This is a genomic window from Streptomyces sp. NPDC047081 (assembly GCF_040643775.1).
Taxonomy (GTDB): Bacteria; Actinomycetota; Actinomycetes; order Streptomycetales; family Streptomycetaceae; genus Streptomyces.
Map to the genome: position 1 here is coordinate 167,514 of NZ_JBEYUY010000011.1, position 111,906 is coordinate 279,419.

The window sequence follows — 111,906 nt, forward strand, 5'->3', positions numbered from 1 at the left end:
GCGGGTGCTCGTGCGCACGCAGTCCGCGGCCGTACGGGGGCCGGACGGCAAGCCCGCCGGCCTGTACTGCGCCTTCAGCGAGGTGCACGCGCAGATCGACCTGGAGCGGTCGATCGCGCTGAGCGAGGCGCTGTTCGAGGACGCCAGCTGGGGGGTCGTGCTCGTCGATGCCGATCTTCGGCCCGCGGTGGTGAATGCGCATGCGGCTCGGTCGCTGGGCATCGGGCGTACGTCGGCGCTCGGGCGGCCGCTCGGGGAACTGCTCTCCCAGGGCGTGGAGGAACTCGAGAGCGCGCTCACCCATGTGCTCGCCGAGGGTGCGCCGCCGGCTCCCGCGGAGATCTGGGTGAGCGTGCGGACGCCGGACGGCGAGCAGCGGCGGTGCTGGCGGTGCGGGTTCGTACGGCTGGCTTCACCGCTCGCGGAGGAACCGGTTCCGCTTGGTGTCGGGTGGCTGTTCCAGGACGTCACCGAGGCCAAGCAGGGGGAGCAGGAGGCGTCGCTGCTGCGGTTCCGGACGAACCAGCTGCACCGGGCCGCGCGGGCGGCGGGGGAGTGTGAGGATCCGCGGGAGGCGGCGACGGTTCATCTGGACTTCGCGCTGGCCGGGTTCGCCGATCACGCGTTGATCGACCGGGTGGTGGGGGGCTCGGTGGGCGCGGACGGGGAGAGCGAGGGCGAGGCGCCGGTGCGGCTGGTGCGGGTTGCGGCTACGCCTTCCGGGGCGCCGGGGCCGAGTCTGCTGGCCGGGGCGGCGGGGTTGCCCGTGCGGTACGGGCAGGGACATCCGGCTCTGCAGTGCGTGGAGCGGGCCGGGTCCGTGCGGGCGAGCGTCGGGGCGGTGGCCGCCGAGCAGGCCCGGGAGTGGGCGCTGGCCCGGCGGTGGCCGGGGGACTCTGTGCATGCGTTGTGTGCGGTGCTGCGGAGTCGGGGGCGGACGCTTGGGGTCGTGACGTTTCTGCGTGGCGGCGGGCGCAGTCAGTTCGAGCGGGCCGACGCGGTTTATGCGGAGGACGTGGCTGTGCGGATTGCCGCGGCGTTGGACTTGGCCGGGGTTGTGGGGCGGGAGTAGGGAGCCCGCGGGCTGCGGTGCGCGGCCGGCTTCAGCGCTGGTAGAAGATCCGGTCGCCGTACTCCTTGAACACCCGGCCGTTCCACTCGTGGCCGCCGTCCACGTTCCCGGAGCGGAGGAGTGGGGGCTCGATGCCGCGGTCCGACAGGACTCCCGCCGCCGTCGCCATGACCGACTGGAGGATCGCGCTCGTCACCACCGTCGAGGCCGGGGCGAAGGGGGCCGGGATGGGGGGCAGGGTCAGGGTTGCGTCGCCGATGGGGATCTTGGAGTCCAGGACGATGTCGCAGTGGTCGCGGAGGTAGGTGCCCGAGGAGTGTCGGGAGCTGGTTTCCGTCGCGTACGCGACCGATGTGACGCCGATGACCTTCACGCCGAGGGTGCGGGCGTGCATCGCCATCTCGACCGGGAGGGCGTTGCGGCCCGAGAGGGAGATGATGATCAGGGCGTCGCCCGCGCGCAGCGGTGACGTGTCCAGAACCGCGCTCGCGAGGCCGTCGACGCGCTCCAGGGCGGAGCCCAGCGTGGCCGGCATCACATCGACGCCCACGGCCCCCGGCACCGCCAGCAGGTTCATCAGGGCGAGCCCCCCGGCCCGGTAGACCACGTCCTGCGCGGCGAGCGAGGAGTGCCCGGCGCCGAAGGCGAAGAGCCGGCCCCCGTCGGCGACCGTGTCGGCCAGCAGCGTGCCCGCCGCGGCGATGGCCGCGCCCTCCTCGTCGCGCACCCGTTCCAGGAGATCGATCGCGGCGTCGAAGAACTGGTCGGCCAGTTTGCCGTCGCTCATGCGGGTCCTTCCGGGTGGGATCACGGGTCACGGGTCACGGGAGCCATGAGGTTGTCATCGGCTGTGTCGCGGATCACCGTGCGGTCTGGACCAGTGCGGTGTCAATACGGCCGCCAGACGAGGGGGCCGCAACTGCCCGAATACGGGCGGCTACTCCCGAGTACTCGCCCGTAACCCCGTGGTTTCAACGGCGCGGCACGGTTGTCAGTGGTATGCGTCAGAATTGAATCCAGGGCCAGCGCACGCGCCGGGAAGCTCTTCGCGCTTCCGGCAGATCTCATCGAGGGGCACGTATGTCCGGACTGATCGACACCACGGAGATGTATCTCCGCACCATCCTCGAGCTTGAGGAGGAAGGTGTGGTCCCCATGCGCGCCCGGATCGCCGAGCGGCTCGACCAGAGCGGGCCGACCGTGAGCCAGACGGTGGCGCGGATGGAGCGGGACGGTCTGGTCTCCGTGGCGACCGACCGGCACCTGGAGCTGACGGACGAGGGCCGCCGCCTCGCCACGCGCGTGATGCGCAAGCACCGCCTCGCCGAGTGTCTGCTCGTCGACGTGATCGGCCTGGAGTGGGAGCAGGTGCACGCCGAGGCCTGTCGCTGGGAGCACGTGATGAGCGAGGCCGTGGAGCGGCGGGTGCTGGAGCTGCTGCGGCACCCGACCGAGTCGCCGTACGGCAACCCGATCCCGGGCCTGGAGGAGCTGGGCGAGAAGGACGGCGCCGACCCGTTCCTGGACGAGGGCATGGTGTCGCTCGCGGACCTCGACCCGGGCGCCGACGGCAAGACGGTCGTGGTGCGCCGTATCGGCGAGCCGATCCAGACGGACGCGCAGCTGATGTACACCCTGCGCCGCGCGGGCGTGCAGCCCGGCTCGGTGGTGAGCGTGACGGAGTCGGCGGGCGGCGTGCTGGTCGGCAGCGGCGGCGAGGCGGCCGAGCTGGAGGCGGACGTCGCCTCCCATGTGTTCGTCGCCAAGCGCTGAGCACCCGGCGCCCGATCGCCCTCCGACCTGGTACGAGTGTCGACCACCGGGATTCGGGAGGCGGTTGAGGCGCCTCGGCGGTCCCTTGACGTCGAGATTTTATGTGCCGAATTCGGAGCGCTCGGACGTTTCGCGTGCGAGGCTGGCGCGTGAGGCATATGACCTGAGGGGGCGGGAGGATGTGCCGCAGACGTGTGGATGGCCCCGGCGCCGAGTGGCGCCGGGGCCGGTCCTCCCCTGTGCTGACCCGGAGCCCCGAGCTCCCAGGGTCATCCCCCTCGGACCGTTTTCCCCGAGCGGTCCGCCTCCCGCTGAAGATCTCCCCTCGGCAGCGACGATCATTCCTTGAGTACGGTCACTCGAACGAGGGGTGTTGCTCACGGAAACGGCATTTTCGAATACCCATTCGATAGTCTGCCGGGTGACGGGAAACGCGGAACGTGCGCTTCAGGAGTGAAGACGTGAAGCGTGAGGGCGTGAAGGCGCGGCACGTGGAACCCGCAGGACGGAAGGCAGCTGCACGGCACGGCAGGACACGGTTCACAGGACCGGCCGGCTCGAAGCGGGAGTGAGCCGGTCCGAGCGGAGCTAGGGGGTGCCAGGACCATGGCGCGACGCATCGACGTGACCGGGGCGGGCGGGGTACGCCTCGCGGCCTGGGAGTTCGGCGACCCTCCCAAGACCGACCCGGCGGGCCTCGTACCGGAGCAGGCCGGTGCGCCGGATCGGCCCGAAGCGCCGGAGCGGTCGGGGACGCGCGACCAGGCCGCGCCGCCCGGTGGGCACGAGTGCGGGCCCGGCGTGCTCTTACTGCACGGCCTGATGGGCCGCGCCTCGCACTGGGCGTCCACCGCCCGCTGGCTGTCCGAACGGCATCGCGCGGTCGCACTCGACCAACGCGGGCACGGGCAGAGCGAGAAGCCCCCTCAGGCCGCGTTCACCCGGGAGGCCTACGTCGAGGACGCGGAGGCCGCGCTGGAACAGCTGGGGCTCTCCCCGGCCGTCCTCATCGGACACGCGATGGGCGCGCTGACCGCGTGGCAGCTCGCCGCGAAACGGCCCGACCTGGTGCGGGGCGTGATCATCTGCGACATGCGGGCGTCGGCGCTGGGCGCGGCCTCGCAGCGGGAGTGGCAGGACTGGTTCAAGGCCTGGCCCGTTCCCTTCGCCACGCTCGCGGACGTACGGAAGTGGTTCGGCGAGGACGATCCGTGGGTGGAGCGGCCGAATCCGGCGCGGGGGGAGTTCTACGCCGAGGTGATGCACGAGTCTGCCGACGGGTGGCGGCCGGTGTTCGATCCGGCGCAGATGCTTCAGACGCGGGAGACGTGGGTGTACGACGCGCACTGGGAGGAGTTGGCCCAGGTGCAGTGTCCGGCGCTGGTGGTGCGGGGGCTGGACGGGGAGTTGGGGCGGGCGGAGGCGCAGGAGATGGTGCGGGTCCTTCCCAGGGGGGAGTACGCGGAAGTGGCTGATGCGGGGCATCTTGTGCACTATGACCAGCCGGGGGCCTGGCGGGAGGCTGTCGAGCCGTTTCTGGATTCTGTGCTGGCGGTTTGAGGGGCCTAGTGGGGGTGGGGTTGCGGTCTTGTGGCGGCTGCGGGTTCGTTGTGGCTTGTCGCGCAGTTCCCCGCGCCCCTTCAGGGGCGCTTCAATCGAGGCCGCTATGGAACGTCCCTCAGCCCTTGCTCACCGCCGTCAGGATTTCTGGGAGGCGGGCTGCTGTCCTCGGGGCGGCCAGGTGTAGGCCCGCCAGGGTGATGCCGGCGCCGTAGGCCGTGCCCAGTGGCAGGAGCAGCCAGCCCCAGTCGTCGCCGTTCTTCGCCACGTTCACCCAGATCGTCGCCACGATCACCGGGGCCGTGAGCAGAGCGGCCGAGACCATGCCGCCGAAGATGGAGATCCAGGCGAGGCCGGTCTGGCCGGGGGCGACGTTCTTGTAGCCCTCCTGGGGGATGGAGTACGGGAAGCGGGCCGAGGTCCACGCGCCCGTCGCCAGCATCGCGCCGAGGAGGGCGAAGGAGAGGCCGAGGACCTCGGGGAGGCGGGGCCAGTCGCCGAGCATCGCCGTGGTCACGACCGTGACGAGAGTGGCGTACGGGAGGGTGATCACCAGCAATGCCAGTGCCCGGCCGCGCAGTTCGACGTACGCGTCCTGCGCCGAGGAGATCGTCGTCGCGACCATCCAGAACGCGGAGGTGTCCTGCCCGAACTGGTTGTACATCTGGATGCCGAGCATCCCGGCGGCGAAGCACGCGAAGTAGATCGAGCCGGTGCCCTGCAGCGCGTTGAAGACCGGCACGATCAGGCCGATCGCGAGCGAAGTGACCCAGGCCGCCTTGGTCTTGGGGTCGCGCCAGACGTAACGCAGGCTGCGCTCCATGACCGTGCCCGTGCGGCCGGCGGGCAGCAGGCGGGCGAGGCCGCCGGAGGTGCCGGGGTCGCGGGCGGGCTGGTCGGTGGCCGCCTGGAGGGTCGAGCCGTCCGGTGACGTCATCAACTTCGTGAGATGCCGGGACCATACGGCGATCAGCGCCACCAACGCGCCCGCGCTGAGCGCCAGTTGGAGGACCGCGACGCCGTACGAGCCCTCACTCGCCGAGTCCACCGCGCCGATCGCCGACGCCGGCGGCACCCATCGCAGCACGTCCCCGGCCGGTTCGAGCTGCGACAGCCCGCTCGAACCGAGCCGCTGCGCACCGAAGTTGACCAGCTGCGCCCCGATCGCGATCACCAGCCCGCTCAGCACCGCGAGATCGCGGCCCTTGCGGCTGGTCAGCAGCCGGATGTTGGCGGCGGCGACGGCCCGCGCGAGGGCCACGCACACCAGCAGCGCGAGCACGACGGAGACGACGGAGAGGGCGTACGCGGCAGCCCCGTGCGCCACCGTGATCACCGCGCCGGTCAGCAGGAGCAGCGTGAACAGCGGGCCGATGCCGACCAGCGAGGCCGCCAGCAGGGCCCGTACCAGCGGCCGGGGCCGCAGCGGGAGCATCACCAGGCGGGTCGGGTCGAGGGTCTCGTCGCCGCCGGGGAAGAACAGCGGCATCACCGCCCAGCCGAGCCCCAGCACGGCGACCAGCAGCACGACGACGGCCTCGGCGTGCGCGTGGCCGCGCAGCGCGATCAGGCCGAGCAGTTGCAGCGCGCCGAAGAGCAGCACGACGACGGCCGAGACGACGTATGCGGCCCGCCGCCCGCCGGACTGCCGCAGCCCGTTCTTCAGGAGCGACAGCTTCAGTCGTACGACGACGGGGGTGATGCCGGTGACCGGGGTGCCGTCGGTGGTCATCGCGTCCCGCCGCCCAGCCAGTCGAGATCCGAACCGGCGTCGCGCCCGCCCGCGCCGACGAGTTCGAGGAAGGCCCGTTGCAGGGTGGGCGCCTGGCCGCGGACCTCGGCGAGCGTGCCCTGGGCGCGGATGCGGCCGGCGGCCATCACGGCGACCCAGTCGCACAGGGACTCGACGAGTTCCATGACGTGGGAGGAGAAGACGACGGTGGCGCCGGAGGCCGTGTACCGCTCAAGCACGCCCCGGATGGTCTGCGCGGAGACGGGGTCGACGCCCTCGAACGGCTCGTCCAGGAACAGCACTTCGGGGTTGTGCAGAAGTGCCGCCGCGAGCCCGATCTTCTTCCGCATGCCGGTCGAGTAGTCGACGACGAGCTTGTGCTGGGCGCCGGCCAGGTCGAGCACGTCGAGCAGCTGCGTGGCCCGCTTGTCGACCTCGCCGCCGGGCAGCCCGCGCAACCGCCCGCTGTAGCCGAGCAGTTCACGCCCGGACAGCCGCTCGAACAGCCGCAGCCCCTCAGGCAACACCCCGATCCGGGCCTTCACGGCCACCGGATCCCGCCACACGTCATGCCCGACGACCTCGACAGTGCCATGGTCCGGCCGCAGCAACCCGGTGACCATGGAGAGGGTGGTGGTCTTCCCGGCCCCATTGGGTCCGACGAGCCCGATGAACTTCCCGGCGGGCAATTCGAGATCGATCCCGGCAACGGCGACTTGCTGCCCAAACCGCTTCCAGAGCCCACGCACACTCACAGCCGACGTCATGGAAGCCAACCTAAGAGGGGCGCGGGGAACTGCGCGACAAGCCACGACGAACCCGCACCCGCCAACGGCGAACGCGAGGCACCCCGACAGGCGCTACCGATCCCGCCCACACGCATAGGCAAGCGGCGAGATGAGCTCTTCGGAATCCGGCAGCCACCGATTCGCCGGCGTAGGCCGACGCGCCCACTGCACAGCCCCCCGCGACCCGAACCGCGTAGGCGGCGCAGCCACGTAGCTGCCCTCACCCAGCGCGGCGAGGTCGAGCGACGACGGTGTCCATCCGAGTTTCCTGACGAGTTCGGGAAGCTTCGCGGCGGCGCCGGGGAGTACGAAGAACCGCATGCGCCGATCCGGGGACAGCGTCACGGGCCCGAGCGTCAGCTCCATCCGCTCCATACGGGCAAGCGCCAGGAACCCCGCGGTCTCAGGGACGTCGATCGCGTCGAACGTACGCCCCGTCGGCAGCAGAATCGAAGCCGCCGGCTGCTTCTGCCACATCCGGCGGGCGACGGTCGCCGAGCCCGTGGCCTGCGTCGCCCAGTCCTCCCGCGCCGGATGCGCCCCCGGCGCGCCGCACCCCGCGTCGCCGCAGGAGCAGCGCTGCACCCCGTCGACGGCTTCCAGCCAGGTCCCCGGGAACACGTCCCAGTGACGCTCCTCGGCGTAGCGCACGGCGGTCTCCAGCAGCGATTCCCCGCGCTGCTTCGGAATCTGAGCGGCTTCGGTACCCGCGATCGTCTCTTCCACGCTCAACACAACTCCCGCATCCACCTCGGGTTACGGGGGTAACGCGCGCGGGGGAGGGGCATCGATTCCTCGGTTGGGGCGCATGGATGCACGTGTGGGGGCGCAGAGGAGGAACGTCGGCTTGATCTGGGTAGCCACGAGTGGGGTCGGCTTCGGTCTTTACCCCGGCAATCCTCGCATGCCTCGCATTTTCGGTATGTCCGCGGGGCATTGATCTTCAAGGCCGGATCTTTTCGCTCGGGGAGCAGAGGGATCCGGTCATGGAAGACACGCCAACTCGGTGCGTGGGCAGGCACCGCAGCCACAGGGGGTAGTGCCAATGGCCGCAAGGCCTCTCGTCGCGCGGCAGCCGAACGAACGGTTGCAGGCGCTCATCCAGGAGGCGGGGTGCTCGAACGCCGGGCTCGCCCGCCGGGTCAACATGTGCGGTGCCGAGCACGGCCTCGACCTCCGCTACGACAAGACGTCCGTGGCCCGCTGGCTGCGCGGACAGCAGCCGCGGGGCCGGGCGCCCGCCATCATCGCCGAGGCACTGGGCCGCAAGCTCGGCCGTACGGTCACGATCGACGAGATCGGCATGGCCAACGGCAAGAACCTCGCGTCCGGCGTCGGTCTCCAGTTCTCGCCGACCGTACTGGGGGCCATCGAGCAGGTCTGCGAGCTGTGGCGCAGTGACGTGGGCCGCCGGGACTTCCTGTCCGGCTCCTCCGTCGCCGCGTCCGCCCTCGTCGAACCGAGCCGCGACTGGCTGATCTCCTCGCCGGACTCGCAGGTGGCGCGCTCGGCGGGCCCGCGCGTCGGGCAGTCCGACGTGGCGGCCGTGAAGGCGATGACCCAGGCGCTCGTGGACCTCGACCACCAGTACGGCAGCGGGCATGTCCGCCCGGTTGTCGTGCACTACTTGAACAGCGTCGTCTCGGGGCTGCTGGCGGGGTCGTACCGGGAGGCCGTCGGCCGGGATCTCTTCGCGGCCGTCGCCCGACTCACCGAACTCGCCGGGTACATGGCCGTCGACACCGGCCAACCGGGCCTGGCCCAGCGCTACTACATCCAGGCGCTGCGGCTCGCACAGGCCGCGGGCGACCGGGGTTACGGCGGTTACGTACTGGCCGCGTCCATGAGTCATCTCGCCGCGCAACTCGGGAACCCGCGGGAGATCGCCCAGTTGGCGCGCGCGGCGCAGGAAGGGGCGCGGGGGCGCGTGACACCGCGCGCGGAGGCGATGTTCTACGCCGCCGAGGCGCGCGGGCACGCACTGATGGGCGACGCGCGGGCCGCGCAGGTGGCGTCCGGGCGGGCGGTCACGGCGCTGGAGGGCGCCGACGCGGCCTCCGGGGACGACCCGGCGTGGATCTCGCACTTCGACGAGGCCTATCTGGCCGACGAGTTGGCGCACTGCCACCGGGACCTCGGGCAGGCCGAGGCGGGCGCGCGGCGCGCGGAGGAGGCGCTGGCGAAGCTGCCGGAGTCCAAGGCCCGTCGCCGGGCGATCGGTTACGTGCTCCTCGCCACCGCGCAGGTGCAGCAGCGCGAGATCGAACAGGCCTGCAACACCGGACTGAAGGCCGTGGAACTCCTGGAGTCCCTCCGCTCCAACCGGGGCGCCGACTACCTGGAGGACTTCCAGCAGCGGCTGGAGCCGTACCGGGAAGAGCCGGTGGTACGGGAGTTCGGGGCGCGGTTGGAGTTGCAGGCGGCGGCGTGAGGGCGGGCGACCGGCCGGACCGTGGACGCGTGAATCCGTAAGAGTTTGCGTGAATCTGCGGGAAACGGCCGGTTGCCGTGCGGAATCGTGCACTGGGTGCCCGGTGGGCCGACAGGAGGTGGACATATACAGCGCGTTGTAGAGCGCGGCTGTTACTGCTGTCACAGGGAGGGAGGTTGCGGCCTGAGCTGCGTGGCACCCGGCTCGGGGGACCCGGTAGCGTGAGCCGACGATTCACAAGGTCCCCCATTAGTAGGAGTCCCGGTGACGCAGAGTGGACAGAGCGAGGAGCCCTCGCAGCGCCAGGCGCGCGAAGGCATCGTGCTGCCCTCCGACGGCGGCGAACCTTTGCTGCCGGGCATGCTGGGCGCCCAGCCCATCACCCCGACCCACCAGGGGCCACCACAGAACGGTTACGGCTACCAGGGCGGCCCCCAAGCGGGCCCGTACGGCGGCGGCTCGTACCCCGCCCCCCAGCCCGGCCCGCAGGCCCCGGCCTCGGCCCCGCCCGGCGCCCAGTCCTGGGGCACCCCCTGGGGCCCGGACCAGCAGCAGACCCCGCCCCAGCAGCAGGACCAGACCTGGCCGACGGCTCCGGCCCAGCAGTGGGGCACGGACGCGACGCAGAACCAGCAGAACCAGATCCAGCAGAACCAGATCCAGCAGAACCAGAACCAGTGGGGCGCCCCGGTACCGGACGCGATCCCGTCCCAGCCGCTGCCCCAGGAGACCTCGCAGACGCCGTACGGCCACCAGGCACCCGCCACCGACGCCTACGGCACCCCGGGCGCTTCCCTGCCTCCCGGCCCGACCGGCCCGACCACGTACGGCGCGCCCCTTCCGCCCGCCCAGCACGCGGCCCCCGGCGCCGCGCCCCTGCCGCCCGCCGACGAAGGTGCCACGCAGTACATCCCGCCCGTACCCGCCGCTCCCGCCAGTGAAGGGGCCACGCAGTTTCTGCCGCCCGTCGCTCCTGCCGTGGACGAGGGGGCGACCCAGTTCATTCCGCCGGTCGGGCCCGGGGCCCTGCCGCCGGAGGTCGGCGTACAGCCCCCGTCCGACGCCACGCAGTTCCTCGGGCACACGCCCCACGGCGGGCCCCAGGCCGGGCCCGGGCCGCTGCCTCCCGTCGCCGATCCGGACTCGCAGGCCACGCAGTACATCGCGCCGGTGACCGACGGGACGCGGCAGACGCCCGCCGAGTTCGACAACCTGTTCCGCAGCGGGCCCGGCGCCGGCAGTCCCGCCGGGGCCACTCAGCACCTCCCGCGCTTCGAACAGCACCAGCCGCAGCACCAGTCGGCGTACGGGCAGCCCCAGCCCGCCTACTTCCCGCCCGGCGGGCACGGTGGCCATGACGACGACGGGCGGGGCGGGCGCGGTGGCCGCGGCCGTTCGAAGGTGCCGCTCATCGCCGCCGTCGGCATCGGCATCGTTGTCCTCGGCGTCGGCGCCGGCGCGCTGCTCAGCGGCGGGGGCGGTGGCGACGGGCAGGACAAGAACCAGACCGTGTCCGCCACGGCACCGGCCGGCGACGGTTCCGCCTCGCCGTCCGCCGACGCGGCCAAGCAGCAGGCCGTCGCCCTGGACAAGCTGCTCGCCCAGAGCGGCGACAGCCGCGCCTCGGTGATCGCCGCGGTCGCGAACGTCAAGGCGTGCAGGAACCTGGACACGGCCGCCTCCGACCTGCGCGCCGCGGCCAAGCAGCGCACCCAGCTGGTCACCAGCCTGGCCGGCCTCTCCGTGGACGAGCTCCCGGACCACGCCGCCCTGACCACCGCCCTCACCCAGGCCTGGCAGGCCTCCGCGTCGGCCGACAACCACTACGCGGCCTGGGCCGACCAGGTGGGCGGCAACAAGAAGGGCTGCAAGAAGGGCCAGGCCCGCTCCACCGGCCAGACCCAGGCCGGCAACCGAGCGAGCGGCACGGCGAGCCAGCAGAAGGCCAAGGCCTCCCAGCTGTGGAACACGATCGCGAAGACGTACGGCCTGACCCAGCGCCAGCCGACCCAGCTGTGACCCGGGCGGTGCGGGCGCGGCCGTAACCGCGCCCGCCCGCTGCTCAGTCGACCTCGGCGCCCTGAAGGGTCTTCGTCACGTTCACGAAGCCCTTGTCGACCGCCACCAACTGCCCCTGCCGTACGGCCTGGAGGGTCACGTCGGCGTTGACCACGCGGGACAGGCCGATGCTGGCGAGCGGGCCCTGGCCGCCCCACTGCAGGGTCGGGGTGAGCCCGCCGGTGGTGATCTTCAGGCCGTCGTCGAGCTTGCGCCGTATCGCGTCGGAGGTGACGTCCTCGCCGCCCAGCGACTCGACGACCTTCTTGAACACGGTGTAGGCGATCCACGTCGTCTGCACGCCGGCGTCCGCGGGGTCGATGCGGTTGTCGCCGAAGGCCTGCTCGCTGATCACCTTCTTCATCGGGTCCCAGCGCGCGTCGGTCGACGCCGGGTACCAGCCGGTGATGTACGAGCCCTCGTACGGCCCCCTCGCGCCGCCGGCCTCGTTGATCGCCGTCTGGTCGACGCTGTCGAGCGTGGCCGCGGTCTTCACCGCGGGATAGTCGTCGCGCTCGCGCTGGAAGGAGTCCATGAAGGTGCTGGTGCGGTCCCCGAGCGCGGGGATGACGCACCCCTTCTTCGCCTGGTCGGTCGTGGCGGCGGTGAGCGCCTTCTGCGAGGGCCCCTCGTACTCGGTGGTGTCGTCCGCCGCGCGCTGGTCGACCGAGTCGGCGTGCCCGCCCGCCTTCAGGCCGGAGTCGAGCATGGGCGGCAGCTCGTCGCCCGCGATGGTGTCGGGCCGTATCAGCGTCACCGGGCCGCAGGCCGCGGCGAGTTCCTTGCCGAGGCCGGCCAGCAGCGTGGGCTGGCCGCCGTTGACGGGGTAGGACAGCGGGCTGGTGAACTCGGCGGTGGTGACGCCGTAGCCGCCTATGTAGGGGATGCCGGCGCCCTCCAGGTCGGGGAGGTAGGAGTCGCCGTACTGGCTGTAGGAGCCGACGACGGCGACGACGCCCCGCTTGACGGCGATCCGGGCGCACTTCGCGGCGGTCACGCTGTCGTTGTGGTCGTTGCAGGTCAGGACCTTGAGCTTGCGGCCGTTGATGCCGCCGTGGGCGTTGACCCAGCGGGCGTACGCCTGTGCGAAGGCGGGCATGCCGGGCTTGTTGGTGGCGCCGGTGTTCTGCGGGGCCCAGGTCATGACCGTGATCGAGTCGTCCCCGGAACCCCCCGTGGTACCGGGGACGACCCCGCAGCCGGCGGCGAACGACGCACACGCGGCCAGCGCCACCGCCGCGCGGACGGTGGATCTGACGGGCCGGATGTGCGTGGGGAGGAAGGTGCTGCGGTCGAGTCGCCTGCCGGTCATGGGTCCACACGCTTCCGCCACATCCGGAACCCGGGGATGACCCATGGTTATTGATCGGTGACGCGCAGGTGAATTACAGGGGTCGGTGAGGCGCCGGAAAGGAAGAACGTACGATCTATGACCGTGCAAGGCTCGGAGAACTCTTCCCGTCGTGGCCGTCGCTCCTCCACCATGGGCGACATGCCACTGAACGACATGCCGTGGTGGCGCTGGCGCAGCAATGTGCGCTCCGCGCTGCACATGCTCTCCGACCCGGGGTTCCAGAGAGAGGTCTGGCTCGCCGGCGTCGACGGGTACGGGGACGTCACCGACGCCGTGTACCGACTGGTCGAGGACACCTGGCTGGACAACTGGTCCGCCGAGAAGTACGTCGGCACGATCTTCCGCGACTCCCAGGAGGCGGCGCTCGTCGACACCGCGGTGCTGCGGGTGCTGCGGATCATGCACCAGGTCGGGCCGGACGCGCCCGTCTCCGCGTACCTGGAGCACCAGGCGTGGCCGGAGGCGGTGCGGGCGGCGCGGGACGCGCATGTGCGGCTGGCGATGGCCGACGGGGACGACCCGGACGCGCCGCCGCGCTCGCTGGAGATCCTGCGGATCATGACGCGGTCCGCGTAAGTCCGCGTGGCGGACGGCTGCCCTTCGGTTCTGGCCGGTATGGGACCCTGTCCTGCATGAACGAGCAGTCCGCCCAGTCCGCGCAGTACGTCCTCACACTCTCCTGCCCCGACAAGCAGGGCATCGTGCACGCCGTGTCGAGCTACCTCTTCATGACCGGCTGCAACATCGAGGACAGCCAGCAGTTCGGCGACCACGACACGGGTCTGTTCTTCATGCGGGTCCACTTCTCGGCGGAGTCTCCGGTGACGGTGGACAAGCTGCGGGCCAGCTTCACGGCGATCGGTGACGCCTTCCACATGGACTGGCAGATCAACCGGGCCGAGGACAAGATGCGGATCGTCCTCATGGTCAGCAAGTTCGGGCACTGCCTGAACGACCTCCTCTTCCGGGCGCGTATCGGCGCACTCCCGGTGGAGATCGCGGCGGTGGTGTCCAACCACACCGACTTCGCCGAGCTGGTGGGGTCGTACGACATTCCCTTCCACCACATTCCGGTGACGAAGGACACGAAGGCCGACGCGGAGGCGCGGCTGCTGGAGCTGGTCCGCGAGAACGACGTGGAGCTGGTGGTGCTGGCCCGCTACATGCAGGTCCTCTCCGACGACCTGTGCAAGCAGCTGAGCGGCCGGATCATCAACATCCACCACTCCTTCCTGCCGAGCTTCAAGGGTGCGAAGCCGTATCACCAGGCGCATACCCGGGGTGTGAAGCTGATCGGGGCGACGGCGCACTATGTCACCGCGGACCTCGACGAGGGGCCGATCATCGAGCAGGAGGTCGAGCGGGTGGGCCACGACGTGACGCCGGACCAGCTGGTGGCGATCGGGCGGGACGTGGAGTGCCAGGCGCTGGCGCGGGCGGTGAAGTGGCATGCCGAGCGGAGGATTCTGCTCAATGGGCGACGGACGGTTGTGTTCGCCTAACAGCTCGGGTTCATAGGTTCTCGGGCGGCTGCGGGTGGTTCGTGGTTGCTCGCGCAGTTCCCCGCGCCCCTGAAGCAGCCCGTCTTTTCAGGGGCGCGGGGAACTGCGCGACCAGCCCCCACGCACCCGCAGCCGCCCACGAAACCGAACCCGCCCCCACATTGGGCCATGTCACATCCTGCTCAACGACGCCGCCGCGAACAGCACATCCCTGATCGCGCCCCGGTCGCCCACCTGCCCCGCCGCAGCCTCCTCCGGCGGCACATGGCCTGCGGCCAGCCTGCAGAACTCCACGCCGTCCAGCGCCACGTGCGCCACCTCGAACTCCGGCGAGCCCACCGCCGCCGGTGAGTCCAGCGGGATCAGCCACTCGCCGCCGCCGGACCCCTCGATCTCCAGCCGCAGGCTCCGCCCCGGCCCGCCGGCCACGGCAAGGTGCCTCTCCCGGCCCGGCGCGGCCAACCCGCTCTGCCGGCGCTGGGCCAGCGCGGCGGGCAGCATGCGGGCCGCCAGGTCGATCATGCGGTGCAGGTGGCGCGGGGAGGGCGGCTCGTACGGGTAGTCCACCGCCTCGGCGATGTCCTCCGCGTGCACCCAGCACTCGAAGGCCCGGTCCAGCATCGCGTCGTGCAGCGGCAGTTCGAAGTCGCCGTACGGGACGGCCAGGCGCGCGGAGCCGGAGCCGCTGGTGAAGGACACCGTGCGGACCAGGTCGTGGGTCTGCTCGCGCCACGGCGCCCGGACCGAGCGGGTCGGCGGGAAGTACGACGTACGCCAGTACGCCTCCGTGCGGGCCGTCGGCGTCGGGCGCTCGGCGGTCACGTCGCCCAGCGGGTCGTCGAGGCCGAGGGCGAGAGCGACCAGGCCGTCGACGGTGAGGAGGTGGGCGATGACGCCGGCGACGGTCGTACGACGGCTGGTGGGGCCGTCGCCCTCGAACCAGCGCAGGCGTACGGGGGCGTGCCACTCGGCGTCGCCTATGTCCTGCAGCAGGGCGTCCAGGCGGGCGGTCTCGGCGTCGTACGGCGTGGCCCACTCCGGCACGGGGATGCGCGGCGGGCGCCGGTCGAGGCAGCCCTTCAGCACGTGGGTCCGCAGGGCGGGGTCCAGATCGAGGCTCTCCGGCGGATGCAACAGCCCGACGGCCCCCCGCAACCGCAGCGCCTCGTCGGCACAGGCCCCGCACTCCCCGAGGTGCTCCTCGACGGCGAGGCTCTCCTCGGCGGAACACGCGGCCAGGGCCCAGGCCCCGAGCAAGGCCTTCAGAACCCGATGCTCCAGAACCAGCGGCCCGGACGCGGACGCTTCGGGAGCCTCCGACCGGGCGGGAGTCGATTTGCCCGATTCCGTCAGTTTCTCCGGGTTCTCCGGCTCGTCCGGCTTCTCCGGCTGGGCGGCCCCCGGCACTGGACCCTCGCCGTCCTCCACCGACGCCCGCGGCATCGGTATGCGCGGCGGCTGGTCGGGGTCCCGGCCGGAGCCGCCCTCCGGCCCACCCGCACCGGCACCCTGTCCACCGGCCATGCCCGGAACGCCGTACCCCTCCTCGTCGTGCGCCCCGAAGCCCGTCACACCGCACCGCCGTACCCGGGCGGGGCCCCGGCGTCGTGGGCCGTGGAGAGGAGCTGGAGGCCCAGGCGCAGGCGGCGGCGGGCCTCGTCCTCGGTGACGCCCAGGTCGGCCGCGGTCTGGCGGTAGTCGCGGCGCTGGAAGTACGCCAGTTCCAGGGCGGAGCGGAGGGGGGACGGCATGGACGTGACGATGTAGTCCGCGCGGGCGGCCACCGAGGCGCGGCGGACCTTCTGCTCCAGTTCCTCCGTGGAGGCGCCCGCCGCCAGCGCCGCCGTCTCGGTGGCGCGCAGGCGCTGGACCGCGAGGCGGTGGGTCAGCGTGGCCACCCAGGAGCGCAGGGGGCCCTGCTTGGGGTCGTAGGTCTCGGGGTGCTCCCAGACGTGCGCGAAGACCTCGCGCGTGATGCCGTCGGCCGCGCGCTCGTCGCCCAGGACCCGGTGGGCCAGGCCGTGGACCAGTGAGGCGAAGCGGTCGTAGAGCTCGCCGAGGGCGGCCGCCTCACCGCGTGCCAGCCGCTGCTGCATCCTGCGGTCCCAGCGAGGCGGTGCGTCCTTCTTCGCCATACGACCCCCTCACCCGTGCCTGCGCTCGTGCCTCTGCCAAGCCTGCGTCCAACCGTCTCCTCGAATGTAGTCGGCACGTCCGACAACGCACGCCCCTTTGTCGCAACGCGCGCCCCCGGCAGAGCCGCAGGTGATAGTGGACTTTCGCCTACCCCGGTTCAGATCTGATCGAACAGGATCGAAGTCGACTAAAACAAGCCTCTTTCGATCGGTTTCCGTTTCTCGCCCGGTGTTTCAGGGAACGGCCGCTGGGCAGCCGCGCTGCAAGGAAGCGTAGGGACGACTTCCGTTTGCGGGGGTTCCGGCGAGCGAAGGGCATGGTGGTGGCGTTCTATGTGACCGGCGGCGAGCAGGGTGACTGGACCGTGCTCCAAGTGTCGGGCGAGCTGGATCTGGTGACCTCTCCGGTGCTGCGTCAGCGGGTGCACGACGTGGTGGCCGACGGCCGTCACAGCCTCGTCCTCGACCTCTCCGAGGTCTTCTTCTGCGACTCCAGCGGTGTCGGCGTCCTCATCGCCTCCCGCCGGCTGATCCGCTCCTGCCAGGGCAGCCTGCGCCTGATACTCCCCGCGCAGGGCGCGGTCGACGGCTCGCACGTCAACCGGGTCCTCGGCGCCCTCGGCGTCCGCCGCCTCTTCGACGTGTACGGCGACGTGGCGGAAGCCGTCACCGAGGACGCCGGGCCGCTCTCCGCGTGAGGCGGCCGTAACGCCCACCGGGGCTTCTGCATCACCGTTGTCCCAAAATTCCCCCGGTCTTGGCACAAGGGCCGCTTTACCGCGCCCGCGGGGGCCGGCGCGTCGTACGCTCCGTCGGGATACACCGATCCACCTCCGACGTGACGTAAGGCGGCCCGAAAGACATGGTCAGCAGCGAGTACGAGCGCAGGATCGCCGCCCGGTTCGCCACCTTCGACCAGGACGGCAACGGCTACATCGACCGCGAGGACTTCAGCGGGGCGGCCAAGGCGCTGCTCGCGGAGTTCGCCGTCGCGGCGCGCTCCGACAAGGGGCAGGCGCTGTACGCCGGCGCCGAGGCGTTCTGGCAGGGCATGGCCGGGATAGCGGACCGTGACGGCGACCAGCGGATCACCCGCGAGGAGTTCGTCACCGGCGCGGTCAAGCGGCTGCGCGACAACCCCGACCGGTTCGCCGAGATCGCCCGCCCCTTCCTGCACGCGGCCCTCGACCTCACCGACACCGACGGAGCGGCCACCGTCGCCGACACCGCGCGCGTGCTGCGCATCCTGGGCGTGACCCAGGAGGTCGCCGACTTCGCCGCCGCGGCACTGGACGCCGACGGCGACGGCAGGGTCCAGGAGGCGGAGATCGTGCCCGCGTTCGCCCGCTACTTCACGGTCCCTGAGTAGAGCCCTGCGAGTAGCGCTCGCGCAGCTTGTACTTGAGCACCTTCCGGAGCGTGTCGTTGCGCGGAAGGGCGTCCACCACCTCCAACTGCTCCGGCAGCTTGTGCACCGACAGCCCTTCCGCGCGCAGATACGCCGTTACGGCGTCCAGGGTCAGCTTCCCGGCCCCCGGCGGCTGTTCCACCACCGCGCACACCCGCTCCCCGCGCTCCGCGTCCGGCAGCCCGATCACGGCGACGTCCCCGACCGCGGGGTGCGCGGCCAGCAGGTCCTCGATCTCCTTCGCCGAGATGTTCTCGCCCTTGCGGATGATCACGTCCTTGAGCCGCCCGGTGAGCACGAGATGCCCGGACGCGGTGAGGTGCCCCAGGTCGCCGGTGCGCAGGAAGCCCTCCTCGTCGAAGGCCTCCGCCGTCTGCGCCGGGTCCAGATAGCCCTGGCACACCGCCTCGCCGCGCAGCCGCACCTCTCCGTCCGCCGCGATCCGTATGTCCATCCCCTCCGGCGGCCGGCCCTCGGTCGTCGCGAGGTTCTCCACGGTGTCGTCAGGCGCCCCCATGGTGATCATCGGCACCTCGGTCATCCCGTACCCGTGCGTGAGCTGCACGCCCATCTCGCGCACCACGGCGTGGTAGACCTCCGGCGGCTTCGGCGCGCCGCCGCCCGCGAGCAGTCGTAGCGAGGGAATGACCTTCGTCCCCGGCTGCTTGCGCTGCTCGGCCAGGAACATCGAGTAGAACGCCGTCGACCCGCCCGCCACCGTCACCCCGTGCCTGCGGTACTCCGCCAGCGCGTCCGGCAGCGCGAACTGCTCGAACATCACCGCCGGGAAGCCGTACAGGAGCAGCATCACGGTGTAGTCGGGGCCGGCTATGTGGGCGTACGGGAAGGCCATCGAGCCCACGTCGTCCGCCGACAGGTGCAGCGCGTGCGCGAGGCACGAGCCGCCCGCGATCAGTGAACGGTCCGTGTGCAGAACGCCCTTGGGGTCGGAGGTCGTGCCCGAGGTCCAGTAGATCCAGCGCACCGAGGTGCCCTCGGCGGGTGGCGGGGGCAGTACCGCCGGGTCTCCGTCGGGAAGGCCGTCGTACGCCTCGAAGATCCCCTTGGCGCCGAGCCGGCGCGCCATCTCGGTGTGGTCGAAGCCGCGCCAGGTCCCCGGTACCGCGAAGTACTCCGCCTTCGACTCCCGTAGCGCGAAGCCGACTTCGCGGTCCCGGTAGAAGGGGATGACCGGGGTCTGTACGGCGCCCAGGCGGGCCAGTGCGAAGGAGAGCAGGGCCGTCTCGATGCGGGTGGGCAGCTGCCAGGCGACCACCGTGCCGGGGCGTACGCCCATGTCGTACAGGCCGGCCGCGACCCGCTCGGCACGCGTGCGCAGGGCGCCGAAGGTGAGGGTGCGGTCGTCCTGGAGCAGGACCGGCCGGTCGGGGGTGAGGTCGGCGCGGCGGGCGACCAGTTCCCAGAGGGTGCGGGCGGAACTCAGGGAGTGCGGGGTCTCGTTCACGTATGCCCCCTGCTTGGCTGACGACTCGTCAGGTGACATGCTATCTGACACACCATCAGATACGTACTGTTCGGCGGAGGGGACCATGACGAGCGAACTGCCCCGCATCATCAGCGTCGACGACCACGTGATCGAGCCCGCGCACCTCTTCGACACCTGGCTGCCGGAGAAGTACCGCGACCGGGGCCCGCAGCCGTTGACCGCCGGGATCGGTGAACTCGCCTACGTCGCGGGCAAGTACCAGATCACGATGGATCCGGACGGGCCGCCGACGGACTGGTGGATCTACGAGGACCTGAAGTTCCCGTACAAGCGCAACATCGCCGCCGTCGGCTTCGACCGGGACGAGATGACCCTGGAGGGGATCACCCGGGAGCAGATGCGGCGCGGGTGCTGGGATCCGAAGGCGCGCCTGGAGGACATGGACCTCAACCACGTCGAGGCGTCCCTCTGCTTCCCCTCCTTCCCGCGCTTCTGCGGGCAGACCTTCGCCGAGGCGCACGACAAGGAGGTCGCGCTCGCCTGTGTGCGCGCCTACAACGACTGGATGGTCGAGGAGTGGTGCGGCGACAGCGGCGGCCGGCTGATCCCGCTGTGCCTGATCCCCTTGTGGGACGTGGAGTTGGCGGTCGCGGAGATCCGGAGGAACGCGGCGCGCGGGGTGCGCGCGGTGACGTTCTCCGAGATCCCCACCTATCTCGGGCTGCCGTCCATCCACTCCGGCTACTGGGATCCGTTCTTCGCGGTCTGCCAGGAGACCGGCACGGTGATCAACATGCACATCGGCTCGTCCTCGCAGATGCCGGCCGCGTCGCCTGACGCGCCGCCCGCCGTACAGGCCTCGCTGAGCTTCAACAACGCCATGGCCTCGATGATGGACTTCCTCTTCAGCGGAGTCCTGGTGAAGTTCCCGACGCTCAAACTCGCCTACTCCGAGGGGCAGATGGGCTGGGTCCCGTACGCCCTGGAGCGCGCCGACGACGTCTGGGAGGAGCACCGTGCGTGGGGCGGCGTACGGGATCTGATCCCGGAGCCGCCGTCGACGTACTACTACCGGCAGATGTTCTGCTGCTTCTTCCGCGACAAGCACGGGGTCGCTTCGCTGGATGTGGTGGGGCGGGACAACGCGACCTTCGAGACGGACTATCCGCACGTCGACTCGACCTTCCCGCACACCAAGGAGGTCGCCCTCGACCATGTGAAGGGCCTCGACGACGAGACGGTCTACAAGCTGATGCGGGGCAACGCGATCCGCATGCTGGGTCTGGACCTCGACCGCTAATGGACCTGTCGTACACGCCCGAAGAGGAGGAATTCCGGGCGCGGTTGAGGGAGTGGCTCGGCAAGGCGCTGCCGTCGTTGCCGGAGAAGCCGTCGCCGGACGACTGGCCCGCGCGTCGGGCGTACGACATGGGCTGGCAGCGGATGCTGTACGACGCCGGGTACGCCGACGTCCACTGGGACGCGTCGCCGACGGTTCGGCTGATCTTCCTGGAGGAGACCGAGAAGGCGGGCGCGCCTTATGTGGGTGCCGGTTTCGTCGGGCTGCTGCATGCCGGGCCGACGATCGCGGCGGAAGGGACGGCGGAGCAGCGGGCGCGGTGGCTGCCACCGATCCTGCGCGGGGAGGAGGTCTGGTGCCAGGGGTTCAGCGAACCGGACGCCGGGTCGGACCTCGCGTCACTGCGCACGCGCGCGTGGCGGGACGGGGACGAGTATGTGGTGCGGGGGTCGAAGATCTGGACCTCGCATGCGGAAGTCGCCGACTGGTGTGAGCTGTTGGTGCGGACGGACGCGGATGCGCCTAAGCATCGGGGGATCAGCTGGCTCGCGATGCCCATGTCCGCGGCGGGGGTCACCGTGCGGCCGCTGCGGACTCTGGCCGGGTCCGCGGAGTTCGCCGAGGTGTTCCTGGACGACGTGCGGGTGCCGGTCGGGAATCGGGTGGGGGACGAGAACGACGGGTGGCGCGTGACGATGGTGACGCTGTCCTTCGAGCGCGGTACGGCGTTCGTGGGGGAGGTCGTCGCCTGCCGGCGGGTGTTGGGGGAGCTTGCGGCGGAGGCTCGGCGGAACGGGCGGTGGGACGACGCGGTTTTGCGGCGCAGGCTGGGCCGACTCAACGCGGAGTTCCGTGCGTTGTGGCGGTTGACGCAGTGGAATGTCAGCGAGGGGGAGGTGTCTGGCGGGGTGCCGGGGGTGGGGGGTTCGGTTTTCAAGTTGCGGTACTCGCATGCTCGGCAGGAGCTGTATGACGCTGCGGCCGATGTGCTGGGGGTGGATGCGCTTGACCTCGACCGGGCGTGGGTGCTCGATCGGCTGTCGTCGCTGTCGTACACCATCGCCGCTGGGACCTCGCAGATTCAGCAGAACATCGTGGCTGAGCGGATTCTTGGGTTGCCGAAGGGGAGGGGGTGAGTTGTGCGGTTTCAACTGACCGAGGAGCAGGGGGAGTTGCGCGATGCGGTGCGGGCCGCGATAGGTCGTCGGGCGGCTGGCGGTTCGTCGTGGCTTGTCGCGCCCCGCGGCGGAGCCGCAAATGGATACAGCCCCGCGCCCCTGAGGGGCGCTGGCCCTGAGCCTCGTTTGGATCGGACGTTGTGGCGGGCTCTCGGGGACCTGGGTTTCTTCTCCATGCGGTTGTCCGAAGCCGAAGGCGGGGTCGGACTCGGGTTGCCCGAAGCCGTGTTGGCGTTTGAGGAGGCTGGGCGGGCTCTTGTGCCTGGGCCGCTTGTTGCCACGCACCTTGCTGCTGGGGTTGTGCCTGGGGCCGCCGAAGGGGACGTTGTCGTCGCCGCTGCCGATGGGCGGATCGTGGAGTGGATGGACGAGGCTGATGTTGTGCGGCGGGGGGCCGAGGGGGCCGTAGCTCTGAAGTCAGTGGATCCGTTGACGCCTCTGCATCGGGTGCCGGCTCCTGCTGCGGTCGATCCCGTTGCCGTGTTGCTCACCGCTGCCGAGCAGCTTGGTACTGCCTCGCGGGCCTGTGAGATCGCCGTGCAACATGCGCGGACTCGGGAGCAGTTCGGGCAGCCGATCGGGGGGTTTCAGGCCGTCAAGCATCTGTGTGCGCAGATTCTGGTGCGGGTGGAGGTGGCTCGGGCCGCCGTGTATGCCGCTGCCGTGACCGGGGAGCGGGGTGACATCGCCGCTGCCCGGTTGCTTGCCGATGACGCTGCAGTGCGGGGGGCCCGGGACTGTCTTCAGGTGCATGGCGGGATGGGGTTCACCTGGGAGAGCGAGGTGCATCTGCTGCTGAAGCGGGCCTGGGTGCGGGCTCAGCGCGGTGGTGGGGGCACCGAGAGTGAGGAGCTGCTCGCCGCCGAGCTGGTCGGCTGAGGGGATGTCGCGGATTGTGGCATACCGGAATTACGGAGCGTTGATATCGGGTTGTGTCCTACGTGTGACCCGTCACGTCCTGGAGTCGGCTGCCCGCTCCGGTACCTTCTGTTGGATGCGAGTGGAACTGGCCTGTTCGACTCCCCGCGTAGAGCGTCGCACAGTATGCCGCACGGGTACTCCTTCGCGCTGGAATATGCCCGAAGCGCTTGTTGGGGTGACTGTACGTCAACCATGCTGTCTCGTAAGGGATTCACGTTCCGTGACCCTTGCTCTGGCCGTTGTTCTGGCCATGCAGAAAATGGCTACGATCGTGGCCCTCGCTGCGGTGTGTGCGTGGCGCGAGGTCATGTGTCCGCCGGTTCGGATGGTGTGAGCGGTGCAGGTGCTTCAGGTGCAGCTGGAAGTCCGGCCCGACCCCGCTGAGGTGGGGCGAGCCCGGAGGTGGGCCCGTTCGCGCCTGGCCGGGTCCGGCATAGAGGTCGACGAGCCGCTTGCCGAGACGCTGATCCTGCTCGTCTCCGAACTGGTCACCAACGCCGTGGTGCACACGGGCTGTCCGGCCGTGCTGCGGCTGTCCCTGCCCGGCGTCGCGGCCGAGACGGCCACCGTGCGCCTGGAGGTGGCCGACGCCAGCTCCCGGGCGCCCGTGCCGCGCTGTGTGGACGGAGAGGCGACCGGCGGGCGCGGACTCGCCCTCGTGGACGGGCTCGCCGACCGCTGGGGCTGGAGCCCCGAGGGCGCGGGCAAGCGCATCTGGTGCGAACTGGACCGCTGTGACCGGCCCGCGGAGGGCGCGGCCGCCTACACCGGTGGCGTTACGGCGTACGAGGGGCTGGCCTTCGAGGCTGTGTGACCGTCACGTCCGGGGCACGGTTGCAGAAACCGCTGCCATGCCGCGTTCGGTGAGAGGCGATGCGCCGGGGGTGTGCTTCCGTGCGCGCCTGCGGCAAATAGGGCGTAAGTAATAAATCCTCGTACGGGTGTTGACGCATCGTGTCCGTTTGATCACGCTTGTGGTCAGCGATTCGCCGTGAGGGGACGACGAGGGTTTCGGTGACGGAAGCCCTCGGCGAGTGTGGGTCGTGATTCGGCGTCGGCTTCTTTCAGGGCGGAGCCGGGGCGGGTGCGCCGAGGTCGGTCGGCGGCGCGTGGTGCCGTGTTCGGGGCGGGCGCCGCGCCGCCGGTCGACGAGTCGGGGGGGCGGGTGCAGAGAACAGCAGATCCTCGCCGCGCTGAAGTCGATCCGTGCCGCCCTGCTCGACGGTGCACCGATCCACGTCATCCTGGACAATCGACACCCCAGCGCACGCCATGCTGGACGAGGAACTCCAGGAAGTCGGCGGGTGGGTAGGCCTGGGCCGGGGCGAGGACACCGGGCTTGGCGCCGTCGGCAACGAGTCGGCGCGCGCTTTCGACCGCGATGACCGCTGTGGTCCCCTGCATGTCGATGCCCTGGGCGATGCCGCGAGCGTGCCGCCCGTCCTCGCTGGTCGCCTCGACGACGATGATCCAGCGCGCGGTGCGGCGGCTGTCCGCGGGCGGTCCTTCGGGAACGCTGTCGATGAGCGCGGGGGTGATGTCGGCGAATGCGGCCGCCAGTTCCGCACGGACCACCCCCTCGACCCGGCGTGCCGCGACGTGGCGGGGAACCGTGACCACCGCCGGAAGAGGGAACTTCACCACCGGCACCGGGTCGGAGCGGTCCGGAAAGGTGAGTGCTGTACGCCGTGCGGCGATATCGGGATGCCAGCGGCCGGCTGCGTAACCGAGGCCGCCGCCGGTGAACGTGTCGATGTTCTCCAGTGCCGACCGGAGAGTTCCGCGGGACGGCATGGCGCCTGTGCGGACCAGTTCCAGGCCGATGACGAGTTCCCGTACCGGACGGACGCGTGCGGCGACGAGGTGAGCGAGCAAGTCGCTGGGCAGGCCGTCGTCGTTGGCACCCGGGACCACCGTCACCCCGGCTGCCTCGGCCGGCCCGGCGAAGGCGCTGAAGACGCGATCGAGGTGGCGCTGTTCACCGGCGATGTCGACGTAATGGCATCCGGCGGCGATGGCGGCCCGCACGACCGCCTCGCCGGACAGAACGAATGGCCCCGCGCAGTTGATGACCGCGGAGCAGTCCCGGAAGGCATGGACGAGTGCCGCGTGGTCCCCGGATTCGGCGCGCCGTATCGCGGCGCCGTCGACCGCGGTGAGTCCGGCTCGGGCGGCTGCCTCGCCGAGGCGTTCGACGTTCCGGCCGACCAGTACCGTCTCGATGTCCCGCCGGGCCAACTCGGCGACGACGAGCTTGCCGGTGTAACCACCGGCGCCGTATACCGCGATCCGCATGTCCGATGTCCTTTCCACGGCCTCCGAAGCAGCGTATGGCTCTTGGGCGAGATGGTTAATGCGTCAGCGTCTCCTCTGCATACGTGATCGTCTCGGGCGCCGAAAATCTGAATACGCTGGCCGCATGGACCTGCTCAGTGATGTGATCGCCGCCATGCGCATGGGACGGCCGCACTATGCGCGCACCGAGCGGCGCGCGCCGTGGGCGGTACGCCACCGGCCCTTCGCCGGTGCCGGCTTCCACCTCGTCCTGGAGGGCAGGAGCTGGCTGATCCCTCCGGGCGGCTCACCGATCGAACTCCGGGCCGGAGACATTGCCTTCCTCCCCCACGGCAGTGCCCACTCCGTGGCCGGTGATCCCGCCGCGCCGGCGACCGACCTCCCCTCCTCGCCGCTCGCCGATCCCCACCAAGACGATCAATCCGACGGCGCCGGGGCCGGGTCCCGGACCGTGATGCTCTGCGGCGCCTACCTCATGGACCGCGCCCGGCCCCACCCACTACTGGGCGAGTTCCCGGACTTCGTTCACCTGCCGGCCCGCCTCGGACAGCACTCGTCACTGCGCGGAGCCACCGACCTCCTCGCGACCGAACTGGCGGAGCCCCGTCTCGGCAGTGACGCCCTGCTGCCCGCACTGCTCGACGCCCTGTTGCTGTACGTCATGCGGGCCTGGCTCGACGAGCGGCCCCGGCACGATGCGACCACCGGCTGGACCGCGGCCCTGCACGACCCGGCCGTCCACGCCGCACTCCAGGGCATTCACGGCGCCCCGCATCGGCCGTGGACGGTGGAAGAGCTGGGAGCACTGGCCGGGCTGTCCCGAGCGGCATTCGCCCGGCGGTTCACCACCCTGGTGGGCCGGCCACCGCTGTCGTACCTGACCTGGTGGCGTATGACCACCGCGGCCCGGCTGCTGCGCGACTACGATGCTCCGCTGAAGACCGTGGCCAACCGGGTCGGATACACATCCGAGTTCGCGTTCGGCACGGCCTTCAAGCGGGAGCACGGCCTGACGCCCGGCGCGTACCGCCGCCAGTCGACGTCCGCGGATCCTGGCGCCACGGACGCCGACCGTCGCGCCACGGGATCCGGCGAACGTGTGCGGCCGGAGCACTAGAGAACGGCCACCGGGGCCACCGGGGTTCCCGTTGCGCCGACGAACGGCTCGGGCATCGCGGAGAGCAGGAACGCGTACCGGCCGGTTTCTCCACAGGCTGTGGACAACTCCTCCAGGTTCCAGTTCTGGCCCTGCAGCATCCCCATCTCCACCAGGTCGAGGGCGTGCACGGGCAGCCACAGGTCCTCGATCTCGGGCGGGAAGATCTCGAAGGTGAGGGTGTCATTGGCGACGGCGGCCACGTCCCGCGCGTGGAACCACTCCGGGGTGCGCACCGAGAGACCGGGCGACGGATAGCCGTAACCCTCCTTGTTGCCGGCGAGGTACACCTGGATCTGGCCGGTCCGTACGAGCACGATGTCGCCGGCACGCACGCGCGTGCCGGCGAGGTCCTCGGCGGCCTCCAGGTCCTCCGGGGTGACCGCGTGCGAGCCGTCGAGGCGGTCCTTGTGCAGGGCGCGGGCCACGTCCAGCAGGACTCCGCGCGAGACGACGTGGCGCGGCTTGTCGATGCCGCTGAACTCGGCGCCGCCGTGCGCGGTGACGGTGGCGGTGGGGCGGCCGTTGTAGAGCCTGCCCGAGTGCGAGGCGTGGGCGAGCGCGTCCCAGTGGGTGCCCGACTGCAGGCCCATGGTCACGGCGTCGTCGCTGCACGCGACCGTGCCGGGGCCGAAGAGCTCCTGGTTGATCTGCACCATCGCGTGCAGCGGGTTGACGCGGCCCGGGATCATCCCCGTCTGCACGCCGTCCTGCTTCAGCGGCAGGGCGAGCGGGACGCGGCGGCCGGTGCGGACGGTCGCGGCCGCCTCGCGGACCACCTCGTCGGTGATCAGGTTGAGGGTGCCGATCTCGTCGTCGGCTCCCCAACGCCCCCAGTTGTTCACGCGCTTGGCGATCTCGTGGAATTCGGTGGGCAGCGACATCGGCCCTCCCCGGGGCTTGTCTCCTGGCATCTGACGGGTCATAAAATCTAACGGTCCGTCAGAAACCGCGGGAAGGGGCCGGGCGTGGGGAACTTCTTGGCAGGCAAGGTCGTCGCCGTGACCGGCGCCGGGCGCGGGATCGGGCGCGCGGTCGCGCTCGGCGCGGCGGCCGAGGGGGCCAAGGTCGTCGTCAACGACTACGGCGTCTCGGTCGACGGGGCGTCGCCGACGAGCGAGGTCGCCGAAGGCGTCGTCAAGGAGATCGAGGCGGCTGGCGGGGACGCGGTGGCGGTGGCCGACGACGTGTCCACGATGGCCGGCGGGGCGCGGGTGGTCGAGACCGCGGTGTCGACGTACGGGCGGCTGGACGGTGTGGTGTGCGTCGCCGGGATCCTGCGCGAGCGGATGCTGTTCAACATGTCCGAGGAGGAGTGGGATCCGGTGGTCGCCACTCATCTGAAGGGCACCTTCACGGTCTTCCGTGCGGCCTCGGCGGTCATGCGGAAGCAGCGGGCCGGAACCTTGATCGGGTTTACGAGTGGGAACCATCAGGGGTCGGTCTCGCAGGCCAACTACAGTGCCGCCAAAGGCGGGATCATCTCGCTGGTGCGGAGTGCCGCGCTGGGGCTGAACAAGTACGGGGTGAGCGCCAATGCCGTGGCGCCGGTCGCGCGTACGCGGATGTCGGCCAACGTGCCCATGGAGCTGGCGGAGATCGGGGAGCCGGAGGACGTGGCCGCCCTGGTCGTCTATCTGCTGTCCGACCGGGCTCGGGAGCAGGGGATCACCGGGCAGGTCTACACGATCGCCGGGCCCAAGCTGGCGGTCTGGGCCCAGCCTCGGGAGTTGCGGGCGGCGTACGCGGAGGGTTCCTGGACGCCGGAGCGGATCGCGGAGTTCCTGCCGGGGTCGGTGGGGGTGGATCCGATGCCGATGCTGGAGCGGTTGGCGGCCATGGAGAGGGCCGCGAAGGAAGGCGCTCGGCCCAACGCCCAATAGCTCGGCCTGAATCCCATCGAATCGGCCCGACGCCCAACCGAGGAGATCCGCGTGGACTTCGCATTTGCTTCCGGGGACCAGGAGTTCCGGACCGAGGCCCGGGAGTGGCTCTCCGAGCATGTCGGGCCGGACCGGGACCGTCGTACCTGGGAACGGACTCTTGGCAAAGCCGGGTGGATCGGGCTCGGGTGGCCCGAGGCCGGTTACGGGAACCGTGTCGCGAGCCTCACCCGGCAGGTCGTCTGGGCGGAGGAATACGCCCGCTCGGGTGCGCCTCCCCGGTCCGGGCACATCGGCGAGAACCTGCTGGCGCCCACCCTTCTCGCCCATGGCAGCGAGGAGCAGAAGGCGCGGTTCCTTCCGCCGGTCGCCGGTGGCGAGGAGCTGTGGTGCCAGGGGTACAGCGAGCCGGACGCCGGCTCCGACCTCGCCGGGGTGCGGACCACCGCCGTGCGGGACGGGGCGTACTACCGGATCAGCGGGCAGAAGGTCTGGACCTCGCTCGCCCACGAGGCCGACTGGTGCTTCGTGCTGGCCCGTACGGAACCGGACTCGCGGCGGCACCACGGGCTCAGCTTCCTGCTCGTCCCGATGGACCAGCCGGGGAGCGTCGAGGTCCGGCCCATCCGGCAGCTGACCGGGACCAGCGACTTCAACGAGGTCTTCTTCGACGGGGCACGCGCGCGCGTGGAGCACGTCGTGGGCGGTGAGGGAGCCGGGTGGCAGGTCGCCATGAGCCTGCTCGGGTTCGAGCGGGGGGTTTCCACGCTCGCCCAACAGGTCGGATTCGCGAAGGAGTTGGGGGAGGTCCTGAGGGCGGCCCTCGGCTCCGGTGCCGTGGCGGATCCCGTGGTGCGGGAGCGGCTCGTGCGGCAGTGGGCCGAGTTGCGGGTCATGCGGTGGAACGCCCTGCGGACGCTGGGGAGTTCGGGGGACGCGGGCGCGCCGAGCGTCGCCAAACTGCTGTGGGGCGGCTGGCACCAGCGGCTCGGGGAGCTGGCGATGGCGGTGCGGGGCGCCGTGGCGAGCGTCGGCCCCGGGGAGTGGTCGGCCTCGGTGTCGTACGAACTCGACGCCCTGCAGCACCTGTTCCTCTTCTCGCGGGCCGACACCATCTACGGGGGCTCGGACCAGGTTCAGCGCACGATCATCGCCGAGCGTGTGCTCGGCCTGCCCAGGGAGCCCAAGGGGGTCGTCTGATGCGCGGTGTGGTGTACGACGGGAAGCGGGTCGAGGTAGTCGAGGACCTGGACGTACGGGATCCGGGGCCCGGCGAGGTGCTGGTCGCGATCTCGGCGGCCGGGCTGTGCCACAGCGACCTGGCCGTGGTGGACGGGACCATACCTTTTCCCGTTCCTGTGGTGCTGGGGCATGAGGGCGCGGGGGTGGTGGAGGCCGTCGGCGCCGGGGTCACGCATGTCTCGCCCGGGGACCATGTGTCGCTGTCCACCCTCGCCAACTGCGGTACCTGCGCCGACTGTGACCGGGGGCGGCCGACCATGTGCCGCAAGGCGATCGGGCGTCCGGGGCAGCCGTTCACGCGGGGCGGGCGGCCCGTGTACCAGTTCGCCTCCAACTCCGCCTTCGCCGAACGGACCGTGGTGAAGGCCGTGCAGGCGATACGGATTCCCAAGGACATTCCGATGCCTTCCGCGGCCCTCATCGGGTGCGGGGTGCTGACCGGGGTGGGGGCGGTGCTCAACCGGGCGCGGGTGGACCGGGGGGATTCCGTACTGGTGATCGGGACCGGTGGGATCGGGCTCAACGTCATTCAGGGGGCGCGGATCGCGGGGGCCTCGCGGATCGTCGCCGTGGACGCCAATCCCGGGAAGGAGGCGGTGGCCCGGCAGTTCGGGGCGACCGATTTCCTGGGGTCGGCGGACGGGGTGCGGGAGCTGCTGCCCACGGGGGTGGACCATGCCTTCGAGTGCGTCGGGCGGGTGGAGCTGGTCCGGCAGGCGGTCGACCTGTTGGACCGTCATGGGCAGGCCGTGCTGCTGGGCACGGCGCCGGCCACCGCGGAGGCCTCCTTCCTCGTCTCCTCGATGTTCCTGGACAAGTCGATCCTCGGCTGCCGGTACGGGTCCTCGCGGCCGCAGCGGGACATACCGCTGTACGCCGAGCTCTACCGTCAAGGACGGCTGCTGCTGGACGAGTTGGTGACCGAGACGTATCCGGTGGAGGACTTCGAGAAGGCGGTGGGGGACGCGGAGGCGGGGCGGGTGGCCAGGGGTGTCCTGACGTTCTGAGCGGGTGCCGGGCGGGGTGCGGCCGGTCGCGAGGTGCGACTGCTTGCGGACGGTTGTCCACAGGGTGCGGAAAAGGGTTCGGGCGTTGTCGGTGGCGGCGCCTAACGTCGATCCCATGACCTACCGAGACGTCGCCTCCAAGCAGGTCCTGATCTGGGCCTGCACCTCCGTCGGCGCCCGCATGCCGGTGGCCATGGCTCCGCTGGCCCTGGTCTTCCTGGTGCGGGAGCGCCCCGGGGGGTATGCGCTGGGCGCCGTACTCGCCGCGGTCTATGTGATCGGCGAGATCGTCGGCGCCCCGACCCTCGGCATGCGGCTGCGCCCCGACCGGGCCCGCTCCCAGCTCGCCGCGGGCCTCGCCGCCGGAGCCGCCGGTTTCACGGGACTCGGGGTGTTGCCCGACGCGCACCCCGTCGTCCTCGGCGCGTTCGCGTGCGTGGCCGGGGGCGGACCGGCCGCGTCGGCGGGCGCGTTACGGGCGCTGCTCACCGACCTGGTTCCGGAACGAGCGGCGGCGCAGGCGCTGTCCACCGAGTCGATCCTGGTCTCGGGCATCTGGGCGGTCGCTCCGGCCGCCGTCACCGGTCTCGCCCTCGGCGCCGCACCGCGCGTGCCGCTGCTGCTCGCGGCGGTCCTGCTGACGTCCGCGGTGGTGGGCCTCCGACTGCTGCCGGCCCGCTGGCAGACGCACGGCGCGGAGCAGCCGGGTCAGTCACCGCTGCGGCTGCTGGCCGGCGCCTGGCCGCTGTTCGTCACGGGCGCGGCGGGCCTCGCCCTGCTGGGTCTCGCGGAACTCGTCCTGCCCGCCCTGCTGGAGCAGCGCGGCATCGGCGTCGGCTGGTCCGGGCCGATGCTGACGGGGCTCGCGGTGGGTGGCGGGCTCGGCGCGTTCCTCTACGGGCTGCGCGCCTGGCCGGGGTTGCTGCGCACCCGAAGCCTCGTGCTGATGTGCGCGATGACGGTGTGTGTGGCGCTGGTCGCGCTGATACCGACGCCGGCCGGGATCGCCGCCGCGCTCGTCGTGGGCGGGATGCTGCAGTCGGGCGTGCTGCTCGTCCGTAACCTGTCTCTGCGCGAGGCCCTGCCGCCGAGCCTGCTGCCCGCGGGCTACTCCGTCATGTACGCCGCCGCGGGCGCCGGTTACGCCGCCACCGGCTCCCTCTCCGGCACCCTGCTGAGGGTGACGGCGCCGTCGACGGCGATCCTGGCCGGCGTGGGTCTCACCCTGCTGCTGACGGCGGTCGGCTGGTGGGGCGAGGTGCGGCGGTCAGCGCAGGGCGCCGGCGTCGTCGTAACCCTTGGGGCCGCTGCCGGAGCGGAAGGTGCGGCGATACGCGGTGGGGGTGACCCCGAGGGCGGTCTGTAGGTGCTGGCGCATCGACTGGGCCGTGCCGAAGCCGGCGTCGCGGGCCACCTGGTCGACGGAGAGGCCGCTGGATTCGAGGAGGTGCCGGGCCCGTTCGACGCGCTGCTGGGTGAGCCACTGGCCGGGGCTGACGCCGACCTCCTCGCGGAAGCGGCGCGTGAAGGTCCGTACCGACATGGACTCCTGTGCGGCCATGTCGCGCAGCTGGATCGGCTCGTGCAGGCGGCCCAGGGCCCAGGCACGGGCGCCGGTCGTGGTCGCCACCTGTGGCTCGGGCACGGGGCGTTCGATGTACTGCGCCTGTCCGCCGTCCCGGTGCGGCGGTACGACGGTGCGGCGGGCGACCTCGTTGGCGATGGCCGAGCCGTGGTCGCGGCGGACCATGTGCAGGCACAAATCGATGCCGGCGGCGACACCGGCCGAGGTGAGGACGTCGCCGTCGTCGATGAACAGGACGTTCGGGTCGACGTCGATCTTCGGGAAGAGGGCCTGCAACTGGTCGGTCTCCGCCCAGTGGGTCGTCGCGGGCCGGCCGTCGAGGTAGCCGGCGGCGGCGAGGACGAAGACGCCCGTGCAGATGGAGGCGAGCCGGGTGCCGGGGCGGATGTGGGCGAGGGCGGCGGCCAGATCGGGGGTGAGGACGCCCTCCTCGAAGACCGGGCCGAGCTCGTACGAGGCGGGGACGATCACGGTGTCGGCGGTGGCCAGCAGCTCCGGGCCGTGCTCGACGGTGATCGAGAAGTCGGCGTCGGTGCGCACGGGGCCCGGCGGCCGGATCGAGCAGGTCACGACCTCGTACAGCCGACGCCCCAGGGCGTCCTTCGGGCGTCCGAAGATGCGGTGCGGAATGCCCAGCTCGAAGGGGAGCAGGCCGTCCATGGCGAGCACGACGACGCGGTGGGGCCGGAACGCCGAGCCGTCTGCCTGACTGGCGTGTGCCTGCCTGGCGTGTGCCTGCCTGGCCTCTGCCCGCCCGTCCTCTGCCCGCCCGTCCTCTGGCTGACTGTCCATGGCCCGATCCTAACGAATGCTGTCCTTCGGGCCAGTGGTTGCGAAGGATTCCGGCCAGGATGCTCTATGTCGTGACCCAGACAACCGAGGCCGCAGCGGCCGTAACGGACACCCCGACCCCTGGCAGACACCGCATCCACCGAGCCTGGTTCGTCGCCGCCGTCACCTTCGTGACGATCATCGGCGCGGCCGCCTTCCGTTCGCTCCCCGGACTGCTCATCGACCCGCTGCACGAGGACTTCGGCTGGTCGCGCGGCACGATCGGCGCCGCGGTCTCGATCAACCTCGCGCTGTACGGCCTCACCGCCCCGTTCGCGGCGGCGCTCATGGACCGCTTCGGCATCCGTCGGGTGGTCGCCGTGGCGCTGACCGTGATCGCGCTCGGCTCCGGGCTGACCGTGTGGATGACGGCCGCCTGGCAGCTGCTGCTGTGCTGGGGTCTGCTGGTGGGGCTCGGTACCGGATCGATGGCGCTGGCGTTCGCGGCGACGGTCACCAACCGCTGGTTCACCGAGCGGCGCGGCCTGGTGACGGGCATCCTCACCGCCGCGTCCGCCTCGGGCCAGTTGATCTTCCTGCCGGTGCTGTCATGGATCGTCGAGAAGCACGACTGGAAGCCGGCGGCCGTCACGGTGGCCCTCGCGGCCCTCGCGGTCGTCCCCTTCGTCTGGCTGCTGCTGCGCGACCATCCGGCGGACGTGGGCCTGAAGCCGTACGGCGCGAAGGAGTTCGTGCCGAAGCCGCCGCCGGCGACCGGGGCCGCCCGCCGCACCCTCAAGGTCCTGTCTACGGCCTCCCGCACCGGCACGTTCTGGCTGCTGGCCGGCACGTTCGCGATCTGCGGCGCCTCCACCAACGGCCTGATCCAGACCCACTTCGTGCCCGCCGCCCACGACCACGGCATGCCCATTCAGGCGGCGGCCTCGCTGCTCGCGGTGATCGGCGTGTTCGACGTGGTCGGCACGATCGCCTCCGGCTGGTTCACGGACCGCTTCGAGCCGCGCCGCCTGCTGGCTGTGTACTACGCCCTGCGCGGCGTCTCGCTCCTGTTCCTGCCCATGCTGCTGGCCCCTTCGGTCCACCCCCCGATGCTCTTCTTCATCGTCTTCTACGGCCTCGACTGGGTCGCCACCGTCCCGCCGACCGTCGCCCTGTGCCGTGAGCAGTACGGCGACGACAGCGCGATCGTCTTCGGCTGGGTCCTCGCCTCCCACCAGGTCGGCGCGGCCCTGGTCGCCTTCCTCGGCGGCGTGGCACGGGACGCCTTCGGCTCGTACGACATGGTCTGGTACCTGTCGGGGGCGCTGTGCGCGGTGGCGGCGCTGATGGCGCTGGTGATCCGGCGCCGGCCGGTCGCTCCGGTGTTGGCGGCGGCTTGAGTTTCCGTGAGCAGAGGCAGGGTGGGCATGGTCCCCCTGCCTCGAACCGTGCCACGGCCGGCTGCCTCGTACCCGTGGCCTGCGCGAGCTGAGCCTGTGTCATACCCAGTGCCCCGCGGCGCTCGCGTACGGCGTGACCCGGTTCGAGGCGGATGCGAGTGGCATCGTCAGCCTCCGGAGCCTCGGGTGAGGCCAGGACGTCGTCCCGCAGTTCGCCGGTGGACAACGTCAGAACCCAGCCGGTGTGGTCGTGGATCACCCTGGGCGTACCCGGTCGAGTGACGCGGGTGCAGGCGCGTGTCTGAGGTGACGTACGAACTCGCGGCCCACCTCGAACCGGGCGGCGAGGGCTGGCTGGTCATGTCCGACCTGGCCGACGCCTGGGTCTGCGCGGCCGGGACGAGCTGTCGGCCACGATCCACGCGGCGGGCCTGCGCGTCCTCGACCGCCTGGACACCACCCGCGCCACCGAGGTCACCTCACGGTGGCGACTGGTGGCGCGCTGAGATTCTGGACGACAGCCCGGACCGCCTCCGACGGAAGGGCAGGAGTCCGTCGGGGCGCTCGCTCACTGTGGTGTGGTCGAATACCGTTCGATGCTCGCGCGGCCTGTCGACCGGTCGAGCAGTCGCAGCTCCCACGGGCCCGTGTTCACATCGAAGTCTTTGCCGAACCCGACCCACTTGCCCGCCATGCGTCGACCCGTCGGCTCGATGAGCAGCTGAAGCGCACCGTGGTACCGGGCACCCTGGTAGTACCCGTCAGGCGCCGTCTGCTCGGTCCATGTACCGGTGACAACGTTCCGGTCGACGGTGAGGTCCAGAGACATCGGGCTGTCCGGGTTGGTCGACGCTCCGGGCAGGCTCTGAGCTGTCAGCCGGTTGCCGTGCTGGACGATCACGACGTGATGCTTGCAGTCGAAGGTTTCGTCACGGCTGGACGAGTAGAACTCGTAGCGGGACAGCCAGATACCCGCGTACTCGATCTGTTGCAGCGGCTCCGGGCCTGTGACAGCGGCAACGGTGCCGACTTCCCCAGCCTCCATGTCGTGGCCTCCTGCCCCATCTGAGTGGACGCGTGCCATCGGGATCGCGAACCCCAATGACTCGGGGGTGCGGCCGGTGAGCTGCTTCAGCGCCCGCGCGTACAGCGGGCGGCATGTCCTGGTCTCTCCGGACTCCCAGCGTTGCACGAGTCGCTTGGAGGCGTCGTTCGGCTCCCCCAGCTCATCGCCCGCGCGACGCAGGCCCTGAGCGAACTCGTCCTGGCTGAGGTTCATCGACTTGCGTACAGAGGTCAGCACATCGTTGGGGATTCGCTCACGCTCGGCCGTAGTCGTCATGATCCGAGAGTAGCCGTGCCCCGTCACCAATGACACCGGTTTGACGCCCTCGGGTCGACGTCGACATACCGTCCGAGGGGCGCCTGGAACGTCGCCGCGATGGCCGCGACGGGTCCGGAACATGGTCGCCATGTCCATCCGCATCAGCGCTTACACGGTGAGAGCCGACGGCACTCGGACGGAGCCACGAACGCTGTACGAGGGTGAGGGCGGGGAGCCTCCTGCCACTGGCCTCATGCCGCCGTGCCTGTGTCCCAAGTGCGTGGGTGGACGACGTAACCCGAGCACCACGGAACCCCAATCACGTGGAGGAAAGCCAGCATGAGCACGGCAGTAGTGATCCGCGACCCGAGGGCGTACGTCACGCCGGACGTGTGGGAACGGGAGGTAGCGCTTCTCCTCCGCAACCCGGAGAACACGCGCGAACTGGCGGAGGCCAAGTTCGGACAGGCCATCGCCTACCTGGTCACATGCGGAGAGAACCCGGACCTTCTCATGGCCCGTCCGAGCAGGTGGACGAGGCATGGCACTCGTTCATGCTCGATTCGATCCCGTACCACCACTTCACCGACCGGCACTTCGGCAGGTACATCCACCACGTTCCGGAGCTTCCGGGGCCGACGGCCGGCGTCCAGTGCGTCAGCGACGACAAGGTGACGCGGGACGGCCGCGATCCCAAGACCGGCGGCCCGCTCGTTCAGGAACAGACGATCAAGGCCATCAAGGCGGCCGGGTTCGAGATCGACCCCGACCTGTGGGGCATGGAGGGCGCGGCCAGCTGTGGCCAGTGTCACGCCGGGTGCCACGACTCGCCCAAGTAGTGGTGAGCAGCACGTGAGTTGGGCCCATCCCCGTACGTTGGGGGTGGGCTCCGGGTGCAGGAAGGGATCGCCGCATGACATTGGCTGAGTCCTGGGACAGGTACGCGGTCGACAGCAAGCCACGCAGGACCGTGAACGCCAAGGGCGATACGACCTGGCTGAACTGGACCCAGTACACCGATCACGGGCCGAACGAGAGCGTTCTGGGTCCCGTGGCCGGACGCCGGGTGCTGGAACTCGGCTCGGGGAGCGGCAGTAACCTCGCGCACCTCGTGACGCTTGGGGCGACCGGCTGTGGGGTGGACATCGCCCCCGCCCGCGAGACAGTCGCGCGGGAGCGCTGGGGCGATCTGCCGGGCCTTGAGTTCCGTACGGCGGAGGCGACGGCGTTCCTGAAGGAGACGGACGAGACATTCGATGTCGTGCTCTCGATCTTCGGTGCCGTGTGGTTCGTCGATCCGGACACCCTGCTCCCGTTGATCCGCGCTCGTATGGCGCCAGGCGGCATCCTGGCCTTCTCGCATCTGCCGCCAGGCAGTGAGGGACCGAGGCCGGCCAAAGCCGGACTGCGGCACGACCGCGCCCCGGATGAGTGGGGGCGCATCCTGACAGGGCACGGTTTCTCTGACGTGTGCGTGTCGTTGATCGATCCGCCGGAGGGCAGGGCCGTGGGCACGATGCTTGTCCGTGCCTCGGCGGCCTGACCCTGAAGGGCAAGATATGTGCCCGCCTGATGCCCGGGACGGGACCCGGGCATCAGTTATGCCGGGGTATGGCCTACGGCGGGATGCCTCTGCGCCGTCACTCCCTGTCCGCCGCCATCATGCCGACGCAGTCGTCGAGCGCCGCGTGCAACGGCGGTACGAGGGCGGCGAGTTCGGCGTCCGACGCCTCGCCCGCCTCTAGCACGGCGCCGACGACCGCGGTCAGGACGGCTGCGGCTTCCAAGGCATGCGCGTCAGCCAGAGACTCAAGGAAACCGCCCGGGCGCGCGATCACGAACGCCTCCTTGCCGGTGGCCGGGTCGACGCCGAGGCTGCGGGGACGCGACCTGCTCATACGGCGACCTCCCACGGGACGTAGTCCTGGCCCATGGTCGCCAGAACGGCCGCCCGGCGCCGCTCCCGCTGAAGACGCCACCGCTCACGATCGTCACGCTCGCGTTCCCATACGACGACGTACGGCCGGACCAGGGGCTGACCGTCGGCGGCGATGACGTCCGTCGGGTACGCGAGCGACCGGCGCACGGGCGTGGGCCTATGGGTGGGAAGGGGAAGACAGGGGGTGGGGGACGGCGGCGTGGCGGCGCGGTGTGCTCCGCGCGGAGGCAGGAAGAGGCTCAGAACCGCGGCCAGTAGGCTGCGCATAGGTCGACTCCAGTTCAGTCGGCTCAGCCCCGGCACGGAAGCTCTCACCCTTCCCGCCGGGGCGCTTTCATGACGCTTGCATAGTATCGCCTTGTATCGACTTGACGCGATACGTATCTCAAAGAGCGCACATCAGTCCACTTGCTTAGCGTCGACTTCATGAATCCTGATGCTGAGATCGATCATGGCGCGCCACTGACTCCGTACCGGCAACTTGCCGAGATCCTGCGTGCCCAGATTCAACGCGGCGACTGGCGGCCGGGGCGGATGCTGCCCAGTGAAGCTCAGCTCGTGCAGCGGTACGGGATCGCACGGACGACCGTGCGGCGGGCGCTTGGCCTGCTGGCTGATGAAGGCTGGGTGTATGCCGTACCTCAGCGGGGATGGTTCGTCTCCGACCCTGTGCCGCCGTCACCCGAAATCCCCGGATAGCCGAGCCGGCCGTCAGCCTTCTCCGAGTCGCGTGAACCGCCACACTGAACCCCATGGACCTCGATCGCACGCGCCCGCTGTGGCGGCAGATCGCAGCGGAGATCATCCGGCGCATCCAAGACGGGGTGTACCCGCCGGGAAGCCGCGTGCCGTCCACTCTGGAGATCGCCCAGGAGTTCGGTGTGGTGAACGCGACTGCGGCGAAGGCCATGCGACATGTACGAGAGCAGGGCTGGACGCGGGGCGAAGTGGGGTTGGGAACCTTCGTGGTCGACCCGCTGCCGACCTCCTCCGAGTCTTAGGAGCGTACTTCTAAGGACTACAGTCCTAAGGTGCGCGTCCGCTCGACGGCCGTCCTGCGCTACGGCCGAACGAACCGCCCCCGATGGAACAGCAGCGGCGTCCCGTCCGCGTCGCCCGCCCCCAGCGCATCCACCCGCCCCACCACGATCAGATGGTCCCCGCCCGTGTGCACCGCGTGGATCGTGCAGTCGATCCACGCGAGCGTGCCCGTCAGGCGCGGGGAGCCGGAGACCGGGGACGCGTCGTACGGCACGCCCGCGAACTTGTCCGCGCCGCGTACCGCGAAGGCGCGGCACAGTTCGGACTGGTCGGCGGCGAGGACGTTGACGCAGAAGGCGCCCGCGCGGGCGATGCGCGGCCAGGTCGTCGACGTGCGGCCGACCATGAACGCGACCAACGGTGGGTCCAGGGAGAGGGACGAGAAGGACTGGCAGGCGAAGCCCGCCTCGGGTGAGGCCGTGATCACGGTCACGCCGGTCGCGAAGTTGCCCAGTACGCGACGGAATTCGGCCTGGTCGACCGGGGCGCGTTCGTCCTCGCCGACGCAGCGCAGCTCCGGGCGCGGCAGGGTCTCTACGGGGGCCGGGGCCCCGGTGGACCTGAGATAACGGACGGCGGCTGCGGCTGCCCCTGCGTGTCCCATCACACCAACCATTGAAGCTGACGGTTCGTCAGATGTGAACCCTCAGTACCCCTTGTACTCGGGGCTTCTGCGCTCCACGAACGCCCGTATCCCCTCCTGTGCGTCCCGCGTGGTCATGTTGATCTCCTGCGCGGCCGCCTCCGCGGCGAAGGCCGTGGCGCGGTCGCTGTCGAGGGACGCGTTGACCAGCTGCTTGGTGAGGGCCAGGGCCCGGGTGGGGCCCGTGGCGAGGCGGGTCGCCCATTCCCGTGCCGTTTTGTCCAACTCGTCGTCCGGGACCACCCGGTTGACGAGTCCGAGGCGTTCCGCGTCGGCGGCCGACAGGGCGTCGCCGAAGAACATCAGCTCCTTCGCGCGCTGCGGGCCGATCAGGCGGGGGAGGAGGTAAGCGCCTCCGCCGTCGGGCACCAGGCCCCTTCGCGCGAACACCTCTATGAACTTCGCCGACTCCGCCGCCAGTACGAGGTCGCAGGCCAGCGCGAGATGTGCGCCGAGGCCGGCCGCCGTGCCGTTCACCGCCGCGATCACCGGCTTCTCGCAGTCCAGGACCGCCGCGGTCAGGCGTTGCGCGCCGAGTCGGAGCATGCGGGCCACGTCGCCGGCGACCCGCTCCCCGGAGCCCGAACCGCCCCGTTCCCCGGTCCCCGACCCGCCCCGCTCCCCGCCGGACCCCGAACCGCCCCGCAGGTCCGCCCCCGCGCAGAAGCCCCGACCGGTCCCGGTGAGGACGACCGCCCGCACCTCCGGGTCGGCCGACGCCTCCGCCAACAGCCGTATCAGCAGGTCCCGTTGGTCGGGCGTGATGGCGTTGAGGGCCTCGGGGCGGTTGAGCGTGAGGTACGTGACCTGGTCCTCGGTCCGGTGCAGCAGCTCGGTCATCGGCACACCGCCAGCGCGTCCAGCGCCACCGCGCCCTGCCCCCTGGGCAGCACCATCAGCGGGTTGATGTCGAGCTCGGCGAGGTCGTCGCCGAGTTCCAACGCCATGCGCTGGACCCGTAGGACCACCTCGACCAGCGCGTCCACGTCGGCCGGTGGCCGGCCCCGCACCCCGTCCAGCAGCGCCCGACCGCGCAGGTCCGCGAGCATGGCGTGGGCCTGGTCCTCGCTGAAGGGCGGCACGCGTACGGCGACGTCGTGCAGCACCTCGACCAGTACTCCGCCCAGCCCGACCGTCACCGTCGGCCCGAACAGGTCGTCGTGCGTGACGCCGACGACCATCTCCACGCCCCGCTCGACCATCTGGCAGACGAGGACGCCGTCGAGAGTGACGCCCTCGTAGCGCGCGATGTCGGTCAACTCCCGGTAGGCGTCCCGTACTTGGCTCGCGGACGTCAGGCCGATCTTCACCAGGCCCAGCTCGGTCTTGTGGGCGATCTGCGCGCCGGACGCCTTCATCACGACCGGGTAGCCGACCAGGCCCGCCGCCCGTACGGCCGCCGCCGCGCTGGTGACCAGCTGCTCGCGCGGGACCCGGATGCCGTACGCCCGGAGCAGTTGTTTCGCCGCGTGCTCGCTCAGCTGCTGGCCGGGGCGCATCAGGACCTGTGCCTTGCGGAAGGAGGGTGACGTGGTGCGCGGGGCCTCGTCGAAGGGGGAGCGGTAGTGGGCGACGAAGCGGTGGTGGTCGAGGTAGGCGCGGACCGCGGTGATGCAGTTGGCGACCGTGCGGAAGGTCGCGATGCGCGAGGAGCCCAACAGGACCTCGCGGTACGCCGATTCGGTGCCGACCGGCGAGCCCCACACCACGCAGACCAGCTTGTCCGTCCGCTCGGCCGCGTCCACCAGGTCCTGGACGAGCTTGTCGCTGAGCGGCGGGAAGGGGCCGGTGATCGGGCAGATCAGCACGCCCACGGCCGGGTCGGCGAGGATCGCGTCGATGATCTTCCGGCCGCGCTCGTCGCCGACCGGATGCCCGCCGTTGTCGACCGGGTTCGCGACGCTCAGGTACTCGGGTATCCACTGGTGCAGCTCGGTCTGCTTGGCCGGGGACAGGGCGGGGAGGGTCAGGCCCGCTTCCGTCGCCAGGTCCGCGAAGTGCGCTCCCGTGCCGCCCGAGATCGAGTAGACGACCACCCCGTCCGCGCGCGGCGGCCTCGCGCGGGCCAACAGGGCCGCGGTGTCCTGGAGTTCGTCGAGACCGTCCACCCGGATCACGCCGAACTGCCGCATCGCCGCGTCCACCACCGTGTCCGCGCCGGTCAGTTTGCCGGTGTGGGAGGCGGCCGTACGCGCCCCGGTCTCGGTGCGGCCCACCTTCACCGCGACCACCGGCACCTTGCGCCGGGCGGCCCGGTCGGCGGCGAGCAGGAAGGCGCGGCCGTCCTTGAGGCCCTCGACGTAGCAGGCGATGGCGCCGACCTCGGGCCGCTCGGCGAAGTAGGAGAGGAAGTCGGCGGTCTCCAGGTCGGCCTCGTTGCCGGTCGGCGCCCAGTGGGAGAGGCGGATGCCGAGCTCCTGGAGGGCGAAGACCGGGCGGCCCTGGTGGCCGGACTGGGTGATCAGCGCGATCGCCGGTCCGTCGAGGTCGTCCCGGAACCGCTCGAAGGCGTTGAGGTTGGTGTTGGGCCCGAGCAGCCGTATACCGGAGCGGGCGACCGCGGCGGCCAGGCGCTCCTGCGCGAGCGCGCCCTCCGTGCCGGTCTCCGCGAACCCGGAGGCGAAGACGACCGCGAACTTCACCTTGGCCTCGGCGAGTTCCTCGACCACCGGCAGGGGGTCGGCGACGAGGAGCACGGCGAGGTCGACCTGCTCGGGCAGGTCCGGGACGGAGGGCGAGCAGGGTATGCCGAACACGGACGGGCGGGTGGGATGGACGGGGTGGAGGCGTGCGCCCACGCGCTCGGCCCAGGCCACCAGCTGGCGGGTGATGCCGGTGTTCGGCCGCCCCTCGGTGTCCGAGGCGCCGACGACGGCGACGGACTCGGGGCGGAAGAACCGGTCCAGATCCGGGACGTCGGCGTACAGCGGCCGGCCGCCGACGTCGAGGTCGTCGACCTCGGCGGGCCTGCCGTGCACGGCCGGACCGGGTTGCTCGCCGCAGGCGATCACCCGGGCCCGGCGGGAGTCGGTGGTGAGGGTGCCGTGGGTTGATCCAAGCATCGGTCCGCCCGCTCCTGTGTGACAGCACAATTAACTGACGTGGTGTCAGATTAGGCGAACTGACACTGTGTCAGGAACTGCCGTGCACACAAAGTTGGTGAACCGACAACCGGATCGGCCCACTCAGAGGCTCGCCAGCACCTCCTTCGCCGCCCGCTCACCCGAGCGCACGGCTCCGTCCATGAAGCCGGTCCAGTACGTCGAGGTCTCGGTGCCGGCCCAGAAGATGCCGCCGACCGGCTTGCGCAGGGCCGCGCCGTACTCGGTCAGGACGCCGGGCGGGGCGTAGGCGACCGGGCCGCCGCGCGAGAAGCCCTCGTTGTCCCAGCGCTGCAGCACGAAGGAGGTCGGCGAAGCGGCCTTGGAGCCGAAGTAGTTGACGTAGTCCTTGAGGACGGCCGTCTTCACCTCGTCGACGCTCGAAGCGTCGTAGGCGCGCATCTCGTCGGCCTCGATGAAGCCCATCAGGGCGCCGTACGAGGCGTCCGGCGGGGAGTTGTCGAAGGTCGAGCGGACCACACCGGAGTCGCTGACCGCCTGGCCGTTGAGGCCGTCGGCGCGCCAGAACGGGGTGCTGTACACGGCGATCGCCTTGCCGATCGAGCCCATCGGCAGCCGCTGGCTGAGCTGGTCCCGGGCGGCCGGCAGCAGCGGGTCGAAGCTGATCCGGGCGGCCAGCGGCGGCGGTACGGCGACCACGACCCGCTTGGCCGTGACGGTGATGCCGTCGGCCGTGACGACGTACTTGCTGCCGGACTGCGCCACCGAGCGCACCGGCGCGCTCAGCACCACCTTGTCGCCGAGCGTGGCGGCCAGCTTGATCGGCACCTGCTGGGAGCCGCCGACGAAGCGGGACTCCTGGGCGCCGTTCGCGGTGTCGGTGAGCCTCTCCAGGGTGCCGACGTTGGACTCGTTGCCGGCGGCGGCGATGTAGAACAGCACGTAGAGCAGGGAGAGTTCGCGGGGTTGCGCCGAGAAGATCGACGTACAGGCCAGATCCAGCAGGAACTTGGCCGACGGGATGATCGCGTTGGCGTTCAGCCAGGTCTCGAAGGTCTGCTTGTCCCACTCGGCGGCCTTGGCCGCGGTCCAGGGCGCGTCGACCGGCACCGTCTTGGCCATGTCGTCCAGCTCGGCCTGCACGATCGCGGCGTTGGCGAGCCCGGCCGCGTCGACCGGCGGGACCGAGCCGAGGAGGCCGTCGGTGGCGTAGGGGGTGCGGGTGCCGTCCTTGTAGAGGAGGTTCTTGCCGGTGTTGTACGTCGTGAAGGTGGCCACGCCGAGCGAGTCCGCGAGGGCCTTGATGCGGTCCTGGGTGGGGCCGATGAACTCGCCGCCGCCCTCGGTGAATCCGCCGTTGGCCAGGGCGAGGTTGACCACCCGGCCGCCGACGCGGTCGCGGGCCTCCAGGACGGCCACGGTCTTGCCGCCGGCCACGAGGTCGCGGGCGGTCGTCAGTCCTGCGATTCCGCCGCCGATGATCGCGACGTCGACGTCCCGGGTGGAGGCGGCGGACGCCGTTCCGGCGGCGGTGCCGGTGAGCGTGACGGCGCCCGCGGCAGCGGCGGCACCGCCGAGCAGGGAGCGCCGGGAGAGCTGTCTTTCACTTGCCACGTGCATCCTCCGTCGTGGAGAGAGTGTGGAGCAGAAAGGTGAGCAGGATTCACATTCTGGCCCCGGAGGAGGGCATGGTTCAACGCTCCCGCCACATCTGACACATGCGTAACGGGAGTACTGATGAAGGGAGTTGATGACTTCTACGTCAGACGGGCAGCCGGGACAGCGCCTCGCCGCCGTTCCTCTCGACCGCCTTCGCGATCTTCTCGGCGTCCATCGCGACCTCGCGGAGCGTGCCGCTGATGGGTGTGGTGAAGCCGGTGAAGTGCAGGCCGGGGGTGTCCTGCGGGGCGCGGGCGCCGTGCGCGAGGGGCCGGCCCTGCGCGTCCAGTACGCCGAGATGGCCGACGAGACCTTCCAGCGCGCGGACGTATCCGGTGGCGGCGACCACGGCCTCCGGGGAGATCCGGGTGCCGTCGGCGAGCACCACCTTGCCGTCCTCGAACCCGTCGACGGCGGCCACGACTTCCACCTTCCCCTTGCGCACCGCGTCGATGAGACCGACGTCCTGCACGGGGATCGCGCCCGCCTTGGCGCGGGTGTAGAGGCCGGTGTCCGGGCGGGGCAGCCCCTGGGCCGACAGGTCCGGCACGCTGAGCTTCGCCATCGGCCGCGCGAGCCGGTCGACCACGCCGACCGGCAGCCGTCGTACCAGAACACCCGTGTACTGGGCGGCCCACCCCGCGGTCGAGCGGCGCACGATGTGCGGGGCCGTGCGGACCGCGAGCCGCACCCGGGTGGCGCCGCCCTCCACCAGGTCCACGGCGATCTCGGCGCCCGTGTTGCCGACGCCGACGACCAGGACGTCCCGCCCGGCGTACGGCTCGGCGTTGCGGTAGTCGCCGGCGTGCGTGAAGTCGCCGGTGTAGCCGTCGAGGCCGGGCCACTCGGGGACGTACGGCGTGTGGTTGTAGCCGGTGGCGATCACGACCGCGGCACCGGTCAGCTCGCGCCCGCCGGTGGCGTGCAGCAGCCAGCCGGTGCCGTCCGGGGTGCGGTCGACCTTCGACACCTCGACCCCGGTGACGATCTCCAGCTCGTGCACCTCGGCGTACTTCTCCAGGTACCGCACCACGTCGTCCCGGGCCACCCAGCGCCCGAACCGGCGCGGCATCGGCAGCCCCGGGAGGGCGGAGAGCCGCCGGGTGGTGTGCAGGTGCAGCCGGTCGTAGTGCCGGCGCCAGGCCGCGCCCACCGTGTCCGACTTCTCCAGGACCACCGCCCGTATGCCCCGCGCCCGCAGCGCGTACGCGACGGAGAGCCCGCCGGGCCCGCCGCCGACGACGTAGACGGGCCGGCCCGAGGGGCTCGTGGACGGAGTGGAGTCGCTCATGTGCGCGAGCGTAATCACGCAGGTGGTTGATGGGTCTCGGTCAAGAGGGGAATTGGTTTCGGATTGATCACGCGTGTAGGAGGAGTGGGTGGGGCTTGTGACGTAGGCCACCTGGTTGTGTCCGTACGGCGCAGGCCCCACCCGCGCCCGGCTTGCGGCCGGCTAGGACTTCTTCGGGCCCTTGTAACCCGTCACCTTCGCGATCCACGTGATGAAGTCGCCCGGGTCCGTGTTGGCGCCGTGGCCCTGGTCCCAGTAGTAGAGGTGGTTGACCTCGTCGCCGAGGCCGCTCGCGGCGGCGGCGAGGTTCGCGGAGATGACGTGCGAGGTGTCCGAGTCGCTGGTGCCGAGGCGGATCCACCAGTGCTTGGAGCGGCGGCCATTGACCTTGTCCACCAGGTGGTACATCGGGTTCATCAGGCGCAGCTTCTCGGGGATGTCGCTCGCGACGCGCTTGGAGCTGAGCCCGGTGCTGTCGTTCTTCGCGCTGTACGCCGTGAAGTGGCGGGTCTCGGTCGTGCCCGCGCCGAACAGGTTGTTCTCGCCCGCCGACAGGTCGAAGGCGTCGAAGGCCGGGGTGGTCTTCTTGCGGGCGCCGACGTGGGTGAGGAAGTCGGCCCAGGTGAAGGAGGCCTTGCCGCCGGACCAGGTGATGAAGGTGTTCTTGGCGAGGTAGGTCTCGCGGTCCGAGTCCGACAGGGCGGCCAGGTACGTGGTCGCCGAGGGCTCCAGGTACTGCTTGACCAGGTAGTCGTCGTAGTTGCGGGCGGTCAGCGAGCCGAAGCCGGAGCCCTTCAGACCGCGCAGCCGCAGCTTCGCCTGGTACTCGGCGAACTGGGCCTGCAGTGCCTTCGACACCGTCTGGTCGACGACCTTGGAGGTGGACTGGGTGACGTTGCCGCCCCAGTTCCACTCGTAGGCGCCGTCGGCGTGCTCCAGGTCGGTGATCGGGCACCAGGCGCCGACCGCGAAGATCGCGTCGGAGGCGTCGGCGGCGCCGAGCTCCTTGAGGTACTTGTCGTAGATCGGGCTGTCGCCGGAGGCGCCGAGCAGCGCGGACAGCGCGCCACCCGCGCTGGTGCCGGCCGAGACGATCCGGTCGACGTTGCCCGGGATCCGGCCCTTGTTGGCCTTCACGTACCGCACGGCCGCCTTGAGGTCGACGATCGCGGCGGGCGCGGTGCCGTAGTACTCGCCGGCCGAGTTCTTGAGGGTACGGCCGCGGGCGCCGGGTTCGACGACGACGTAACCGGCGGCGAGCGCGAGGAGCTGGTTGGAGGCGGTGGCGCCGCCGGTGGCGTTGGTGTTGCCGTTCGCGTTGGAGGCCGAGGCCGAGGCCGAGGCGCTGGGCGCTGCGCTGCCGGTGGGGGCACCGCTCGGGGCGCCGCCGCCACCGCCGGTCATGCCGCCGGCGCCGATGCCGGTGGCGTCCGCGACGGAGGACGGCATGTAGCCGCCGACGGAGTTCGCGAACAGGATCGGGGCGTTGCTCGCGTCAACGGCCTTGCCGTCGATCTCGACCGGAACGCTCACGACGAGCGACTGGTAGGTCTCGTCCACGGGCTTGGCGACGTAGGTGATCGCCTTCCAGAAGTGGTACGTGACGCTGTGCTCGTCGCCGGCGGTGTCGGTGACGGTGGTCGTCAGCTTCTCGTAGGCGTCCGGGTCGAAGACCAGGGAGTCCGAGGAGGACGAGGAAGAGGAGGAGCCGCTCGACGCCTGGGCGCTGAGGGCGATGCCGCCGACCGCGGCGACGCCCGCGGTGGCCCCGATGCCCATCACGACGGTCCTGCGCTTGACTGCCCTGTGCTTCACGGTTTGCTCCCTCGGAGTCCTCTGCTTGCGTCTGTGAAGGTAGCCGCGGCCGCGACAAAATTGCTAACAATCCGCGGTCATTCATGGAGACCCCACAGCTTCACAGGGGACGCACAGAGAGCTTCGTGCGCGAGGGGGTTCGGGCGGGTTCCCGGATCCGGCCATCTGACGTACCGTCAGATTCATGGACTCGATCTGGCTCAGTGGCGCTGAGTGGCTGGCCGTGCTGCGCATAGGCCTCGGGCTGTGGTGGCTGGAGAGCTGGCGGCACAAGGACCGCAAGGCGTGGTTCGAGCGGGGCACCGGGATCGCGTGGGCGGCCGGCATCGCGGCCAAGCACCGCTGGAACGCGGTCCGTTCCGGCTTCGAGGTCATGGTCGCGCCGCGCCCGCGGACGATGGCGTACGTCGTGGTCTACGCGGAGCTGGCGGTGGGCCTCGGCCTGGTCACCGGCTTCCTCACCCCGATCGCCCTGGTCGGCGGCCTGCTCCTCAACGTCCTCTACTTCACCCTCATGATCCACGAGGTGGCCGAGCAGGGGCAGAACTCGATGATGGCGCTGATGTCGGTGGTGGGGCTGTTCGGGATGTCGTGGCAGGTGTGGTCGCTGGACAGCGCGCTGGGGCTGTTCTGATGGGCGGCGCGGCGCGGTTCGACGTACCGGAGACCGACGCGTTCACGCGGACGTACTGGGACGGGGCGGCGGAGGGGCGTCTGCTGGTGCGCCGGTGCGGGGACTGCGGCCGGGCGCACCACTATCCGCGGGAGTTCTGCCCGCACTGCTGGAGCGAGGACGTGCGGTGGGAGCAGGCGAGCGGCCGGGCCGCGCTCTACACCTGGTCCGTCGTCCACCGCAACGATCTGCCACCGTTCGGGGAGCGGGTGCCGTACGTTGCCGCGGTGGTGGACCTGGCGGAGGGGCCGCGGATGATGACGGAGATCGTGGGGTGCGCGGAGGGTGCGCTGCGGGCGGGGATGGGGCTGGAGGTCGTCTTCCGGGACGGGGTGGCGGTGTTCAGGCCGCGGTTCGGGTCGTGATTCGGGCCGCGATTCATGCCGCGCGGGGGAGCCGTACAGGCTTGAATGCCTTCATGCCCACAGCCGACGGACACCACCTGACCTCCCCCTCCCCCTTCCCCGAACTCCACGGCCACGGCCTCCGGTTGCGGCCCTGGGACGCCGACTCCGAGGTGGACGTGGGGGTTTGGCTGCGGGGGCTCAGCGACCCGGAGTTCCGGCGGTGGAACACGCCGATCAAGTCGGTCACGGACGTGGCGAGTGCGCGGGAGTCGTTGCGGGCGAAGGCGGCGGGGACGGCCGACGGGTCCTCGGCGTCGTACTGCATCACCGATGCGGCGAGCGGGACGCCGCTCGGGCACATCGGCGTCAACTCCATCCACCTCGTCCTGAGCCACGCCCGGATCGGCTACTGGGTGCTGCCCGAGGCCCGCGGCCGGGGCGTCGCGACCCGCGCCCTCGCGCTGGCCGCCCACTGGGCCCTGACCGACCTCGGCCTGAACCGGGTGGAACTCGACCACGCCGTCGGCCACGAGGCCTCGTGCCGGATCGCCGAGCGGTGCGGGTTCCGGTACGAGGGGACACTGCGGGGCGCGATGTTCGAGGCGGGGCGGCGGGACGCGTTCCGGGACATGCATCTGCATGGGCGGCTGGCGGGGGATCCGGAGCCGCGGCTGGAGGCGTGAGTCTGCGGGTCCCCGGTGTGTAGCACCGTGAGACACGCTGGGCTACATTGGAGGGATGAAGACCATCACGCAGCGGGAGCTCCGGAACAACTCCGCCGCCGTCATGGACGCGGTCGAGGCCGGCGAGACGTACCACATCACGCGGAACGGCATAGAGGTTGCCGAACTGCGCCCACTGGCACGTCGGCGCAGGCTGAGTGCCGAGGAACTGGTGGCGCGACACCGGATGCTCCCGCGCGTGGACCACGCGCAGATGCGCGCGGAGGCGGACGAGTTCTTCGGGGACGACGAGAGGGCCGATGACGACCCGTGGGAGCGCAGGCGTGGCTGAGCGCCGCTCCCAGGGGGTCCTCGACACCTGTACCTACATCGATCTGGATCTGCTTCGCCCGGAAGACCTTCCGGCCACCCCTGAACTCACGGCCGTGACGTTCGCCGAACTCCAGCAGGGCGTGGCCATGGCCAAGGACCCCGCTTCTCGCGCAGCGCGAATGGAGAAGCTCGGGGCTGCGGTCGCGGACTTCGATCCGCTGCCTTTCGACGCGGAGGCCGCGGCCCGGTACGGAACTCTGGTCGCGCTGACCATCGCGGCCGACAGGGATTCTCGCCCACGGCGCATGGACCTGATGATCGCGGCGATCGCCTCGGCGAGAGGGTTGCCGCTCTACACGCGAAACGCAGGGGACTTCAAAGGCCTGGAGATGTCCGTGTCGATCGTGCCCGTCTGAGCGGGCCGACGAGCCGGAACACACGTACATCCGGAACGCACGTAATCACGTATATCCGGAACACACGTAATTCGGAGGCGGAATCCGCCCGGCGCGCGGGATCATGCGGCATGCGCCCCGATGACTGGTACCTCACCGACGACCTGGACGCCTTCCTCACCCGCGCCCGGGACTTCCTCCACTCCCGACCCGCCCTGCACACCGTTCCTCTGACGGTCACCGAGTCGCTGCGGACGCGCGGGATGCAGGTGTACGGCGATGAGGCGACGCCCTATTTCGGGGTGCTGGAGCGGGACGGCGAGGTACGGGCCGCGTACTTCCGTACCCCTCCCCACCCCCTGGTCGTCACACCCCTCACCCCCGAGGAGGCCGACTCCCTCGCGCTCCACCTGGCCGGCCAGGGCCACCCCCTGCCGGGCGTCAACGGCGAGCACGCCACCGTCGCGGCGCTCGCCGAGGCCTGGGAGCGGCACACGGGAGCGCCGGCGACCCTGCACGGACGCCACCGGCTGTACCGGCTGGGCGAGTTGACCGAACCGGGACCCGTACCGGAGGGCCGGCCGAGGATCGCGGGCACCACCGACCGGGCCCAACTCGCCCGCTGGTACGACGAGTTCGCGCACGCCGTCGGCGAGGCCCGCGCCGCCCAGGACGCCGAGGAATGGGCCGACGCCCGTATCGCCTACGGCGGCGTCACCCTCTGGGAGGCCCCCGACGGCACCCCGCTCTCCATGGCCGGCGTCACCCCGCAGGTCGCCGGCCAGATCCGCGTCGCCCCCGTCTACACCCCGTCCCACCTGCGCGCCCGCGGCTACGCCGGCGCGGTCACGGCCGAGGTCAGCCGGGCGGCGCGAGCGGCGGGAGCCGACGAGGTGCTCCTGTTCACCGACCTCGCGAACCCGACCAGCAACGCCCTGTACCAGCGGATCGGGTACCGGCCGGTGGCGGACTTCGCGGTGTACGACTTCGGGAACGGCGCCGGTTCCTAGCCGTACCGGCGCTGCTTCGCTTCAGCCGTGCTGGCGTTACTTCGCTTCATAGCCGTGTCGGCGCTACTTCGCTTCCTCGCGGTCGGGCTCGGGCTCGGCGCGCGCGTAGGACGCGAGGCGGGCGGCGAACTCGCTGACGAGGTCGCGCAGTTCGGCGGGGCGTTCGACGACGAACGGCCGGTCGAGGGAGGCGAGCAGCGGGGGCAGCCAGTCGAGCCGCTCAGCCCGCAGCTGGACGCGCATCCAGCCCTCGCCCGCCACGGGCACGTAATCCTCCGACTCCTCCACGCTCGCGACACTCTCGGGAAGCCGGGCGCGGATCTGCTCGACCGTCCCGTGGATCCGCAGGGTCACCTTGTGCCGGTACTCGGCCGCGGCGAAGGCCGACAACAGCCGTTGTGCCGGATCGGGCCCCTCGGGCGCCTCGAACGAACCGGGCAGGGTCCGCGCGTCCGCGATGCGATCGAGCCGGAAGGTCCGGTCCTCGCCGATCCGGGCGTCGTGGCCGGTGACGTACCACCCGCCCGCGTGGGCGACGACCCCGTACGCGTGCAACGTACGCTCACTGCGCTGCCCGTCACGGTCGGTGTAGCGGACCGAGAGCGGCCGGCGGTGGCGCACCGCGTCGGCGACGGTGAGCAGGACTTCGGCGTCCGGGGTGTCGAAGTCGCCGGGCCGGTCCGTGAAGGCGAGCGCGTCCAGGAGCGTGTCGAGTCGACGGGCGACCCGCTTGGGCAGCACCCGCCGGATCTTCGCCGACGCCGTCTCGCCCGCCGTGCGCTCCGCCGGCGCCAGCCCCGCCCGGCGCCCGGCGACCAGGCCGAGCAGCACGGCCAGCGCCTCGTCGTCGCTGAGCATGAGGGGCGGGAGGCGGTAGCCGGGGGCGAGCCGGTACCCGCCGTAGCGGCCGCGCACCGACTCCACCGGCACGTCCAGTTCGACCAGCTGGTCCACGTACCGCCGCACGGTGCGCCCCTCGACACCGAGCCGCTCGGCGAGCTCGGCCACCGTGCGGGTGCCGCCCGACTGCAGCAGCTCCAGGAGGGTCAGCACGCGGCCGGTGGGTCGAGGCATGTCCGCAGCCTAACGCGAATAGAGGACCGATTCTGTCCCCTATTTCTCCTAGCCTGCGAAGTGAAGGCCGCCGAAGTGAAGGCCGCCTCCCGCCCCCGACCAAGGAGATCCCCATGGACTTCGTCTCGATCCGCATCATCACCGGCGACGTGGCACGCCTCGTCGAGTTCTACGAGCGCGCGACGGGAGCGCAGGCGACGTGGGCCACCGAGGACTTCGCCGAACTCCGGACCTCGGGTGCCACCCTCGCGATCGCCGGCACCCGCACCGTCCCGCTCTTCGCCCCGGACTCCGCCCGCCCGGCCGCCAACCACACGGTGATCACCGAGTTCCTCGTCGACGACGTGGACCACGTGCACCAGAACCTGACCGGCTTCGTCACCGACTTCGTCAACGAGCCCACCACGATGCCCTGGGGCAACCGCTCACTCCTGTTCCGCGACCCCGACGGCAACTTGGTCAACTTCTTCACGCCAGTGACCCCGGCGGCCATCGCGAAGTTCACGCGCTGACCCGCGTCACGGCCAGAGCAGTTCCCTGGCCCAACCGCCGCCCTCCCGCCCGTACTTCAGGCGCACATGCCGTCGCCGCTCGTCCCCCTGGAAGAACTCCACCTCGTCCGGGCTGAGGCGGTACAGGGTCCAGGTCGGGACCGGGGCGTTCGGTTCGTGTTGGGCGCGTTCCCAGGCCGACTGGGACTCGTCCGCCAACTCGTCCAGGGAGCCCAGGACCTGGCTCTGGCGGCCGGTGAGGGCCGCGGCCAGGGCGCCTGTCGAGCGGGCGTGGAGGTCGGACTGGGAGTCGGTGGCCGGCGCCGTGGTGACCGGGCCGCGTAGGCGGATCTGGCGGCCGAGCGCCGGCCAGTAGAAGGCCAGGGCGGCGTACGGGCGGGCCGCCAGGTGGGTGCCCTTGCGGCTCGTCGCATGGGTCGCGAAGGACCAGCCCTCCTCGTCCGCGCCGTGCAGCATCACGATCCGTACGTCCGGGTCGCCGTCGGCGTCCGAGGTCGCCAGGGACATGGTGTGCGGCTCGCGCTGGCCCGCCGCGACCGCCTCCGCGAACCAGGTGGTGAAGAGGGCCAGGGGGTCGGCGGGGGCCGTCGTCGGGTCGAAGGAGGGCAGGCTGGTCACCTCCGGGTCCCACACCCGCAGTGACCTCAGCAACTCGTGCAGATCCGTTCCCATGCCCCGATTGTCACCCGCGGCACGGCCCGCTCCGCGCTCAGACCGTCCCCAGGTCCGACGACAGCCACCGCTCCGGGCGCATCCGGACGACCACCTGCTCGCCGTGGTTCTTCCAGGCGAAGTCCACGTACTCGTCCACCTTCTCGGGCGGGAGGTACCGCGCCGAGATCTCCCTCAGCTGCTCGATCGTCGCCGGCTCGGAGCCGATCACCGGCCCCTCCACCGACACGTACCGGATCGTCGGCTCCAGCCGGTCCGCCAGCAGCGTGAACCGTCCCGCCGCCCGGATCAGCCGGTCCTTGCGTGAATCCCGCACGATCAGGATCCACACCGTCCCGTCGTCCTCGTACTGGTACCAGATCGGCACGGTGACGGGCGCCCGCCCCTCACCCCCGTCCACCGAGAACGCGGCGACATGCGGCTCGGCCAGGAACTGTGCGCGCTCTTCACGGGTCAGCGCCATCAGGGTCTCCTCCGGGAGTGGGCGGTACGCTGCGGGCCGGGAGGGGTTCATGTGAAGGGTACGACCCGTGCGGCCGCCGTCGGGTTCACCGGCGCCCTCCTCCTGCTCGGCGCCGCCCTCACCGCCTGCACCTCCGACCCGGAGCCGACCGCCCTCTCCGCGCCCTCCGTCTTCTACCTCCGCCCCTACGGCGAGAAGGTCACCACCGAGGACTCGACCCACTTCGCCGTCTCCGTGAACGGCGGGCAGTCGTACGTCCGTGAGGACACCCGGCGCGTGACCGTGACCGTGCCGCCCGGCTCGCGGGACGTCGTACGGCTGCGGGAGAGCGCCCCCGACTGCTCCGGCACCGGCACTCGCGTCACCTGCGACATCACCGGCAACACCGTCAACGGCCAGAGCCAGGCCCGCTTCATCCCGGTCGCCGTGAAGGGCAGCCGGATCGGGCAGTCCGCGCGCGTCGAGATGACGTACGAGACGAAGAGCGGCAAGACGCTCACCGCGCGTACGAGGGTGGTGGTCGGTGTGCCCGTGGTGCAGGCGCTGGTGCCCAAGGGGTTCGGGCGGGTTCGGCCCGGTGGGGAGCTGAGCTATCCGCTGGTCGTCCGGAACACCGGGGATGTGCCCGTCCAGGGGATCGGGCTCGAACTGCACGCCGGGGAGGGCGAGTTCGCCGAGCGGTACGCCAACTGCCGTTACCTCGACGGCAGTACCGCCTTCTGCCGTTTCCCCGGCCTGCGCATCGCCCCCGGCGAGACCGTCACCCTCCGGCCCGCCCTGCGCATGCGCGCCTCCGCGACCCGGATGTACGGCACGGTCGGCAGCCAGGCCTGGGCCCTGGACACCGACCCGGCCTCCGACACCCGCGCCCGCCGCGGGGACACCGGCGACGGTCCCGCCCTGGCCGCCGTGACCGGGGCCCCCGCCGGGCTTCCCGAGGGGACCTTCAAGGCAGGTGGCGGCACGATCCCCGTCTCCCTCGACCTCCACGCCGACTACAAGGTCACCGGCGCCACCCTCCACGGCGACCCCGGCGACTCCCGCAAGCTCCGCCTCACCGTCCGCAACGACGGCCCCGGCAACCCGGGCGCCGCCGCGGAACTCACCTTCGAGCCGCCCCTCGGCACCGGCGTCGTCAAGCAGCCCACGACCGAGATCGACGACGGCGAGTACGGCCCCTACTGCGACTTCAACGGCTACGCCTACACCTGCCCCGTCGAGGAACTCGCGCCCGGCAGGTCCCGCACCTTCGAGTTCACCCTCCGCCTCGGCGAACCGGCCACCGGACGCGTGCTCGTCCAGGACACGGACCAGGCCACCGAGTACCACCTCGGCCGCCGCGACCCCGAGCCCGCCAACGACGAGGCCGGCATTGCCGTACAGCACTAGAGGCCCGCGCAAAGCCGACCTCAGTCCCTGCCCAGCACCACCGTCCCCGACGAGCAGAACCATCCGCCCGTTCCCGACGCCACGCCCAGCCGCGGCAACTCCCCGTCCCGTGCCCGCACTTGGCGGTCGCCCGCCTCGCCCCGCAGCTGTCGTACCGCCTCCACCAGCAGGAACAGCCCCCGCATCCCGGGGTGTTGGGCCGACAGGCCGCCGCCGTCCGTGTTCACCGGCAGCTCCCCGCCCTCGACCCTGAGCCGGCCCTTCTCCACGAACGCCCCGCCTTCTCCCTTCCCGCAGAAGCCGAGGTCCTCCAGGGTCACCAGGGTCATGTAGGTGAAGGCGTCGTAGAGCTGGGCGAAGTCCATCTCGTCCGGAGTGACGCCCGCCCGTTCGAAGGCCAGGCGGCCGCTCACCGCCGCCGGGGACACCGTGAAGTCCTCCCACTCGGACATCGCCGCGTGCGAGACGTGCTCCCCGGTGCCGAGGATCCGGACGGGGGCGGTACGGCAGTCCCGTACCAGTTCCTCGGCGGCCAGCAGGATCGCCGCGCCGCCGTCCGAGCGGATGCAGCAGTGCAGCTTGGTGAACGGGTCCGCGATCATCGGGCCCGACAGGACGTCGTCCACCGTGATCGGGGTGCGGAACATGGCGTCCGGGTTCAGGGCCGCGTTCGCGCGTGCCTGGACCGCTATCTCCGCCAACTGCTCGATCGTCGTGCCGTGTTCGATCATGTGGCGGCGGGCCGCCATCGCGTACTTGGCGATCAGCGTGTGACCGTACGGGACCTCGAACTGGAGAGGGCCGCGGGCGCCGAAGGACAGGTTCCCGGTGCGGCGGCCCGCCTTGATGTCGGCGCGGGCCGTCGAGCCGTAGACGAGGAGTACGGCCTTCGCGTGCCCGGCGGCGATCGCGTCAGCCGCGTGCGCCACCATCACCTCCCAGGTCGCGCCGCCCACCGACGTGGAGTCGACCCAGGTGGGGCGCAGGCCCAGGTACTCGGCGACCTCGACCGGCGCGAGGGTGCCCAGGCCCGCCGAGGCGAAGCCGTCCACCAGCGCGCGGTCCAGGCCGGCGTCCGCGAGCGCGCGGCGGGCCGCCTGGGCGTGCAGGGTGTACGGCGTCGCGTCGTCCACCCGGCCGCAGTCGGACAGGGCCGCGCCCACCACGGCGACTTTCCGGATCCCGGAGGTCATGACCCCGCCCTTCCCTCTGTGCATATCGCTTCGGCGCTCCTAATATGACGGACCGTCAGATCGGGAGGGAAGAGTCATGGACGCAGGCTTCACCGCCGAACAGGACGAGATCCGCCGTACGCTGCGCGAACTCCTGCACCGGCGCTGCGGACCCGAGGAGCTCCGCGCCGCCCTCGACACACCCGGCGGCCACGACCCCGCCCTCTGGTCCGCCCTCGCCGAACAGCTCGGCCTGCCCGGACTCGCCCTCCCCGAGGCGTACGGCGGTGTCGGCTGCTCGGTCACCGAACTCGCCCTCGCAGGGGAGGAGTTGGGGAGGGTGCTGGCGCCGGTGCCGCTGCTCGCCACCGCCGTCCTCGCCGGGCCGGTCGTACGCGCCCTCGGTACAGAGGCCCAGTGCGCCGCGCTGCTGCCCCGGCTCGCCTCCGGCGCCCTCACCGCCGCCCTCGCCGTACCCGGCACCGCGCTGGCCACCGCCCTCGCGCTGACCGGCGGCAACGGCGGGGAGTGGGCCGGCGGCGGGCGTGCGGGAGGCGTGCAGGCCCGGCGGGCGGGGGAGGGGTGGCGGCTGTACGGGGAGGTCGGGCAGGTGCTCGACGGGCACAGCGCGGAGCTTCTGGTGGTCGCCGCGCATGCCGGTGGGTTCGCTCGGTCGCGGACCCTGTTCTTCCTCGTGTCCGGCGACGCGGCGGGGCTCGTGCGGGTACGGCAGACCGCCCTGGACGCCACCCGGCCGCAGGGACGGCTGCAACTCCGGGACGTGGAGGCCGAGTTGCTGGGCGGCGAGGACGGGCGCGGGGTGCTCGGCGCCCTTCGTGCCGTCGGGGACTCGGCCGCCGCCGTGCTCGCCTGCGAGGCCGTCGGGGCCGCCGACCGGGCGTTGGAGCGGACGGTCGAGTACGTGAAGCAGCGGGAGCAGTTCGGGCGGGCGATCGGGTCGTTCCAGGCGGTCAAGCACCGGCTGGCCGACGTGTACGTACAGCTTCAGGCGGCGCGCTCGGCGGCGTACTACGCGGCCTGGGCGGCCGGGCAGGGCGAGAGCGCGGGCGGGCTGGCGCTCGCGCAGGCGCTGGAGGCGCTGCGGTGCGCCGCCGCCGAGGGGATCCAGCTGCACGGGGGCATCGGCTTCACCTGGGAGCACGACGCTCATCTCTACTTCAAGCGCGCCGCCGGCGACGAGCTGCTGTTCGGGCCGGTGCACCGGCTGCGGGCGCATGCGGCGGACGCGGCGCGACTCTTCGAGGGCCGGGAGGTGTCGGTGTGATCGGCGAACGAATGGTGCAGCGGGTGTCCTCGACCAAGGGCTTCGCCAAGGTGGCCCCGCATGTCATTCCGGCCCTGGACCGCGCCGTCCACCGGCTCACCCGGGGGAAGGTGCTGGTCAGCGCCCAGATGCTGCCGGGCGTGATCCTCACGGCCAAGGGGGCGCGCAGCGGGGTGCCCCGCCGGACTCCCCTCGCGTGCATGCCTGAGGAGGGCGGGCGCGAGTGGATCCTCATCGGGTCCAACTTCGGGCGTACGGACCACCCCGCCTGGACCCACAACCTCCTCGCCCATCCGGACGCCGAGATCAGCTGGAAGGGCACGGACATTCCGGTGCGGGCCCGGCTGCTTGAGGGCGAGGAGCGGGCGGCGGTCTGGAAGCGGCTGCTGGCGTTCTGGCCGCCGTACGCGACCTATCAGGAGCGGGTCGAGCGGGAGATTCGGGTCTTCCGGATCAGCCGGCGCGACTCGTAGTGCGTGCTGCCCGCGCAGCACAACAGGCGGTGGTTCACGGGTCACCCGTGAACCACCGCCTGCCAGACAGGACTTGAACCGGAGGGCGCGGACTTACTTCGTCGGCTTCTTTCCGGTCACGCCCAGGTGCACCAACAGCGCCAGGTTCGGCTTGAGTTCGGCCTGCTTGACGCCCCAGGTCTGGAAGCCCTTCTGGTGCGAGGCGACGGCCGCGAGCATCGCGACCAGCGAACCGGCGACCGCCGCCGGGTTCACGTCCTTGTCGACCTTGCCCTTGGACTGAAGTTCCGTGATCGAGTCGGTGAGGGAGTTGTTCACCGAGTTCAGGATCTTCATACGGATCTTGTAGAAGCGTTTGTCCCCCTCGGCGGCGCCGAGGTCGACCACACGCAGGATCGCGTCGTTCTTGCGCCAGAACTCCAGGAAACCGTCCACGAGTTCCTGGGCCGTGGTCCAGCCGGCCTTGCCGACCCATGACCGGCCCTCCAGAAGCGCGGTCAACTGGCCGCCCTCCGTGGCCATTTGCTCGGCGATCTCCAGGACGGCGCCCTCGACGTCCGGGAAGTACTGGTAGAAGGTCGCGGGCGAAGTCCCCGCCTTCCGGGCGACATCAATGACTTTGACGTCCCGGTAGGGCGACGAGCTGAGCATCTCGCTGAGGCAGTCGAGCAGCTTCTGCCGGGTCGCCTGCCCACGCCGGCCGGCCACGCGGCCGTCGACGGTACGCACTTGTCCTGTCATGCCGTCAGCTTACCGAGGGGTGATCGGAGCGCGATTCGGCCGACTGCAAATGGGGTGCATGAGGACGTGGAGACGGTTGTGCTGGTCCTGCGCGGTGCGCGAGGCGCCGTTACTTTTGCCGCATGGCCGAAAACAGGGCATCCGCGTACGGAGAGGGCGTCCCCTGCTGGGTGGACGCGCAGCTTCCCGACGTCGAGGCGGGCAGGCGGTTCTACGGTGAGCTCTTCGGGTGGACCTTCGAGGAGCAGCGCTACGGCGGCTCCGTATGGGCGTTCCAGGAGGGCGAGCCGGTCGCCGCGCTCGCGCACAAGACGGACGGCCGTATGCCCACCGTCTGGACGGTGTACTTCGCGACGCCGGACGTGGAGGCGCTCGCCGACCGGGTCTGGGCGGCCGGCGGACAGGTCGTCACGGCGCCGCTGCCGGTGGGCGACCTGGGCACGACCGCGCTGGTCACGGACCCGGAGGGGGCAGTCTTCGGCCTCTGGGAGCCGGGCAGCCACCCCGGCTTCGGCAGGCGGCACGAGCCCGGCGCCTTCGCCTGGGCGGAGCTGTACGCCCGGGACACCGAGGCCGCGAACGACTTCTACGGCGGCCTCTTCCACGACGCCCTGTTCGGGCCGGACGCGAAGCCCGATTTCGGCCGGGCGGCCGTCTCGGAGGTGTTTCCGGCCGAAATGCCGCCCCACTTCCTGGTCCACTTCCAGGTCGAGGACTGTGAATCCGTCCTCGGGACGGTGAACCGGCTCGGCGGCCGGGTACAGGCACCACCATTCGAGACGTCTTACGGAAAGGTGGCGCTCGTCACGGACAATCAGGGGGCGTCGTTCGCGGTACTGGAGCGGCTCGGCGGGTGAATCGGCGGGCGAATCGTCCCGGTTTGCGTGAGACACCCCGTTTCGGACCCGGGTTCGCAACCAGCGCCCGGGACAGGAAGAATCAGGGTGCGCGCCGCCAGGGGTGGTGCGGTGGTGAGACGCTGCACGGGGTCGCGTACATATGTGGGTGACGGGGCCCGTACGGGGAGGTGGCAGGCAAGTGGTGGATCAGCTGACGCAGCACGATCCGCGGCGGATCGGGCCGTTCGAGGTGCTGGGACGGCTGGGTGCCGGCGGCATGGGGCTGGTCTATCTCGCGCGCTCGGCTTCCGGCCGGCGCGTGGCGATCAAGACGGTCCGTACGGAGCTCGCCGAGGACCAGCTCTTCCGCGTCCGCTTCACCCGCGAGGTGGAGGCGGCGCGAGCGGTCTCCGGTTTCTACACGGCCGCCGTGGTGGACGCCGATCCCCGTGCCGCCGTGCCGTGGCTGGCCACCGCGTACGTCCCCGCGCCCTCGCTCGAAGAGATAGTGAACGAGTGCGGGCCGCTCCCGGCCCAGGCGGTGCGCTGGCTGGCGGCGGGCGTCGCCGAGGCGCTCCAGTCCATCCATGGCGCCGGGCTGGTCCACCGCGACCTCAAGCCCTCGAACGTCCTCGTCGTGGAGGACGGCCCGCGGGTCATCGACTTCGGCATCGCGTCCGGCGTTTCGAACACCCGTCTGACCATGACGAACGTGGCGGTCGGTACGCCCGCCTACATGTCCCCCGAGCAGGCCAAGGACTCCCGCTCCGTCACGGGCGCGAGTGACGTCTTCTCGCTCGGCTCGATGCTGGTCTTCGCGGCCACCGGCCACCCGCCCTTCCACGGCGCCAACCCGGTCGAGACGGTCTTCATGCTGCTGCGCGAGGGCCCGGACCTGGAGGGCCTGCCGAACGAGCTGCGCCCGCTGATCGAGTCCCTCATGCAGATGGAGGCGACCAGCCGCCCGAACCCGGCCGACCTCCAGGCCCAGCTGGCCCCGCACCTCTTCGGCTCCGGCTCCGACGACAGCGGTACGGCCTCGGCCTGGCTGCCCGAGCGCGCGGTGAGCCTGATCGAGGCGCGGCGCAACGGCCGCCCGGCAGCCAAGCCCGGCCAGCAGGGCGGCGCCCGCAGCGGAGGCGGCCGCCAGGCCCCCGTCCCGCCGCCCCCGCCCTCGTACGACCCCGCGGTCCCCTCGCCCGTGCCCGTGGGCGCCCCCGACACCGGTCCGGTCCGGCTGGCCGGCGCCCAGGTGCCGATCGGCCCCGGCCCCCGTGTCTCCGACGTCCGCGCCGCCGCCGTGAAGGCACCCCCGCCGGAGGCCGCCCTGGCCGCCTCCTGGGCCAAGCCGCGCCCCGGCGTCAACGGCGCCGACCCCGTCGTACCCTCGTCGGCCCCCACCGCGCCCCCGGAGACGGCCGGCGGTTGGCGTCCCTGGCGTTTCCGCATGTCGAACGACGTGTGGGGCACCCCGTCGGTCGCCGGGGACCTGGTGTACGTCACCTCCTTCGAGGTGCACGCGCTGGACGTGGCCACGGGCAGGCGGCGCTTCAAGACGCGGGACGTCGCCTGGTCGATGGCGGTCTCGGACGGGGTCATCCACGCCTCGGACGGGCCGATGCTGTTCGCCCTGAACGCCCGCGAGGGCACGGACCTGTGGCGGCTGTCCACAGATGGCTGGGTGTACTCCCTGCACGCCGACCGCGGCACGGTCGTCACCGGCACCCGGGGCGGCGGCGTCCAGGGCTGGGAGGCCTCGAACGGGCAGAAGCTGTGGGAGCTGTCCGGCGCCCAGACCGACTTCGAGTCGCCCGAGGCCGGTCCCGCCGTGCACGACGGCACGGTCTACGTCTGGCAGGACGCCCGGCTGCGCGCCCTGGACGCCCGTACGGCCGAGGAGCGCTGGTCGTACCCGATCGGCGACGCGGCCTCCTGCGGCGGCGTCCCGGTCCGGCTGACGCACGCGCCGGACGGCTATGTGTACGTCTCCGCCGGCACCCGCGTCCTCGCGCTGGACGTGGCGAGCGGCCATGTGAAGTGGCACTTCGAGGCCCCGGCGGTCTTCCTCTCCCCGCCGACCTTCGCGCCCGGCCCGGCCGTCACCGGCGGCGGCATCTACCTCGCCGACTACCTCGGCACGGTGTACGCCCTCGACGCGGCCGACGGCCGTGACCGCTGGCGCATCGCCACCGAGTCCCGCTCCTCGGTCGACCCGGTCCTGGTGGCCGCGGGGCACGTCCACGTCGGCAGCGGCAAGGGCCTCTACACCCTGGACGCGGTCACCGGCACACCCAAATGGCGCTTCCAGGCGGGCGGCGACATCGTGGGCGCCCCGGCGGTCGCGGAGGGCCGTATCCACTTCGGCTCCACGGACCACCTGCTCTACACCCTGAAGGCCGACGACGGCCGGCTGCGCTGGAAGCTCGCGACCGGCGGCGAGATCACCGGTTCGCCGGTTGTCCGGGACGGGGTCGTGTACGCGTGCAGCAAGGACCGCTGCGTGTACGCGCTGGACGCGGAGAAGGGCACGGGCACGGCCCGTACCGCCTGAGCGATGAGGTGACGGCCGTCGTACCAAGCGCACGGAAGGGTGTGGACGGCGGCCGTCCCACCTAGACGCTACGCCGGGTGCGCGGTCGTCGCCATGTGGTGTCAGCGGGTGCGGAATGTTCGATTCCGGGCGGTGAACAGTTCCGCCTGCCGTTCGCCCGGGAGGTTGCCGAGGGCGATCAGGTGCGGGGCCTGCGCGTATCCGGCCGCGAGGTTCGCCTCCTTGGCCGCCCACAGGGCGCGGACCGTGCCCTGGACGCCCTCCGGCGGGTAGCCGGCGATCACCGTGGCGCACTCCGTCGCGGCCGCCAACGCCCCGCCGGGCCCGGTGAGTTCCGAGACCAGCCCGATGTCGTACGCCCGCCGCGCCCCGATCCGTTCCGCCGTGCCCATGAGCATCATGCGGGCGACTTCGCCGTACGGCATCCGCCCGCTCATCAGCACCGACTCGTACGCGCTGACCATGCCGTACGTGGTGTGCGGGTCGAAGAAGGCGGCGCTCGGGTCGGCCACGACGAAGTCCGCCTCGCCGAGGAGGTAGAAGGCGCCGCCGCAGGCCATGCCCCGCACGGCGGCGACGACCGGTTTCCACAGGTCGTTCGACTTGGGGCCGACGTGGAGGAGCGGATCGTCCGCCATGTAGGGGGAGTTGGGCTGCGGGACCACCGCGTCCCGGTCGAGGCCGGTGCTGAAGGCCCGGTCGCCCGCTCCGGTGAGGACGATCGCGCGCACCGAGTCGTCGAAGCGCAACTCGCCCCAGACGGTGCGCAGTTCGTCGCGCATGGCGAGGTCGATGGCGTTGAGGCGGGCCGGGCGGTCGAGGGTGACGATGGCGACGCCGGAGTCCTTGTCGGCCGTCACCCGTACGGCGGTCACGACCGCACCCACTGCACCAGCCCGTCGGCGAACACCGCGTGCACGCGGGTGCCGATCCGGATGCCGTGTGGATCAAGGGAGTTGAGGGCCGCCCCGGCCGCGCTGACGAGATTGCCGACCAGCCGGATCCGGGGGGCGTCCTCCAGCTCGACGACGATCACGTTGTACGGGGCCTGCGCCGCGTAGTCGGGCAGCAGCGGCGGGTGCGGGACGACGTACGACCAGATACGCCCGCGCCCCGAGACGGGCCGCCACTCGGTCGCGAAGGACTGGCAGTGCGGGCAGCAGGGGCGGGGCGGGAAGCGGAGTTCGCCGCAGTCGGCGCAGGCCTGCACGCGCAGTTCGCCCTCGGCCGCGTACCGCCAGAAGGGGGCGCCGTCGTCGTCCTTGACCGGGTCCAGCATGTCAACTCCTGTTGGTCAGCAGCAGCGCGGAGGTCGGAACGCCCTCGCCGGCGGTCACCAGGCAGGTGCCCGCGTCCGGGACCTGCGCGGTGCTGGTGCCCCGCAGCTGCCGTACGCCTTCGTTGATGAGGTTGAAGCCGTGGACGTAGGCCTCGCTCAGCCCGCCGCCACCGGTGTTGATCGGCAGCCGGCCGCCGATCTCCAGGGCGCCCTGCTCCGTGAAGGCGCCGCCCTCGCCGCGGCCGCAGAAGCCGTAGCCCTCCAGGGAGAGCGGGATCAGTGCGGTGAACGCGTCGTAGATCTGGGCGACGTCGACGTCCTGGGGTGTGAAGTCGGCGTGTTTCCACAGGTGTCGGGCGGCGGTCCAGGCGGGGCCGGTGAGCGGGTCGTCGTTCCAGTAGTTGACCATGCCGTGGTGCTGGGCGGGCAGACCCTGGGCGGCGGAGTGGACGTACACGGGCCGCCGCCGGCAGTCGCGCGCCCGCTCCCTGCTGACCACCACGCACGCCAACGCCCCGTCCGTCTCAAGGCAGTTGTCGAAGAGGCAGAGGGGCTCGCTGATCCAGCGGGAGGTCATGTACATCTCGCGGGTCAGCGGGCGCTCGTACATGATCGCGGCGGGGTTCTGGTTGGCGCGGTTGCGGCAGGCGAGGGCGACGTTGAAGAGGTGGTCGCGGGTGGCGCCGTACTCGTGCATGTAGCGGCGGGTGAGCATGGCTATCTCGTCGGCGGGGCGGAGCAGGCCGAAGGGGCGGGTCCACTGGGCCGGGGTGGGGAGTTGGACGGTCGTGTTCTTCCAGGGGCGCGGTCCGCTGCCGCGCTTGCGGGACCGCCAGGCGACGCCGACCGTGGCCTGCCCCGCGGCTATCGCGGCGGCCAGGTGGGCGACCGTGGCACACGAACCGCCGCCGCCGTAGCCGACCTTGCTGAAGAAGGTCAGGTCCCCGAGGCCGACCGCCTTCGCCAGCTCCACCTCGTCGGTCTCCTCCATCGTGTACGAGGCGAGGGCGTCGACCTCGCCGGGGGCGATCCCGGCGTCGTCGAGGGCGGCGAGGACGGCGCGGCAGGCCAAGGTGCGTTCGTCCTCCGGGAGTTGCCGGGCGAAGGCGGTCTGGCCTATGCCGACGATCGCGGTGGCGTCCTTGAGTCCGGCCATGTCGGGCACCTCCGCGTGGGGACAGGGAAGCTGACAGGGCGTCAGAGTACCGATAATCTGACGGGTAGTCAGCTACTAGGCGGGAGGCCGCTGTGCGCGGAGACATGGAGTGGGGGACCGTCCCGGGCCTGGTCCGCTCGGCGGCGGAGCGGTACGCCGGCACCGAGGCGGTGGTGGAGGGCCGTACCCGGATCTCGTACGCCGAACTCGGCGCCCGCGTCGAGCGGTCGGCGGCGGCCTGTGTCGCGGCGGGCGTGGAGCCGGGCGACCGGGTCGGGATCTGGGCCCCGAACTCCCTGGACTGGATCGTGGCGGCGCTCGGCGCTGTCTCGGCCGGCGCGGTGCTCGTGCCGGTCAACACCCGCTTCAAGGGCGCCGAGGCGGCGGACGTGCTGCGCCGCAGCGGGGCGCGGCTGCTCTTCGTCACCGGCGCGTTCCTGGGGACCTCGTACGTGGCCTCGCTGCGGCGGGCGATCACGGAGGGGCCGGGGCTGCCGGAGCTCGACCGGGTGGTGGTGCTGTCGGAGGACGCGCCGGCCGACTTCCGTACCTGGAGCACCTGGAAGGACTTCCTGGCGGGCGGGGACGGCGTCGGCGCCCGCGAAGTCCGGGCGCGGGAGGCCGAACTGGACGGCGACCGCCCCTCCGACATCGTCTTCACGTCCGGTACGACGGGCCGCCCCAAGGGCGCGGTGATCACGCACGCGCAGACCCTGCGGGCGTACGAGATCTGGTGCGACCTGGCCGGGTTGAGGCGGGGCGACCGCTATCTGATCGTGAACCCCTTCTTCCACACCTTCGGTTACAAGGCCGGGGTGCTGGCCTGTCTGATGCGCGGCGCGACGATGATTCCGCAGCCGGTCTTCAACGTGGACACGGCGCTGGCGAACATCGCCGCGGAGCGGGTCTCGGTGCTGCCCGGCCCGCCGACCCTGCACCAGTCGCTGCTGGACCATCCCGCGCGCGACGCGCACGACCTCTCGGCGCTGCGGCTGGTGGTGACGGGTGCCGCGGTCGTACCCCTGCGACTGGTGGAGCGGCTGCGCGGCGAACTGGGCGTGGAGACCGTCCTGACGGCGTACGGGCTGTCGGAGGCCAGCGGCATCGTGACGATGTGCCGGCGCGGCGACGACCCGAAGGTGATCGCCTCGACGTCCGGGCGGGCGATACCCGGCACGGAGGTGCGGGTCGCGGCCCCGGCCGGACAGCCCGGCGAGGTGCTGGTGCGCGGCTTCAACGTGATGCGCGGCTACTACGAGGACGCGGCGGCCACGGCCGAGACGGTCACCGAGGACGGCTGGCTGCGGACGGGGGACGTGGGGGTGCTGGACGGTGCGGGGAATCTGCGGATCACCGACCGCATCAAGGACATGTTCATCGTCGGCGGCTTCAACGCGTATCCGGCGGAGATAGAGCAACTGCTCGGGCTGCACCCGGCGGTGGCGGACGTCGCGGTGATCGGCGTACCGGACCCGCGGCTCGGCGAGGTCGGGAAGGCCTATGTGGTGCGTCGGGCGGACTCGGTGCTCACGGCGGACGACCTGATCGCGTGGGCGCGGCGGGAGATGGCCAACTACAAGGTGCCCAGAGAGGTGGAGTTCGTGCCGGAGCTGCCGCGGAACGCGAGCGGGAAGGTGGTCAAGGGGGAGCTGCGCGGCCGCGGTTGACCCGGCTCGCTGGTGACTCCGGACATGCCTCGGCCGCGGCGGCTCCCCCTCGGCGCCGCCGCGGCCGTCCCCGTGCGGGAAAGAGCCTCAGGCCTTCTCGTCGGTCGCGTGCAGGTTGTCCGGCGTGACCGTGGCGGTGCCGCTGTCCGCCTTGAGCGGGTTCACCCCGGTGAGCGGCTCGCTGGTCGCGTGCAGGTTGTCCGGGCTGACCTCGGTGCCGTCCTCGACGTCCGTGGCGTGCAGGTTGTCCGTGGTGTTCTCGTCGCTCATGACGACTGCCTCCCCTGACAGTTCAGGTCTCTTGATGTGGCCGCCGGCCCGGCGACTCCCCCGAGGGCCGCCGGGCCGGCTTCGTGACCGCTCACCGTAGTGCAACGGCCCAGGTCGACCCGTCTGCCCCCCGACGCGACGGAACGACAGGACGAGAGTGCCGGGTGGCGATAAACGAACGATGAACGCCCTACTTGGTCCTCGACCGCCGGTACTCCTCGACCACCAGGTCGGTCAGCTCGGCCACCGACGTCTGAGACGTGCGCTTGTCGAAGGTGATCTCGCCGTGCTGGAGCAGGTTGACCCGGTCGCAGACCTCGAAGACCTGGGCGTAGTTGTGGGCGATGATGATGACGGACACCTCGCCGCGGGCCTTGAGGTCGTTGACCAGGTCGAGGATGAGGGCGCCTTCCTTGGCGCCCATCGCGGCCAGGGGCTCGTCGAGGAGGAGGACCCTGGCCTCGGAGTAGACCGAGCGGGCCACGGCGATGGCCTGGCGCTGGCCGCCGGAGAGCTTGGCGACCTCGACGTCGACCGACGGGATGTTCACGCCCATCTCGTCCAGGTGCTCCTGGGCGATCCTGCGCATCGCGCGGTTGTTCAGCAGGCGGGTGGGGCGGATCTTCTCCCGGTTCAGGAACATGTTGTGGTAGACCGTCAGCTCGTTCACCAGCGCCAGGTCCTGGTACACCGCGTCGATGCCGAGCGAGCGAGCGTGGTCGACCGACTTGAGCGTCACCTCCTCGCCGTTCAGGAGGATGCGGCCGGCGTCGGGCCGGTGGAAGCCGCAGAGGATCTTCAGCAGGGTCGACTTGCCGGCGCCGTTGTCACCGACCAGGGCGAGCACCTCACCCTTGTCCAGGCGCAGGTTCACGTCCCGCAGCGCCGTGACCGCGCCGAAGCCCTTGGCCACGTGCTCCACGGAGAGCGCCGGTGCCGGTGCCGGCCCGCTCATCGGCGGCCTGCCCTTCGCAGTCTGGTCAGGTACACGTTGAGCACCATGGAGAGGATGATCGCCGCACCGAGGATGATGTTGAACGGGTTGGCGTTGATGCCGATGAGGTTGAACCCGTTGCGCAGCTCCGCGAGGACGAGCGCGCCGAGCAGCGCGCCGACGACCGTCCCCGAGCCGCCGGCCAGCGCCGTACCGCCGATGACCGCGGCGGAGACGGCGGTGAACATCGGGGAGGCGCCGTCCGCACCCGCGGAGGTCGGGTCGATCGAGTCGACGCGGAAGGCCTCCAGGATGCCGGCGAAGGCCCCGAGGGCGCTGGTGGCCATGAAGTTGCCGAACTTGATGCGGCCGGTCCTGATGCCGGCCTCGCTCGCGCCGAGCGGGTTGCCGCCGGTGGCGATGGTGTGCAGACCCCAGCGCGAGCGGGTGAGCACCACGTGGAAGTACGCGACGATGATCAGGCACCAGATCAGTTCCGACCAGTCCGCCTGCCCGAACCAGCCGCGCACCCCGTGCGCCGCCTCGGGGATCTGGGCCGGGTACGCGTGCGACGTGGTCAGCATGATGCCGAGGATGAGGAAGAGCATGCCGAGCGTGGCGACGAACGACGGCACCTTGAGCACGACCACCACGAAGCCGTTGACGAGTCCGACGACGGCGCCGGCCAGTACCGAGCCGATGATCGCGACGATCGGGTACGTGCCGTAGTAGTCGATCATGTAGTGCATCAGGAACGGCGACAGGGCGAAGACGGCGCCCACCGACAGGTCGATCTCGCCGCTGACCAGCAGCAGCACCATGCCCGCCGCGATGATCGCGTACGGTGCCGTCTGCTGGGAGAGGTTGACCAGGTTGCTGCGGGCCAGGAAGTCCGAGTTGTTGGACCAGAAGTAGAGCAGCAGGCCCACCGCGACGATGAAGATGGTGGCCTCGCGGCGGATGACGAACGCCTCGAAGGCCAGGCGCAGCGGGCCGTGCCGCCGCACCGGCGGGGTACCGGCCGTGGTGGTCGTCCCGCCGGTCGCGTCCTGCACGGCCCGCTCGCTCATGCGTGTGCGATGGAGCCGGAGCGCTTGACCAGCTGCTGCTTCGTGCTGGAGCCCTCGAACCGCGTCTTGGTCTGCAGATAGGGGTCGACGTTGTCCTTGGTCACGAAGAGCAGGCCGGTGTCGGTGACGCTCGGGATCACCAGTCCGCCGGACAGCTTGAACAGCCACAGGTAGAGCACGCTCAGGAAGCCCTGCAGATAGGGCTGTTGGTCGATGGTGAAGTCGAGGTCACCCGCTTTGATCGCGGTGAGGGTGTTGGGGTTCAGGTCGAAGCCGCCCGCGACCACGCCCTTGCTCTTGAGGCCGTACTTCTTCACGACCTTGCCGACGTTCTCCGTCGAGCCCGCGTCGACCGCGAACAGGCCCTTGAGGCCCTTGTGTCCGCTGACGTACGCGTCGATGGTCGACAGCTCCTGGGGGAGCTCCGCGCCGCTGGCGACCGACTTGAAGTCGATCGACTTGCCGGATGCCTTGATCGCGTCGGTCGCCCCGTCGATGCGCGGCTGGATGTTGAGCGCGCCCGGGGTGGCGATGAACCCGACCGCCTCCCCGCCGGACGGCATCAGCGAGGCGATACGGCGGCCCAGCTCGACCCCGGACTGGTAGAGGTCCTGCCCGACGTAGCAGAGCCGGTTCGTCCCCGGGTCCCCCTTCGCCCCGTCCGCGTTGTACGAGAGGGTCGGGATGCCGGCGTCGAGGGCCTTGTCGACGGGTGAGGTGAAGGCGTTCTTGTCGACGACCGCTATCGCGATGCCGTCGGCCTTCGCGGAGATGGCCGAGCTCATGGCGCTGACCATCTCCGGGACGCTGGAGTCCTTCGAGCCGGTCCACTGGAACGAGGCGTTCAGGAGCGCGCAGGCGTCCGCGGCGCCGTACTGCGTCGGAGTGAAGAACGGGTTCGTCGTGACGTGGTTGACGAACACGAACTTCCACTTCGGCGTCTTCGGGAAGTCGCCGACACCGCCGCCCGACTTGTTGTCGTCACTCTTGTTGCCGGCCGAGCAGGCGGACAGCAGGGCCGCCGCGGCGGCCGATGCGCTCACCATTCCGGCACCGCTCAGCAGTCGCCGCCTGGCCAGCCCGTTCAGGCTGAGCGTGTCGACGGCCTCTTCCACCTGCGGATCGATCTTCTTCATGACGACTCCGGCGCGCTCGGCCCATGCTGCTCGGTATTTCGAACGACGTTCGGCACGTTTCGTGGGGCTGAACGTAGAACTGGCCTGATATGTCGTCAAGGCCCTGAGCGGGCTACGGTTTCGCCAACATTTGTCCGGGGCCGGCTCCGGCCTCCGGGTAGTGCCGACGGAGTACGGAGAGACCGATCGCCGCCCGCCGTACGCGCTCGCGTGCGGTCGCCACGGCCACGTCGGCGAGGTGCGCTCCGGAGGGATACAGCGGCGGCGCGTTCCGTACCGTGAACTTGAGGTGCACCGGAGCCGCCACGCGCACGAGGGCCGGGATCTCGTAGTAGCGGACCACGCCGCCGAAGTCGTCGGCGCCCTCCACGTAGACGTCCAGGGGTACGTCGACCGCGGCTCGGATCGCCGCCGTCTGGGCGAGGGTGAGGTCGATCGGCAGGTTGATCGTGGTGACCCCGAGGTCCTCAAGAACCCGCGCGGCCGCGGGATTGGCCGTCGGCATCGATATCGACGCCTTGATCCCCAGGTCCGGCGGCAGGTCGCCGGACCGCCGCATCCGGCCGAGGACCCACAGCTGGCCGATGTCGGCCACGAGCACGCTGCGCACGCCGAGGTCGCAGCCCCGGATGACGTCCTCGACCCCGTACACGAGCTGGTCGGCGCCGCGCAGCACCGCCGCCGCGCCGCCACCCGCGGCGGAGGTGGCCTGGATGCCGATGTCCCAGCCACCGCGTGGTCCCACGAAGAGGCAGACCTCCACCCCGCGTTCGCGGCCGAGCGCCACCATCTGCTCGATCTCCGGGTCGGCGAGGAGCATCATGCCGCTGCCCTGGCTGATGCGGTGGATCCGGATCCCGTGCCGGTCGGCCTCGTCCATCACCGCCTGGAACGGGCCCGGGCCTTCGACCGACGGGATCTCCACCCGGTACTGCGCGCCGTCCGGGAACCGCTTGTCGGAATCGGGCAGTTCACCGAGATCCCGGTCCGGCAGCCCGAGCGCGGACAGCGACCGCCGTGACCTTTCCATGCCGTCCATCCGGACCTTCTTCCGGTCGATATCTCGAACTTTGTTCGGAATCGCTGTGCTTGGACGGTAGGCAGCCGATGACGGCCCGTCAACGGCCCGCGGAGGCACCGCGGGGCGGGGTTCCGGCCGTGGGTCGCGCGCCCTAGGCGAGCGCCAGCGGCGTCAGCAGCGGTCGTACCGTCTCCGCCTCCGGGGCGTCCAGGGCCTCGAACAGCTCCAGGGCCTCGCGCCAGCAGACCTGGGCGCGGCCCGACTGGCCGATGCCGCTCAGCCCGTGGCCGAGGGTGACGAGGACCCCTGCCCGGCGCCAGTCGCCGCCGATGCCCCGCAGCACGGTCAGCGCGCTCTCGGCGTTGGCCGCCGCCTGCGCCGGGCGCCCGGCGGCCAGGTCGACCTCCGCGAGGCGGAACAGGGACATGCCCTCCCAGAGCCGCTGGCGGCTGTCCCGGAAGACGGTCAGGGCCTCCTGGAGGCGGTCGGCTGCCTCGGGCAGCTCCCCGTGCTCGGTGAGCGCGAGGCCCAGCGCGTAACGGCCGTTGGCGCCCTTGAGGGCGTGGCCCATGGCGTCGTACATCTCCATGCCCTGGCGGGCCAGGGAGACCGCGCTGTCGGTGCGGCCGGTGGCCAGGTGGATCCGGGAGAGGTTGCACAGCACGGCCGCCTCGCCCGCCCGGTCGTCGCAGGCGCGGAAGCCCTCGATGGCGCGGTTGATGTGGGTCTCGCCGTCCTCGTGGCGGCTCTGGTAGAGCGCGATCACGCCGAGGATGTTGGACGCCCAGCAGCCGGCCAGCGGATCCGGCGCGGCGCCGATCAGCTCGTGGGCCAGGGCCGCCTCCTCGTCCGCCAGGTCGAAGCGGCCGGTCACGCTGTGCGCGTACCCCAGCGTGATCAGCGCCCGCGCCTCCGCCCGGGTGTCCCCGGCCTCCCGCGCGGCCTCCCGCAGGGCCGAGGCGACCCCTTCGTACGCCTTGGAGTTGGTGCCGGACTCCGCGAGGTCCACGGCGGCCCACAGCAGGTCGACGGCGCGCCGCAGCGAGCCGGAGCCGGCGGACTGGCGCACGCAGGCCAGCAGGCAGACCGCCTCCGAGTACAGCCAGTCCTGCGCCTGGTGCCGGTCGGCGAAGACCAGCCCCGGGTGCTCCGGGGCGGCCAGGTGGTCGACCAGCCGGTCGCCGGGGCGCTCGATCAGGTACACCCCGGCCGCGGTGGCCAGGTAGAAGTCCAGCAGGCGGGACATCGCCGCGTCCCGCTCGCTCGGCGGCCACTCGTCCCGCTCGGCGCAGGCACGCGCGTAGAGCCGTACGAGGTCGTGGTAGCGGTAGCGGCCCGGAGCCGCGGATTCCAGCAGGGAGGTGTCGACGAGGGCCTCCAGCAGGTCCTCCGTGTCCTCCACCGGGAGGTCGAGCACCGCGGCGGCCGCGGCGAGGGAGATGTCCGGTCCGTCGGCCAGGCCCAGGAGCCTGAACGCGCGGGCCTGGGCGGGCTCCAGGGCGCCGTAGCCGAGCTCGAAGGTGGCCTTGACCGCGAGGTCGCCCGCCTGGAGTTCGTCGAGGCGGCGGCGCTCGTCGGCGAGCTTGGCGGCGAGGACGGAGACCGTCCAGGTGCGGCGGGCCGCCAGCCGGGAGGCCGCGATGCGGATCGCCAGCGGCAGGAAACCGCAGGCCGCGACCACGTCCAGCGCGGCCTTCCGCTCGGCCGCCACCCGCTCCTCGCCCACGATCTTGGTGAAGAGCGAGAGTGCCTCGTCGGGGGACATCACGTCCAGGTCCACGAGGTGGGCGCCCGCGAGGTCGACCATCCGCACCCGGGACGTGACCAGCGCCGCGCAGCCCTCCGTGCCGGGCAGCAGCGGCCGTACCTGGGCCGCGTCCCGGGCGTTGTCCAGCAGGACGAGCACCCGGCGGCCGTCGAGCACCGACCGGTACAGCGCCGCCCGCTCCTCCAGCGAGTCCGGGATGGCCGAGTCGGCCGTGCCGAGGGCGCGCAGGAAGGAGCCGAGGACCGTCTCCGGCTCGGCCGAGCGGGTGCCGGCGCCCTGGAGGTCGACGTACAGCTGCCCGTCCGGGAAGGCGGCCCGGGCCTGGTGGGCGACGTGCACCGCGAGGGTCGTCTTGCCGACACCGCCGATGCCCGCGAGCGCCGACACCGCCATCACCCGGCCCTCGGCGGTGGCCAGCACCTCGCCGAGTTCCTTGACGAAGGAGGTGCGGCCGGTGAAGTCCGGGACGGTGGCCGGGAGTTGGGCCGGGCGGACGGGGGCCGGAGGCGGGGCGGCCTGCGGGGCGGACGGCTCGGCGAGGCCCGGGTCGGCCTGGAGGATGCGCTGCTGCAGCTCGCGCAGGCCGGGGCGGGGGTCGACGCCCAGCTCGTCGGCGAGCAGGCGGCGGGTGTCGGCGTACACGGCGAGCGCCTCCGCCTGCCGGCCGCTGCGGTACAGGGCCAGCATCAGCAGCTCCCGCAGCCGCTCGCGCAGCGGATGGGCCGCGGTCAGCGCGGTGAGCTCGGCGACCGCCTCCGCGTGACAGCCCTGCTCCAGGTCCATGTCCAGGCGGGATTCGAGGAGTTGGAGGCGCCACTCCTCCAGGCGCACGCGCTGCGCCTCCGCGTACGGGCCGGGTACGCCGGCCAGCGTCTCGCCGTCCCACAGGTGCAGCGCGCGGTCCAGCACCTCACGGGCGTGGCACAGGTCCCCGGCGCCGCGCGCCTTCTCCGCCTCGGCCGCCAGGTCCTGCGCCACCGCCAGGTCGAAGGCACCCTCGGCGAGCCCGCGCACCGCGTAACCGCCGGACTCGCTGACCAGGACCCCGGGGTCGAGGACCTTGCGCAGCCGGGAGGCGTACGTGCGCACCGCGGCCAGCGCCTGCGAGGGCGGCTCCTCGCCCCACAGGGCGTCGATCAGCTCGGCGGCGGTCGCCGTCCGGCCCTCGCGCAGCAGCAGGGCCGCGAGCAGGGCGCGCTGCTGCGGGGAGCCCGTGCTGAGCTGCTCCTCGCCGCGCCGGGCGCGCACCGGCCCCAGCACGGCGAAGCGCACGGGCTCCGGCTCGGCGGAGGACCCGGCCCGCCGCTGCTCAGGCACGCGCGGCAGCTCGGCGCCCCGCGGCACACGGTCGACCATCGCCGTCCCCCTAGAAACGTTTATCAACCCCGCCAGTCTGCCTTGTCCATGGCAGATGCGTCAGCTGTGGAGGGCACGGTCACAGTCAGGCGCGCGGGATATCACAAAGCCCTCACCCGGTCTCCGCACGGATGCGAACACGACCGACCGGCCGATCCACCCCCGTCCGCATAGCTGACGGACCGTCAGATCGGCGCTACCGTGGCCGCCATGGACACCGAAGCGACGTTTCCGCTGATCATCTCCGTCGACGACCACACCGTGGAGCCCGCCGATGTCTGGCAGAGCCGGCTCCCGAAGAAGTACCTGGACGTCGGCCCCCGAATAGTCCGCGCCCCGCTGAAGGAGATGACCTTCCTCGGCGGCCGCTTCCGCCCGGTCATGGGCGAACCGGGCGACGACGGCCCGCTCGGCGACTGGTGGGTCTACGAGGACCTCCGGCGCCCCCTCACCCGCCTCGACACCGCCGTCGGCTACAGCAGGGACGAGATCAAGCTCGAAGTCATCACGTACGAGCAGATGCGACCGGGTTCCTACGACGTCCCGCAGCGCCTCGCCGACATGGACGTCAACCACGTCCAGTCCGCCGTCTGCTTCCCGACCTTCCCGCGCTTCTGCGGCCAGACCTTCACCGAGGCCCAGGACCACGAACTCGGCCTGCTCTGCGTCCAGGCCTACAACGACTGGATGGTCGAGGAGTGGTGCGGCCCGGCGGCCCAAGGCCGGCAGATCCCCCTCACCCTCATCCCGCTCTGGGACGCCGAGCTCGCCGCCGCCGAGGTCCGCCGCAACGCCGCCCGGGGCGTGCGCGCCGTCGCCTTCTCCGAGATACCTCCCTTCCTCGGACTCCCGTCCGTCCACGGCGACGACTGGGACCCGCTCTTCCGGGCCTGCGACGAGACCGGCACGGTCATCGCGATGCACATCGGCTCCAGCAGCCGTATGCCCTCGACCTCCAAGGACGCCCCGCCCGCGGTCGGTTCGACCATCACCTTCGCCAACTGCTGCTTCTCGATGGTCGACTGGCTGATGAGCGGCAAGTTCGAGCGCTTCCCGAACCTCAAGGTCATGTACGCCGAGGGCCAGATCGGCTGGATCCCGTACATCCTGGAGCGCGCCGACGTCGTCTGGGAGGAGAACCGCGGCTGGGGCGGGGTCGCCGACAAGGTCCACCGCCCGCCGTCCGAACTCTTCACCGAGCACGTCTACGGCTGCTTCTTCGACGACGCGTTCGGGCTGAAGAACCTCGACGCGATCGGCGTCGGCAACGTCCTCTACGAGACCGACTATCCGCACTCCGACTCCACCTGGCCGAAGTCGAGGGAGGTCGGGGAGGCGCAGATGGGCCACCTGGACGCGGATGTGGTGGAGCGGATCGTCCGGGGCAACGCCATCGAGCTGCTCGGGCTCACCCCCGAGGGGCTGTGGAGCCGTACATGAGGTACGGCATCCAACTCCCCGTCCAGTCCCAGAGCACCATCTACGCCGAGCCCTGGGAGGCCGACGCGGGCCCCGCCGACCTGGTGGAGGTCGCCCGCACCGCCGAGGCCGCCGGCTTCGACTACATCGCGAGCTGCGACCACGTGGCCATCCCGCGCCGCCTCGCCGCCGCGATGAGCACGGTCTGGTACGACCCCGTGGCCACCCTCGCCTACCTGGCGGGCGTGACGGAGCGGATCCGGCTCCTCAGTCACGTGGCGGTGATCGGCCTGCGCCACCCCCTCCTCACCGCCAAGCAGTACGCCACCCTCGACCACCTCAGCGGCGGCCGGCTGATCCTCGGGGTCGGGGCCGGGCACGTACAGGAGGAATTCGAGGCGCTGGGCGTCGACTTCGAGCACCGGGGCGCCGTGCTCGACGAGTCGATCGACGCGCTGCGGGCCGCCCTCGGCCCCGACGAGTTCCCCGAACACCACGGCAAGCTCTACGACTTCGAGGGCCTGGGGCAGCGGCCGAGGCCCGCGCAGGAGCGGGTGCCGGTGTGGGTGGGCGGCTCTTCGCCCGCCGCGGTCCGGAGAGCCGCGCTCAAGGCGGACGGCTGGCTGCCGCAGGGGGACCCGCGGAACCGCCTGCCCGCCCAGATGGAACGGATACGGCGGCTGCGCGAAGAAGCCGGCCTCCAGGGGCCGTTCGACATGGGTGCCATCACCGAGCCGCTGTACGTCGGCACACCCGACTGGGACGTCGGCCGCCGCACGCTCACCGGCCCCTCGGACGCGCTCGCCGAGTCCCTGCGCGCCTACCCGGCGATGGGCGTGGACCAGATCCAGGTGCGGTTCCGCTGCCGGAACCGCGGCGAACTCACCGACCAGATGGCGGCCTTCGGCGCCGAAGTGGCCCCCCACCTCTAAGGAGTTACGGCATGGGCAAGCTGGACGGACGCGTCGTGATCGTCACCGGGGCGGCGCGTGGACAGGGGGAGCAGGAGGCCCGGCTGTTCAGAGCGGAAGGGGCCGAGGTCGTGGTCGCCGACGTGCTCGACGACCAGGGCGAGGCGCTCGCGCGGGAGATCGGCGGCCGGTACCTCCACCTGGACGTGGGTGACGAGGACGCCTGGCGCTCGGCGGTCAGCACGGTCAAGAACGCGTACGGCCGGATAGACGGCCTGGTCAACAACGCCGGCATCCTGCGCTTCAACTCCCTGGTGGACACGCCCCTCGACGAGTTCATGCAGGTCGTACGGGTCAACCAGGTCGGCTGCTTCCTCGGCGTCAAGACGGTCGCGCCGGTGATGGAGGACGGCGGCACGATCGTGAACACGGCGTCCTACACGGCGGTGACGGGCATGGCGGCCGTCGGCACATACGCCGCCACCAAGCACGCCATCCTCGGCCTCACCCGCGTCGCCGCGCTGGAGCTGGCCCACCGCCGCATCCGCGTCAACGCCATGTGCCCCGGCGCCATCGACACCGCGATGTCCAACCCGGCCCAGCTGGACCCGGAGGCGGACGCGGAGGAGACCGGCCGGGCGCTGGACGAGCTGTACCGCAAGCTCGTGCCGCTGGGGCGGATCGGGGCGCCGGAGGAGGTGGCGCGGCTCGCGCTGTTCCTGACGTCGGACGACTCCTCGTACATCACCGGACAGCCCTTCGTGATCGACGGCGGGTGGCTGGCAGGGGTCAGCATCATCTGACGGCTCATCAGCTATTGACCCTCCATGCGGCTGGTGCAACAGTCTTCGAAACTGACGGGGTGTCAGAAATCTTCAGAACCAGGGATGGTGAACCGCCTTGGAATTCGGGCTCTTTGTACAGGGATACGTGGGCAAACGCGCCGAGACCGACCCGCTGGCCGAGCACAAGGCGCTGATGGAGGAGACCGAGTACGTCATCCAGGCGGACAAGTCCGGCTTCAAGTACGCCTGGGCCTCCGAGCACCACTTCCTGGAGGAGTACTCGCACCTGTCGGCCAACGACGTGTTCCTGGGGTATCTGGCGCACGCGACGGACCGCATCCACCTCGGCTCCGGGATCTTCAACCCGCTCGCCCAGGTCAACCACCCCGTGAAGGTGGCCGAGAAGGTCGCCATGATGGACCACCTCAGCGAGGGGCGCTTCGAGTTCGGGTCCGGCCGCGGCGCGGGCTCGCACGAGATCCTCGGCTTCCTCCCCGGGATCACCGACATGAACTACACGAAGGAGATCTGGGAGGAGACGATCGCCGAGTTCCCCAAGATGTGGATGCAGGACGAGTACGTCGGCTTCCAGGGCAAGCACTGGCAGCTGCCACCGCGCAAGGTTCTGCCGAAGCCGTACGGGAAGTCGCACCCGGCGATGTGGTACGCGGCCGGTTCGCCGCCGTCGTACGCGATGGCCGCCCGCAAGGGGCTCGGCGTGCTCGGCTTCAGCATCCAGAAGGTCTCCGACATGGAGTGGGTGCTGGAGCAGTACAAGACGGCGGTCGTGAACGCCGAGCCGGTCGGGGAGTTCGTCAACGACAACGTGATGGTGACGACGACGGCGATCTGCGCGCCGACGCACGCGGAGGCGATAGAGATCGCGACCAACGGCGGGCTGCACTACCTGCCCTCGCTGGTGTTCCGGTACCACGACACCTTCCCGCGGCCCGAGGGCTTCCCCGTCTGGCCGGAGACGCTGCCGGAGTACACGCCGGAGTTCGTCGAACTGCTCGTCGAGGAAGAGCTGTTGATCTGCGGCGACCCGGACGAGGTGCTCACCCAGTGCAAGCGCTGGGAGCAGGCGGGGGCGGACCAGCTGAGCTTCGGGCTGCCGGTGGGGGTGCCGAAGGAGGAGACGCTCCAGACGATCCGGCTGATCGGGGAGCACGTGATTCCGAAGATCGACACGGATCCGGTGCATCGGACGACCCGGTTCCGGCAGGCTTCGTAGCTTCGTAGGGAGGTTCAGGTCAGATGCTCGACCACCTCGTCAAGGGTGCGACCGTCGTGGACGGCACGGGCGCACCCGCGTACACCGCCGACGTCGGCATCCGTGACGGCCGTATCGCCGTCATCGGGAAGGTCACCGAGGAGGCCCGGACGTCCGAGGACGCCTCCGGGCTGGTCCTCGCCCCCGGCTTCGTCGACCCGCACACCCATTACGACGCCCAGCTGTTCTGGGACCCGTACGCGACCCCGTCCCTGAACCACGGGGTGACGACGGTCGCCGCCGGCAACTGCGGTTTCACGCTCGCCCCGCTCAATCCCGCCCGCCCCGAGGATGCCGACTACACCCGCCGGATGATGTCCAAGGTCGAGGGCATGTCGCTGGTGGCGCTGGAGGAGGGGGCACCGTGGAGCTGGAGCTCCTTCGGGGAGTATCTGGACGCTCTCGACGGGCGGATCGCGGTCAACGCCGGGTTCATGGTGGGGCATTGCGCGCTGCGACGGTACGTGATGGGGCCGGACGCGGTCGGCGGTCAGCCCACGGACGACCAACTGGCCGAGATCGTACGGCTGTTGCACGAGGCGATGGACGCGGGCGCCTGGGGGTTCTCGACGACCCAGTCCCGTACGCACTCCGACGGCGACGGCCGGCCGGTCGCCTCCCGGCATGCGAAGCCCGCCGAACTGCTCACCCTCTCGCGGGCCGTCGGCGAGCACGAGGGCACGCAGATCGAGGCGATCGTCGCGGGGTGCCTGGACCAGTTCAGCGACGAGGAGATCGAGCTGTTCGCGGAGATGAGCGCGGCGGCCGGGCGGCCCCTGAACTGGAACGTGCTCACCATCGACGCCTCCGTGCCCGAGCGCGTGCCGCGGCAGCTGCTGGCGAGCGAGCAGGCGCGGAAGGCGGGCGGCCGGGTCGTCGCGCTGACCATGCCGATCCTCACGCCGATGAACATGTCCCTGGGCACGTTCTGCGCGCTGAACCTGATTCCCGGGTGGGGTCCGATCCTCGGTCTGCCGGTCCCGGAGCGGATCGCACGCCTGCGGGACCCGGCCGTGCGCGCGGAGATGCTGGAGCGGGCGGGCTCCAAGGAGGCGGGCGTCTTCCGGCGGCTCGCGAACTTCGGGCGGTACGTCATCGGCGACACGTACAGCGAGGCGAACGCCGGGCTGAGCGGGAGGGTCGTCGGGGACATCGCGAAGGAGCGCGGCCAGGACCCCTTCCACACCCTGGTCGAGATCTGCGCCGCCGACGACCTCCGCACGGTGCTGTGGCCGATGCCGACCGACAACGACCCCGCGTCCTGGGCGCTGCGGGCCGAGACCTGGCAGCACGAGGACGTGATGCTCGGTGGCTCCGACGCGGGCGCGCATCTGGACCGCATGTGCGGGGCGCCGTACACCACACGCTTCCTCGGCGACTGCCTGCGGCGCCGGAAGCTGGTCGGTCTGGAGCAGGCGGTGAAGATGCTGACCGACGACCCGGCCCGCTTGTTCGGACTGCGTGATCGGGGACGGGTGGCGGAGGGCTTCCATGCGGACCTGGTGCTCTTCGACCCGGAACGGATCGACGCGGGCACGGCCACCCTGGTGCACGACCTGCCGGGTGACAGCCCACGGCTGGACGCGAAGGCGATCGGGATACGGGCCGTGTGGGTCAACGGAGTCGAAGCGATCCGGGACGACGTGGTGAGCGGGGCGGTGCCGGGGAGGGTGCTGCGGTCGGGGAGGGATACGCGGACGGTGAGTACGAGGTGAGGGGGGCCGGGGGTGGGGCGGTGCCGGGGGTCCGGAGTTGGGCGGTGCTGCGGTCCGGGCGGGAGTCGAGCGCGGTCGCGCCGGGGAACCCGCTGTGGTGCGGGCGGGTCGCGATGGCGGTGAGTGTCAGGTGAGTGAAGTCGGCGACGGGCAGCGGCTGTTCGTCGGGGGTGAGTGGGTCGAGCCGGACGCCGGTCGTTACGCCGTCGTGGATCCGGCCACCGAGGAGACCATCGAGTGGGCTCCGGAGGCCTCGCGGGATCAGGTGCTCGCGGCTTGTGCCGCGGCCCGCGAGGCCTTCGGGCCGTGGTCGAGGACGGCGCCCGAGGAGCGCGCGGCGATCCTGGGGCGGGCGGCGGAGGTCATCGGCAGCCGTTTCGGGCCGTACGCGGAGCTGGCGCAGGCGGAGACGGGCGCCACGACGGGGACGGCCCGGGCGATGCAGGTCGGCGTCGGCATGGCCCGCTTCCGCCGGTACGCGCGCGTGGAGCCCGCCGAGTGGGCCATCCCTCCGCAGATCAACGAGGCCGGCCCGATGGGCAAGGCGGGTGTGATGGGCGCGCTGGCGATACGGCAGCCCGTCGGCGTCGTCACCTGCATCACCTCGTACAACAACCCGTGGGCGAACCCGGCCGGCAAGATCGCCCCCGCCCTCGCGATGGGCAACACGGTGGTCGTGAAGCCCGCCCCGCAGGACCCGCTGTCGGTCTACCGGATGGCGGAGGCGCTGGAGGCGGCGGGCGTGCCGCCGGGTGTCGTGAACGTGGTGTCCGGGCAGTCGGTGGCGGTCGGCGAGGCGGCGGTGGAGTCGGCCGACGTCGACATGGTGAGCTTCACCGGGTCCACGGCCGTGGGACAGCGCATCGGCGAGGTGTGCGGGCGTGCCATGAAACGGCAGTTGATGGAGCTGGGCGGGAAGGGCGCGGCAGTCGTCTTCGACGACGCGGACGTCGGCTCGGCGGTCGCCGGCATCGGCACGACCTTCTCCTTCTACAGCGGCCAGATCTGCACGGCACCGACGCGAGTGCTGGCGCAACGGGGCGTGTACGACCGACTCGTCGAGCAACTGGCCGGATACGCGGGCCGGTTGAAGGTGGGCGACCCACGGGACCCGGCGACGGTGGTGGGCCCGGTGATCTCCTCCGCCCACCGGGAGCGCGTGGAGTCGTACGTCGAACTGGGCCGCAAGGAAGGTGCGGTGGTGGTGACGGGCGGTGAACGGCCGCCGTACGACCGGGGGTTCTTCGTCGCCCCCACCCTCCTCGCCGACTGCACGAACGACATGCGCGTGACCCGGGAGGAGATCTTCGGCCCGGTGGTCGTGGTCGTCCCCTTCGACGAGGAGGACGAGGGCGTCGCCCTGGCCAACGACAGCGACTACGGGCTCATCGACTACGTCTGGTCGGGCGACGTGGCCAGGGCCTTCCGGGTGGCCCGGCGGCTGCGGGCGGGCGGCGTCGGCGTCAACACGGTCGGGCGGAACATGGAGGCGCCTTTCGGGGGGTTCAAGAAGAGCGGAGTGGGCCGGGACGTGGGGTCGTACGCGCTCCATGCGTACGGGGAGGTGCAGGCGATCGTCTGGCCGGGCTGAGCGGCGCCGAGAAGAACAATTCGCCAACTGCCTCTGGCGAAAGGTGACTTGGTCATAGAGTGCCTGCGCAAATCAATCTGAGACAGTTCCGGAGAACTCCCTTGAAGTACGCCAAGCGCCTCGCCCTGACCGCCACCGCCCTCGCCGCCGCGACCGCCTTCCTGGGCACGACCGCCGGCAACGCCGCCCCCGCGGACGCCGCGCCCAAGCCCGTGAAGGCTCCCGCCGCACTGAAGGTGCCCGACGGCAACAAACTGACCGCCGTGTACGCCGCCCGGGGCGTGCAGACCTACACCTGCACCGACGGCGCCTGGAAGCTCCTGGAGCCGGCCGCCACCCTCTCGGACAAGAGAGGTCGCACGGTCGCCCTGCACTCCCGCGGCCCGGTCTGGGTCTCCACGGTGGACGGCAGCGCGGTGAACGCCACGGCGATCGCCAACTCCCCGAAGACCGACGCCATCCCCGAACTCCTGCTCCAGGCCACCGCGACCCGGGGCGCGGGCGTCTTCGGGGGCGTCTCCTACATACAGCGCCTCAACACGGCGGGCGGCGTCGCCCCGACCACCGCCTGCACCGGCACGGACCAGACGAGCGTGGCGTACAGCGCGACGTACGCCTTCTACAAGCCGGCGAAGTGACGCACCCGGCTCTCCGACCGCCGGAGTGAGACCCTCGGCCCATGGAGACCGTGGTGCACGTCGACGGCGGTGAGCTCTGGGCGGACGACACGGGCGGGGAGGGGATCCCGGCGGTGCTGCCGCACCCCGGCGTCGCCGACTCCAGGGTCTGGGATCCCGTCTCCCCGGCGCTCGTCGACCGCTACCTGGGTCTCCTGGACCTCGTGCTTGCGGTCGAGCGCACTCCAAGTCCTAGAGTGACGACGCTTCCCGACCCCCCGCCCGCTACGGAGCACCGGTATGCGTTATCGAGTCCTCGGCAAGACCGGCATCGAGGTCAGCACCCACTGCCTCGGCACGATGATGTTCGGCGCCGCCGGAAACTCCGACCACGAGGATGGCGCGCGCGTCATCCACGCCGCGCTCGACGCGGGGATCAACTTCGTGGACACCGCCGACATGTACTCGAAGGGCGAGAGCGAGGAGATCGTCGGCAAGGCGCTCAAGGGCCGGCGCGACGACGTCGTACTCGCCACGAAGGTGCACTTCCCGTTGGGTGAGGGCCGTAACCGCAGCGGTAACTCCCGGCGCTGGATCGTCCGCGCGGTCGAGGACAGCCTGCGGCGCCTGGACACGGACTGGATCGACCTCTACCAGGTGCACCGCCCCGACCACACCACCGACATCGAGGAGACGCTGTCCGTCCTCACCGACCTGGTGCGGGCGGGCAAGATCCGGACGTTCGGCTGCTCCACGTTCCCGGCCGAGGACCTGGTCGAGGCCCACCATGTGGCGGAGCGGCGCGGGCTGATGCGGATGCGCACCGAGCAGCCGCCGTACTCCCTCCTCGCCCGCGGCATCGAACGCGCCGTACTGCCCACCGCCGAGCGCCTGGGCATGGGAGTGCTGACCTGGTCCCCGCTGGCCTCGGGCTTCCTCTCCGGCGCCTACCGCGAGGGCCGCCCGGTCGACCTCACCACCGGCCGCGCGAAACTCACCCCGCACCGCTTCGACCCGGCGGCCCCCGGAAACCCGGCGAAGTACGCGGCGGTGGAACAACTCGTCGCACTGGCGGACGACTTGGGCTGCACGCTCCCCGAACTGGCCGTCGCCTTCCCGCTGGTGCACCCGGCCGTCACCTCGGTGATCATCGGCCCGCGCACCATGGACCAGCTCACCTCCCTGCTGGCCGGGGCGGACCTCGTGCTCGACGACGGCGCACTCGACCGCGTCGACGAGATCGTGCCGCCGGGGACCGACCTGTACCGGGCCGACGGGGTCTGGCAGCCGCGGTCCCTCACGGAGCCGGCGCTGCGCAGGCGGCCGACGGCGGAGCGGGCGGCGGCGGGCTGACCGGCTAACGGGATCCCTGGGCGTCGAGATCCACCCGCACCGTCAGCAGCGCCGCGCCTATCGCCCGTACCGCCACGCTGTTCACGGAGCGCAGGGCGCGCAGGCGGGCGATCGGGTCGTCGTCGGGGAGGAGGTGCGCGGTGCCGGTGTGCCAGCGGCCGCGGATGCGCACCCGGACCCGGGGATCGGCCTTGATGTTCCGGATGTACTGAGCACGCTCACCGAACTCCGACACCAGCCAGAACGAGTCGCCCACCCGGCGCCCGCCGACCGGCGTCCTGCGGGGCAGACCCGAGGTGCGGCCGGTCGTCTCCAGCAGGGTTTGCAGCGGGAGGCGGCGCATGAGGGGGTTGAGGCGGCGCTGGAAGGCCGTGGCGCGGAGGTACTTGGCCTCCGAGTGGGCGGGGCGAGACATGGTTTGTGGGACTCCTGTCCGGTGCGCGTGACGGTGTTCTTCAATGACTCTCACGTTCCCCGACGAGAGACGGTGCGTCCATGCGTGTGGTGACCTGGAACCTGTGGTGGCGGTTCGGGCCGTGGCGGGAGCGGCAGAAGGCGATCCTCGCCGTGCTGCGGGACCTGCGGCCGGATGTCGTGGGGCTGCAGGAGGTGTGGGCCGCCGACGGCGAGAACCTCGCCGAGTGGCTGGCCGGGGAGCTGGGGCTGCACTGGGCGTGGGCCGCCTCGCCCGGCTCCGAGCGCTGGCAGCGGCGGATCGGGGAGCCGGGGGTGGAGGTCGGCAACGCCGTGCTGAGCCGCTGGCCGGTGGCCGACCGGGCGGTGCTGCGGCTGCCGGCGCCCGGGCACCTCGACGACGGCCGCCTCGCCTTCCACACCCGGCTGGCCGCACCGTCGTACGAGATCCCCTTCTTCACCACCCACCTCACCTCCGCCCCCGACGCCTCGGCGGTCCGCTGCCGACAGGTCACCGCGCTGGCCGAGTTCGTCGCCGCCCACCGCTCCGGAACCGAGTTCCCTCCCGTCGTCACCGGCGACTTCAACGCCTGGCCCGACTCCGACGAGGTCCGCCTCTTCGGCGGCCTCAGGACCGCGCCGGCCGTGCCCGGCCAGATCTTCCTCGACGCCTGGGAGTACGCCGGTCCGGCCGCCCCCTCAGCCACCTGGGACCCGGCGAACCCGCACGTCCGGGTGGCCCCGCCGTCCCGCATCGACTACGTCCACGTGGGCCCGCCGGGGCCGAGCGGTCTCGGTCACGTCCGGAGCGTACGGCGGGCGGGGGCCGAGCCGGTGGACGGGGTGTGGCCGTCGGACCACGCGGCGGTGGTGGCGGACCTGGCGGGCGGAGAAGGGGACGGGGGCGGGTGAGATCGTGTCGACCGCACCGCCCTCCCACTCGTACGCTGCGCGCATGGAGTTGGGGACTCTCGCCGTTGCGGCCGTCGGAGCGGTCTTCGGTGTCGGGACGACGCTCGTCACCGACCTCGTGCGGTCGCGCAGGGAGCAGGACCGGTACTGGAACGAGACCAAGCGGGTCGTGTACGCGCGCTTCCTGGCGTCCGTGGTGCAGACGCACAGCCGCATGAGCGGCGCGGCATTCCGGGGACAGCAGGACGACGTCCGCCGGAACGGCGTCCACGACGCCTTCCACACCGATCCCCACGACAGCAACACCAGAGCCCTGCTGCGTGAGTTGGCCATCGTCTCGCCGGATCACGTCTACGAGGCGGCTCAGCCGGTCTTTCAGCAGCTCCTGATCATTCGGGAACTCCTCGCGGAGCACTCCCTCAGCCCGGAATCGGCGGAGTACGACGAGGTGAGGCAGCCTTTCTTCCGGGACATGGAAACCCTGCAGAAGACCATGCGGGACGACCTCCAGCCGAAGACGGTCCGCCGGTCGCGGGGATGACGCGCCACGGTCACGTGCCGCCGCCAACCTGGTCAGAGATACTGCCCGTGGTCCGCGCCCTTCACCGACTCCGGCCACACCTTGACCGCCACGACGTTGGCGAAATTGACCAACGCGACCCCGCTCGCGGTGTCTTCGGAGTCGGTCAGCTGAAACCGCAACGTGCGTCCTTGCTCAAGCGCCTCGCGCAACGCGCTCTCGGCCGACTCCAGCGACTCGAAGTCGCGGCTCTTGACGGCCAGAGCCTCTCCACCGGCGGGCAGGAACCAGATGTGCAGCTCCGGGTTCTGCGGCATACGGTCGCTCCTCCAGTTCGGCATGTGGCGTGCGGGAAAGTCGGGATGGTCCAGGTAGGGGAGTGCGAGGTCGAGCAGGTCGGCGCACGGCCAGGGCTCACCGTCGAACTGGCAGTCGTCCCGGTCGTCCCAGGGCCGCTCCGGGTCGCCTGCGGCCGGACTGAGCGCATGGCGGCTGAGTACCCGTCGCTTGGCCTCGACCTCGCGCAGGACGCGGACGGGGTCGTGCAGGGCGACGTGCCGAGCGACGACGGCGTCCTCGTCCAGACGAGCACGCAGGAAGCCCACGAGGTCGCTGTCCATGAGGGCATTCTCGACGAACACCCCAGCATCGGCACGGGCTTTACGACGGCTGCCCGCCTTCGCACCAGTGACCAGTCGCGCGCTTCAAGCTCCGCGCGGGGGAACAGGCGAGCCGTTACCCAACCCCCTCCACAGGCCGCGCCGTGGTCAGGCCCGTCGTGACCAGGGTCAGCCAGCGGGTGCGGGATGCCGGGGGCTGGTCGGTCGGGGCCGTGGAGAAGAGTAGGTAGATGTCGTCGACCGTGACGTCGGGATGGATGTCGCCGGCGGTCTGACCCGCGTGGATGAGGGCCGTTACGGCTGCCCCGGCGCGCTCCTCGTCCGTGCGGTCGCCCGGTTCCGCCCCCAGGGTCTGCGCGGCGGCCTTGACGGCGCGGTCGGTCACCGACGCCTCGATCACGCGGCTGAGGAACGCGATCAGCTCGTCCCGTGCGCGAGCGCCGGCCGTGACTCGCGCGAGCGTCGCCTCCGCGTCGTCGGCCACCCGCGTGACGTACTCGGCGACGACCGCCGCGACCAGGTCCGTCTTCGTGGGGAAGTGCCGGTACAGCGTGCCGACCGCCACCCCCGCGGCGGCGGCGATCTCGTCCATCCCCGCCTCTGGCCCATGCGTGGTGATCAGCTCGCCGGCCGCGGCGAGGATCTTCTTCCGGTTGCGGACCGCGTCGGCGCGCGGCGCCCTGGCCTGGGGCACGGAGTCAGCCTCCTTCTCGACTTGCAACAACATGAACCAGGGTTCATGATAGGTAGAGATAGTGAACCGAAGTTCATCTTACTTGTAGAGGAACCCATCATGCCCGCCATGCCCGCCCAGACCGCCCCGCCCGCCAAGACCGCCCTCGTCACCGGCGCCTCCTCCGGCATCGGTGAAGCCACCGCCCTCAAGCTCCAGCAGCTCGGCTACACCGTCTACGCCGCCGCCCGCCGCACCGACCGCCTCCAGCAGCTCGCCGAGCACGGCATCCGTCCGCTGGCCATGGACGTCACCGACGACACCTCCATGCAGGCCGGCATCGAGAGGATCACCGCCGAGACCGGCCGTATCGACGCGCTCGTCAACAACGCCGGCTACGGCTCCTACGGCGCCGTCGAGGACGTACCGCTGGACGAGGCCCGCTACCAGTTCGAGGTCAACGTCTTCGGCGCGATCCGCCTGGCCCAACTGGTCCTGCCCCACATGCGCGCCCAGCGCTCCGGCACGATCGTCAACATCACCTCCATGGGCGGCAAGATCCACACTCCGCTCGGCGGCTGGTACCACGGCACCAAGTTCGCCCTCGAAGCCCTCAGCGACTGCCTGCGCCTGGAGGTCCAGCCGTTCGGCATCGACGTCGTCGTCATCGAGCCCGGAGGCATCGCCACCGAATGGGGCGCCATCGCCGCCGACAAGCTGGAGAAGTCCTCCGCCGACGGCGCCTACGCCGCCCAGGCCGGCGCCGTCGCCGCCTCGCTGCGCTCCGAGGCCAACGCCAGGCGCAACTCCCCGCCCTCCGTCATCGCCGACGCGATCGGCAAGGCCGTCACCGCCCGCCGCCCCAGGACCCGCTACGCCAAGGGCTTCGGCGCCCGCCCCCTCATCGCCCTGCGCCGCATCCTGCCCGACCGTGCCTTCGACACGGTCATCTCCCGCGCTGTCGGCGTCCCGCGCTGACGGACGCCGCATCCGAGCCCCCTTCAGCAACGCCCCCTGCCGGACCCCTCACTCGATCCAACGGGCCGCGGCCTCATACGTGTTGGCCGGCGTGCTGTTGAACGCGATCGCCGCGTCGGGTGCGTGCCGCCGGACCAGGTTCACCACCTGCTCCAGGAGCTCGGCCTGATCGTCCGAGTGCCGCAGGCCGCCGCCGATGACGACGCACTCCCACGGACGGGACCGCAGCGCGTCCCCGACGATCGCTGCCACGTCGTCGCCTCCGTCAAGGCCGAACAGGCAGGTCGCGACGCCCACGCCATGTTCGGCGAACTTGGCCAGACCCTCCTCGATCCCCTTGGCCACGGGCTCGGGATCCCACGGCCCGGGCACCCGGTACGGGTCGAGCCCGATGACGAGGACACGGGGAGGAGGAGTGGCGGAGTCCATGCTTGGACGATAGGCGTCTCACCCCCCGCGGTCAGCGACCCAGGAAGATCGGGTTCGTGAACGCCGCCATCGCCCCCGGCAGCGGACCCAGCGCCGTCTCATGGCGCACCTCCGCCCGCACATACGCCGCGTACGCCGCCGTCGTCCGCCACTCCACCACCCCCGCCCCCGACACCGGCAGCACATCGCTCGTCAGCAGCACACCCTGGTCCGTGACGAGACGGGCCGTGCAGCGCGGGGCGCCCGTCACCTCCAGGCGGACCGTCACCTCGCCGTCGCCGGGCGCCTCCAACCGCCCGCCGATTCCCGCGAGTTCGCCCCGCCCACCGGTCGCCGTAAAGACCAGGCTCACGTACTTCGACTCCGCGATGTACGAGCGGCCCGCCCGGATAGCCTCCTGGATCGCCTCCCGGGTCAAGTCGTCGGCCAGGACGACCGTTTGGGGGAGGCCCACGACGTCCGGGTCGCGGTGCGCGTCGCTGTTCCCCATCGCCGGAAGCCACCTTCGGTTGTCCCGGACCGCCGCCACCAGCGTGTTGTCCCACTCCGCCAGCGTCACCTCGTCGTCCGGCGTCCACGGCCCGTTCCACACCTCCACCGCGTCAGCCTCCCCGAACCCGAACTTCCAGCCGCAGCCGATACAGGTGGCGTGCGGATGCGCGGGGACCACCAGGCCACCCGCGCGGTGGATCTGACGGGCGTACTCGCCGAAGCGGTCGTCCCTGGCCCGGTACCGCCAGTCCACGAAGGTCCCGGGGTCCGTACCCAGGGCCACCACATGGCCGTTCCTCGTCGTCACCTCCTCACCCAGCAGGATCAGCAGGTCCTCGCCCGCCTCCGTGGCCCAATGGGGGTGGGACGCATGCGTGTTGTGGTCCGACGTGTTGATGAAGTCCAGGCCCGCCGCACGCGCCAGAGCCGCGATCTCCGCCGGGGTGCGGCGGCCGTCCGAGTACCAGGAGTGGAGGTGGCAGTCGCCCCGGTACCAGGCCCGGCCCCGCCCCTTCGCCCGCGACGGCGGGTACGTCGGTGTCGGCGTCCCGCCGGGCTCCCCGTACGTCAGCGTGATCGTGAGCTCGTACGACAGTCCCCGCGGCGCCACCGTGTACGGGCCCAGCGCCACATGCCACGTGCCCTCCCGCACCGGGCCCGGCACATACCCCGGCGTCGCGTCGTCCGCCCGCACGAAGAACTCCGTGCGGGCGCCGCCCGACCAGCCGCGGAAACCCCGGCCGCCCAGGTCCGTGCCGCGTTCGTCGAAGACGCCGATGTCCAGGGCGTTGCCCTGGGTGCCGACCGGGACCGACGGCCTGTCGTAGGTGTAGGCGACCCTGATCTCCCGTACGCCGGACGGGACTTCGACCGGTACGTACACGTAGTCCGGGGACCCCGGCGGCAGAGTGCCACGTACCGTCCGCGTCTCCTGCCCCTGCCCCTGCCCGTCCGCCGCCGCGAAGCTCATGCTTCCCAACGTAGGCCGCCACACCCCCTGATGCTTGGTGTGAATGCGATGCCGACCGGTCGGTATGGACATATCCACCCCGGGCCGGTACAGATGGGACATGCGAATCGCCGTCACGATCTTCCTCACCGACGAGACCATCGCCCCCGTCCGGCTCGCCCGTGAGCTGGAGGCGCGGGGGTTCGCCGGGCTCTACCTCCCCGAGCACACGCACATCCCGGTGGAGCGGACCACCCCGTACCCCGCGGGCGGTGAACTGCCGCCCGAGTACGGCCGTACCCTCGACCCCTTCGTCGCGCTCGGCCAGGCCGCCGCCGTCACCGAGCGGCTCGGCCTCGGCACCGGCATCACGCTCGTCGCCCAGCACGACCCGATCGGCCTCGCCAAGCAGATCGCGACCCTGGACCACCTCAGCGGCGGCCGCTTCACCCTCGGCCTCGGCTTCGGCTGGAACGTGGAGGAAGCCGCCGATCACGGGGTGGAGTGGCGTACCAGGCGGGAGCTGGTGCGGGACCGGATGGCTCTCATGCGGGCGCTGTGGAGCGAGGAACCGACCGCGTACGAGGGGGAGTTCGGGAGTGTGCGGGCCTCCTCCGCGTATCCCAAGCCCGCGCAGAAGCCGCGCGGACCGGTGGTCGGGCCGCGCACGCTCGTCGGCGGGGCCGCCGGGCCCAAGCTCTTCGCCCACATCACCGAGTACGCGGACGGCTGGATGCCGATCGGCGGGCGGGGCCTCACGGAGTCCCTGCCGCTGCTGCGCGCCGCCTGGGCCGACGCGGGGCGGGACCCGGCGGCGCTGCAGATCGTCCCGTACGCCGTCTTCCCGACCCCCGGCAAGCTCGCGCACTACGCCGACCTGGGCATCGAGGAGGTCGTGGTCCAACTGCCCCCGGCGGGGGAGGCGGAGGTGCTGCGGGTACTCGACGAGTACGCCGCCTTCCAGTGACACCGTGTAACGAACGACGTTCCGGCGGATGAGGCAGCACCTCTTTGTCCTGATCAAGCCGAACGTATGCTCAAAGAATGACGACTTCCGCGACCTCCGGAACCGGCTCCTCCGACGGCCCCCGTGGCACCGGCCCCACCGAGAACTCCATGCGTCGCGCCCTCAAACGCGCCCGTGACGGCGTCGCCCTCGACGTCTCCGAGGCCGCTGTCCTCCTCCAGGCCCGCGGCGAGGCCCTCACCGACCTCGCCGCGTCGGCCGCCCGGGTACGCGACGCCGGCCTCGACCAGTCCGGCCGCCCCGGCGTCATCACGTACTCGAAGAGCGTCTTCATCCCCCTCACCCGGCTGTGCCGGGACAAGTGCCACTACTGCACCTTCGTCACCGTCCCCGGCAAGCTCCGCCGCGCCGGCCACGGGATGTTCATGTCCCCGGACGAGGTCCTCGACATCGCCCGCAAGGGCGCGGCCCTCGGCTGCAAGGAAGCCCTCATCACCCTCGGCGACAAGCCGGAGGATCGCTGGCCGGAGGCGCGGGAGTGGCTCGACGCGCATGGTTACGACGACACGATCGCGTACGTACGCGCCATCTCCATCCGGATCCTGGAGGAGACGGGCCTGCTGCCCCACCTCAATCCCGGCGTCATGTCCTGGACCGACTTCCAGCGGCTCAAGCCCGTCGCCCCGTCCATGGGCATGATGCTGGAGACCACGGCCACCCGCCTCTGGTCCGAGCCCGGCGGCCCCCACTACGGCTCCCCGGACAAGGAGCCCGCCGTCCGCCTGCGCGTCCTCGAAGACGCCGGCCGCTCCTCCGTCCCCTTCACCTCCGGCCTCCTCATAGGCATCGGCGAGACGTACGAGGAGCGCGCCGAGTCGCTCTTCGCGCTCCGCAAGATCTCCCGGGCCTACCACGGCATCCAGGAACTGATCATCCAGAACTTCCGCGCCAAGCCGGACACGGCGATGCGCGGCATGCCGGACGCCGAACTGGACGAACTGGTGGCCGCCGTGGCCGTCGCCCGGCACATCATGGGCCCCGCCGCCAACATCCAGGCGCCGCCCAACCTCGTCGCCGGCGAGTACGAGCGGCTGATCGGCGCGGGCATCGACGACTGGGGCGGGGTCTCCCCGCTGACCATCGACCACGTCAACCCCGAGCGCCCCTGGCCGCAGATCGAGGAGCTCACCGAGCGCTCCGCGGCGGCCGGGTTCGAGCTGCGGGAACGTCTCTGCGTGTACCCGGAGTTCGTACAGCGCGGCGAGCCCTGGCTGGACCCGCGGCTGCGTCCGCACGTACGGGCGCTGGCGGACGAGGAGACCGGCCTCGCGCGGCCCGACGCCACGGTCGAGGGGCATCCCTGGCAGGAGCCTGACGAGGTCTTCGTCGCCTCCGGGCGCACGGACCTGCACTCCTCCATCGACACCGAGGGCCGTACGTCCGACCGGCGCGACGACTTCGACGAGGTGTACGGCGACTGGGCCGAGCTGCGCGAGGCGGCGGCGCCCGGCATGGTGCCCGAGCGCATCGACACGGACGTACGCGAGGCCCTGCGCACCGCCGCCGACGACCCGACGAAGCTCACCGACGCCGAGGCCCTCGCCCTCCTGCACGCGGACGGCCCCGCGCTGGACGCGCTGACCCGGATCGCCGACGACGTGCGCAGGGCGGCCGTCGGCGACGACGTGACGTACATCGTCACCCGGAACATCAACTTCACCAACGTCTGCTACACCGGCTGCCGCTTCTGCGCCTTCGCCCAGCGCCGCACCGACGCGGACGCCTACACGCTCTCCCTCGACCAGGTGGCGGACCGCGCCCAGCAGGCGTGGGACGTGGGCGCGGTCGAGGTGTGCATGCAGGGCGGGATCCATCCCGACCTGCCCGGGACGGCGTACTTCGACATCGCGAAGGCGGTGAAGGAGAAGGTCCCCGGCATGCATGTGCACGCCTTCTCCCCGATGGAGGTCGTCAACGGCGCGACCCGCACCGGCCTGTCGATCCGGGAGTGGCTGATCGCCGCCAAGGAGGCCGGCCTGGACTCCGTTCCCGGTACCGCCGCCGAGATCCTCGACGACGAGGTCCGCTGGGTCCTCACCAAGGGCAAGCTGCCGACGGCCACCTGGATCGAGGTGATCACCACGGCACACGAGGTCGGCATCCCGTCCACCTCGACGATGATGTACGGCCATGTCGACCAGCCCCGGCACTGGCTGGGGCACCTGCGCACCCTGGCCCGCATCCAGCAGCGGACGGGCGGCATCACCGAGTTCGTGACGCTCCCCTTCATCCACACCAACGCCCCGGTCTACCTGGCCGGCATCGCCCGCCCCGGCCCCTCCATGCGGGACAACCGCGCGGTGACGGCGATGGCCCGCCTCCTCCTCCACCCGCACATCCCCAACATCCAGACCAGCTGGGTCAAGCTCGGCACGGAGGGCGCGGCGGAGATGCTCCGCTCCGGCGCGAACGACCTCGGCGGGACCCTGATGGAGGAGACGATCTCCCGGATGGCGGGCTCCTCCTACGGCTCGTACAAGTCGGTCAAGGACCTGATCGCGGTGGCGGACGCCGCCGGCCGGCCGGCCCGCCCCCGCACCACTCTGTACGGCGAGGTCCCGGAGGAACGGCAGCGGGCGGCGCAGGCCTCGGACGGGCATCTGCCGGAGCTTCTGCCTGTGCTGGAGTGAGTACGATGATCGGACCCCCGTCCGTCGGGGATCCTTAGCTGAGGAGTTACGTGCCGTGCCAGCCCCGAAGGTCTGGGTGACCGGTCTCACGGTGGGAGCGATCGCCGCTGTCGCCGTCCTGGCCGTGCAGGCCGACAAGGGAACGAAGCCGCACGCGGTCGCGGCCGCGCCGAGCGCGTCGGCGTCCCCGCACGCGACGCCGACGAAGCCGAAGGCACCCGCCGCGGTGCCGGACGGCTCCGGCACCGGCCGCCGTATCGTCTACTCGCTCGGGCAGAAGACGGTCTGGCTGGTCGACGCGAGCGACGCCGCCCGGCGCACCTTCGCGGTGTGGCCGGGGACGGTGAGCCCGGCCGCGGGCACGTACACGGTGGGCACCCGCACCGAGGGCCCCATCACCGGCTCGGACGGGGTGAAGGTCGAGCACATCGTCTACTTCTCCACCGCGTCCGGCGTCAACATCGCCTTCTCCAACGCGGTCGACGGCTCCTCACCGCCGCCCGCCTCCGGCACCCGTACCGGCGGCATCCGCATGAAGACGGCGGACGGCTCGGCCCTGTGGACGTTCGGGACGGCGGGCACGAAGGTCGCGGTGGTGAAGTGATGGACCGCGAACGCGCCCTCGCGACCGAACTCGCCGAATGGGCCTCGGAGCGCATCCGCCGCCCGCGCGCCACCGACGAGGTGCGGGAGAAGGCCACGCCCGCCGACATCGTCACGGACACGGACGAGGCCGTGGAGTCGTACGTACGGGAGGTGCTGCGGCGCGAGTTCCCGGAGTACGGCATCGAGGGCGAGGAGTACGGCGTCCACGAGGGCGCGGCCGGCGCCCCGCACTGGGTGATCGACCCGGTGGACGGTACGACGAACTACGCACACGGCATCGGCTGGTGCTCGTTCTCACTGGGCCTGGCGACTGGCGAGGGCAAGCCCCTGCTGGGCGTGGTGGCCGACCCGTGGCGCGGGGAGATCTTCAGCGCGGTCAAGGGCGGCGGCGCACACCTCGACGGCCGCCCGATCCACGCGGCGGCCCATTCCACCCTCACCGGCCACGCGTTCCTGACCGAGTGGGCCGCCCACGCCCACTGGCCCGGCATGGACGACCTGCTGCGCGAACTCGCCGCCCGCCACTGCACGGTACGGATCATGGGCTCCACGGCCCTGTCCCTGGTCCAGGTCGCGGCGGGGCGGGCGACGGCCGCGGCGATCGGCGAGTTCCACCCGGTGGACGCGCTGCCGCCGCTGCTGATCGCGACGGAGGCGGGAGCGGTGGCGATCCCCGAACTCCCGCCGTACGACACGCCGTTGCTGCTGGCCGCACCAGGTGTGGCGGAGGAAGCGACGGCCCTGTGGCGAAAGACGGTCCTGCGCTAGTCGCTCGCTTCCGATTCCGACTCGTCCCGCCCGAACGGCAGTTGCACCACCAGCAGCGAGACCCCGGCGAACACGAACACCCGCAACGCGGCGTCCAGCCCGTTCCAGGTCTTCGACTGCCACATCGAGAACCACTCCCCGCCGATCGCGAGGAACCCGGCGCCGAAGAGCAGCAGAAGCATCAGCAGCCCGTACGTCGAGACACTGCGGGCACGCGCGAGGTCACGCCGGATCCACAGCCAGGTGCCGTAGATCAGCACGAGCGCGGCGAGGGTCTCCCAGACGATGATGGCGACGTAAGCCGTGTTCTGCACACCGGTGTTGGTGATGGCCCGCCACATCAGGTCGTCGTCCTTGAACGTGGTGTCCATGGCCAGGACGTGCTGCACGAACGCCTGGTTGGTACCGAAGTCGGTGATGTTCCCGAAGGCTACGAGGGCGATGTAGAGCGCGACGCTCGCGGTGAGGAGGGTGGCGGTGAGATACGGCGCGCTGCGTGGGGGTGTTGTGGCCATGGCGATCATTCTTCCTGCTGTGGGCACGCTGTGCCGTACGCATTGAGCCAGAATGACGAGGAGTTGCCGGGACGAGGGGGCGGAAACGCATGGGGCAGGCGGAGCCGGACGGACAGGACGCTCGCGCCGACTTCGTGGGGCGAGAGGCCGAACTGGCCGCGTTCCGGCGGAACTTCGAGCTCGCGCCCGGACAGCGCGGCCGCCGCCTGCGCTTCCATGTGCACGGCAACTCCGGCGTCGGAAAGACCTTCCTCGTCGGCGAGTTGACCCGCCTCGCGCGCGAACGCGGGGCGCTGACGGCGTACGTCGACGAGGACGCCGGCAGCGTGCCGGACGCGCTGGAGATGATCTGCCGTCAGTTCGCGGGCCAGGGGCGCCGGTTGAAGGGGCTGGAGCGGCGGCTCGGCGTGTACCGGGAGCGGCGGCGCGAGGCCGAGGCGGCCGCCCTCGCCACGCTCACGCCCGAGCCGGAGGCGGCGTCGGCCGGCAGCAGGACCCTGGTGAACCTCGGGATCGGGGCGCTGGGCACCGCCGTGCCGGGCGCCGCCTTCGCCGCCCAGGCGCTGCCCGCGGACCGGCTCGCCCAGGGCGCGGACCGGTTGCGGGCCGGTCTCGGCGCCCGCTTCCGGGGCACCGACGACCTCGACCTCGTACGCACTCCGGAGAAGGTCCTCACCCCGGTCCTGCTCGGCGAACTGCGGGCCGCCGCCTCCGCCGTACCGGGGATCGTCCTGTTCTTCGACGTGTACGAGCGCACGGGCGCCTTCCTCGATCCCTGGCTGCACGACCTGCTCCGCAAGCCGGAGAAGCACGGCCCGCTGCCCGACTCCGTCCTCGTGGTCACCGCCGGTCAGCATCCCCTGCACGCCACCCGCTGGAGCGGCTCGGACGTCGTCGCGGATCTGCCGCTCGCGCCGTTCACCGAGGCCGAGACGCGCCGGCTGCTCGCCGGGCGGGGAGTGGTGGCCGAGCCGGTCGTCAGCGAGGTGCTGCGCCTCACCGGCGGCCTGCCCGTGCTCGTGTCGACGCTCGCGCAGGACGGCCCGGGGGACCCGGGGGAGGTGGGCGATCCGAGCGCGGACGCCGTGGACCGGTTCCTGGGCTCCGAACCCCCCGTCCGCCGTGACGTCGCCGGGCTCTGCGCGCTGCCCCGCTGGCTGGACGCGGACGTGTTCCGGGTGCTGGTCGACCTCCCGGACGGTGAACTCGACGCCCAGTACGCGTGGTTGACGAGCCTGCCGTTTGTCGGCGAGCGCGGGCCGCGGGTGCAGTACCACGACGTCGTACGGGCCCTGCTGCTGCGCTATGAGCGCCGCCACCACCCCCGCCGCTGGCCCGAGCGGCACCGGCGGCTGGCGGCCGCGTTCGGCGAGTGGCGCGCCGACGCCGAGGCCGGGCTGCCCGACGACGAGCTGTGGCAGGACGAGGAGTGGCGGGCGCTGCGCCTGGAGGAGACGTACCACCTGCTGTGCGCCCGTCCGCCGGCCGCCCTCGCGGACGCGCTGCGGCTGTTCGTGGAGGCCTGCCGGCAGGACGAGGTCGTCGGGCGGCGCTGGGCCCGGATGCTGGAGGACGCCGGGACCGCCGCCGACCACCAGGTCCTGCGCGAGCTGGGCCGGGAACTGGGCACGGCCCTCGCGGACGAGGAGACCGGGGCCCTGCGGGCCATGGACCTGCTGCTGGCCCGCCCCGGACTCGACAACACGGGCCGCGCGGCCGCCCACGCCCTGCGCGGCCGCGAGCTGCGCCACACCGGGGAGTACGCCCGCGCCCTGGAGGAGTACGACCACGCCGTCGAGCTCGATCCCGGGCTCGCCCAGGCGCACTACGGCCGTGGCTTCACCCTCCAGCTGATGGACGACTTCACCGCCTCCCTGGCCGCCCTCGACCGGGCCGACGAACTGGCCCCCGGCACCGGCTGGATCCTCGCCGCCCGCGCCGAGACCCACCGGCTGGCCGGCCACTACGAGGAGGCCGTCGCCGACTTCGGGCGCGCCGTCGCCATCGACCCGACCGACGCCGTCTCGCTGACCGGACGGGCCGTGGCACGGCACGTGCTCGGGCGGTACGACGAGGCGCTCGCCGACTTCAACCGCTCGCTGAGCATCGACGACGACCTGTGGACGCGGGTGCGCAGGGCCCGACTGCTGCGCAGCCGCGGGGAGTTGGAGCAGGCGTTCGCCGAGTTCGACCTGGCGGTCTCGCGGGCGCCCGACGCGGCCTGGATCGCCTCGGAGCGCGGCGACAACTACCGCCTGGCCGGCCGCCACGAGGACGCCGTCGCCGAACTCGGCCGCGCGCTCGCCCTCACACCCGACTACCCCTCCGCCCTGGCCAGCCGCGGCGCCTCCCTGTACGCCCTGGGCCGCGACGCGGAGGCACTGGCCGACCTGGACCGCGCGGTCGAGCTGAAGCCCGGCTACGGCTGGGCGCTGGTGATGCGGTCCCGGGTCAGGGAGCAGCTGGGCGACCGGACAGGGCAGCTCCAGGACCTGGAACGGGCGGACGCGGCGGATCCGGACACCATCTGGATCCTGCGGGAGCTCAGCAGCGCCTACCGGTACGACGGCCGTCACGAGGAAGCCCTGCGGTGTGTGAACCGCGCCCTGGAGCTGGATCCGGACGACGGGTGGGCGTACGGTCTGCGCGCCCGGGTCGGTCTTGCGACCGGGCGTGACGAGCAGGCGCTGGCCGACCTGGACCGGTGCCTGGAGACGGAGCCGGACTGGGCCCGCCGCAAGGCCGTGGAGCTGCTGATCCTCTGCGAGCGCTGGGACGAGGCGGCCGAGCGGCTGGCCGGCCCGGGGACCGAGCACCTCGACGACCTGCGCCTCGAAGTGCACCGGCACCACGGCCGATGGGACGAGGCCCGGCGCATCGCCGAGCGGCTGACCGGGATGGACCCGCTCACCGGGACGTTCGAGCTGGCCCTGACCGTGAGCCGGTCCGAGGGACTCACGGCCGCCGCACCGCACTGGCGTGAGCTGGCCCGGCACACGCGTGAGGACGGACGGCTGGGGGCTGCGGAGCGCGCACAGGGGCGCTGCTTCATCGGCTGCGCCCTCGCCGACTGGGCCGAAGCGGACGCGGGACTGGCCGAGGTGTTCGCTGCCGACCTGGGGTGGGACGGGCTGCTGAACCTGAGCGCCATCCTCACCGACCTGCTCCACAGCCCCGGCGCCGACACCACCGCCATCGCCGTACGCCTGGAGACCGTGACCCGGGCCCGGGATGCGCTGAAGGCGCGTTATGCGGACCCCGCCTGATCCTTCGCCCCTTAAACCCACCGTTCCCGTTCGATTACAGTGCTGAGCTGTCGTGCGTCACTCGGTGCCATTGGGGAGGTCTTGGTGAGTGTGGCAACCGGGGCCGTCTGGGGCCGGGTGGAGCAGCAGGATTTTCGGAGTCGGGTGCGCGGGACCCTGCTCGGGGCCGCCGTCGGGGACGCGCTCGGGGCGCCCGTCGACGGGATGGACCTGGAAGGGATCCGGGAGGCCTACGGCGCGGAGGGGCTCGTCGACCTCGGCGTGGCGTACGGGCGGCGCGGCGCCGTCACGCACCTCACGCAGCTGACCCTGTTCACCGTCGACGGGCTGATACGGGCCCAGGTACGGCGGGACACCGGCGCCTGGCATCCGCCCACCGATCTGCACCGGGCCTATCTGCGCTGGGCGGCCACCCAGCACGACTGGGGGCCCGACGAGCGCCGCAAGGACGACGGCTGGCTCGCGCGCGAGGAGTGGCTGTACGCCCGCCGGGATCCCGCCCGCTCCCTGCTGCTCGGGCTCGGCGACGAGACCATGGGGACGCTCGACGTGCCCAAGAACGCCGGCGAGGTCGGCCCCGAGGCGACGGCCCGTTCCGCGCCCTTCGGGCTGCTGGTGGGGTGGGAGCCGCAGCTCGTCGTGCAGTTGGCCGTGGAGTGCGCGGCGCAGACCCACGGGCATCCGATGGCCTACCTCGCGGCCGGCGCGTACGCCGTGATCGTGCACGGGCTGGCGCGCGGCGAGACCCTCGACGGGGCCGTCCAGCGGGCGCTGGCGCTGCTCGCCGCGCGCCCCGGGCACCAGTCGGTGTCGGACGCGCTGCAGCACGCGCTGGGCGCCGTACGGCAGGGGATGCCCACACCGCTGCGGGTCGCCGAGCTCGCCGGGGACGGTACGGCGGAGGGTGTGCTGGCGGCGGCCGTGTACTGCTCGCTGGTGGGGGAGGACGTACGGCACGGCCTGTGTCTGGCGGTCAACCAGGACGGGCCGTCGGGGGCCACCGCCGCGTTGACCGGCGGGCTGCTCGGGGCGCTGCACGGTGAGACGGCCCTGCCGCCGGCCTGGCTCGCCGAGCTGGAGGGCCGGCCGACGGTGCTGGAGCTCGCCGACGACTTCGCCATGGAGATGACCCAGGGGCCCGCGCTGCACGGGCCGGCCGGGTCGGCGCCGGGGTGGCTCGCCCGGTATCCGCGTGGGTGACGACGGACGACAGCGAGAAGGGGCCCGGCAGATGCCCGAGCCCCCTCTGCCGTACGTGGTCAGTCCTTGACCGGGGTCCTGCCCACCACGTCCTCCACGTCGCCCGCCGGAGTCGGCAGGGCCGCCGCCGCGCTGTCGTCGTCGTCCGTGTTGATCCGCTCGATGACCGCGAGCCGCTCCGGGGTGTCCTCCGGCTTCAGGTAGCCGACCAGGATGTAGAGGACGAGGGAGACGGCCAGCGGGATCGAGACCTGGTACTGGAGCGGGACGCCGCCGTCGACGTTCCAGTTGATCGGGTAGTTGACCAGCCAGAAGGCCAGCAGACCCATCGACCAGCTGGTCAGCGCCGCCGTCGGGCCGGAGCGGCGGAAGGGGCGCAGCAGGCCCAGCATCATCGGGATGGCGATCGGGCCCATGAGACCGGCGACCCACCTGATGACGACGGTGATGATGTCCTTGAAGGTCGGCGAGTTGACCTGCGTCGCCACGGCCATGGACAGGCCGAGGAAGACGACCGTGGTGACGCGGGCCGCGATCAGGCCGCTGCGTTGGCTCCACCCACGGGCCCGCTTGGAGAGCACCGGCGCCGCGTCCCGGGTGAAGACCGCCGCGATGGCGTTGGCGTCGGAGGAGCACATCGCCATCGTGTGGGAGAAGAAGCCGACGATGACCAGGCCCAACAGGCCGTGCGGCAGCAGCTGTTCGGTCATCAGGCCGTAGGAGTCGGAGCCGTCCGGCTTCTGCGCGTGGACCAGCAGCGGCGACATCCACATGGGGAAGAAGAGGACCACCGGCCAGACCAGCCACAGCGCCGCCGACAGCCGCGCCGAGCGCTCCGCGGCCCGCGGGCTGGTCGTGGCCATGTAGCGCTGGGCCTGGTTGAGCATGCCGCCGTTGTACTCGAAGAGCTTGATGAAGAGGAAGGCGAGCAGGAAGACGGTCCCGTACGGGCCGACGAGCGGTTTGCCGTGGCCGTGCAGGGCCGGCTCGTCCCAGGCGCCGAAGAAGCCGATGCCCTTGTCGTTCAGCTTCAGTACGACCGCCACGAACATCGAGATGCCGGCCAGCAACTGGATGACGAACTGGCCGAGTTCGGTCAGCGCGTCCGCCCACAGGCCGCCGATCGTGCAGTAGATCGCCGTGATGGCGCCGGTGATGAGGATGCCCTGGTTGAGCGTGACGCCGGTGAAGACGGAGAGCAGGGTGGCGATCGCCGCCCACTTCGCGCCCACGTCGACGATCTTCAGCAGCATGCCGGACCAGGCCAGCGCCTGCTGGGTCTTCAGGTCGTACCGGTTCTTCAGGTACTCGAGGGGCGAGGCCACATGGAGCCGGGAACGCAGCCGGTTGATGCGCGGCGCGAACAGCTTCGAGCCGATGGCGATGCCCAGCGCGATCGGGAAGGACCAGGTGACGAAGGACGTCACGCCGTAGGTGTAGGCGATGCCCGCGTAACCCGTGAACATCACCGCGCTGTAGCCCGACATGTGGTGCGAGATGCCGGACAGCCACCAGGGCATCTTGCCGCCGGCCGTGAAGAAGTCGCTGACGTCGTCGACGCGTTTGTGCGACCACACGCCGATCGCGACCATGACGCCGAAATAGCCGATGAGCACGGCCCAGTCGAGACCGTTCATGTACGCCTCCCAGGGGTCGACCCGGCGCTCATCGTGTGCGTTGCTGCGTGAGCACGACAAGTGAGCGTAAGGTCAAGGGGAGGTAAAAGTATTCGAGTTGATGTATCTAGTTCACCTACATGAACTCATCGCATCAGCTCCCCGGCGTTGACCAGCAAGGACTGTCCCGTGATCGCCCGCGCCCGATCCGAGGTCAGGAACACCGCCGCGTCGGCCACGTCCGCGTCCGTGGCCAGTTCCGGCAGCGCCATCCGGTCGGTCAGCCGCTTCAGCACCTCCGGCTCCGGCACGCCCTCCGTGTGCGCCGTGAACTGCAGGTACGCCTCCACCGGCGGCCCCCACATCCAGCCCGGCAGCACGGTGTTGACCCGGATCCGGTACGGCCCCAGCTCCCGCGCCAGCGAGTACATCGCGCTCGTCAGCGCCCCCTTCGAGGCCGCGTACGCGGCCTGCCGCACCTGCGAGGGCGCGGCCACCGCCGACTGCGTACCGATGAACACCACCGAACCCCCGCGCTCCTTCAGCGCCGGCAGGCACGCCCGCGTCATGCGCAGCGAGCCCAGCAGGTTCACGTCGATCACCGACTGCCAGGTCGCGAAGTCCGCGTCCTCCAGGCCGCCGAAGTAGCTGTCCCAGGCGGCCACATGGACCACCGCGTCGATCCGCCCGAACCGCTCCCGCCCCAACTCCGCGAGCGCCACGCACTGTTGCTCGTCGGTGATGTCGGTCGCCCGGTACGCCGTGTGCGCCCCGTCCGGGTCGATCTCGGCCGCGCTCTTGGCGAGGTTCGCCTCGGTGCGCGCCCCGAGCAGCGCGTTCCCGCCGTCGCGTACGACCGCCGCCGCGACCTGGTGACCGAGCCCGGCGCCGACTCCCGAGACGACGACGGTCTTGCCCGTGAGCAGTGACATCCGAGCCTCCAGGGGTATGGCCAATTATCTGACGGGGCGTCAGAGTATGGGCCGTCGGAGCAGGAAGGAAGGGGAGCGCCCATGTCCGAGGAGACCCGCAGCGACGTGTACGCCGAACTGGCCGCCGTGGGGCCGTACGGAGTCCGCCCCGGCCATGCGCTGATCACCATGGTCGAGCCGCATCCGGGGCACGAGTACGCGTACAACCGCTGGTACGAGGACGACCACTACTACGCCGGCGCGATGGCCATGCCCTGGATGTACGCCGGGCGCCGCTGGGTCGCCACCCGCGATCTCCAACTCCTGCGCTACCCCGAGAAGTCGGCGATCGCCCAGCCCGTCACCGCCGGGTGCTACATCTCGACGTACTGGATCACCGACGGCCGCTACGACGACCACATGCGCTGGACCGTCGCCATCAACAAGCGGCTCAACCGGGACGCGCGGGTCTACCAGGACCGTACACACGTCTTCACGGCGTTCCAGGACCACGAGGCGACGGTCTACCGGGACGGAGCCGCCGGCCCCCGCGACTTCCACGCCCTCGACCACCCGTACGCGGGCCTGGTGGTCGAGGTGATCGACGCCGAATCGGCCGGGCAGCGCGCGGAGTTGCTGGAGTGGCTGCGGGGGCGGCACCTGCCGAAGCGGGTCGCCGGATCACCGGCCGCGATGGTGACCGTGTTCCGGCCCACCCCGCTGCCCGGCGACCGGATGACCTACGTGAAGCAGGTGGAGGGCGTGGACACCCGGCTGACCCTGCTGTGGTTCCTGGAGGCGGATCCACGGGAGTGCTGGGCGGAGTACTTCACGGACCTGGCGGCGCCGGTCGAGGAGGCGGGGCTGGGGAGGGTGGAACTGGTGGCGCCGTTCGTCCCGACGGTGCCGGGGACGGACCGGTACGTCGACCGGTTGCGGTAGGGCACGGCCGAGCCCCCTCGGCAAGGACGGCGGGCTGGTCGAGAGGGCTCTTCCTGTGCTGCTTGTGAAGTTGTGTTGGTTGTCGGTGAAGTGGACCGAGGATCAGGAAGACCCTCCCCTTACGCCTTGATCGAGGCGACGAAGGCGTTCCACGCGTCGGCGGGGAAGGCGAGGACCGGGCCGTCGGTGACCTTGGAGTCCTGGACGGACAGGTCCTCACCGGCCGGCGACTTGACCTCGACGCAGGCTCCGTTGCCGGTGGAGTACGAGGACTTGGTCCAGGTTTCCGTGGCGCCCTGACGAATTGCCATTTTTGCTCCGTAGTGCCAGAAGACGAGTTGCTGATTTGCGCCAACCTTTGGTGTGTGGTGGCGTGATCGACGCTACTCGCCAACCTCCGCGTACGAAGCGACTATTCACTCGACTGGATGGCATATTCCAGGTGGGTCTTCCACTAAGACCCCGGGAAGGTGTACCTTACGGCCCTTCAGCGGGCGTACTCCTTCGCGATGTCCGCGATGAACTGCCGTGACTGGTCCGGATTGAGGGCCTGGGCCCGCAGGTGCTCGTACATCACGCTGTACTTCTGCACGTCGTTGGCCTTCTCCAGGTACAGGTCGCTGGTGACGCCCTCGATGTAGACGACGCTGGAGTCGGCCGCGTCCGGGAACTCCAGGATCGCGTACTGGCCGTTGAGGCCCGGGTGGGCGCCCATCTCGAAGGGGATGACCTGCACGGTGACGTGCGGCAGCTGGGACTGCTCGACGAGGTGCTCCAGCTGGTCCCGCATCAGCGAGCGGTTGCCGACCACCCGCTTCAGGGCCGCCTCGTCCATCACGGTCCACAGACGGAGCGGGTTCTCCGGGGCGGTGATTCGTTCCTGCCGGCGCAGTCGCACCTGCACCCGCTTCTCGACATCGGCGGCCGCCGTCTCCGGCAGCGCGCCCGCGATGAGCGCCTCCGCGTACTGCCGGGTCTGCAACAGCCCCGGCACGACCTGGGGATCGTAGACCCGCAGACTGGCGGCGTCCGTCTCAAGGCCGATGTAGACGCTGTAAGGGATGTCGCCGAACGAATGCCACCACCCCTGCTGCCGCGAGTCCTTGGCCATCTGCATCAGGGAGTCGACGATCCGGTGGTCCTCGACCTCGTACACCCCGCACAGATCCCGGACGTCCCGCTGGCTGATGCTCCGCCGCCCGTTCTCCAGGCGGCTGATCTTCGACTGCGACACCAGCAGCCGCTCGGCGACCTCTTCGGCCGTCATGCCCTTGAGCTCACGGAGCCGGCGCAGCTCCTGGCCCAGCCGGCGCCGCCGGACGGTGGGATTGACATTGGACGCCACGGGACGTGCACCTCCGGCTGCGGACCTCTGGTTACCACTTTGCGTATCTGCTGTTGAGCAGACTGCCACCAAGGTGCTTACTACCGCTGGGAAACTGTGGATATGCGCTGGATACGCACCAGTTCGCGATCCGGGCGTGATCTGTGGGGCGTTCGCGAGGGCGATCGCGGGCCGACCCGGCGACGATCCGGCCCCGAAATGCGGCCGCGCGGGGCAGCGGGACCGTTTCGCCTTCCGCGGCTGCGGACGACGTACGGACTCACTGCCCCGCGCGGCCAGCGGCTCCCGTACCGGGTATCGGGGACTGCTGTCGTCGTGGGACTGCGGCTCAGTGGGCCACGACGCGCGCCATGGAACCGCGGCGCGGCTGCATCGGAACACCACGAGCGGGTTCCGGTGCGGGTCGGGTCGGTCCGGCGGGGGCCTGACGGCCGGCCGGGGCCGGGCTGCGGCGCGGCTGGGCCGCCACGCCGTTCTGGACGTCCATCACCGCGTGCGCGACGAGACCGCCCATGGGGTCGTGCCTGATCAGATCCCGCAGCCGGGACCGGGACGAACGTCCCTCATTCCCCGGATACAGGTGCTTGCCGAGGCCGACCGCGTGTGCCAGGGCGGCGAGCGCCGCGGTCCGTGGGTCCGGCGGTACGCCGGTCCGGATCGCGGAATCCAGCCGGGCCCTGATCTCCCGGCTGATGGCGGTGTCCGTCGCCTGGTAACGAGTCGTCGGCAGCACCCCGCACATCTGACCGGCCACGGCATGCACCATGCCGCACCGCTCCAGATGCGAGAGGTAGGTCTGGCGCAGCCCAAGGCGCGGCCCGCCAATCCAGTTCACTGCCCGCACGGGAGCGCCACGCCTTCGCAGCAACTCCAACGCGCAGTCCAATGTTGGATCTCCAGTCGGCCGTGGGGCTACCACGGCGATACGATCCCCGTCTGGGGCTATCCGTCCGGCCAGCGCCAGCTCCACTAGCTGTGCTCCGGCCAGACCGAGGTCGAGCGACTGCGGCTGTGCAGTGGTACCCGTGGCCGGGTCCAGTGCCAGCAGCAGAAGCTCCTCCGGAAGTGTTCTGCGGCTCCTGCCCATCCATGCCTCCCCGCGTGGATGAAAGACAGGGTGACCCCTCTCACATTGGTCTGTCGAGGGTGCGTGACCTGTTTGTGAGGGAACCGGTAGGTATGTCGTTCTCGTCTACCGCAGGGGTTAAGCCCGCACACAGGACACTGGTACATGGTTCGGACAGCGCGTCGAAGCGGTGTGAAGCGGTGTGCCGGGCGGCTTGACTCACGTAATCACGGATTCACGGTTCGGTTGTTCGGTTGACGGGTTCGGCGGTCGCGTGCGGGGCATGCGGCGGCACATGGAGGAGGCATCGGTGGCGGGCGAGTCCCCCGACAGGTCGAAGAAGCGCGAGTCGTCGGCAGAACCGACGTCGGGGAGCGCGGGTCCGGTTCCGGAGGCGAGGACGGAGGATGCCGGCGCCCGGGATCCCCGCCTGGCGGTGGCCCGGGAGGGCGGCGAGTCGTCGTCGGCAGCGCGGGGTGGTGTGGACACGGCGACTCGGGTTTTCTCGGTACGGGATCTGGTGAGCGGGGGCTCTGACGGGGCCGGGGTGGCTGCGGAAGGCAACGGGGCTGCTGCGGACGCGGAGGGGGTCGCGGGAGTGTCCGGGGCTGCCGAGGCTGGTGCTGGGGAGTCTGGGGGCGGTTCGGGGGTCGGTGCCGGTGCCGCTGCCGGAGAGCCTGCGGGTGCTTCGCAGGGCGGTGCTCGGGAATCTGAGGGTGTTTCGGGTGCCGGTGTCGGGGACTCGGAGGATTTGGACGGTTCCGAGGGCGGCGCTGCGGACGGCGGTGACGTTTCCTCGGCGGGGACGACTACGGCCGATGGTGATGAGGTGACTGACGGCGAGCGGGGCGGGACGTCGGGTGGCAACGGTGACGGCTCGGGTGACGCGCGGCTGAGGGCGGCTGTGGCGGCCTGGGTGCGGTCGGGAGACGCCGGGGGCTCCAAGGACGCCACGGGGGGCGCCAAGGGCGGGAAGACGGCCGAGGAGGCCGCTGAGACGCCTGTGGCGGACGCCGACGAGACGGCGGGCGAGCCGGAGGCCGGGGTTCCGGTGGAGGGCGCGTCGGGGAGCGGCGGCTCTGCCGAGGAGGACGGAGCGGACAGCGCGGCTGCCGCCGAGGGTACGACTGATGCCGGGGCCGGTGACGGCGCGGCTGCCGCGGAGGCCGAGGACGCCGAGCCCGGGGCGGATGCCGACGCGGACGAGGTGTCCGGGACGGTTGCCGCCGACACGGCGGCGGGAGACACCGCGGATGCGGATGCGGAAGGTGCCGCGGGCGAACCCGCGCCTGCCGAGCACGTCTCCGCGCCCGCGGATGGCGATGCGGCAGGTGCCACGGAGGACGCCGAGCGCGCCGCCGCCCCTGCGCTCGCGGACGGCGATGCCACGCGCGCCACGGAAGACAGCGAGCCCGGCGCCGACATCCCCGCGGACGTCGACACGGCGGGCCCCGAGGCCGAGGCCGCGGAGGCCGATGCGGCGCGCACGGAGACCGCTGCCGGGGCCGAGTCGGCTGCTGGCGAGCCTGCTGATGCCGAGCGAGTTCACGCCGAGCCCGCTGACGCCGAGCGCGCCGACGACGAGCCTGCCGATGCGAAGCCGGTCGATGCCGCACCCGCTGCCGACTCCGCCTCCGAGACCGACACCGCGCCCGAAGACTCCACCTCTGGAGAGTCCACCCCCGAGGACTCCACCCCTGGGGATTCCACCCCTCGGGACTCCACCTCGGAAGACTCCGCCCCCAAGGACCCTGCCCCCCAGGACCCCGAGGACCTCGCCCCCGAAGACGCCACGCCCGCCACACCCGCACCCGCCAAACCCGCACCCGCCAAGCCCACACCCGCACCCGCACCCGCCGACGGCGATCCCGCCCCACAAGGGCCACCCGCACCCGACGACGAAAGTGGCACGGGTCGGGCGGGTGGGCGCGGTAAGGCGGTGGATCAGCCGACCGCCGTTTTCAAGCGGCCCAAGCCTCCCGTCGATCAGCCGACCACCATGTTGAAGCTCGGGGACATCAAGGCGGATCCCGAGCGCACCAGCAAGTTCGTCGCGCTGAAGCCCCTCGACGACCCGGCGACCAAGACGCCCCGGCCCGCCCCGGCGGACGCCACGGCCCCGGTCCCCCAGGTCGGCCCCGAGCGGACCTCGCAGCAGCCGCTCCCCCCGAAGCCCCCGCTCGACCTCCTGGCCGAGCTCACGAACACCCCGCCGCCACCCCAGACCCCGGTCCGCACGATCGTCCGGCGCGTCAAGATCTGGACCCCCCTGGTCCTCCTTCTCGCCGTCATCTTTGCGATCGTGCAGGCAGTCCGCCCCCTGCCCACCCCCACCCTCGCCCTCACCGCCGAGGACTCGTACACCTTCGAGGGCAGCGGCACGAACCTCCCGTGGCCCAGCGAAGGCCAGGGCCGGCTCGACGTCAACGGCATCGGCACCATGGGCACCTTCGGCAAGCAGACCCCCGTCGCCATCGGCTCCGTCGCCAAAGCCATGACCGCGTACATCGTCCTCAAGGACCACCCCCTCAAGTCCGGCCAGGACGGCCCGAAGATCACGGTCGACGCGCTCGCCGAGAAGGAGGCCGGGTACTACAAGGACGGCGAGTCGACCCTGACGACCGTCAAGGAGGGCGACGTACTCACCGAGAAGGAAGCCCTCTCGGCGATCATGATCCCGTCCGCCAACAACATCGCCCGTCTGCTGGCGCGCTGGGACGCCGGCACCGAGGCCGCGTTCATCAAGAAGATGAACGACACCGCCAAGGAACTCGGGATGACGGGGACGACGTACACCGACGCCTCGGGCCTGAAGGAGACCACCGTCTCCACCGCCTCCGACCAGGTGAAACTCGGCAACGAGCTGGTGAAGATCCCGGCCCTGACGGACATCACCAAGCTCCCCACCTGGGTCGACCCGTCCGGCAAGAAGTGGGACAACTACAACCGCCTCGTCCCGTACAACGGCGCCATCGGCATCAAGACGGGCACGACCACGAAGGCCGGCGGCAATCTCCTCTTCGCCGCCACCAAGGAGGTCGGCGGCGAGACCGTCACCGTCGTCGGCGCGATCCTCGGCCAGCACACCGCGCCGATCATCGACACCGTCAACGCGGTGAGCAAGACGGCGATGCTGGCGGCCCAGGACGCCCTGAAGTCGGCGAAGATCCTGAAGAAGGGCGAGGTCGTCGGATACGTGGACGACAAGCTCGGCGGCCACACCCCCATCGTCGTCACCAAGGACGTCACCGCGGTCGGCTGGTCCGGCCTCAAGGTGAAGCTCTCCTTCGACGGCGACGACGTACCGCACACCGCGAAGGCCGGCACCCAGGTCGGCACGCTCACCGTCGGCGACGGCAGCAACGGCGCGGTCAAGGTCCCGGTGGCCCTCCAGAAGGACCTCACGGAACCCGGCTTCTCCGCCAAGCTGAAGCGCCTCGCCTGAGCAGCCGTAACACCTCGCCCATCGCAGCCCGTCGGCGGGCCCACCTGGGAGCCTTCCGACGGGCTGCGTGCTAGCGTCACGAAACGGGGCAGGTGCCGCTCGCGGGGCGCGGGCGGGGTACCCAACGGGACGCGGCCGTCAACGGACGGCCGACGGGACGCGTCCCAGAAGAGAAGACAGGACACCCACGGGGAGTGCCTACAGGTGGCCACTGCGGAGCCGACACGCGCCGACGACGCCGATCCGGGCCCGGGAACCGGCCCGCGAATACGCGTGCCCGCACCGCGCGAGCAGCGGCCCGAGCCCGCCTCCGCGACCACCCGTCCGGACGAGGCGTCCAGAGCGACGCGCGCCTTCCACGCCCTGCGTGAGCGTCTCCTGCGCCACCCGGTGCTCTCCCTCACCGCTCTTTCCGGCGTCCTCCACATCGTCTGGTTCTTCACGTTCGCGAACAGCGGCGGCGACCTCGCGGCCCAGGACGCCTGGGCCGAGTTCGTCGGCCGCCACCCCGACTCCGCGTACAACCTCGCCTGGTACGGCGGCATGCACCCGGTGTCGTACAGCATCGTGTCGCCGTACCTGATGTCCGTCCTGGGCGTTCGGACGACGATGATGCTGGCCGGGACGGTCTCGGCGGGCCTGCTGACCATGATCCTGCTGCGCAGCCGCTCGGTGAGGAACCCGCTGTGGGCCTCGCTCGCGGGCGTCTTCGCCTTCCTCTGCAACGCGGCCTCGGGGCGCGTGACCTTCGGCCTCGGCACGGTCTTCGCGCTCGGCGCGGTCGCCGTGGTGTTCTGCTGGCCCCACCGGCTGCGGTACAGGCGCTGGGCGAAGGCCGCGTGTGCCGCCCCGCTCGCCGCCCTCGCCACCATGTCCTCGCCGGTCGCGGGTCTGTTCGTGGGGCTGGTGGCCGTGGCGCTGTTCCTGCAGAAGCGCCGCCCGGGCGCCTGGGCGCTCGGTATCGCCCCGGCCGTGGTCGTCGCCCTGTCGGCCTGGCTGTTCCCCTTCGCGGGCACCCAGCCGATGCGGTTCGCCTCGGTGATCCTGCCCTTCCTGTACGCGGTCTTCGTCTTCGTGCTCGTCCCCAAGGAGTGGGTGACGGTCCGCCTGACCTCCGCGGTGTACGGCCTCGCGGTGCTCGGCGTGTGGATCGTCAGCTCGCAGATCGGCTCCAACATCACCCGCCTGGCGATGCTGTTCGCCGGGGTCGCGCTGGTCGCGGCGCTGCCCTTCCAGGTCCGCCGCTCGCGCCGGTGGTGGCTGGCGGTGGTGGCGATCGCCGGCTTCACCTTCTGGATCGGCTTCAAGTCGGTCGACGACGTCGTCCATACGACGCCCACCGCGTCCTGGGCGCGCGAGCTGGCCCCGCTGGTGAACCAGCTCCAGAAGGTCGGCGCCGCCAAGGGCCGCGTCGAGGTCGTACCGGCCGCCTCCCACCGCGAGGCCTCCGCCCTCGCCCCGTACGTCAACCTGGCCCGCGGCTGGAACCGCCAGGCCGACATGGAACGCAACCCCCTCTTCTACGACGACACGCTGAACTCGGCGAACTACCACGAGTGGCTCCAGCGCTGGGCCGTGCACTTCGTCGTGCTGCCCAAGGACGAGCCGGACGGCGACGGCGGCGAGCGGGAGCGGGAACTCGTCCAGCGCGGGATGCCGTATCTGAAGCAGATCTGGGGCGACGCCAACTGGCAGCTGTTCCAGGTCACCGACCCGGCCCCGCTCGCCGAGCCGAACGCCTCCGTCGACCGCGCCGAGCAGGGCGAGATGACCATGGAGGTCAAGAAGGCCGGCCGCGTCCTCATCCGGATCCCGTACTCGCCGTGGCTGAGCATCGTCGACGCCGAGGGCAAGAAGCTCAAGCCGCCCCAGGAGACCCAGGCCTCCAAGCACCGGGCCGACGGCGAGCCGAAGTCGTACGACAACGTCAACGGCTGCCTGATGGAGACGGAGAAGGACGCGAACGGCGACAAGTGGACCATGCTGATCGCCCCGAAGCCGGGCACGTACCGCCTGGCGGCGCCCTACACGCTGCCGCGCGGCACGCCGTGCCCGGACGAGCTCAAGAAGTGAGCGGCGGCCGCCTGATCAGCGGGGCTGCCTGACCGGGAAGGACACGTCGCACACGTCGTCCTCCGGGCCCGCCGCGTCCCAGTCCGCGAAGTAGACCTCCCGGCAGGGGCCGGCCATCTCCAGGCCCTCCTGGGCCATCCAGTGCTCGACCGCCTCGAAGGCGGCGATGATCTGGGGGTGCGCCACCTGCGCCTTGGTGATGCGGGTGAAGGCGAGCCGCTGGGCCGGTTCCACCCGCACCTTCGTCTCCCAGGGCCGCCCGTGCGCCTCGGCCCACGCCCTCGCCGCCGCCCCGTCCGCCACCGGCACGCAGGACTCGGCGGGACCGTCGCTCTCCATCGACACCTCGGAGTGGTAGACGACGTACGGCGCAGCCGTCACCCCCGCCGCACTCCCGCGCCGCCTTCTCCAGCCGCCCCAGCGACGCGCCGATCCACGCCGGCAGCTCGTCCGCGAGCGTGTGCCTGGTCTCGGTGATCACCACGCGCTCGGGCACGTCCACCGTCTCGACCACGAACTTCCCGTACATCTCGGAGCTCCTCCCCGACAGTCGTCCACGGAGGTACTCGGCGAGCGTCCGCTGCCCCGCGATGCGCGTCTCGACGTCCGCCCAGTACGCGCCGAGCAGCCCGGCCGCCTCGGTCCCGTCCGCCTCGACCACCTCGGCGATCCTGGCGAGCGGCATGTCGAGCTGGCGCAGCAGGGCCACCAGCCGGGCGCGTTCCACCTGGCCTGCGCGGTAGTAGCGGTAGCCGCTGGCCTCGTCGACGTGCGCCGGGGCCAGCAGGCCGAGGCGGTCGTACAGCCGCAGCGCCTTGGCCGAGAGCCGGGCCCGGGCCGCGAACGCGCCGATCGTGAGCAGTTCGTCGTCCACGACAGCCATCCTCCGTCACCGGGCGGACCCGTTCCGCCCGACGACGAGGAGGCTCGTCCCTGCCCCAGGGGCAAGGTCAACACATGCCTAGCCGAGGGCGCCTTCGACGGCCGTCACGATCTCCGTCGCCTCCGGCTCGGTCTGCGGGGAGAAACGGGCGACGACCTGGCCGTCGCGGCCGACCAGGAACTTCTCGAAGTTCCAGCGGATGTCGCCGGTGTGGCCCTCGGCGTCGGCGAAGCCGGTGAGGCGGTCGTAGAGCTGGTGCCGGCCCTCGCCGTTCACCTCGACCTTCTCGGTCAGCGGGAAGGTCACGCCGTACGTCGCCGAGCAGAACTCGGCGATCTCCTCGGCGCTGCCCGGCTCCTGCCCCAGGAACTGGTTGCAGGGCACGCCGAGGACGGTGAAGCCCTGCTCGGCGTAGCGCTCGTGGAGCTTCTCCAGCCCGTTGTACTGCGGGGTGAGGCCGCACTTGGAAGCCACGTTCACGATGAGGACGACCTTGCCCGCGAACTGCGGGAGGTCGGCGGAGCCGCCGGTGAGAGCACCGATCTCGACGTCGAGGGGAGAGGAACTGGCATCTGTAGTCATAAGCGGATGCTAACTCCCCTTAGTGGACACCCGGTTTCCGCTCCCGGTCACCGGGCAGCCGCACGCTTCCCGTCGTCGACCCGCTCCCCGACGCCTCCACGAGCACCTCCCCCGCCGCCGTCCGCGTGTACAGCACCGAGCGGCCCGCCCGCCGGCGTTCCACCAGCCCCGCGTCCAGCAGCACCCTCAGATGGCGGCCGACCGAGCCGAGGCCCTGGCCGGTCACCGCCACCAACTGGCTCGTGCTCAGCGGCGAGGCGAGGAGGACGAGCACCGTGGCCCGCGCGGGGCCCAGCAGCGCGGCCAGGCTCGCGGGGGCGGGCCGGGCGGCTGGGTCGGCGAGCGCGCCCGCGCAGGCGT

General features: G+C 71.3%; 102 protein-coding genes and 4 pseudogenes (2 of these 106 running past the window's edge). 57 read left to right on the forward strand and 49 right to left on the reverse strand.

Translation table 11 applies throughout. The annotated features are described in order from the left end of the window. On the forward strand, positions 1 to 1,072 hold the 3' portion of the coding sequence (locus ABZ848_RS22600; protein WP_360834462.1) for a PAS domain-containing protein. It extends 344 nt beyond the left edge of the window; only the last 1,072 of its 1,416 coding nucleotides appear in the window; its start codon lies off the left edge, out of view; its stop codon occupies positions 1,070 to 1,072. A gap of 31 nt (positions 1,073 to 1,103) precedes the next feature. Here the strand turns inward: ABZ848_RS22600 and ABZ848_RS22605 are convergent, their stop codons facing one another. Beyond that, entirely contained in the window at positions 1,104 to 1,859 is a 756-nt protein-coding gene (locus ABZ848_RS22605; RefSeq protein WP_360834464.1) for an SIS domain-containing protein, read from the reverse strand. A gap of 293 nt (positions 1,860 to 2,152) precedes the next feature. Here ABZ848_RS22605 and ABZ848_RS22610 point away from each other — a divergent pair, with 293 nt between their 5' ends. Next, positions 2,153 to 2,845, forward strand: a complete 693-nt coding sequence (locus ABZ848_RS22610; RefSeq protein WP_030941023.1) for a metal-dependent transcriptional regulator — start codon at positions 2,153 to 2,155, stop codon at positions 2,843 to 2,845. A 606-nt stretch (positions 2,846 to 3,451) separates the two neighbouring features. Continuing rightward, positions 3,452 to 4,405, forward strand: coding sequence for an alpha/beta hydrolase (locus ABZ848_RS22615; protein WP_360834466.1), 954 nt, complete (start codon positions 3,452 to 3,454; stop codon positions 4,403 to 4,405). 118 nt (positions 4,406 to 4,523) lie between these two features. Here the strand turns inward: ABZ848_RS22615 and ABZ848_RS22620 are convergent, their stop codons facing one another. From ABZ848_RS22620 to ABZ848_RS22630, 3 genes are all read right to left on the reverse strand, one after another. Then, positions 4,524 to 6,137 (reverse strand): transporter, encoded by a 1,614-nt coding sequence (locus ABZ848_RS22620; RefSeq protein WP_360834468.1) that lies wholly within the window; start codon positions 6,135 to 6,137, stop codon positions 4,524 to 4,526. After that, on the reverse strand, positions 6,134 to 6,904 hold the full coding sequence (locus tag ABZ848_RS22625) for an ABC transporter ATP-binding protein (RefSeq protein WP_360834470.1): 771 nt from the start codon (positions 6,902 to 6,904) through the stop codon (positions 6,134 to 6,136). The genes ABZ848_RS22620 and ABZ848_RS22625 overlap by 4 nt, the downstream gene beginning before the upstream one ends. A 93-nt stretch (positions 6,905 to 6,997) precedes the next feature. Next, on the reverse strand, positions 6,998 to 7,660 hold the full coding sequence (locus ABZ848_RS22630) for a bifunctional DNA primase/polymerase (protein ID WP_360834472.1): 663 nt from the start codon (positions 7,658 to 7,660) through the stop codon (positions 6,998 to 7,000). 310 nt (positions 7,661 to 7,970) lie between these two features. On the opposite strand from ABZ848_RS22630, the gene ABZ848_RS22635 reads away from it, so the two are divergent. After that, on the forward strand, positions 7,971 to 9,356 hold the full coding sequence (locus ABZ848_RS22635; RefSeq protein ID WP_360834474.1) for a transcriptional regulator: 1,386 nt from the start codon (positions 7,971 to 7,973) through the stop codon (positions 9,354 to 9,356). A 264-nt stretch (positions 9,357 to 9,620) separates the two neighbouring features. Further along, positions 9,621 to 11,375: a hypothetical protein gene (locus ABZ848_RS22640; RefSeq protein WP_360834476.1), complete on the forward strand. Its 1,755-nt coding sequence runs from the start codon at positions 9,621 to 9,623 to the stop codon at positions 11,373 to 11,375. Positions 11,376 to 11,418: 43 nt separating this feature from the next. Here ABZ848_RS22640 and ABZ848_RS22645 read toward each other — a convergent pair whose 3' ends face one another. Beyond that, a complete protein-coding gene (locus ABZ848_RS22645) occupies positions 11,419 to 12,726 on the reverse strand; it encodes an ABC transporter substrate-binding protein (protein WP_360834478.1) in 1,308 nt (435 codons plus the stop codon). 117 nt (positions 12,727 to 12,843) lie between these two features. Between ABZ848_RS22645 and ABZ848_RS22650 the strand changes: the two genes are divergently transcribed. Together ABZ848_RS22650 and purU are read left to right on the forward strand one after the other, a co-directional pair. Beyond that, the gene (locus ABZ848_RS22650; protein ID WP_360834480.1) at positions 12,844 to 13,344 is read left to right on the forward strand and encodes a hypothetical protein; all 501 of its coding nucleotides are present in this window, start codon (positions 12,844 to 12,846) and stop codon (positions 13,342 to 13,344) included. Between the two features lie 56 nt (positions 13,345 to 13,400). Continuing rightward, positions 13,401 to 14,270 (forward strand): formyltetrahydrofolate deformylase, encoded by an 870-nt coding sequence (gene purU, locus ABZ848_RS22655; protein ID WP_360834482.1) that lies wholly within the window; start codon positions 13,401 to 13,403, stop codon positions 14,268 to 14,270. Between the two features lie 171 nt (positions 14,271 to 14,441). Here purU and ABZ848_RS22660 read toward each other — a convergent pair whose 3' ends face one another. Beyond that, positions 14,442 to 15,713 carry a zf-HC2 domain-containing protein gene (locus tag ABZ848_RS22660; RefSeq protein ID WP_360834729.1) on the reverse strand — a complete coding sequence of 424 codons (1,272 nt, stop codon included), beginning with the start codon at positions 15,711 to 15,713 and terminating at the stop codon, positions 14,442 to 14,444. Between the two features lie 125 nt (positions 15,714 to 15,838). Next, a complete protein-coding gene (locus ABZ848_RS22665) occupies positions 15,839 to 16,405 on the reverse strand; it encodes a sigma-70 family RNA polymerase sigma factor (protein WP_360834484.1) in 567 nt (188 codons plus the stop codon). 317 nt (positions 16,406 to 16,722) lie between these two features. Between ABZ848_RS22665 and ABZ848_RS22670 the strand changes: the two genes are divergently transcribed. Together ABZ848_RS22670 and ABZ848_RS22675 are read left to right on the forward strand one after the other, a co-directional pair. Beyond that, on the forward strand, positions 16,723 to 17,103 hold the full coding sequence (locus tag ABZ848_RS22670; protein ID WP_360834486.1) for an STAS domain-containing protein: 381 nt from the start codon (positions 16,723 to 16,725) through the stop codon (positions 17,101 to 17,103). Positions 17,104 to 17,267: 164 nt separating this feature from the next. Beyond that, complete coding sequence (locus ABZ848_RS22675) at positions 17,268 to 17,774, forward strand: EF-hand domain-containing protein (protein ID WP_360834488.1); 507 nt, start codon at positions 17,268 to 17,270, stop codon at positions 17,772 to 17,774. Here ABZ848_RS22675 and ABZ848_RS22680 read toward each other — a convergent pair. After that, positions 17,758 to 19,278 carry an AMP-binding protein gene (locus ABZ848_RS22680; protein WP_360834490.1) on the reverse strand — a complete coding sequence of 507 codons (1,521 nt, stop codon included), beginning with the start codon at positions 19,276 to 19,278 and terminating at the stop codon, positions 17,758 to 17,760. The genes ABZ848_RS22675 and ABZ848_RS22680 overlap by 17 nt on opposite strands. An 85-nt stretch (positions 19,279 to 19,363) precedes the next feature. Between ABZ848_RS22680 and ABZ848_RS22685 the strand changes: the two genes are divergently transcribed. From ABZ848_RS22685 to ABZ848_RS22700, 4 genes are all read left to right on the forward strand, one after another. Further along, positions 19,364 to 20,560, forward strand: a complete 1,197-nt coding sequence (locus tag ABZ848_RS22685) for an amidohydrolase family protein (protein WP_360834492.1) — start codon at positions 19,364 to 19,366, stop codon at positions 20,558 to 20,560. Beyond that, positions 20,560 to 21,696, forward strand: a complete 1,137-nt coding sequence (locus ABZ848_RS22690) for an acyl-CoA dehydrogenase family protein (protein WP_360834494.1) — start codon at positions 20,560 to 20,562, stop codon at positions 21,694 to 21,696. Before ABZ848_RS22685 ends, ABZ848_RS22690 begins: the two co-directional genes overlap by 1 nt. A 3-nt stretch (positions 21,697 to 21,699) precedes the next feature. Continuing rightward, positions 21,700 to 22,617, forward strand: coding sequence for an acyl-CoA dehydrogenase family protein (locus ABZ848_RS22695; protein WP_360834496.1), 918 nt, complete (start codon positions 21,700 to 21,702; stop codon positions 22,615 to 22,617). A 394-nt stretch (positions 22,618 to 23,011) separates the two neighbouring features. Continuing rightward, positions 23,012 to 23,473 carry an ATP-binding protein gene (locus ABZ848_RS22700; protein WP_360834498.1) on the forward strand — a complete coding sequence of 154 codons (462 nt, stop codon included), beginning with the start codon at positions 23,012 to 23,014 and terminating at the stop codon, positions 23,471 to 23,473. A 425-nt stretch (positions 23,474 to 23,898) separates the two neighbouring features. Here the strand turns inward: ABZ848_RS22700 and ABZ848_RS22705 are convergent, their stop codons facing one another. Then, entirely contained in the window at positions 23,899 to 24,954 is a 1,056-nt protein-coding gene (locus ABZ848_RS22705; protein WP_360834500.1) for a saccharopine dehydrogenase NADP-binding domain-containing protein, read from the reverse strand. Between the two features lie 124 nt (positions 24,955 to 25,078). Here ABZ848_RS22705 and ABZ848_RS22710 point away from each other — a divergent pair, with 124 nt between their 5' ends. Continuing rightward, on the forward strand, positions 25,079 to 26,071 hold the full coding sequence (locus tag ABZ848_RS22710; RefSeq protein WP_360834502.1) for an AraC family transcriptional regulator: 993 nt from the start codon (positions 25,079 to 25,081) through the stop codon (positions 26,069 to 26,071). Here ABZ848_RS22710 and ABZ848_RS22715 read toward each other — a convergent pair. After that, positions 26,068 to 26,994 (reverse strand): cyclase family protein, encoded by a 927-nt coding sequence (locus tag ABZ848_RS22715; protein WP_360834504.1) that lies wholly within the window; start codon positions 26,992 to 26,994, stop codon positions 26,068 to 26,070. The genes ABZ848_RS22710 and ABZ848_RS22715 overlap by 4 nt on opposite strands. An 84-nt stretch (positions 26,995 to 27,078) precedes the next feature. Here ABZ848_RS22715 and ABZ848_RS22720 point away from each other — a divergent pair, with 84 nt between their 5' ends. The 4 genes from ABZ848_RS22720 to ABZ848_RS22735 all read left to right on the forward strand — a co-directional run bounded on the left by ABZ848_RS22720 (position 27,079) and on the right by ABZ848_RS22735 (position 31,608). Continuing rightward, on the forward strand, positions 27,079 to 27,993 hold the full coding sequence (locus ABZ848_RS22720; protein ID WP_360834506.1) for an SDR family oxidoreductase: 915 nt from the start codon (positions 27,079 to 27,081) through the stop codon (positions 27,991 to 27,993). A gap of 51 nt (positions 27,994 to 28,044) precedes the next feature. Next, positions 28,045 to 29,193, forward strand: a complete 1,149-nt coding sequence (locus ABZ848_RS22725) for an acyl-CoA dehydrogenase family protein (RefSeq protein WP_360834508.1) — start codon at positions 28,045 to 28,047, stop codon at positions 29,191 to 29,193. Continuing rightward, positions 29,193 to 30,242 carry a Zn-dependent alcohol dehydrogenase gene (locus ABZ848_RS22730; protein WP_360834510.1) on the forward strand — a complete coding sequence of 350 codons (1,050 nt, stop codon included), beginning with the start codon at positions 29,193 to 29,195 and terminating at the stop codon, positions 30,240 to 30,242. Before ABZ848_RS22725 ends, ABZ848_RS22730 begins: the two co-directional genes overlap by 1 nt. Before the next feature lie 115 nt (positions 30,243 to 30,357). After that, complete coding sequence (locus tag ABZ848_RS22735; RefSeq protein WP_360834512.1) at positions 30,358 to 31,608, forward strand: MFS transporter; 1,251 nt, start codon at positions 30,358 to 30,360, stop codon at positions 31,606 to 31,608. On the opposite strand, the gene ABZ848_RS22740 is transcribed toward ABZ848_RS22735, so the two are convergent. After that, on the reverse strand, positions 31,510 to 32,619 hold the full coding sequence (locus tag ABZ848_RS22740; protein WP_360834514.1) for a helix-turn-helix domain-containing protein: 1,110 nt from the start codon (positions 32,617 to 32,619) through the stop codon (positions 31,510 to 31,512). The genes ABZ848_RS22735 and ABZ848_RS22740 overlap by 99 nt on opposite strands. A gap of 59 nt (positions 32,620 to 32,678) precedes the next feature. Here ABZ848_RS22740 and ABZ848_RS22745 point away from each other — a divergent pair, with 59 nt between their 5' ends. Beyond that, positions 32,679 to 33,998, forward strand: a complete 1,320-nt coding sequence (locus tag ABZ848_RS22745) for an MFS transporter (protein WP_360834516.1) — start codon at positions 32,679 to 32,681, stop codon at positions 33,996 to 33,998. Between the two features lie 34 nt (positions 33,999 to 34,032). Here ABZ848_RS22745 and ABZ848_RS22750 read toward each other — a convergent pair. Further along, positions 34,033 to 34,257: pseudogene (locus tag ABZ848_RS22750) on the reverse strand (helix-turn-helix transcriptional regulator); the annotation flags it as partial. 59 nt (positions 34,258 to 34,316) lie between these two features. On the opposite strand from ABZ848_RS22750, the pseudogene ABZ848_RS22755 reads away from it, so the two are divergent. After that, positions 34,317 to 34,456 (forward strand): annotated as a pseudogene (locus ABZ848_RS22755) (methyltransferase); the annotation flags it as partial. A gap of 110 nt (positions 34,457 to 34,566) precedes the next feature. Here ABZ848_RS22755 and ABZ848_RS22760 read toward each other — a convergent pair. Continuing rightward, complete coding sequence (locus ABZ848_RS22760; protein ID WP_360834518.1) at positions 34,567 to 35,340, reverse strand: XRE family transcriptional regulator; 774 nt, start codon at positions 35,338 to 35,340, stop codon at positions 34,567 to 34,569. Between the two features lie 536 nt (positions 35,341 to 35,876). On the opposite strand from ABZ848_RS22760, the gene ABZ848_RS22765 reads away from it, so the two are divergent. Both ABZ848_RS22765 and ABZ848_RS22770 read left to right on the forward strand, forming a co-directional pair. Then, positions 35,877 to 36,161 (forward strand): hypothetical protein, encoded by a 285-nt coding sequence (locus ABZ848_RS22765; protein WP_360834520.1) that lies wholly within the window; start codon positions 35,877 to 35,879, stop codon positions 36,159 to 36,161. Positions 36,162 to 36,292: 131 nt separating this feature from the next. Continuing rightward, a complete protein-coding gene (locus ABZ848_RS22770; RefSeq protein WP_360834522.1) occupies positions 36,293 to 36,865 on the forward strand; it encodes a class I SAM-dependent methyltransferase in 573 nt (190 codons plus the stop codon). A gap of 97 nt (positions 36,866 to 36,962) precedes the next feature. Here ABZ848_RS22770 and ABZ848_RS22775 read toward each other — a convergent pair whose 3' ends face one another. Together ABZ848_RS22775 and ABZ848_RS22780 are read right to left on the reverse strand one after the other, a co-directional pair. After that, entirely contained in the window at positions 36,963 to 37,220 is a 258-nt protein-coding gene (locus ABZ848_RS22775) for a hypothetical protein (protein WP_360834524.1), read from the reverse strand. After that, on the reverse strand, positions 37,217 to 37,408 hold the full coding sequence (locus ABZ848_RS22780; protein ID WP_360834526.1) for a hypothetical protein: 192 nt from the start codon (positions 37,406 to 37,408) through the stop codon (positions 37,217 to 37,219). Before ABZ848_RS22780 ends, ABZ848_RS22775 begins: the two co-directional genes overlap by 4 nt. Positions 37,409 to 37,687: 279 nt before the next feature. On the opposite strand from ABZ848_RS22780, the gene ABZ848_RS22785 reads away from it, so the two are divergent. Together ABZ848_RS22785 and ABZ848_RS22790 are read left to right on the forward strand one after the other, a co-directional pair. Further along, on the forward strand, positions 37,688 to 37,960 hold the full coding sequence (locus ABZ848_RS22785) for a GntR family transcriptional regulator (protein ID WP_360834528.1): 273 nt from the start codon (positions 37,688 to 37,690) through the stop codon (positions 37,958 to 37,960). Between the two features lie 53 nt (positions 37,961 to 38,013). Next, entirely contained in the window at positions 38,014 to 38,262 is a 249-nt protein-coding gene (locus tag ABZ848_RS22790; RefSeq protein WP_360834530.1) for a winged helix-turn-helix domain-containing protein, read from the forward strand. A 59-nt stretch (positions 38,263 to 38,321) separates the two neighbouring features. On the opposite strand, the gene ABZ848_RS22795 is transcribed toward ABZ848_RS22790, so the two are convergent. The 6 genes from ABZ848_RS22795 to ABZ848_RS22820 form a co-directional block, all read right to left on the reverse strand. Beyond that, complete coding sequence (locus ABZ848_RS22795; protein WP_360834532.1) at positions 38,322 to 38,906, reverse strand: flavin reductase family protein; 585 nt, start codon at positions 38,904 to 38,906, stop codon at positions 38,322 to 38,324. 42 nt (positions 38,907 to 38,948) lie between these two features. Beyond that, a complete protein-coding gene (locus tag ABZ848_RS22800) occupies positions 38,949 to 39,785 on the reverse strand; it encodes an enoyl-CoA hydratase-related protein (RefSeq protein ID WP_360834534.1) in 837 nt (278 codons plus the stop codon). Then, positions 39,782 to 42,007, reverse strand: a complete 2,226-nt coding sequence (locus ABZ848_RS22805) for an acetate--CoA ligase family protein (protein WP_360834536.1) — start codon at positions 42,005 to 42,007, stop codon at positions 39,782 to 39,784. Before ABZ848_RS22805 ends, ABZ848_RS22800 begins: the two co-directional genes overlap by 4 nt. A 123-nt stretch (positions 42,008 to 42,130) precedes the next feature. Beyond that, positions 42,131 to 43,621 (reverse strand): FAD-dependent oxidoreductase, encoded by a 1,491-nt coding sequence (locus ABZ848_RS22810; RefSeq protein WP_360834538.1) that lies wholly within the window; start codon positions 43,619 to 43,621, stop codon positions 42,131 to 42,133. Between the two features lie 148 nt (positions 43,622 to 43,769). Next, positions 43,770 to 44,957: an NAD(P)/FAD-dependent oxidoreductase gene (locus ABZ848_RS22815; protein WP_360834540.1), complete on the reverse strand. Its 1,188-nt coding sequence runs from the start codon at positions 44,955 to 44,957 to the stop codon at positions 43,770 to 43,772. A 162-nt stretch (positions 44,958 to 45,119) separates the two neighbouring features. After that, the gene (locus ABZ848_RS22820; RefSeq protein ID WP_360834731.1) at positions 45,120 to 46,736 is read right to left on the reverse strand and encodes a subtype B tannase; all 1,617 of its coding nucleotides are present in this window, start codon (positions 46,734 to 46,736) and stop codon (positions 45,120 to 45,122) included. Between the two features lie 220 nt (positions 46,737 to 46,956). Between ABZ848_RS22820 and ABZ848_RS22825 the strand changes: the two genes are divergently transcribed. From ABZ848_RS22825 to ABZ848_RS22850, 6 genes are all read left to right on the forward strand, one after another. After that, positions 46,957 to 47,406, forward strand: a complete 450-nt coding sequence (locus tag ABZ848_RS22825; protein ID WP_242765475.1) for a DoxX family protein — start codon at positions 46,957 to 46,959, stop codon at positions 47,404 to 47,406. Further along, a complete protein-coding gene (locus ABZ848_RS22830; protein WP_360834542.1) occupies positions 47,406 to 47,810 on the forward strand; it encodes a Zn-ribbon domain-containing OB-fold protein in 405 nt (134 codons plus the stop codon). Before ABZ848_RS22825 ends, ABZ848_RS22830 begins: the two co-directional genes overlap by 1 nt. A gap of 53 nt (positions 47,811 to 47,863) precedes the next feature. Next, a complete protein-coding gene (locus ABZ848_RS22835; protein ID WP_360834544.1) occupies positions 47,864 to 48,475 on the forward strand; it encodes a GNAT family N-acetyltransferase in 612 nt (203 codons plus the stop codon). 55 nt (positions 48,476 to 48,530) lie between these two features. Beyond that, positions 48,531 to 48,806, forward strand: a complete 276-nt coding sequence (locus tag ABZ848_RS22840) for a type II toxin-antitoxin system prevent-host-death family antitoxin (RefSeq protein WP_360834546.1) — start codon at positions 48,531 to 48,533, stop codon at positions 48,804 to 48,806. Then, on the forward strand, positions 48,799 to 49,203 hold the full coding sequence (locus tag ABZ848_RS22845) for a type II toxin-antitoxin system VapC family toxin (RefSeq protein WP_360834548.1): 405 nt from the start codon (positions 48,799 to 48,801) through the stop codon (positions 49,201 to 49,203). Before ABZ848_RS22840 ends, ABZ848_RS22845 begins: the two co-directional genes overlap by 8 nt. Before the next feature lie 110 nt (positions 49,204 to 49,313). Further along, entirely contained in the window at positions 49,314 to 50,192 is an 879-nt protein-coding gene (locus ABZ848_RS22850; protein ID WP_360834550.1) for a GNAT family N-acetyltransferase, read from the forward strand. A gap of 63 nt (positions 50,193 to 50,255) precedes the next feature. Here ABZ848_RS22850 and ABZ848_RS22855 read toward each other — a convergent pair whose 3' ends face one another. Then, a complete protein-coding gene (locus ABZ848_RS22855; protein WP_360834552.1) occupies positions 50,256 to 51,266 on the reverse strand; it encodes a YafY family protein in 1,011 nt (336 codons plus the stop codon). A 113-nt stretch (positions 51,267 to 51,379) separates the two neighbouring features. Here ABZ848_RS22855 and ABZ848_RS22860 point away from each other — a divergent pair, with 113 nt between their 5' ends. Next, positions 51,380 to 51,778, forward strand: coding sequence for a VOC family protein (locus ABZ848_RS22860; RefSeq protein WP_360834554.1), 399 nt, complete (start codon positions 51,380 to 51,382; stop codon positions 51,776 to 51,778). A gap of 6 nt (positions 51,779 to 51,784) precedes the next feature. Here the strand turns inward: ABZ848_RS22860 and ABZ848_RS22865 are convergent, their stop codons facing one another. Then, on the reverse strand, positions 51,785 to 52,450 hold the full coding sequence (locus ABZ848_RS22865) for a pyridoxal 5'-phosphate synthase (RefSeq protein WP_360834556.1): 666 nt from the start codon (positions 52,448 to 52,450) through the stop codon (positions 51,785 to 51,787). A 37-nt stretch (positions 52,451 to 52,487) separates the two neighbouring features. Continuing rightward, on the reverse strand, positions 52,488 to 52,913 hold the full coding sequence (locus ABZ848_RS22870; protein ID WP_360834558.1) for a pyridoxamine 5'-phosphate oxidase family protein: 426 nt from the start codon (positions 52,911 to 52,913) through the stop codon (positions 52,488 to 52,490). Between the two features lie 51 nt (positions 52,914 to 52,964). Here ABZ848_RS22870 and ABZ848_RS22875 point away from each other — a divergent pair, with 51 nt between their 5' ends. Next, positions 52,965 to 54,302, forward strand: a complete 1,338-nt coding sequence (locus ABZ848_RS22875) for a hypothetical protein (protein WP_360834560.1) — start codon at positions 52,965 to 52,967, stop codon at positions 54,300 to 54,302. A gap of 20 nt (positions 54,303 to 54,322) precedes the next feature. On the opposite strand, the gene ABZ848_RS22880 is transcribed toward ABZ848_RS22875, so the two are convergent. After that, positions 54,323 to 55,495, reverse strand: coding sequence for an acetyl-CoA acetyltransferase (locus ABZ848_RS22880; protein WP_360834562.1), 1,173 nt, complete (start codon positions 55,493 to 55,495; stop codon positions 54,323 to 54,325). A 76-nt stretch (positions 55,496 to 55,571) separates the two neighbouring features. Between ABZ848_RS22880 and ABZ848_RS22885 the strand changes: the two genes are divergently transcribed. Both ABZ848_RS22885 and ABZ848_RS22890 read left to right on the forward strand, forming a co-directional pair. Next, positions 55,572 to 56,759 (forward strand): acyl-CoA dehydrogenase family protein, encoded by a 1,188-nt coding sequence (locus tag ABZ848_RS22885; RefSeq protein ID WP_360834564.1) that lies wholly within the window; start codon positions 55,572 to 55,574, stop codon positions 56,757 to 56,759. After that, positions 56,756 to 57,232 carry a nitroreductase/quinone reductase family protein gene (locus tag ABZ848_RS22890; RefSeq protein ID WP_360834566.1) on the forward strand — a complete coding sequence of 159 codons (477 nt, stop codon included), beginning with the start codon at positions 56,756 to 56,758 and terminating at the stop codon, positions 57,230 to 57,232. Before ABZ848_RS22885 ends, ABZ848_RS22890 begins: the two co-directional genes overlap by 4 nt. A gap of 93 nt (positions 57,233 to 57,325) precedes the next feature. Here the strand turns inward: ABZ848_RS22890 and ABZ848_RS22895 are convergent, their stop codons facing one another. Further along, positions 57,326 to 57,973: a TetR family transcriptional regulator gene (locus tag ABZ848_RS22895; protein ID WP_360834568.1), complete on the reverse strand. Its 648-nt coding sequence runs from the start codon at positions 57,971 to 57,973 to the stop codon at positions 57,326 to 57,328. Between the two features lie 122 nt (positions 57,974 to 58,095). Between ABZ848_RS22895 and ABZ848_RS22900 the strand changes: the two genes are divergently transcribed. Both ABZ848_RS22900 and ABZ848_RS22905 read left to right on the forward strand, forming a co-directional pair. Further along, entirely contained in the window at positions 58,096 to 58,830 is a 735-nt protein-coding gene (locus tag ABZ848_RS22900; protein ID WP_360834570.1) for a VOC family protein, read from the forward strand. Positions 58,831 to 59,011: 181 nt separating this feature from the next. Continuing rightward, complete coding sequence (locus tag ABZ848_RS22905; protein ID WP_360834571.1) at positions 59,012 to 61,363, forward strand: PQQ-binding-like beta-propeller repeat protein; 2,352 nt, start codon at positions 59,012 to 59,014, stop codon at positions 61,361 to 61,363. A gap of 101 nt (positions 61,364 to 61,464) precedes the next feature. On the opposite strand, the gene ABZ848_RS22910 is transcribed toward ABZ848_RS22905, so the two are convergent. The 3 genes from ABZ848_RS22910 to ABZ848_RS22920 are packed head-to-tail and all read right to left on the reverse strand — an operon-like array spanning position 61,465 to position 63,798. Continuing rightward, the gene (locus tag ABZ848_RS22910; RefSeq protein WP_360834573.1) at positions 61,465 to 62,238 is read right to left on the reverse strand and encodes an enoyl-CoA hydratase/isomerase family protein; all 774 of its coding nucleotides are present in this window, start codon (positions 62,236 to 62,238) and stop codon (positions 61,465 to 61,467) included. After that, entirely contained in the window at positions 62,235 to 62,642 is a 408-nt protein-coding gene (locus tag ABZ848_RS22915) for a Zn-ribbon domain-containing OB-fold protein (protein ID WP_360834575.1), read from the reverse strand. Before ABZ848_RS22915 ends, ABZ848_RS22910 begins: the two co-directional genes overlap by 4 nt. Position 62,643: 1 nt before the next feature. Further along, positions 62,644 to 63,798, reverse strand: coding sequence for a lipid-transfer protein (locus tag ABZ848_RS22920; protein WP_360834577.1), 1,155 nt, complete (start codon positions 63,796 to 63,798; stop codon positions 62,644 to 62,646). A 104-nt stretch (positions 63,799 to 63,902) separates the two neighbouring features. Here ABZ848_RS22920 and ABZ848_RS22925 point away from each other — a divergent pair, with 104 nt between their 5' ends. After that, positions 63,903 to 65,465, forward strand: coding sequence for a FadD3 family acyl-CoA ligase (locus tag ABZ848_RS22925; protein ID WP_360834579.1), 1,563 nt, complete (start codon positions 63,903 to 63,905; stop codon positions 65,463 to 65,465). Between the two features lie 87 nt (positions 65,466 to 65,552). Here ABZ848_RS22925 and ABZ848_RS22930 read toward each other — a convergent pair whose 3' ends face one another. The 6 genes from ABZ848_RS22930 to ABZ848_RS22955 form a co-directional block, all read right to left on the reverse strand. Next, positions 65,553 to 65,735, reverse strand: coding sequence for a hypothetical protein (locus tag ABZ848_RS22930; protein ID WP_242765493.1), 183 nt, complete (start codon positions 65,733 to 65,735; stop codon positions 65,553 to 65,555). Between the two features lie 190 nt (positions 65,736 to 65,925). After that, complete coding sequence (locus ABZ848_RS22935) at positions 65,926 to 66,690, reverse strand: ATP-binding cassette domain-containing protein (RefSeq protein ID WP_360834582.1); 765 nt, start codon at positions 66,688 to 66,690, stop codon at positions 65,926 to 65,928. Then, positions 66,687 to 67,739, reverse strand: a complete 1,053-nt coding sequence (locus ABZ848_RS22940; protein ID WP_360834584.1) for an ABC transporter permease — start codon at positions 67,737 to 67,739, stop codon at positions 66,687 to 66,689. Before ABZ848_RS22940 ends, ABZ848_RS22935 begins: the two co-directional genes overlap by 4 nt. Beyond that, entirely contained in the window at positions 67,736 to 68,875 is a 1,140-nt protein-coding gene (locus ABZ848_RS22945) for a sugar ABC transporter substrate-binding protein (RefSeq protein ID WP_360834586.1), read from the reverse strand. The genes ABZ848_RS22940 and ABZ848_RS22945 overlap by 4 nt, the downstream gene beginning before the upstream one ends. Positions 68,876 to 68,987: 112 nt before the next feature. Next, on the reverse strand, positions 68,988 to 69,914 hold the full coding sequence (locus ABZ848_RS22950) for a U32 family peptidase (RefSeq protein WP_360834588.1): 927 nt from the start codon (positions 69,912 to 69,914) through the stop codon (positions 68,988 to 68,990). Positions 69,915 to 70,047: 133 nt separating this feature from the next. Continuing rightward, on the reverse strand, positions 70,048 to 73,020 hold the full coding sequence (locus tag ABZ848_RS22955; protein WP_360834590.1) for a BTAD domain-containing putative transcriptional regulator: 2,973 nt from the start codon (positions 73,018 to 73,020) through the stop codon (positions 70,048 to 70,050). 210 nt (positions 73,021 to 73,230) lie between these two features. Between ABZ848_RS22955 and ABZ848_RS22960 the strand changes: the two genes are divergently transcribed. From ABZ848_RS22960 to ABZ848_RS22995, 8 genes are all read left to right on the forward strand, one after another. Then, positions 73,231 to 74,460, forward strand: coding sequence for an amidohydrolase family protein (locus tag ABZ848_RS22960; RefSeq protein WP_360834592.1), 1,230 nt, complete (start codon positions 73,231 to 73,233; stop codon positions 74,458 to 74,460). Then, complete coding sequence (locus tag ABZ848_RS22965; RefSeq protein ID WP_360834594.1) at positions 74,457 to 75,371, forward strand: LLM class F420-dependent oxidoreductase; 915 nt, start codon at positions 74,457 to 74,459, stop codon at positions 75,369 to 75,371. The genes ABZ848_RS22960 and ABZ848_RS22965 overlap by 4 nt, the downstream gene beginning before the upstream one ends. An 11-nt stretch (positions 75,372 to 75,382) precedes the next feature. After that, a complete protein-coding gene (locus ABZ848_RS22970) occupies positions 75,383 to 76,153 on the forward strand; it encodes an SDR family NAD(P)-dependent oxidoreductase (RefSeq protein ID WP_360834596.1) in 771 nt (256 codons plus the stop codon). A 97-nt stretch (positions 76,154 to 76,250) separates the two neighbouring features. After that, positions 76,251 to 77,369, forward strand: a complete 1,119-nt coding sequence (locus ABZ848_RS22975; protein WP_360834598.1) for an LLM class flavin-dependent oxidoreductase — start codon at positions 76,251 to 76,253, stop codon at positions 77,367 to 77,369. A 23-nt stretch (positions 77,370 to 77,392) separates the two neighbouring features. Further along, positions 77,393 to 79,123: a D-aminoacylase gene (locus ABZ848_RS22980; protein WP_360834600.1), complete on the forward strand. Its 1,731-nt coding sequence runs from the start codon at positions 77,393 to 77,395 to the stop codon at positions 79,121 to 79,123. Positions 79,124 to 79,253: 130 nt separating this feature from the next. Then, entirely contained in the window at positions 79,254 to 80,714 is a 1,461-nt protein-coding gene (locus ABZ848_RS22985; protein WP_360834602.1) for an aldehyde dehydrogenase family protein, read from the forward strand. Positions 80,715 to 80,815: 101 nt separating this feature from the next. Next, positions 80,816 to 81,352 (forward strand): DUF3455 domain-containing protein, encoded by a 537-nt coding sequence (locus ABZ848_RS22990; protein WP_360834604.1) that lies wholly within the window; start codon positions 80,816 to 80,818, stop codon positions 81,350 to 81,352. Between the two features lie 279 nt (positions 81,353 to 81,631). Continuing rightward, complete coding sequence (locus ABZ848_RS22995; protein WP_360834606.1) at positions 81,632 to 82,684, forward strand: aldo/keto reductase; 1,053 nt, start codon at positions 81,632 to 81,634, stop codon at positions 82,682 to 82,684. Positions 82,685 to 82,688: 4 nt separating this feature from the next. Here ABZ848_RS22995 and ABZ848_RS23000 read toward each other — a convergent pair whose 3' ends face one another. Beyond that, positions 82,689 to 83,099, reverse strand: coding sequence for a nitroreductase/quinone reductase family protein (locus tag ABZ848_RS23000; RefSeq protein WP_360834608.1), 411 nt, complete (start codon positions 83,097 to 83,099; stop codon positions 82,689 to 82,691). Between the two features lie 80 nt (positions 83,100 to 83,179). Here ABZ848_RS23000 and ABZ848_RS23005 point away from each other — a divergent pair, with 80 nt between their 5' ends. Both ABZ848_RS23005 and ABZ848_RS23010 read left to right on the forward strand, forming a co-directional pair. Continuing rightward, positions 83,180 to 84,010 carry an endonuclease/exonuclease/phosphatase family protein gene (locus ABZ848_RS23005; protein WP_360834610.1) on the forward strand — a complete coding sequence of 277 codons (831 nt, stop codon included), beginning with the start codon at positions 83,180 to 83,182 and terminating at the stop codon, positions 84,008 to 84,010. Between the two features lie 43 nt (positions 84,011 to 84,053). Further along, positions 84,054 to 84,551: a hypothetical protein gene (locus tag ABZ848_RS23010; protein WP_360834612.1), complete on the forward strand. Its 498-nt coding sequence runs from the start codon at positions 84,054 to 84,056 to the stop codon at positions 84,549 to 84,551. A gap of 32 nt (positions 84,552 to 84,583) precedes the next feature. On the opposite strand, the gene ABZ848_RS23015 is transcribed toward ABZ848_RS23010, so the two are convergent. Beyond that, entirely contained in the window at positions 84,584 to 85,150 is a 567-nt protein-coding gene (locus ABZ848_RS23015; protein ID WP_360834614.1) for a DUF6221 family protein, read from the reverse strand. Positions 85,151 to 85,265: 115 nt separating this feature from the next. Beyond that, the gene (locus tag ABZ848_RS23020; RefSeq protein WP_360834616.1) at positions 85,266 to 85,844 is read right to left on the reverse strand and encodes a TetR/AcrR family transcriptional regulator; all 579 of its coding nucleotides are present in this window, start codon (positions 85,842 to 85,844) and stop codon (positions 85,266 to 85,268) included. A gap of 99 nt (positions 85,845 to 85,943) precedes the next feature. On the opposite strand from ABZ848_RS23020, the gene ABZ848_RS23025 reads away from it, so the two are divergent. Continuing rightward, positions 85,944 to 86,801 (forward strand): oxidoreductase, encoded by an 858-nt coding sequence (locus ABZ848_RS23025; RefSeq protein WP_360834618.1) that lies wholly within the window; start codon positions 85,944 to 85,946, stop codon positions 86,799 to 86,801. A 48-nt stretch (positions 86,802 to 86,849) separates the two neighbouring features. Here the strand turns inward: ABZ848_RS23025 and ABZ848_RS23030 are convergent, their stop codons facing one another. Continuing rightward, positions 86,850 to 87,230 (reverse strand): hypothetical protein, encoded by a 381-nt coding sequence (locus tag ABZ848_RS23030; RefSeq protein WP_360834620.1) that lies wholly within the window; start codon positions 87,228 to 87,230, stop codon positions 86,850 to 86,852. A 31-nt stretch (positions 87,231 to 87,261) separates the two neighbouring features. Beyond that, positions 87,262 to 88,704 (reverse strand): annotated as a pseudogene (locus ABZ848_RS23035) (CehA/McbA family metallohydrolase); the annotation flags it as partial. An 88-nt stretch (positions 88,705 to 88,792) separates the two neighbouring features. On the opposite strand from ABZ848_RS23035, the gene ABZ848_RS23040 reads away from it, so the two are divergent. The 4 genes from ABZ848_RS23040 (at position 88,793) to ABZ848_RS23055 (ending at position 93,702) form a co-directional block, all read left to right on the forward strand. Next, a complete protein-coding gene (locus tag ABZ848_RS23040; RefSeq protein WP_360834622.1) occupies positions 88,793 to 89,638 on the forward strand; it encodes an LLM class F420-dependent oxidoreductase in 846 nt (281 codons plus the stop codon). 77 nt (positions 89,639 to 89,715) lie between these two features. Beyond that, entirely contained in the window at positions 89,716 to 92,328 is a 2,613-nt protein-coding gene (locus tag ABZ848_RS23045; protein WP_360834624.1) for a bifunctional FO biosynthesis protein CofGH, read from the forward strand. A gap of 55 nt (positions 92,329 to 92,383) precedes the next feature. Beyond that, on the forward strand, positions 92,384 to 92,932 hold the full coding sequence (locus ABZ848_RS23050; RefSeq protein WP_360834626.1) for a hypothetical protein: 549 nt from the start codon (positions 92,384 to 92,386) through the stop codon (positions 92,930 to 92,932). After that, positions 92,932 to 93,702 (forward strand): inositol monophosphatase family protein, encoded by a 771-nt coding sequence (locus ABZ848_RS23055; protein ID WP_360834628.1) that lies wholly within the window; start codon positions 92,932 to 92,934, stop codon positions 93,700 to 93,702. The genes ABZ848_RS23050 and ABZ848_RS23055 overlap by 1 nt, the downstream gene beginning before the upstream one ends. Here ABZ848_RS23055 and ABZ848_RS23060 read toward each other — a convergent pair. Continuing rightward, positions 93,699 to 94,217, reverse strand: a complete 519-nt coding sequence (locus ABZ848_RS23060) for a DUF2165 domain-containing protein (RefSeq protein WP_360834630.1) — start codon at positions 94,215 to 94,217, stop codon at positions 93,699 to 93,701. The two genes, ABZ848_RS23055 and ABZ848_RS23060, sit on opposite strands and share 4 nt — an antisense overlap. An 89-nt stretch (positions 94,218 to 94,306) precedes the next feature. Between ABZ848_RS23060 and ABZ848_RS23065 the strand changes: the two genes are divergently transcribed. Both ABZ848_RS23065 and ABZ848_RS23070 read left to right on the forward strand, forming a co-directional pair. Further along, entirely contained in the window at positions 94,307 to 97,483 is a 3,177-nt protein-coding gene (locus ABZ848_RS23065; RefSeq protein WP_360834632.1) for a tetratricopeptide repeat protein, read from the forward strand. 84 nt (positions 97,484 to 97,567) lie between these two features. Beyond that, on the forward strand, positions 97,568 to 98,683 hold the full coding sequence (locus ABZ848_RS23070) for an ADP-ribosylglycohydrolase family protein (protein WP_360834634.1): 1,116 nt from the start codon (positions 97,568 to 97,570) through the stop codon (positions 98,681 to 98,683). Between the two features lie 59 nt (positions 98,684 to 98,742). On the opposite strand, the gene ABZ848_RS23075 is transcribed toward ABZ848_RS23070, so the two are convergent. Together ABZ848_RS23075 and ABZ848_RS23080 are read right to left on the reverse strand one after the other, a co-directional pair. After that, a complete protein-coding gene (locus ABZ848_RS23075; RefSeq protein ID WP_360834636.1) occupies positions 98,743 to 100,320 on the reverse strand; it encodes a sodium:solute symporter family protein in 1,578 nt (525 codons plus the stop codon). Positions 100,321 to 100,445: 125 nt separating this feature from the next. After that, positions 100,446 to 101,231 (reverse strand): SDR family oxidoreductase, encoded by a 786-nt coding sequence (locus ABZ848_RS23080; protein ID WP_360834638.1) that lies wholly within the window; start codon positions 101,229 to 101,231, stop codon positions 100,446 to 100,448. 81 nt (positions 101,232 to 101,312) lie between these two features. Here ABZ848_RS23080 and ABZ848_RS23085 point away from each other — a divergent pair, with 81 nt between their 5' ends. Next, positions 101,313 to 102,152 (forward strand): hypothetical protein, encoded by an 840-nt coding sequence (locus tag ABZ848_RS23085; RefSeq protein WP_360834640.1) that lies wholly within the window; start codon positions 101,313 to 101,315, stop codon positions 102,150 to 102,152. Between the two features lie 119 nt (positions 102,153 to 102,271). Here the strand turns inward: ABZ848_RS23085 and ABZ848_RS23090 are convergent, their stop codons facing one another. From ABZ848_RS23090 to ABZ848_RS23100, 3 genes are all read right to left on the reverse strand, one after another. Beyond that, the gene (locus tag ABZ848_RS23090) at positions 102,272 to 102,463 is read right to left on the reverse strand and encodes a DUF397 domain-containing protein (RefSeq protein ID WP_360834642.1); all 192 of its coding nucleotides are present in this window, start codon (positions 102,461 to 102,463) and stop codon (positions 102,272 to 102,274) included. Positions 102,464 to 102,639: 176 nt separating this feature from the next. Continuing rightward, on the reverse strand, positions 102,640 to 103,497 hold the full coding sequence (locus ABZ848_RS23095) for a helix-turn-helix transcriptional regulator (protein WP_360834644.1): 858 nt from the start codon (positions 103,495 to 103,497) through the stop codon (positions 102,640 to 102,642). A 328-nt stretch (positions 103,498 to 103,825) separates the two neighbouring features. Next, a complete protein-coding gene (locus ABZ848_RS23100) occupies positions 103,826 to 104,584 on the reverse strand; it encodes a GPP34 family phosphoprotein (RefSeq protein WP_360834646.1) in 759 nt (252 codons plus the stop codon). A gap of 274 nt (positions 104,585 to 104,858) precedes the next feature. Between ABZ848_RS23100 and ABZ848_RS23105 the strand changes: the two genes are divergently transcribed. Then, positions 104,859 to 108,008: a D-alanyl-D-alanine carboxypeptidase gene (locus ABZ848_RS23105; RefSeq protein ID WP_360834733.1), complete on the forward strand. Its 3,150-nt coding sequence runs from the start codon at positions 104,859 to 104,861 to the stop codon at positions 108,006 to 108,008. Positions 108,009 to 108,212: 204 nt separating this feature from the next. After that, positions 108,213 to 110,081 carry an MFS transporter gene (locus ABZ848_RS23110; protein WP_360834648.1) on the forward strand — a complete coding sequence of 623 codons (1,869 nt, stop codon included), beginning with the start codon at positions 108,213 to 108,215 and terminating at the stop codon, positions 110,079 to 110,081. A gap of 15 nt (positions 110,082 to 110,096) precedes the next feature. On the opposite strand, the pseudogene ABZ848_RS23115 reads toward ABZ848_RS23110, so the two are convergent. From ABZ848_RS23115 to ABZ848_RS23125, 3 genes and pseudogenes are all read right to left on the reverse strand, one after another. Next, a pseudogene (locus ABZ848_RS23115) lies at positions 110,097 to 110,964 on the reverse strand (MerR family transcriptional regulator). 78 nt (positions 110,965 to 111,042) lie between these two features. Next, positions 111,043 to 111,546 carry a glutathione peroxidase gene (locus ABZ848_RS23120; RefSeq protein WP_360834650.1) on the reverse strand — a complete coding sequence of 168 codons (504 nt, stop codon included), beginning with the start codon at positions 111,544 to 111,546 and terminating at the stop codon, positions 111,043 to 111,045. A gap of 19 nt (positions 111,547 to 111,565) precedes the next feature. Beyond that, positions 111,566 to 111,906, reverse strand: the final stretch of a protein-coding gene (locus ABZ848_RS23125) for an ArsR family transcriptional regulator (RefSeq protein WP_360834652.1). The gene runs 703 nt beyond the window's last position; 341 of the gene's 1,044 nt are visible here — the last part of the coding sequence; its start codon lies off the right edge, out of view; the stop codon is at positions 111,566 to 111,568.

Bases quoted from the DNA above. Each gene is read 5' to 3' on its own strand.
- ABZ848_RS22605 (WP_360834464.1), bottom strand. From the start codon at position 1,859: ATGAGCGACGGCAAACTGGCCGACCAGTTCTTCGACGCCGCGATCGAT.
- ABZ848_RS22610 (WP_030941023.1), top strand. From the start codon at position 2,153: ATGTCCGGACTGATCGACACCACGGAGATGTATCTCCGCACCATCCTC.
- ABZ848_RS22615 (WP_360834466.1), top strand. From the start codon at position 3,452: ATGGCGCGACGCATCGACGTGACCGGGGCGGGCGGGGTACGCCTCGCG.
- ABZ848_RS22620 (WP_360834468.1), bottom strand. From the start codon at position 6,137: ATGACCACCGACGGCACCCCGGTCACCGGCATCACCCCCGTCGTCGTA.
- ABZ848_RS22625 (WP_360834470.1), bottom strand. From the start codon at position 6,904: ATGACGTCGGCTGTGAGTGTGCGTGGGCTCTGGAAGCGGTTTGGGCAG.
- ABZ848_RS22635 (WP_360834474.1), top strand. From the start codon at position 7,971: ATGGCCGCAAGGCCTCTCGTCGCGCGGCAGCCGAACGAACGGTTGCAG.
- ABZ848_RS22645 (WP_360834478.1), bottom strand. From the start codon at position 12,726: ATGACCGGCAGGCGACTCGACCGCAGCACCTTCCTCCCCACGCACATC.
- ABZ848_RS22650 (WP_360834480.1), top strand. From the start codon at position 12,844: ATGACCGTGCAAGGCTCGGAGAACTCTTCCCGTCGTGGCCGTCGCTCC.
- purU (WP_360834482.1), top strand. From the start codon at position 13,401: ATGAACGAGCAGTCCGCCCAGTCCGCGCAGTACGTCCTCACACTCTCC.
- ABZ848_RS22660 (WP_360834729.1), bottom strand. From the start codon at position 15,713: ATGCCGCGGGCGTCGGTGGAGGACGGCGAGGGTCCAGTGCCGGGGGCC.
- ABZ848_RS22665 (WP_360834484.1), bottom strand. From the start codon at position 16,405: ATGGCGAAGAAGGACGCACCGCCTCGCTGGGACCGCAGGATGCAGCAG.
- ABZ848_RS22670 (WP_360834486.1), top strand. From the start codon at position 16,723: ATGGTGGTGGCGTTCTATGTGACCGGCGGCGAGCAGGGTGACTGGACC.
- ABZ848_RS22675 (WP_360834488.1), top strand. From the start codon at position 17,268: ATGGTCAGCAGCGAGTACGAGCGCAGGATCGCCGCCCGGTTCGCCACC.
- ABZ848_RS22685 (WP_360834492.1), top strand. From the start codon at position 19,364: ATGACGAGCGAACTGCCCCGCATCATCAGCGTCGACGACCACGTGATC.
- ABZ848_RS22690 (WP_360834494.1), top strand. From the start codon at position 20,560: ATGGACCTGTCGTACACGCCCGAAGAGGAGGAATTCCGGGCGCGGTTG.
- ABZ848_RS22705 (WP_360834500.1), bottom strand. From the start codon at position 24,954: ATGCGGATCGCGGTATACGGCGCCGGTGGTTACACCGGCAAGCTCGTC.
- ABZ848_RS22710 (WP_360834502.1), top strand. From the start codon at position 25,079: ATGGACCTGCTCAGTGATGTGATCGCCGCCATGCGCATGGGACGGCCG.
- ABZ848_RS22715 (WP_360834504.1), bottom strand. From the start codon at position 26,994: ATGTCGCTGCCCACCGAATTCCACGAGATCGCCAAGCGCGTGAACAAC.
- ABZ848_RS22730 (WP_360834510.1), top strand. From the start codon at position 29,193: ATGCGCGGTGTGGTGTACGACGGGAAGCGGGTCGAGGTAGTCGAGGAC.
- ABZ848_RS22735 (WP_360834512.1), top strand. From the start codon at position 30,358: ATGACCTACCGAGACGTCGCCTCCAAGCAGGTCCTGATCTGGGCCTGC.
- ABZ848_RS22740 (WP_360834514.1), bottom strand. From the start codon at position 32,619: ATGGACAGTCAGCCAGAGGACGGGCGGGCAGAGGACGGGCGGGCAGAG.
- ABZ848_RS22745 (WP_360834516.1), top strand. From the start codon at position 32,679: ATGCTCTATGTCGTGACCCAGACAACCGAGGCCGCAGCGGCCGTAACG.
- ABZ848_RS22760 (WP_360834518.1), bottom strand. From the start codon at position 35,340: ATGACGACTACGGCCGAGCGTGAGCGAATCCCCAACGATGTGCTGACC.
- ABZ848_RS22765 (WP_360834520.1), top strand. From the start codon at position 35,877: ATGCTCGATTCGATCCCGTACCACCACTTCACCGACCGGCACTTCGGC.
- ABZ848_RS22775 (WP_360834524.1), bottom strand. From the start codon at position 37,220: ATGAGCAGGTCGCGTCCCCGCAGCCTCGGCGTCGACCCGGCCACCGGC.
- ABZ848_RS22785 (WP_360834528.1), top strand. From the start codon at position 37,688: ATGAATCCTGATGCTGAGATCGATCATGGCGCGCCACTGACTCCGTAC.
- ABZ848_RS22790 (WP_360834530.1), top strand. From the start codon at position 38,014: ATGGACCTCGATCGCACGCGCCCGCTGTGGCGGCAGATCGCAGCGGAG.
- ABZ848_RS22795 (WP_360834532.1), bottom strand. From the start codon at position 38,906: ATGGGACACGCAGGGGCAGCCGCAGCCGCCGTCCGTTATCTCAGGTCC.
- ABZ848_RS22800 (WP_360834534.1), bottom strand. From the start codon at position 39,785: ATGACCGAGCTGCTGCACCGGACCGAGGACCAGGTCACGTACCTCACG.
- ABZ848_RS22805 (WP_360834536.1), bottom strand. From the start codon at position 42,007: ATGCTTGGATCAACCCACGGCACCCTCACCACCGACTCCCGCCGGGCC.
- ABZ848_RS22815 (WP_360834540.1), bottom strand. From the start codon at position 44,957: ATGAGCGACTCCACTCCGTCCACGAGCCCCTCGGGCCGGCCCGTCTAC.
- ABZ848_RS22820 (WP_360834731.1), bottom strand. From the start codon at position 46,736: ATGGGCATCGGGGCCACCGCGGGCGTCGCCGCGGTCGGCGGCATCGCC.
- ABZ848_RS22825 (WP_242765475.1), top strand. From the start codon at position 46,957: ATGGACTCGATCTGGCTCAGTGGCGCTGAGTGGCTGGCCGTGCTGCGC.
- ABZ848_RS22830 (WP_360834542.1), top strand. From the start codon at position 47,406: ATGGGCGGCGCGGCGCGGTTCGACGTACCGGAGACCGACGCGTTCACG.
- ABZ848_RS22835 (WP_360834544.1), top strand. From the start codon at position 47,864: ATGCCCACAGCCGACGGACACCACCTGACCTCCCCCTCCCCCTTCCCC.
- ABZ848_RS22840 (WP_360834546.1), top strand. From the start codon at position 48,531: ATGAAGACCATCACGCAGCGGGAGCTCCGGAACAACTCCGCCGCCGTC.
- ABZ848_RS22850 (WP_360834550.1), top strand. From the start codon at position 49,314: ATGCGCCCCGATGACTGGTACCTCACCGACGACCTGGACGCCTTCCTC.
- ABZ848_RS22855 (WP_360834552.1), bottom strand. From the start codon at position 51,266: ATGCCTCGACCCACCGGCCGCGTGCTGACCCTCCTGGAGCTGCTGCAG.
- ABZ848_RS22860 (WP_360834554.1), top strand. From the start codon at position 51,380: ATGGACTTCGTCTCGATCCGCATCATCACCGGCGACGTGGCACGCCTC.
- ABZ848_RS22865 (WP_360834556.1), bottom strand. From the start codon at position 52,450: ATGGGAACGGATCTGCACGAGTTGCTGAGGTCACTGCGGGTGTGGGAC.
- ABZ848_RS22870 (WP_360834558.1), bottom strand. From the start codon at position 52,913: ATGGCGCTGACCCGTGAAGAGCGCGCACAGTTCCTGGCCGAGCCGCAT.
- ABZ848_RS22880 (WP_360834562.1), bottom strand. From the start codon at position 55,495: ATGACCTCCGGGATCCGGAAAGTCGCCGTGGTGGGCGCGGCCCTGTCC.
- ABZ848_RS22885 (WP_360834564.1), top strand. From the start codon at position 55,572: ATGGACGCAGGCTTCACCGCCGAACAGGACGAGATCCGCCGTACGCTG.
- ABZ848_RS22895 (WP_360834568.1), bottom strand. From the start codon at position 57,973: ATGACAGGACAAGTGCGTACCGTCGACGGCCGCGTGGCCGGCCGGCGT.
- ABZ848_RS22900 (WP_360834570.1), top strand. From the start codon at position 58,096: ATGGCCGAAAACAGGGCATCCGCGTACGGAGAGGGCGTCCCCTGCTGG.
- ABZ848_RS22915 (WP_360834575.1), bottom strand. From the start codon at position 62,642: ATGCTGGACCCGGTCAAGGACGACGACGGCGCCCCCTTCTGGCGGTAC.
- ABZ848_RS22920 (WP_360834577.1), bottom strand. From the start codon at position 63,798: ATGGCCGGACTCAAGGACGCCACCGCGATCGTCGGCATAGGCCAGACC.
- ABZ848_RS22925 (WP_360834579.1), top strand. From the start codon at position 63,903: ATGGAGTGGGGGACCGTCCCGGGCCTGGTCCGCTCGGCGGCGGAGCGG.
- ABZ848_RS22930 (WP_242765493.1), bottom strand. From the start codon at position 65,735: ATGAGCGACGAGAACACCACGGACAACCTGCACGCCACGGACGTCGAG.
- ABZ848_RS22935 (WP_360834582.1), bottom strand. From the start codon at position 66,690: ATGAGCGGGCCGGCACCGGCACCGGCGCTCTCCGTGGAGCACGTGGCC.
- ABZ848_RS22940 (WP_360834584.1), bottom strand. From the start codon at position 67,739: ATGAGCGAGCGGGCCGTGCAGGACGCGACCGGCGGGACGACCACCACG.
- ABZ848_RS22945 (WP_360834586.1), bottom strand. From the start codon at position 68,875: ATGAAGAAGATCGATCCGCAGGTGGAAGAGGCCGTCGACACGCTCAGC.
- ABZ848_RS22950 (WP_360834588.1), bottom strand. From the start codon at position 69,914: ATGGACGGCATGGAAAGGTCACGGCGGTCGCTGTCCGCGCTCGGGCTG.
- ABZ848_RS22955 (WP_360834590.1), bottom strand. From the start codon at position 73,020: ATGGTCGACCGTGTGCCGCGGGGCGCCGAGCTGCCGCGCGTGCCTGAG.
- ABZ848_RS22960 (WP_360834592.1), top strand. From the start codon at position 73,231: ATGGACACCGAAGCGACGTTTCCGCTGATCATCTCCGTCGACGACCAC.
- ABZ848_RS22965 (WP_360834594.1), top strand. From the start codon at position 74,457: ATGAGGTACGGCATCCAACTCCCCGTCCAGTCCCAGAGCACCATCTAC.
- ABZ848_RS22970 (WP_360834596.1), top strand. From the start codon at position 75,383: ATGGGCAAGCTGGACGGACGCGTCGTGATCGTCACCGGGGCGGCGCGT.
- ABZ848_RS22980 (WP_360834600.1), top strand. From the start codon at position 77,393: ATGCTCGACCACCTCGTCAAGGGTGCGACCGTCGTGGACGGCACGGGC.
- ABZ848_RS22995 (WP_360834606.1), top strand. From the start codon at position 81,632: ATGCGTTATCGAGTCCTCGGCAAGACCGGCATCGAGGTCAGCACCCAC.
- ABZ848_RS23000 (WP_360834608.1), bottom strand. From the start codon at position 83,099: ATGTCTCGCCCCGCCCACTCGGAGGCCAAGTACCTCCGCGCCACGGCC.
- ABZ848_RS23005 (WP_360834610.1), top strand. From the start codon at position 83,180: ATGCGTGTGGTGACCTGGAACCTGTGGTGGCGGTTCGGGCCGTGGCGG.
- ABZ848_RS23010 (WP_360834612.1), top strand. From the start codon at position 84,054: ATGGAGTTGGGGACTCTCGCCGTTGCGGCCGTCGGAGCGGTCTTCGGT.
- ABZ848_RS23015 (WP_360834614.1), bottom strand. From the start codon at position 85,150: ATGGACAGCGACCTCGTGGGCTTCCTGCGTGCTCGTCTGGACGAGGAC.
- ABZ848_RS23025 (WP_360834618.1), top strand. From the start codon at position 85,944: ATGCCCGCCATGCCCGCCCAGACCGCCCCGCCCGCCAAGACCGCCCTC.
- ABZ848_RS23030 (WP_360834620.1), bottom strand. From the start codon at position 87,230: ATGGACTCCGCCACTCCTCCTCCCCGTGTCCTCGTCATCGGGCTCGAC.
- ABZ848_RS23040 (WP_360834622.1), top strand. From the start codon at position 88,793: ATGCGAATCGCCGTCACGATCTTCCTCACCGACGAGACCATCGCCCCC.
- ABZ848_RS23045 (WP_360834624.1), top strand. From the start codon at position 89,716: ATGACGACTTCCGCGACCTCCGGAACCGGCTCCTCCGACGGCCCCCGT.
- ABZ848_RS23055 (WP_360834628.1), top strand. From the start codon at position 92,932: ATGGACCGCGAACGCGCCCTCGCGACCGAACTCGCCGAATGGGCCTCG.
- ABZ848_RS23060 (WP_360834630.1), bottom strand. From the start codon at position 94,217: ATGGCCACAACACCCCCACGCAGCGCGCCGTATCTCACCGCCACCCTC.
- ABZ848_RS23065 (WP_360834632.1), top strand. From the start codon at position 94,307: ATGGGGCAGGCGGAGCCGGACGGACAGGACGCTCGCGCCGACTTCGTG.
- ABZ848_RS23075 (WP_360834636.1), bottom strand. From the start codon at position 100,320: ATGAACGGTCTCGACTGGGCCGTGCTCATCGGCTATTTCGGCGTCATG.
- ABZ848_RS23080 (WP_360834638.1), bottom strand. From the start codon at position 101,231: ATGTCACTGCTCACGGGCAAGACCGTCGTCGTCTCGGGAGTCGGCGCC.
- ABZ848_RS23085 (WP_360834640.1), top strand. From the start codon at position 101,313: ATGTCCGAGGAGACCCGCAGCGACGTGTACGCCGAACTGGCCGCCGTG.
- ABZ848_RS23090 (WP_360834642.1), bottom strand. From the start codon at position 102,463: ATGGCAATTCGTCAGGGCGCCACGGAAACCTGGACCAAGTCCTCGTAC.
- ABZ848_RS23100 (WP_360834646.1), bottom strand. From the start codon at position 104,584: ATGGGCAGGAGCCGCAGAACACTTCCGGAGGAGCTTCTGCTGCTGGCA.
- ABZ848_RS23105 (WP_360834733.1), top strand. From the start codon at position 104,859: ATGGAGGAGGCATCGGTGGCGGGCGAGTCCCCCGACAGGTCGAAGAAG.
- ABZ848_RS23120 (WP_360834650.1), bottom strand. From the start codon at position 111,546: ATGACTACAGATGCCAGTTCCTCTCCCCTCGACGTCGAGATCGGTGCT.